Source organism: Neorhizobium sp. T25_27 (genome assembly GCF_002968565.1).
GTDB classification, from domain to species: domain Bacteria; phylum Pseudomonadota; class Alphaproteobacteria; order Rhizobiales; family Rhizobiaceae; genus Neorhizobium; species Neorhizobium tomejilense.
In genome coordinates this window covers 332,842-442,776 of record NZ_PVBJ01000001.1, presented here as the reverse complement: position 1 = coordinate 442,776, position 109,935 = coordinate 332,842, and the positions used below count along the sequence as shown (strand labels likewise).

Here is a 109,935-nt window from a genome sequence, read left to right as displayed (position 1 = left end):
CCCATCTTGCTCTCCTGTTTGCTGGCCGGCTTCGGCTCAAATAAGTTTCTCTGCAATGATCGAATCCCCTTCGAGCCAAAGCTGGACTGACTGTCCGCGAAGGCCAGGGGCCATGTCTTCCGCCATCTTGTAGATGCCGTCGATTGCCACCAGCTCGGCTTCGAGCTTGCGGCAGAAGATGCGCGCCGAGGCGTTTCCAAGCGATCCCGCCATGGCCCGGCCACGCAGGGTCCCGTAGATATGCACTGATCCGCCGGCGATGATTTCGGCACCTGAAGCGACCGAGCCGATGATCGTCACGTCGCCTTCCGGAAAGATGACCGACTGGCCGGAACGGACCGGCTCGCGGATGACAATCGACTGCAACGCGGACCGAACCTCCGGCGCGACCGGCTTCGGCTCGCCGTTGCGCAGCTCGATGATCGGCTCCTTGGCGACGGCCTCGTCGGAGACCGGCCGGCCACCTTTAAGAGCCGGAGGCATGCCGGGACCGAGGATCGAAGGACGGCCGCCCTCGATGCCCATGATATTGACGTTGCGTCCGGCCAGTTCGGTGATGAGATCCTTCAGTTGGGCGCGGTCGATCGGCAGATCGGTGACGTCGAGCACGACAGGCCGGCCCAGAAAGAAACCCGCAGAACGTGCCGCAAGGTCATCCAGCCGGATGAGCCAGTCGTCGAAGGGAAGATCAGGGGCAAGGACAACCGCCAGAAAAGAGCGGCCCTTGATGCGGATAGAGCGAGCGTCTGTTAGCATTTTGGTCATCTGCGTAAAGAAATCGTTGACTGATTTCTAGCGCCGACATGGTTAACAAATGGTAAACGTAAACCTCGCAAAGAGCCTGGTTTTAACCGATCGTTACGATCTTCCTCTCCATCGAGCTCGTCTCGTAGGACATTGGCTTGAAATGCCGGATGCGAGGGAAAAAGGCACGTCAAAACGACCGCGCGCAGCACGCGAACCATCTCTTCTGGCGGTTCGGTAACGGCTGTGATTCTGGGCCGCTAAAGCGTATCGCATCTATTCGGCCTCATAGCCTGCCGCTTTAAAGAAGTTTCGGCATTCTGCGACTGAGAAGAGACTGATGATATCGCCGAGGGCTTGTGTAATCGTATCGAAGCTGCGTGCGGCTCGCTTTCGCAGGAGCGCCTTGAGTTTTGAGAATGCCATTTCGATGGGGTTGAGGTCCGGCGAATAGGGCGGCAAAAACAGAAGCCAAGCACCTTTCGCCTTGACCAACTGCTCGGCTCGTTCGCTTTTGTGGAAGCCGACGTTATCGAGGATGACGACGTCTCCCGGTGATAATGTCGGAGCGAGTTGGGTGTCGATCCAGGTCTCGAAGATGCGACTGTTCATCGGCGCATCGACGATGAAGGGAGCCGTGAGACCATGACAGCGCAGTCCGGCAATGAAGGTCTGTGTCTTCCATTTCCCGAAGGGAGCATAGGCGACAAAGCGGTTGCCTTTGCGTGACCATCCCGTGCGTTTTGTCAGACGTGTGTTCGTCGAAGTCTCATCGATAAAGATGAGCCGCGACAATGCCTTGTTGAAGAACCGCTTTCGGCGGCTGATCCACAGATCACGCGCCTTGGCGATCTCCGGTCTGCGCTGCTCGCTTGCCTTGAGGCTTTTTTTTATTGCTCAGCCCAAGCCGGTGCAGAAACCGCCCGACCGTGGCTCGGTGGACTTTTACACCGCGCTCAGCCAATTCAATACACAACTCGTCCAAGGTCACTTCGGCATGAAGAGACACTCGCCCGCTGATCCATTCGCCATGGGCTGAAAGCTTGCTGCCAGGCGGATGGCCCTGTTTGGCGGCGGCAAGCGAACCGGATGAGCGATGAAGGATCATCATGTTGTTGACGAAGCGAGGCGAAACACGGAAATGCCGCGCCGCTTCTCGATGACTATTGCCGTCATTCACAAACGCAACAACACGCTCACGCAACTCGATCGGATGCGGCTTGCCCATGGTGCGTCTCCTTCCATGGGCAGAGTGAATCACAGATCACCCCAAACGGAAATCCTGAATCCTGTTAGCTGCGACACGCTTTACATGGGGATTCGGTCTCACCATGAGGGTCCGCAGGCGGCTTCCTGCGACTCGAAGGAGGCGCCCGACAGGCGCCGCCGGATACCGCACCGGGCGGACACGGCCAAAGACGCGCAACTTGATTTTCGGAAAACCCTCAGCCCCAAAACGAAAAAGCCTGCCGCGGGAGGAGGTGCGGCAGGCTTTCCGAAAAGAACCGAACAGCGGCTGGGAGGAGGAGTGCCGCTGTTCCTACAGACGTCCCTGGGAGGAGGAGTGGGCCGTCTGATAACACGAAGCTCTGCGGGAGGAGGTGCATCGCTTCGATAAGTATGACTATACACCCGTCCGGCTCGATTGATACCCATTATGTTGCAGTGCAGCTATACGAAAAACGCATACCGGAACACGGCGCTCGAAGGAGGTCCGGACCAGAGCAGGTGCTCGACGCAAAAACGCCCGCGGCAATGGCGGGCGTCATGCAAATTCCGGGAAGAAGTATCGCGGTCAGCGAGCGCTGGCTGCGCGGGCGACGTTACGGATGTCGGCGCGGTCGATGCCAAGGTCCTGCAGTTCGCGGCTGGTCATGCGGCCGAGTTCCGAGACGGTCTGGCGATACTTGCGCCAGTTGTTGAAAGAGCGTGCTACGTTCATGATCGGGTCCCTTTCCTGAGACTGTCTGACGTCAGCATCCGTTCTTGGCTCCGGCGTCGTTCGATGACGATGATATAGGCGCTCGGCACTGCCTGGAAAAGCAACAATACCTCAGGTCACCCATGCATAACGTGCATCGATCCTGAGACTAAACCTCGGCCGATGCCGCAGCGCACACCATGATCATCTCGACCTTGAGGGCGGGATTGGCAAGCCGCGCCTCGAAACAGGCCCGGGCGGGCGGGGCCATGCCCGAAACCCAGGCGTCCCAGACCTCGTTCATTTCGGCATAACCGTCCATGTCGGCAAGCATGATGACGCAGAAGATCAGACCCTGCTTGGCGCTGCCGATTTCGGCAAGCCGCGCTTCTGCCTTGGCCAACAATTGCCGGGTCTGTTCGGCAACGCTCAGATCCCCGTCATAGGGCGACTGGGGCGTCACCGCGAAATAGCCGGTGCCTTGGTGCACGACAGCCGAACTTCCACGGCTGCCGACACCGAAACGCTGGATGATGGAAGAGAAGTCCTGGATCATGACAAGCCTGTATTGGTTTTGAACGGTGAACGAAGAGGATCAGGATATGAAGCGTGTCCTCCCCCGATGTCTTCGAATGACGGGAATGAGCTTTCGGAGCGAGATAGACGCCACCCGGTTCGATCGTCAAGGTCTCGGCCGGATCAGGATCCAGCACTGGTCGGGTAGCCCCTGCTCGGCGATTGCTATTTCGCCATGCTTGCTGATAGTTCGAGGCGGGAGCCGCGTCTGCAGGCAGAAACAACTGCGGCGGACCCCTTCCCTTTCTACGGAGATGATCATGACACGTCCCCCGCGCCGGCCCGTCAATCCACTCGAGGCCGCAGAGGCCCTGTTTGCGCCGGCCAAGAAGACCACTCCGGCTCCCGCGGTCGAGCGGCGCGCGCCGCCGAACGTCAAGGAACTTGTGTCCCTGAAGCTCGACAGCGACGTGCTCGCCTATTTTCAGGAGGATGGCCCCGGCTGGCAGGATCGCATCAACGATGCGCTCCGTGAAGCGATGAACGACAAGGGGTGAACGACAGGGGGTGAACGACGGGAGCAGCTTTGGCATGCATGGCGTGCGTTGCCTGAAAAGGATATGATCCCTTCTAAGGAGCCAACCATGCCAGCTTTGCCCAACCTGAACATCGTGCCGTTCATCAGCGTCGAGAACATGATGGATCTCGTCCTGAACGTCGGCGTGGAAAATTTCCTCACGGAGCTTTCGGCCTATATCGAGGCGGATTTCCGCCGTTGGGAGGCGTTCGACAAGGTGCCGCGTATCGCCTCCCACTCGCAGGAAGGCGTGATCGAGCTGATGCCGACCAGCGACGGCACGCTCTATGGCTTCAAATATGTCAACGGTCACCCCAAGAACACCCGCACAGGCCGCCAGACCGTGACGGCCTTCGGGGTGCTCTCCGATGTCGACAGCGGCTATCCGCTCCTCATTTCCGAGATGACTATCCTGACGGCACTGCGCACCGCGGCGACCTCGGCCGTGGCGGCCAAATATCTGGTGCCGGAAGGCGCCGATTGCATGGCGATCATCGGCAATGGCGCGCAGAGCGAGTTCCAGGCGATCGCCTTCAAGGCACTGGTCGGAATCAAGAAATTGCGGCTCTACGACATAGACCCACAAGCCACCGAACGATGCGCCAAAAATCTTTCCGGGATGGGCTTCGAGATCATCCGATGCCGGTCCTCCCAGGAGGCCGTCGAGGGCGCCCATGTGATCACCACCGCGACGGCAGACAAGCAGAACGCCACCATCCTCACCGACAACATGGTCGGACCCGGTGTCCACATCAATGCCGTCGGAGGCGACTGCCCCGGCAAGACCGAGCTTCACAAGGATATCCTGCTGCGCTCCGACATCTTTGTCGAATATCCGCCGCAGACCCGTGTCGAAGGCGAAATCCAGCAAATGCCGGCGGATTATCCTGTCACCGAACTCTGGCAGGTGATTTCCGGTCTAACGACAGGCAGGACGAGCAGCGCGCAGGTGACGTTGTTCGACAGTGTCGGTTTTGCGACTGAGGATTTTTCGGCGCTTCGTTATATCCGCGACAAGCTCGCCGGCACCGGGCTTTATGAAAATCTCGACCTCCTTGCAGACCCCGACGAGCCGCGCGACCTCTTCGGCATGCTGCTCCGGCGCGAAGTCTCGCGGAAAGCCACGATGCGGAACTCGATCCCGAACGGGTAACCGTGCGACGTGGGCTTACCGAATTTCATGCCGTCCACGCCCAGCAGGCTTATTGGAGCATTCCCGCCTCGAGTGCGGCAGATAGAAACGTCTCACGTGCAGCCGCTGAGTCGATCTGCCTGCGCAGCGCGGCGGAACAGACCTCGGTCGCCGCTCTGTAGCGTTCGTTGCGCGCCGCCGGCCATTTGTTGGTGAGATAGATCAAGGCCTCTGCGGGCGTTCGAATAATCTCCGGAGACCGCCGCCCGACCGCTACGACCACCGGCTCCGGCCAGTTCGGATCGCTTTTCACCCGTTTTTTCATGCGTTTCCTCCGCCTGCAGGCCAAACCTTGCAGATCGGAGTGTGGCACGGCTTCCGCCGCCTATCTATTTGACCTGACTTACCTCATTGGGAGTAGAACGTCACTGCTTGTGATCACCGACAGGCGCCACAGCATCTTCCTTTTGCGCTATGATGCACTAGTTCCCTTATTCAAAATCCAACAGCCACGCAGTGAATGACCCGCCCTGAGGACAGCTCCAAGAACCCGGATGAACATGCCCCCAGCGAGCCTGCGCGCGTGACCGACAGAGAGGCCGTACCGGAAGGCGCGCCTGAAACGGGCGACGATCCCGCTCCGGCTTTCGGGCAAAGCGGACGAGCCATCCGTGAATTGCTGGCAGCGCTCCGCCATGATCTCGGAACGTCGTGGCAATCGGGCTCCCTCTGGATAAGCAACGCCGCTGCCGCTCTTCGGGAGAAATACGCACGGCCGAAAGAGCAGGAACCAAATCCGACATCCGGAACGGCCGAGCGCTTTTCAGCCTTCCGCAGCAAAGCCCTTTTCCAAATAAAAGCCTGGTGGCATCGGCGGCGCTTTTCACCGCAGGACCGGTCCTCCAGGCGGTGGTCGTGGATAACCGTGGCCGCACTCGCATTATTCGCCTGTGTCCTTGTCCTGGCGGGCGCTCTGACATGGGCATTGAAGGACGTGCCATGGCGGGAGATTGCCGCCGGCACGCTGAAGCCGGTCATCGTCCTGGAAACGGCGGATGGCGCCCCGCTTGTCCGGCAGGGTCCCTATCAGGGGCCGTATGCCGCTTACGACCAGTTTCCGCCGTCCCTCATCGAGGCTGTCCTGTCGATTGAGGACAGGCGGTTCATGAGCCACTACGGTATCGATCCGAAGGGTATCGGCCGTGCGCTGGTCCGGAATTTTCAGGCGGGCTCGGTCGCCCAGGGCGGAAGCACGATCACGCAGCAACTGATCAAGGTGCAATATCTGGAAAGCGACCGAACGCTGAAGCGGAAAATCCAGGAGGTGGTCATCGCATTCTGGCTGGAATGGAAGCTCGGCAAGCGGGAAATCCTGACCCGGTATCTGAACGCGGCTTACCTCGGCTCCGGTGCTACCGGAATGCCGGCCGCCGCACGGATCTACTTCAACAAGGACATCGGAGACCTCGACGTCTCCGAATCTGCCATGCTCGCCGGCCTCCTGAAGGCGCCGAGCCAGCTGAACCCCATCGCCAATTTCGAAGGCGCCCGCCAGCGAACGGCGACGGTGCTCGCCGCAATGGTCGCCAATGGCAAGCTGACGCCCGACGAAGCCGCGGCCGCCAAGGCGAAGTTCGGCAAACTTCGGCCGACGACACCGACGCCCCGCTCGGGAAGCTGGTTTGCCGATTGGATATCGCCGCAGGCAAGCGAGATCGCCGGCACCTCGCCGGGATCGACGACCGTCCGCACGACGCTCGTGCCCCGCCTGCAGCGCATTGCCGAAAAGGTTGTTGCACAGGCTCTGGACGAAGACGGAAAGACGCTCGGCGCAAGCCAGGCGGCGCTGGTGGCGATGACACCCGAAGGCGCGGTCGTCGCCATGGTCGGCGGTCATGACTACAAGACGAGCCAGTTCAACCGCGCCGTTACGGCGATGCGGCAACCGGGCTCCACCTTCAAGCTGTTCGTCTATTACGCGGCCTTGAAAAAGGGACTGACCCTTTCCGACCGCGTCCTCGACGCCCCGATCGAGATCGACGGCTGGTCGCCCGAAAATTCCGGCGGCGGTTACCGGGGTTGGGTGACATTGGCGGAAGCTTTCGCCCGTTCGTTGAATGCCGCAACCGCCGCCCTGGCGCAGGAAGTCGGGCTCGACAACGTCATCGCGGCTGCCAAGGAACTCGGCATCGACACACCGCTCGCGCAGACGCCATCCCTCGCGCTCGGCACTTCGGAGACCAATCTGCTCGATATCACCAGCGCCTATGCATCGGTTCGTCTCGGGAAAGCGCCGGTCGAACCTTGGGGGATTATCGATTTTCAGGCGGCGGGCCAATCGCAGGCCTTCAGGGTGGGCGAAAAGACAGCGCCTTCGATCGATCTGTCACCCTACCAGTCCGACCTCCTTGGCCTGCTGCAGCTCGTCGTCGAACGCGGCACGGGCCGAGACGCGGATCCCGGCACGTTCGCCGCCGGCAAGACAGGCACCAGCCAGAACAATCGCGATGCCTGGTTTGTCGGTTTCACCGAGCCGCTGGTCGTCGGCGTCTGGGTCGGGAATGACGACGACACGCCGATGAAAGGCGTGACCGGCGGCTCGCTTCCGGCTCGGATCTGGCGGGACTTCATCCGCGCGGCGATGGCCGAGCCCGCTCCCGATTTCGATCTGGACAAGGGGCTGGCGGCAGGCGAGCCGGGGACCGCGCCCTCCTGCAACATCACCGCCTGCTCCCGCAGCTACCGATCTTTCCGCGCCTCCGACTGCACCTATCAACCTTTTCGCGGCGAGCGCAGGCTTTGCGAAAGGTGAACGGGCACTCGGGGGCACGGAGCGGCGGCGCACGCCCCCGGAGTAAATTTCCGAAGCCGAATGAAAGTATGAGATTTAACAAAAAACGACCGCTCTGTGATTGCTCGGCGAATGAAGCTTTGCTAGAGCACTCGCATTCCCTGAGCGGCACCATCGCCGCCATCATGGTGGGGCGTCGCCAAGCGGTAAGGCAACGGTTTTTGGTACCGTCATCCCTGGTTCGAATCCAGGCGCCCCAGCCACAACAATTTTGGGTCCGTTCTGGACACATAGGTTACGGTTTATTCCCGAGACATGGGTAACACTTTTGAGCCGAAAGGGTTCGGCAGTGGCTCGAGCCTGCATGTCTGGTCATCGAAATATCCCAGATCGTAATCCATGAAGCTTGCGAGCCAGATATGGTCTTCGACCTGCTTGATGCCGACGGCCTGGCCTGCAACGACCAGGCTGAGATTGTTCTTCTTTCGCTTGTAGCAGATGCGGCCGCATGTCGTGACGGTCACGGTCTGGTTGTGGAACGGATAGTCGAGCTCCGGTAGGCCGTGATAGGGTCGTGTTGAAGCGTGGTGACGCTCTGCCGGGCAAGCCATATCGAGGGCTTGATGAGGCCGTTCGGCGTTGAATTCTTCAACGAAATCGTCAAAGCGGGCCTGCTGCTGCAGGAAATTGGCGCCGGCCGGCTTGGTCGTCTCCAGCTTCAATGTCAGATGCATGCGTTCGTGGCGGCCCTCGCCGAGCTTCGGAGTTTCCGAATCCGCTTTTATCCTGGAAAAACGCGCCGGCGCTACTCGCTTCCTTCCTCCGGACCGGTCTTTGCATCTGCGATCTCTCGGCTTTCCCTCTTGATGGGGCGCGCGACTGGGCAGACTTCTTGCACGAAGCCGTTCAGCGTGTTGGCGAGATTGTTGGGCACGATCGAATAGTGGATGAACTGGCCTTGTCGCTTCTTGGCGATCAGGCCGGCATTCTCCAGCACGCCGAGATGCTGGGAGATCGAAGGCTTAGACATGTCGAAGCGCGACGCGATCTCCCCGGCGGTCAGCGACGTATGTGCCAGATAGGCCAGGATGCGCCGGCGCGGCGCTGAGGCCAGTGCCTCGAAGACGCTCTGTAACGAACCATTCGAGCTCAACGTTTCTTCCATTGGCTCGTTCGACTTCTGCTCCACCACGACCAACCTCGAAAACATCACTACTTAGGTCATTGCCTAAATGCCTAAATTAAGGAATAAGTATTTAGCTTATTAACTAAATATCTCTCCGTCTGCGGCTTTGCAAGGCGTGGGCGACGCAAAGCCTGGAATTGGCAATGTCTACTGTAGCGAAGCAGACCCTTTCTACCGAACGCATGATTTCCGCACCTAGAAGCAGCGCTACCGATGGCGAAGTGGTTTGGGTGCCGGAGAAATCGATCTGGACCGGCATGCTGACATTGATCGCATTGGCTCTCGGCCCACTGACTTTTAGCTGGGACGCCTTAGCACTCTTCGTGATCTCCACGGCGATCACCATCTGCGCCGGTCATTCGGTTGGCATGCATCGCCTGCTCATTCATCGCTCGTTTCATACCAGCAAGGCGGTAGAATACATTCTTGTCTATCTGGGCACGCTGGTCGGCATGGCCGGGCCGTTCGGCATGATCTACGCACATGACATCCGCGACTGGGCACAGCGTCAGCGCGATTGCCACCCGCTACATGCCCATCGCCGCTCGTTCCTCGTCGATGCCTGGTGGCAGATGCATTGTGCGGTGAAACTGCTACATCCGCCCACCTTCGTCATCGAGAAGGCTGTGCGCGGGGACCGGTTCTACCAATTCCTCGAACGAACGTGGATGGCGCAACAGTTGCCATGGGCCGTACTCTTCTTCGCCATCGGCGGCTGCGGTTGGGTGGTATGGGGGATTGCGGTGCGCGTCTCTGTCTCGCTTACCGGCCATTGGCTGATCGGCCACTTCGCTCACCGCCGTGGCCACCAGGGTTGGAGCGTCAAGGACGTTGCGGTCCAGGGCTACAATTTGCCCGCCTACGGGCTAATCACATTTGGTGAAGCCTTCCATGGCAATCACCACGCTTTCCCACAATCTGCACGCCTCGGCCTAGAAGACGGCCAGATAGACCTCGGCTGGACCTTCATTCGGGCTCTCATGGTACTCGGACTCGCCGGCGAGGTGAAGCTGCCCGAGAACACGCAGGCTCGCGACGGGCTGCAACGCGTGCCTGAAGCGGGAGCCTAGATTTAGCCGCCCTGGCTGAGGATACAACCCGGCCAAGTCATGGACTGGCTGCGAGCCTCGTTGTTCTGATGAGAACAGCAATCCTCTGGGTAACCAGGAGAACGGGGCATAGCCTTCAGCCTACCGCTAATTGACTATCCCATCGCCCATCTGATGAGCCGCATCCGAATTGCGCTCAGAATATCGGTATGGCTTTATAACCAAACAGCCGGAAATTCAGGATCGTGAGGAATTTGTGCGCTTCGAGAGTACGATCATTGAAGATGTACTTCTTTTAGCGTCGAAGAAATTCGGCGATCCTCGAGGCTATTTCATGGAAACGTTTCGGAAGAGCTTCTTTGAATCAGAAGTCGGTTCTTTCACGTTTGTTCAGGATAACCGGTCTTATTCGTCAGAGGCGGGAACTGTTCGTGGCCTGCACTTTCAGATCCATCCTCATTCACAGGGTAAACTCGTGTCGTGCTCAAGCGGCGCGCTCCTGGATGTGGCGGTTGATATCCGTATCGGATCGCCGACCTACGGGAAATTCGTCGCGGTGGAACTGTCGGCCGAAAATGCCCTCCAGCTTTGGCTGCCGCCGGGTTTCGCCCATGGGTTTTGTACGCTGACGGCGGATACGGTCATCACCTACAAGGTGACCGACTATTACAGCGCCGAACACGAACGCGGCCTGCTTTGGAACGATCCGGAGCTTGGGATCGAATGGCCAGTCGCTGCAGACAAGGCAATCCTGTCGGAGAAAGATCGGGGGCAGCCTAAGCTCGCCGAGCTTCAATCCAACTTTATTTATGCCGTCAACGACGAATTCGGCAGACGCAGTCGGAGCCTGTGACGGGAATTTTGGGGGGTAGTCGAAAGCATGCGCGTGCTTGTAACGGGTGGGGCAGGTTTCATCGGATCGGCGGTCATCCGCCACCTCGTGCTCGAAAAGGGATACGAGGTCTTGAACATCGACAAATTGACCTATGCCGGCACGTTGAGCTCGCTGAGGTCGGTTGAAGGCAAGCCGTCCTACCGGTTTCTGAAGATCGACATATGCGATGCCGCGGCAATAGCGTCCGCGATGTCGACCTTCAGGCCGGACCGGGTGATGCATCTGGCTGCCGAAAGCCATGTCGACCGCTCCATCCTCGGCGCACGGCAATTCGTTGAAACCAACATACTCGGCTCTTTCACCATGCTCGAATGCGCGCGAGCATATTGGCAGGCACTTCTTCCCCTGGACCGGAGCCGCTTCCGCTTCCTGCATGTCTCGACCGACGAGGTCTACGGCTCCCTCGGAGCGGAGGGGGCGTTCTCGGAAACAACGCCCTACGATCCGAGCTCGCCCTATTCCGCATCGAAGGCGGCATCGGACCATCTCGCCAAGGCATGGGCCCGAACCTACGGCATGCCGGTCATCGTCTCCAACTGCTCGAACAATTACGGGCCTTACCATTTCCCGGAAAAACTCATTCCGCTGATTATCCTGAACGCGCTGGAGGGCAAGCCCCTGCCGGTTTATGGAAATGGCACCAACATTCGCGACTGGCTTTATGTGGAGGATCACGCTCGGGCGCTGGATCTCATCGCCGAGCGAGGCAGGGTTGGAGAAACCTACAATGTCGGAGGCTGGAACGAGCGCAGCAACATCGACGTCGTGAGGCGGATCTGCGCGATCCTCGACGATCTGCAGGCAATCGGCCGCCCCCACGAAAACCTGATCCAGTATGTAGCCGACCGGCCCGGGCATGATGTACGTTATGCGATCGACGCGACCAAGCTGGAAACGGAACTCGGCTGGAGGGCAAAGGAAAGCTTCGAGACAGGCATCGAAAAGACGGTGCGCTGGTATCTGGACAGCGAATGGTGGTGGGCGCCGCTCCGAAAAGGGTACGACGGCAGCCGCCTCGGGCTCCTCAAGGCCGGGGCCGGATGATGCGCGAACCCAGGCGATACGTGGTAACCGGGCTTAAGGGACAGGTCGTCCAATCCCTCATCGAAAACGCGATCGGGCAAAGCGAGGTCGAGATCATTCCGCTCGGCCGACCGGAACTCGATCTGGCCATGCCGGAGACCATCGCGGCGGCGGTCGAGGCCGCTCGTCCCGACCTAATCGTCTCCGCGGCTGCCTTCACAGGTGTCGATCAGGCCGAAATCGACAGGGCAACGGCTTTTGCCGTCAACGCTGCAGGCCCGACGGAACTGGCGCGGGTCGCGAAAACGCTGCAGGTCCCGATCGTTCATCTGTCCACCGACTATGTCTTCGACGGCAGCAAGCCCTCCCCTTATGTCGAATCCGATCCGGTCGCACCGCTGGGCGTCTATGGCCGCGACAAATTGGTGGGCGAGCGGAACGTCGCCGCTGCAACCGAAAATCATGCCATCCTTCGCACCGCCTGGATCTACAGCCCGTTCAGCCGAAACTTCCTGCGCACGATGCTGAAGGCCGCTGAGGCAAGGGAAGAGGTGCAAGTCGTCGACGATCAGATCGGCAACCCGACGTCGGCAATCGATATCGCCGAAGCCATCATGGTGGTCGGGCAGAACCTGCTGGCTTCGAACAACCCCGCCTTGCGCGGCGTCTTTCATATAGCGGGAACGGGCGCGGCCAGCTGGGCGGACTTCGCGGACGAGATCTTCAGAATTTCCGGCGCGAATGGCGGGCCCTCGGCAAGGGTCGTCCGCATCCCCACCAGCGCCTATCCGACGCCGGCTCGGCGACCGGCCAATTCACAACTGGACTGCTCGAAATTGTACAGGCGCCACGGCATCATCATGCCCGATTGGCGGGGCTCAGTGGCAAGCGTCGTCAGGCGCGTTCTGCAGCCGGTTGACCATGCAAACAGAAAATACGGGAGGTGAGTGGATGAAGGGGATTATTCTCGCCGGCGGCAGCGGCACGCGGTTACACCCGATGACGCAGGTGCTGTCGAAACAGCTCATGCCGATCTATGACAAGCCGATGATCTATTATCCGCTGTCGACGCTGATGCTCGCGGGGATCCGCGACATCCTGATCATATCGACGCCCAAGGACATGCCGAATTTCCAGCAGCTGCTGGGCGACGGTTCCAAATGGGGCCTCTCGTTATCCTATGCGGAACAGCCCTCGCCTGACGGTCTTGCGCAGGCCTATATTATCGGGGCCGATTTCATCGGCTCCAATTCGTCCTGCCTGGTCCTGGGCGACAACATCTTCTTCGGCCATGGCATCACCGACCTCTTCAAAAGCGCCATGGCGCGCGAAAGCGGCGCCACGGTCTTTGCCTACCACGTTAACGACCCGCAGCGTTACGGCGTGGTCGAGTTCGACAAGCAGATGAAGGCAGCTTCGATCGAAGAGAAACCGGAACACCCCCGCTCCAGCTGGGCCGTCACCGGCCTCTATTTCTATGACAAGGACGTCATCGATATTGCTGCCAACCTGAGGCCGTCTGCCAGAGGTGAATTGGAGATCACCGACGTCAACCGGGCTTATCTCGATCGCGGAATGCTCCATGTCGAGATGATGGGACGCGGTTATGCTTGGCTCGACACCGGCACGCCCGACAGCCTCCTTGAAGCATCAGAATTCGTATCGACGCTTGAACGCCGACAAGGCGTCAAGATTTCCTGCCCGGAGGAGATCGCCTATCGCCAGAACTTTATCGACGCCGACCAACTCGAATGCCTCGCCAGGCAATATGGAAAGAGCGCTTATGGGCGATATCTAACCGGCCTTCTGGATCCCATTCCGTCGCAGGTCCATAAGCCGCTCAGCTTGGTCGGATAGACTGAAGCGTCGTCGACGCCCGTCAGTTTTTCGCCGGGATCTCCAGGCGCACGACGTTTGTCGACTGTTCCGTCGATGTTTTCGCCGCCTCCAGCGAAGCGGCCAGGTCTTCGATCTTGAACGGCTTCGCCACAACCGGACAGCCGACCTCTGTGCCGGCCTCCAGCTTGTCGCTGTAGCCGGTCATCAGAACAACCGGCAGGTGCGAGTTCTTCCGGCGTATCTCCTCGGCAAGCTCGATGCCGGACATTCCCGGCATCATGATGTCGCTGATCACCGCCTCGATTTCGGGGTGACGCTCCAGAACCTCGATTGCCTCGATGCCGCTTGTCGCCACGAAGATCGTGGAGGCAAGTCCTTCCAGGGCCAGGCGCACCGATTCCAGAGACGATGGGGTATCGTCCACGATCAAAAGCCTTGCCGGAAGATTTACCGTCGGCTTTGCAGGCTCGCGCGCGACCCGCTGTTCGTCTGACCGGGGAAGAAGCAGCGTGAAGGCGCTGCCATGGCCGGCGACGCTCGCGACCTTCACGGCACCGCCGCTGCCCTTGGCGAAACTGTGAACCTGGGTTAGCCCGAGGCCCGGGCCGCCATTCTTCTTCGTGGAGAAAAACGGCTCGAACACCCGCCCCAGATGCTCGGATGCGACGCCTGTTCCGGTGTCTGCTATCGTCAAGGCAACAAACTGTCCTTGAAGTGTCGGATCTTCCGCAGCGCCGTCGAGGACATTTCTTGCCGAAATCGTCACTTGACCGCCGCTGCCCATTGCCTCGCGCGCATTGGTAAGAAAATTGATCAGTGCATTTTCCAGCCCCGCGGGGTCGACGTGAACGGGCCAGATGTCGTCCGGAACATTGATGGCCATGACGATCGTGTCATCGATGGCCTGCCGCAGCAGCGGTCTCAATTCGGTGAGCTTGATGTCCAGCTCGACATGTCCGGCTCCCTGATTGGAGCGCCTCGAGAAGGACAGCAGTCGTTGCGTGATCGCCTTTCCCCTCGTTACTCCCTCGCTCATGTGCGAAAGGAGCTGCGTCACCCGCTGCTCGTCGTTCCGCCTTCTCTTGATGCCCTCGACACCCGATTGAAACACCATGAGGAGGTTGTTGAAATCATGCGCAGCCTGGCCCGTCAGCTTTCCAAGCGCATCCATGCGCTGCCAATTAGCCACGCTTTCGCGTTCGCGGTTCCTTGCGCGAATTTCCCGGTGGAAGAGAAATGCAGCCGAACCTGAGAGCAGCAGCGTGAAACAGCTGGCTGCCGCGAGCAGCAATGTCGCCTTGCGTGCCAGCCTATCGTATTCCGCAACCGGCAGGCCCACCCTCACCCGCCACGGGGTTTCCCCAAGCGCAACTTGGGCAACTCGTACCTCCAGCCCATTCTTGAGCGTCGCCAGGCCAAATTCCGTTCCAGAAAAGCTTGCGAACTCGCTTGCCGCATTGCCGGCAAGCGAGGGGGCGCCGGTCGAAGCGACAAGGCGATCCTGGCCGTCGACGATCCAGGCCGCCCAGGTTTCCGGGAGCCCATTGGCGTAGAGAAGGTTTGTCACGATCGTCGGGCGGATGACGACCGACAGAATGGCTCGCAGCTTGTCATTCCTCTGGATCGGAACTCTCACGGCGAAGGCCGCCTGCCCGCGAGGTCCGATGGAAACATTGCCGATCACAGCGGCCCCCGTGCGAACCAGGGTCCGGTGGCTCTCCACGTCCACGACCTGTTTCTCAGCCGAGCCGTCGAGCGGCGGTGAGGACAGCACGACCTCGCCTTTCTCATCCGATATCCGGATCTGCTCCCATTCAGGCACCCTTTCGCGCAGGCGCCGAGCGGTCTCGGCGAAGGCGGAACGAGGAATCGGCGGATCGAGCCGGGGCGAATCCGCAACGACGGACAGAAGCTGGATCTGGCTTTTAAGCTCCCGCTGAAGCGTCGCGGCCATGATGGTCGCTTTGCTGCGAATGTCGGCGTCGAGCGCGTCCTGCTGTTCCTGAATGAAGAACCTGCCCATCACCGCGGCGAGAATGATGAGCGGGATCAGCGACGCAGTGACGAGGAGGAGCGCTGGCCTGGTTTGATTCAACTGATACTCCGATATCCGTTGTCCACGCTCCATCAAATAGGCCGGAGCCTGAAACTTGCAACGCCAACTTCGGCCGGAGGGCCAGGGTCGCGCCAAATAGCTGGGGAGATCGCACCGATCCGCGTCATTCCCATGGCGATGTCAACCGCTGGCTGTCCTCTCCCCCTGCACGCACGACGACGGCGGCTCGACAGAGCGGGAGGACGCCATCTCTACGCCCCGACTCACCGACCCGGCAGCGGCGCGTCAGCGTGCGGGCCAACAGCGCCACGCCACCGGCCAAATAGACTGCGGCGCCCACCAAAAGCATGACAACGCCACCGGCTTGCTGGTCCATCGCAGCCGATAAGGTCACGCCGAGGCAACTTACTTCATCATCGCCGTAAAGCGGACGCGGCGAAAGCGCCAACAGCGCGCCAAGCAGCGTCATGTGCATGGAGGTAAAGAGCAGACCGAATGTACCGGCAAGCCGCCGCTCCTCCCTGCCCGTCGTCGCTCCACCGAGGCAGGAGAGCCAGAGAGCGAGACCTGCGCCGAGAAAGATGAGTTGCTCCAGCACCGCAATGAGGGGCGAGGTTTCGGACAGGGCTCGGAGGGCGGGAATATGCCAGGTCCACACGGCGAATAGCTCGATCAGCGAAGCGGTGAGCGGCGTAAGCCAGGGCAGATTGGACAAAAGGTCGAAGCGCGTTCCGGAAAGGCCGACAGCAATCAACGGCGCGGCACCCGCCACGACGCCCATATGGGCGATCATGTGCACCGTGAAGGACGCCCGGTCGGCAAGCGGGAGGACGGTCCACAGGACGAACAGTAGAACAAAGCCGGTGATCAGCGCCGCCTTCCTCATGGCTGGCACCCCGCAATGAAGATCATCGGAATGGCCATGTAAAGGACAGCGGCAAAGCTGAGGCCTGACAGCAGCAGCGTCGCGAACCCTTGGAACAAGGTCCGGGCGTTGCGGGTAGCCTCGTCGTGCGGCGGGTCGTCGGAGCCGAAACCCCATTGCCGCCAGGCAAGCCAGGCCGACAGCACGATCATCGCCAGCGCCAGCACCGTTACCACGCCGAGCCCGATCCGCACCGTATCGAACGATATCTCGGATGCGAGGCCCTTGGCGCAGAAGACCGCCACCGTCCCGTAACAGACAAGGAAATGCAGCGCCCAGACGGTCGGGGCGGTGAACAGGGTCCAGAGGGTCTCAACCTCGCGCGGAATGAAGCTCTTCATGTGTTCACCAAAGGAAACAGGCCGAGGACCGCGAAGGTGACCACGGCGGTAAAGGCCATGAAGTGCCAGTAGAGCGCGACGTTGCGGATATCCTGGTCGTATTCCGCGGTCATCCGTCCGGCGATGCTGCGCGCGAGACAATAGCCCTGCATGATCGCGCCGACCATGCCATGCGTCACTGTCCAGATTGCGACGATCCAGACGATGGCCGGATAGACATGTGAGGTCGGATCCATGCCGTGCAGATAGGGACCGGCAAGGCCCGCAAGCGAGGCCGCGATCGAAACGGCGAAGCCCACGATGAGCGCCAAGCGCGCACCCGTTGGGCCCTTCTCGTTGAGTTCGCGCGCCAGCAGCGTCAGCGCCCAGGCGATGACGTAGAGCACCAGCGCCGCCATAGGCCAGAGGACGCCGGGTCCATTGGCGATCGTGGTGAAGTCGTCATGGATGGTCCAGTAGAAGAAATAGCCGAAGATCAGGCTCGCGAACGCCGTGCCGTCGCCGACCATAGTGATGAACATCGCCCACCAGCCGACTGAAGCCGGGCCGGAGACATAGATCGGCAGCGTCTCGCCCAGCCCGACATCGATCTCCGGTGCCTCCGGGATCGGCGCTGTTCCGTTCCAGAGCCAGTGGATGACGGCTATGAAGGTGATGATCGCGAAGACGATCGTGGTGATCCACAATTTGAAGGTCAGCGCGATGAACACTCCGCCGAGCGCGATCGCCGCGATGATCGTCACATAAGAGACGCCGCCGACCCGCAGGCACTGGATCGGCTTCGCGTCCAGAACGGAGGTCACCAGTGTCTCGCGCCTGCCGGATTTGGCATCCGGCAGATAGAAGCGCCCGGCCTCGATATCCGCTTGCAGGTTCGGCTGGTCCCAGAGCGGGTATCGGCTGGTGATGATCGGTACCGAGCGCATGCCCCAGGTTTCCGCCGGATCGTTGGTCCATTCGAGCGTCCCGGAATTCCAGGGATTGAGATCGCGCTCTGCCGGTTGTTGCTTCGGGCGAAAGATGTCGATGACGAAGGTCGCGATACCGGCGGCGAAGACGAAGGCACCGATGGTCGACATGAGGTTGAACCAGTCCCAGCCGATATCTTCCGGATAGGTGAAGACCCGCCTCGGCATCCCGCGCAGGCCGGAGAAGTGCATGGGGAAGAAGGCGGTGTTGAAACCGGCAAACATCAGCCAGAAAGCGGCCCTGCCCCAGGCATCGCTGAGCTTCTTGCCTGTCACGAACGGAAAGTAGTAATAGATGCCGGCGACGACCGGAAACAGCATGCCGCCGATCAGCACGTAATGAAGGTGGGCGACGACGAAATAGGTGTCATGGGCCTGCCAGTCGAACGGTACCAGCGCCACCATGACGCCCGTCAGTCCGCCGATCACGAAGATGATCAGCCCGCCTGCCCCGAACAGCATCGGTACCGAAAAGATCACCCGGCCGGCGAGCATGGTGGCGATGAACACGAAGATTTGCACCCCGGTCGGGATCGCCACCGCTTCAGACGCTGCCGAAAAGAAGGCGAGCGAGATCTGCGGCAGGCCGGTCGCGAACATGTGGTGTACCCAGAGCCCGAAGCTCAAGAAACCCGTGCCGACGGCGGCCAGCACGATCCAGGAATAACCGACGATCGGCCGCTGCGAAAAGGTCGGCACGATCATCGCCATCAGCGCGATCGCGGGCAGGAAGATGATGTAGACTTCCGGGTGGCCGAAGATCCAGAACAGGTGCTGCCAAAGCAGCGGATCGCCGCCCCGCCTCGCGTCGAAGAACGGCCAGTCGAACATCCGCTCCATCTCGAAAAGGATGTCGCCGGCAATCAGCGGCGGAAAGGCGAACAGGATCATGCCCGCGACGATCAGCAGGTACCAGGCGAACATCGGCATCAGGTTGACACGCATGCCGGGCGCCCGGCACTTCATGATGCCCACGATGATCTCGACTGCGGCGGCGATCGAGGCCACCTCGATGAAGGACAGGCCGAGCAGCCAGATATCCGCACCGATGCCGGCATATTCGTCGTCGGTCGCCAGCGGCGGATACATGAACCAGCCGGCGTTCGGCGCGGCGTTGAAGAAGATCGACCCGCAGACGAAGACGCCGCCGATCAGAAAACTCCAGAAGCCGAAGGCGGACAGCCGCGGGAAAGGTAGCTCCCGGGCGCCCAGCATCGACGGCAGCAGGAAGATCGCAACGGCTTCGAAGATCGGCACCGCGAACAGGAACATCATCACCGTGCCATGCAGCGTGAAGGCCTGGTTGAAGAGCTCGGCGGAGATGAAGTCGTTCTGCGGCACCGCCAGTTGCAGGCGCATCAAGAGCCCGAGCAGGCCCGCGAACAGCATGAAGGCAAAGGCGGTGACGCCGTACCACAGCCCGATCTCGCTGTTGTTGACAGACGTCCAGTAGCGGATCCCCTTCGGCGTCTCCCATACCTTGCGGAGCCGTTCCTCCTGCGCCGCCCGCTCTTCCGGCGAAAAATTGCCGAGCTCCTTGGTCATCTGAGCCCTTTCAGGTAGGCAGCTATCCGCTCGATCTCCGCCTCTTCCAGCATGGAGAAGTGCGGCATGTGCGCCTCCGGCTTGACCTGGCCGGGATCGCGTATGAAGCGGGCAACATGCTCCTGCCCATTGGAAAGCGTCCCCGCCCCCACGGAACTGCGCTCGCCGAAAGCGGTCAGATCGGGACCGATCGTCCCCCTCGCCTCCGTGCCGGAAATGGCATGGCAGGCGCCACAACCGTGGCGAAGGAAGAGCGCCAACCCGTCTTTATCCTGTCCGCCGGACGCTTGGCGACGCGCAGCGACCCAGGCCTCGTACGCCTCCGGTTCCATCGCATGGACGGTGAAAGCCATCAGCGCGTGACTGGCGCCGCAGAACTCGGCGCAGACGCCCCGATAGGTACCGGGCTTTTCCGCCTGCAGCGTCAGGCGGTTTTCACGACCGGGTATCATGTCCATCTTGCCGCCGAGCACGGGTATCCAGAAGGAATGGATGACATCGGGCGAATTCAGCAAAAAGACGACGCGCTTCCCGGTCGGTACCCGCACCTCATTGGCCGTTTCGAAAGCGACCGTACCGCCCTCGTCGAGATAGCGGACCCGCCACCAGAACTGCTCGCCTGTCACCTCCACACGGCCAACGCCCACACCCTCACCGAACCAGGGCCGGATGTTGGGCATCAGCCAGACGGCATAGGAAAGCAAGGCTGCGAGGGTTACCGTCGGGAAAACGGCCCCACCCCAGAGGATGATCTGTCCCGCCCCCTTTTCCGAATAGGGTCTACGCTTGCGCGCCGCATGGAACAGCAGGCCGACGACACCTGCCCAGATGACCACGCCGCCGATCAGCATGACGAAAAACAGGTTCGCGACATCGCTCGCCTCGCGGCCAGCCGGATCGAGCGCCGACTGGACGCCGGAACACGACGCCAGGAGCGGAAAGAGAAGAGGAATGAAGGTGGTTGCCCGGATTGCCGGCCGATAACTGCCCGAAATGCCGTGCCGGCCGATGTCTCGTCCTGATCGGATTGGCCGGCCAGCGCCGGTCAAGCGGTCATCATCCATTCGGCAAGCACCCATCACGCCATCGGCCGTCAGCCAGACATTGGGCCGGAACGCGCGACCCAAAGCTTTGTTCCGAGCAAAAGCGGTACGGGTCTAGCCGAAATTCCGGGCCCTGGGCGCAGGGCGAGCAATCATCGACTTGAAGCCTCCGGAATGGACACGCGTGCGCGCAGCCGGATTGTCATGACAATTCCAAGAAACGCTAAGGTCGCAATCGTCCCGATCGCCACTGTCCACCAGATAGATGGCACGACACCTATCCCCGCCAGCAAGATCGACATCGCGAGCGGAGCGACGGCGGACATCATCTGCTTGGCCGACGTCACCCAGCCCATGCGGCTGCCGTAACCGGCCTTGCCGAACAACTCCAGCGGCAGGGTACCACTCACGATGCTTGTCAATCCGGAACCAAGTCCGAAGCAGACGGCGAACAGGATGGCACCTGGGACGGATGGCGTCGTCAACATGAGGATCGCCAGGCCGGACGGGATCAGCGCCGTGGCAATCACCGCCAGCCATCTTTGCGGCAATTCGCGGCCGAAGACCAGGTTGATCAGGCGACTGGCCACCTGCGAAGGACCGAACAGAGAGGCGACGACAAGGCCCGCGGCTCCCATACCCAGCGCCTGGGTCAGCGGGACCATGTGAACGAGGATGGCGGACAACGCATATCCTTCGATGGCGAAGCCAAACAGCATCAGGAAGAACAGCAGATTCCTGTTTGCAACTGCGCGGACCGGCGCGGCCGTCGGAGGTATCGCTTTGGACGCGGACACGGCACTGGTTGTCAGACGCGCCAGGGCGAGATGGACGGGAAAGCAGACGGCCAGGTTCATAGCCGCGAAGGCCAAGTAGATTTCACGCCACGACAGGAAACCGTGCATCCAGGACGTCAGGGGCCAGAACATAGACGACGCGAACCCGGCCATCAGTGTCAGGTGAACGATCGAGGTCTGGGCCTTTTTTCCTCCCGCCTGCACGATGGCGGTGAACGCCGTCGCGTAGAGAACCGCAACGGAAACCACTTCCGTCAACGCCAGCGAAACGGCAAAGGTCAGCGGCCCCGACGACACGGCCATCATCACCAGGCAGGCGGCGGCCAGCAGCGATCCTGCGGCCATCAGGCGTCCCGCGCCAATCCGGTCGGCAAGGGTTCCCGAAAGCGGAGCGGCGAGGCTGCCGGCCAGCAGTGCGATCGAAAACGCTCCGAACACCCACTGTTCCGATCGCCCGATGTCGCGGGCAATCTCCGGAACCAGAATACTGAAGGCATAATAAAGGGTGCCGTAGCCGATGTTCTGCGAGGCTCCAAGGCCAATCAGGGCCCAGAGCGGCAACTTCTGTTCGTTGGGCATCATGCGTGCTCGGTTTCGACCTTTGTCTCGCCGCAACCGCAGCCAGTCCTGCCTTCGGATTTGACTTCGGCGTCAGCGACACAACATGCGTCTACCGTAGCAGGGGCCGGACCTCCGCAACATCCCGAAGACGTCGAGATCCGCGGAATAGCGGCGCAGACGCCTGTTTCGGGAAGCACGAGTTCGACACGTCGCGCGGCGGCATGATCACCAGCGAGTTCCGCGACGACAGACCGCACCTGCTCGTAACCCGTCCTCATCAGGAAGGTCGGTGCCCGGCCGTAAGACTTCGATCCCACGATGTAGAAATCCGTCTCCGGATGCGACAGTTCGTCGACCCCGTGCGGGGGGACGGTGCCACAGGAATGAAGGTTCGGGTCGATAAGAGGAGCCAGTGCCGGCGGCGCCTCAACGGCCGGATCGACGCTCAGCCGCAGCTCTCTCAGGAACGAGAAGTCAGGACGGAATCCGGTGGCTACAATGACCTGATCCAATTCCAGTTCAATCGCCTCCCCATCGGCGGTCGCGGTCACGACGACCTTGTCATTTCTCCTGGTGATGCCGCTTGCCGAAAAGGACGTGAGCATCTTGAGCTTTCCCGCATCCATGGCCTTCTTCGCCGCAAGACCAAGAGCGCCCCGTTCTGGCAGTTGGTCGTTCAGACCGCCGCCCAGCAGCTTGGCAACGCCGTGATTACGAAGCGCCCAATGGATTTCGGTAGACGGGTTGGTCTGCTGAAGCTCCAGCAGCGCAAGGGCGACATTGATCGCCGAATGGCCGCTTCCCACCACAAGCGTCCGCTTGCCCACGAAGTCCGAGCGCCTGGCCCCGATAACGTCCGGTATGCCGTAGGAAACCGGCCCGCCTGCACTCTCGCCAAGGACTGGAATGCCGTTTACGCCCATCGGGTTCGGTTGCGTCCATGTGCCGGAGGCATCGATCACTGCCCGCGCGACGACCTCGTGTTCCCCCTCACCGTCCCGGTATCGGATTGCGAACGGCGCCTCCGAGCGGCCCCCGGAAGAAACCTTGTCCAGGCCCCGGCGGGCGACGGCCGTGACGGTCGCGCCGAGCTTTATCGCCTGCTCGATCGCCGGAACGCGCGATAGAGGCAGCAGGTAGTCATCGACGATCTCGCGCCCGGTCGGCAAGTAGTCAGGCGAAGGAGCGGCCCAGCCATTGCTCTCCAGTAGTCGCCGGGCGGCGTCATCGATATTGTACTTCCATGGCGAGAACACCCGGACGTGGCCCCACTCAAGAAGCGCGGTCCCGACCGAATCTCCCCTTTCGAAAATGACCGGCGTCATGCCAGCTTCAAGCAACCTTGCCGCCGCCGCCAGACCGACCGGACCCGCGCCGACAATCGCGACGGGAAACGTGTCATTCGACTTCATTTTGATCTCCATCGATATTTCTGGAAGTTTCGAAATTATCATATAAAAAAATGCGGTCAGGCGACGACCCTGGTCCTTGGCCCATCGCATCCCTGGTCAGCGCAGCACTCGTCGACGAGGTAGCCGATCAGCGCATTCATGTGGTTGTAGTTGGCGGTACAGATCAGCGTCGTCGCCTGACGGTCCTGAACGACCAGCCCGGTGTCGACCAGACGCTTCAGATGGTGGGAGAGGGTTGACCCCGGAATCTCGAGTTTCTCCTGAAGACGACCGACCGGAAGACCTTCCTCGCCCGCGCGAACCAGGGCACGGTAGATCTGGAGGCGGGTGACGTTGCCGAGGGCTTCGAGCTGAGATGCGGCTTTTTCGATGTTCATGGAAATAGGGTAACGGTGAAACCCGGAGTGGTCAATACTATTTCCACAATCATCGAAATATGTCAGATCGATTTGAGCTTGACCCTGCTTTCAAGCTTCTCGGCGTCTTCTTTGCGTTCGCTGTAGCGATCGGTGAGGTAAGCCGACGCGTCCCTCGTCAACAGGGTGAACTTGACCAGTTCTTCACAGACGTCGACGACACGGTCGTAATAGGAGGACGGCTTCATCCGTCCGTCGGCGTCGAACTCCTGGTAGGCCTTCGCAACCGACGACTGGTTCGGAATGGTGATCATCCGCATCCACCGTCCTAGGATACGCATCTGGTTCACGGCGTTGAAGGACTGGCTCCCGCCGGAAACCTCCATGACCGCCAGGGTCTTTCCCTGTGTCGGTCGGATCGAACCGAGAGCCAGGGGAACCCAGTCGATCTGCGCCTTCATGATCCCGGTCATTGCGCCGTGGCGCTCAGGGCTGACCCAAACCTGGCCCTCCGACCATTGCGATAGCTCCCGCAGTTCCTGGACCTTGGGATGGCTGACGGGCGCCTCGTCCGGAAGCGGCAGGCCTCGCGGGTCGTATACCCGAACTTCGCACCCGAAATGCTCCAGGAGGCGCCGGGCCTCGTGCGCGAGAAATCGGCTGTACGACACCTCGCGCAGGGATCCATAGAGGATCAGGATGCGCGGCTTGTGCGTCGAGAACGCAGGGCGCAGCGCATCGGGATCGGGCATGCAGAAATATTCGGGCGATGCGGCAGGAAAAGTTTCAGGCAATACGCTTTCCTTCGTCGTCGAGGACGCGTTCGCCGTCTTCCTTTGTGAACGGCCCCTTGAACGCGTCCGCAGGCAGGACATCCAAGATCAGCTCGGACGGCCGCGACAGGCGCGTACCCATCGGCGTGACGACGAACGGTCGGTTGATCAGGATCGGGTCTTTCAGCATCGCGTCGAGAAGCTGGTCGTCGGTCAGCTCCGGATTGTCGAGGCCAAGTTCCATGTAGGGTGTACCCTTTTCCCGGATCGCCTGGCGGACGGTCAATCCAGCGTCAGCGATCATCCGGACGAGCTGCTCGCGGGTCGGCGGGTTTTTCAGATACTCGATTACCGTTGGCTCGATGCCGGCGTGCTGGATCAGCTCCAGAGTGTTTCGGGAGGTACCGCAGGCGGGGTTGTGATAGATGGTGACGTCCATGATCAGTCGGCTCCTTGAGCGATGATAGGGGGAACTTCGTTGCGGCGTTCGGCAAATAGCCATCCCGCAAGTGCGGCGGCGATGAGCGCTCCGAGGATCTGGGCAACGATGAAACCCGGCAGATCGGTGGGGCGAATGCCGGAGAAAGTATCGGTGATGCTCCGTGCAATGGCGACCGCCGGATTGGCGAAGGATGTGGATGCGGTGAACCAGTAGGCTGCCGTTATATAGAGACCCACCAGCAGAGGGATCGCGTCGACCCTGAAGCGCAAGCCGCCGAGAATGGTAAGCAGCAAACCGAAAGTCGCAACCGCTTCCGCGATCCATTGAGCCGATCCCGTACGGATCGTTCCTGACATTTGGAGGAGCGAAAGGTCGAACATCGCATGAGCGACCAACGTTCCGGACACGCCGCCGGCTATCTGTGCCAGGATGTAAGGGGTGACCAAAGCGACCTTGAATTCCCGGCGCACGGCGAAAACCATCGTCACGACGGGATTGAAGTGTGCTCCCGAGATCGGACCGAGAATGGTGATCAGCACGAACAGGATTGCTCCGGTCGGTATCGTATTGCCCAGCAGGGACATGGCCGTATCGTCGGTGAGGCGATCCGCCATGATGCCCGAACCGACGACGGTTGCGACGAGGATTGCGGTGCCGAGGGCCTCCGCGACCAGACGGCGTCCAAGATCGACGGCCACGCTCATTCGGCCTTCTGGGAGCTGCGGCCGATCTCGTCCAGCCGTTTCTGGAGTGCCAGCTTGTCGAGGCTTGTCATCGGCAGACTGGTGAAGATGGAGAGACGGTTGTTGAGCATCCGGTACGTGTCGTCGAAAGCGAAGTGCTTTTCGGCTCCGGTCCCCTCGGCGGCGGCGGGATCGGGAACGCCCCAATGGGCGGTCATCGGCTGTCCCGGCCAAACCGGGCACGCCTCGTTGGCGGCGTTGTCGCAGACGGTAAACACGAAGTCCATCTGCGGAGCGCCCGGAGCCGCGAACTCCTCCCAGTTCTTCGAGCGGGCGAAGCTGGTATCGTGGTTCAGGGTCTTCAGGAGCTGGAGCGTGTAAGGGTGGACCTCGCCTTTCGGCTGGGAGCCGGCCGAATAGGCCTTGAACCTGCCCTGGCCGACCCTGTTGAGGATGGCCTCCGCGATGATGGAGCGGGCGGAGTTCCCGGTGCAGAGGAAGAGGACGTTGTAGGTGCGATCAGACATGACGATTGTCCCTGGTGACGTTGTTCCGACTGGCTTGTTTCTGTTTTCCGCTTCAGATGCTCCGGACCGACCGCCAAGCACGATCGCACCGGCCGCTTCGAGCAGTCATGCCTTCACCGCAGCGGGAGCGCAGCAGGCGGCAACCTCCACGGCGGGAGCGCAAATTTCCGGATGGCCGGCGCAGCAGTCCTCCATCAGAAAGCGCACCAGATCGCCGAGGACCTCGATATTCGCCCTGTAGATGATCGAGCGCGATTCACGCTGCTGGAGGATCAGGCCCGAGTGTTCGAGCTCCTTGAGATGAAACGAAATATTGGACGCCGACACCCCTGCCCGCTCGGCAATCAAACCCGCGGCCATGCCCTCGGGCCCGGCGACAACCAGCATCCGGACAATGTGCAGTCGCGTTTCTTGCGAGAGGGCACCGAAGGCGCCTAGAGCCTGCTGTTGATTCAACATTCATACAATCCTTGAAATGTTGAATCAGGGATACTCCAGTGAGGCGGTGTTTGCAAGAGGACCACCGGTGGTGGGGTGCTGGCATAACCAAAATCCGCAAGTACCCTGTGATCTTAACTCTCACACTCGTTGGATCATCCGGTTGCTGTAATCGTCTAGATGGTGCACGAATACTGCATTTCGATCGGAGGCAACCTAATGACCGAAACTGCGCCAAACCGCATTGAGTGCCTGGATGGATTGCGAGGTATCGCGGCGCTATGGGTTTTGATAGGTCATGCGCACCTCTTGACCCGGTTCCGGGTGCCTTTAATCGGGGATCCGGACCTTGGCGTAGATCTCTTCATTGTCCTTTCTGGCTTCTTGATGGTGTTTCATTATCGGCTGCGGGAAGCGAAGGAACCATGGGAGCTACCATCCACGTGGCGAACATTTTGGCTGCGCCGCTTTTTTAGGATCGCGCCGCTCTATTACATCATGTTGATTTTTGCGATTGCCCTCGGCCCCGCGATCTACGAGGCGCGGGTAGTGATCGACGCTTACAACTCCGTTCCGGTGCAGCCGGCAGGGCGTTACCTCGATCAAAGCTTCTGGAATTGGGTGGCGCATCTGACATTCGCGTTCGGCACCATGCCGGGATATGCATATCGAACTGCGCTCCCTGATTGGAGTATCGGCCTTGAAATGCAGTTCTACCTCGTGCTTCCGTTTGTGATGCTCGTCATCAAACGTTTGAACCTCTTTGTGGGCATGGGTGCTGTTGTGTTCGCCGGCCTGGCTGCTGCGGTGATTTCCTATGCGCTTGGATATCGCTTCCCAATGCCTGCATTCTTGCCTTTGAAGATGCATGTCTTCGCGGTCGGCATTTTGATGGCAAGTGTTCTCGGCGCGGACGCGAAGCGTGTCTGGTTAGCCGCCGCTCTGTCGGCGGCGCTTATGTTGATCCCGATCGGCGGCGCAATGGGCGTAATCCATCACGGTGCGCGGCTGGCGATTGTCGGAGTGTTCTTCCTTCTCCTTCATCATCGTGTGGTGTGGCAACCACTCAGGCCGCTGCTGTCGAAGATCAGTAGCTTGCTTGGGAACAGGTTCTTCCATCTGCTCGGCGAGCTCTCGTTTGGCGCCTACCTCGCCCACCTTCTCGTGATGCAACCAGTTATCGCGTATCTTATCGCGAACCATCCGATGTCAAACCCGGCCCGATGGGCTACCGCGCTGGCGATTACCGTGCCGGTCACATATCTGATTGCTGCGATTGGATACAGATGGATTGAGATTCCCGGTCAGGCGCTGGGTAAAGCCCTAACGCGCAAGCGCGCGCTGGCAGCCGCCTAGCCCACCCTTGGAAATTCAATAAAATGGTGGGCCCGGAGGGAGGAAGCGGACACCCCGGCGTAAGCCAAGACTAGAAACAAAAACAAAGCCTTAAATGACTTTTGTGTACGTTTTCGAGCTTATTCTTGTGTACGCTACCAGCGAGAAATGTCAACATCATCGTACAGTTACACAACGTCAGCGATGCCAGCGAGATTGATCGAGTTAGAGAGATTTGAAGCTCCTGCGCAGCCTCTGAAAGTCCCTGCAAATAAGGCTTTCGCCACCGTCCGCTTGGTGTCGGGTGTACCAATGTCGTCAGCGGTTGGCGGTGATGTTGCGGAGGCTGTCTACGACAGTTGACCAAACCAGCCGATGCAGCAACTCTACTAAAGTGGTATCGCGCTCCAAAAATATTCTCTCAGGTTGCGCACGCAGAACTTGTATGCTATTAGTCTAATATGAGCACGAGGCGACTTAAATTCTCCCGTTACGTGTACGTCGCCGAAGACGAAGCCGGACATTTTTGTGTCCTGAACAGTTTCATGGGAGCTATACTAAAACTCCCGCGCTCCGAGATTTATGATGTTTCCATCCTGGAAAAACTAAAATCAAAATGGCGAAAGGAGGAAGTCTACGCCAACCCGGGTTGGGCTTCTGACGAAGTGACTTCGGCGTTACTGATTAACCGCTTGTTGTATTTCGAAGATTTTAATGAGCATGAAGCAGTTGAAGGTGTCCTTAACCAGGAAACGTCCAGTTCATTTCATTTGATTATTCTACCCCATGAAGATTGTAATTTCCGCTGCACCTATTGTTACGAGACTTTTGAGCGCGGGAAAATGTCACGGGGGGTCGTTGACGGCCTAAAAGCCTTTTCGGAGATCGATTTGCTAAGCGGACAGCGTGGCATAACAGTCTTCAACGTCAGCTGGTTTGGGGGGGAACCTTGCCTTGCACTCGATATTGTTGATGAGCTTTCCAGTCATTTTACGCAACTGTGCGAGAAGAGCGGTATTAATTACAGAAGCGGCATGACCACCAACGGGTTCTTTTTAAATAAGGCCACTATGGACCGGCTAACAAAAAATCGCGTTAGTCATTTCCAAGTAACGCTGGATGGGCCATCCAGAACACACGACTTGTCACGCCGTCGAAGAGGAGGTCAGGGCACCTTCGATGTAATATACAATAATCTAAAAGCGATAAATAAGTCGGATATTAAATCGACATTTACAATTAGAGTAAACGTGTCCCCTGACAATTACTTGGACGTTCCTGAATTAATCGGTATGTTCGCAAAAGATTTTCAAGGAGACGAGCGATTTTCTCTGGACTTCCATGGAGTCGGGCATTGGGGTGGACCACACGATGACGGATACCAAATTTTGGATGGAGGGACGGCATTCGACGTCTGTTTGAAATTGACTATGCAGGCTTGTGAAGCCGGATTGGCTCCGGAGCCGCAGAAACGGGTTTTGTGCTCACACGGCAGCGTTTGCTATGCGGGCAAAGAAAACTCGGTCGTGGTCGGTTCAGATGGAACACTTTATAAATGCACTGTGGCGTTTAGCGATGAACGGAACAAGGTAGGGCAACTCAAACAAAACGGGGAGCTTTTGATAGATAGCAGCAAGTGGCAACGATGGGTAGGAAGGACAGCCGGTCAGACAAAGTGCACTACATGCAGCTTTATGCCCTCATGCCAAGGTAAGAGCTGTCCGCTAGAAGCTTTGGATAAAGATGAACCGCCCTGCCCAATGACCGAGCTGCAACTCAGTGAGATGGTCCGCTTTGCGGTCGCATTTGGAGGCCGGAGTTAAAGACCAAAATGACCAATGGAAGGCGAGGGAAAAAGTCATCAGCAAAGGTGGGTAATCAGGAGGATACGATGGAACTGAAAGATAAAATGGTTTCAATTGTGGAGGCTCAACAACAAGTCTTCGCCGGGAAGCTCACAATCTGGAACGCTCGCTTGGAGGCGATGCTAGCCAGTGGCGATGTCCGAGGTGCGATTGAACATCTCGGAACCGCAGTTACCGACGCAAACAACTGCGGGTGCAACAACGGCTGTGGCGGGGTGGTCGGAGGACCAGGCGGAGGGGAACGCAGTTAGCTCAATCAGTCAATTAACGCCGCCAGCGGTGCGATCTTCACCGCTGCGCGGCCCGGACGCCGTCGCGATCAGCGCCTGCGCTTTTCTTCCGTCCCGCCAAGCATATTCACCTAAAGTGTTTAACCGAAATTACTGCCAACATCGCCTTGGCGTCACTTACCGCCTTATTGCAGCGATCATCCAAAATCTTCTGCCCAGCCAACAACGTTTACTCAACGGGTCGAATTGTCGCCGGGCATTACTTCAGAGCCATAAACTGCCTGCGTTTACCTGGACTCCTTTCCACACGGCAAAGCCAATCAGCCACGTCAGCTTCAAGAATGGCTCGGTGACCTGGATCACGCCACATCGAGCTTGGATATGGAAGCTTGGAGGGGGAAGAAGGCGCACACGATCCGAACTAGTGCCCCCAATCTCTGGCAAGTTCCGCAAAGCGTGCGGGGATGACTCCTTGGAACAACTTTGTCCGCTTCCCTCGAGATACCCATTCACGCCCTCTGTGCACAGCAAGTACCATTCTAGTCAGATCGCCTGGGACGGGCGCTGAAACCCACTTCAACCGCAAGGTTAAATTCTTGCTGTAAGCGGGAGTTCGGGTTCTAGCGTTGCTCCTAAAAGTTGATACTCTCTTCGGATCAACGCGAGATTCGATATGGCATTTTCAATTGGTTTGCGGGTTTATCAAGTCACTGTTTACCGGGAGAAGGACAAAGCTCCTTTAAAGCTCACCGAAGACGGCAGCGCCACGGACCTTTTCAGCTTCTTGTTGGATTTTGTCGGAAAGAGGGGTGTGGCCAGTGACCGAGAAGACTTGCAACGAAGCTGGTTTATGGAACAGCGCGGCACACCATCCAGTGAGTCCATACAGGGTTATGTAAATTACGGGACCTACGGGTTCGAGAGCAACCTTGTTGACCGAAAGACTAAGAAGAATAATTACCGCCGCAAACCCGGAGACCTAGAAGAAATACCACTATACTTCAAGTTTTGGATGCCTAAAGGAGAATCCTTTGGCCTGGCGGCATTCCAATCTTTTCAGGCACGTTCCTGCGTTCAGCTTGTCGTCGGCTCGGCATCTGAGATGTTCTCCACAAAATACAAGGGGTATAGGCTTTGGTTCCGTAAGCTAATGCCCGAGGATGTCAAATCGAGCGCGCTGTACTCGGCCCCCGTTAAGCAATTTACATTTGTCAAAAAGACTCTGCCCCAGACAAAGGAGGATCGATATTTGTTCGACGTTGATCCCGACGAGGTCGAATTTGAAGTCTCGATTAAGGCCAAGCGAAAGAGAAGCTTAGGCACATTCCTTTCTTTCAAAGAGAAGGCTGGTCAAAGCAGTTCTCTACTTAAATATGACGGCATCCAATTCGACGAAGCTAAAGCTGAGATAACGGTTGGAAAGAAAAGACGCACAGTTGGGGTGCTTGGCTACAACAGCGATGCAGGAGTGATCGAATTATCAGACAGTGTTCAATTAGGATCGGACGGACATCCCAACTATGAATCAATCCGTCTGGAAACGGACGCAATATTCAAGGATTTCCATTCAACTCTGGCGAAGGGAAAATGAAGGCAAACGTCTTTCATATCCTGCTGGCTCACTTAGCCACGATGAAGGTCGATGGTGAAAACCGTTACCATCGGCCAGATATTTTGTTGTTCTTCGCCGTTCCGCTTCTAGTCTGCATCTTTGTTTGGATCGTGGGCGGAAGGCTCGACAAGGACGCATTCAATGTTTCCATTTCGGTATTTGCCATATTCTCTGCCCTGTTACTTAACGTCCAAATAGCGCTTTTCAGCATCTATCAGCGCGAGTGGAAGGCCAAAGGCGACAGTATTTCGGCAGAAATACAACATGAAAAGGCCCGTTTGCGAAGAGAGCTTTTAGGAGAACTCAATACTAACATTTCCTACCTGATCGTTCTTTCGGTTTTTTCCGTCACTGTTTTCCTAATATTTTTTGTCTCAACCGATATGGACCTAATAGAAACACCCATTTCGGTATACTTATACGGGCATTTTCTTCTAACTTTATTGATGGTGATCAAGCGGGCACACGCTCTTTTCCAGAAGGAATATCAAGTTGAGTGACTGCCGGAGAAACCCTGAGCAGAATTTTGCTCTTGTGGAAAGCCGTCAAAGGAATCGCCAAGTGTACTGGACCTGCTTTACCAGGCACGCATATCGGGATGTATTTGCATTTTTTCCGAATACTTACAGAATAGCCTGCATCAGCGATTCGGGCACCAAGTTCCGACAAAGGCAGTGAATGGAGATCGCATTTTGTAGCCTTGAGCTGCGTGCGCTATTCGAGTCAGCCAAAGCCCTTAGATCAAAGTTTGGAACAGATGCGGCAGAGGCACTCATGACGCTTTTTTCTGAACTTCGAGCAGCAGACAGCGTTGACGAACTTATAGACATCGATATCAGTGACGCGCCCACAGGCACACATTCTATTATCTTATCCGCGAGTGATGACATGCGGTTAAGGATCGAGGCGAACCACGCCAAAATACCTATGGTCGACGGTAAGGTCGCGTGGGACAGAGTTTTCATGATAAAAATTATGGGCGTTCAACATGGCAGCTAATCAGACCAGCTTTGCTCCGGACTGGACAGCGGCACCAGGGCGGACAATCAGAAGGATAATGACTCGGCGTGGTTTGTCCGTTTACGAACTCGCGACAGAGATCAACGTTTCCGAAGCTAAAGCTGAAGCTTTGATCGAAGGGAACGTTCTGATCGACGAAGAATTGGCTGAACGTCTGAGTGCCGCTTTAGGTTCGTCTTCTTCTTTCTGGATTCGGAGGGAAAGTGATTATCGCAATGACCTGCGCCGTCTTCAGTCCACAGAAAGTAGGTCCGAGGCGCTTGATCAGTCTTGGGCGAAATCGTTCCCCATCAGAGACATGCAGAAATTTGGATGGCTTCCGGCAGCAGTTACAAAAAGTAATTGCGACCAGATACTGCGGGATTTCTTCGCTGTAGGTTCCATTCAAGCATGGCAGCAGCGTTTCGCCCCTACCACCGCCCTGGCCGCGTTCAGAACCTCGCCCACGTTTGAGTCCAATCCGGCGGCGGTTACTGCCTGGTTGCGGTGGGCGGAAATCCAAAGCGACACAATCCAGACGCGAGACTGGAATCCCGGCAGGCTAGCGACAAACCTGTCCCAAATGCGTGCGCTAACGCGACGAAATCACCCGTGTAAGTTTATCCCGGAACTCAAGCGGCTGTGTGCGGATTCCGGCATAGCCCTAGTTATCGCGCCAGCGCCAACGGGATGCCGGGCAAGCGGAGCCACCCGATTTCTGTCAACTAAAAAGGCTCTTGTCGTCTTAAGCTTGCGTTACAAATCAGACGATCATTTCTGGTTCACCTTCTTCCACGAGATTGGACACTTGGCCCTACACGCTAAAGACGCGCTGTTTCTCGAGGACGGCAGCGAGATTTCATCGAAAGAAGAGGATGAGGCTAATAAGTTCGCCGAGGAGGTATTGATACCGGCGGACCATCGTCAGAGATTGCAAGACCTCAGGCTGAGATCAGAGGATATTACTCGATTGTCGGTACGGCTGGGCATCTCCAGCGGAATCGTTGTTGGACAACTTCAGCACCTTGGGCGGCTCGGCCGCAACCAGATGAACCACCTCAAAAGGCGATACTCATGGAAAGAGTTTACAACCTCAGTCAGCCTCTAAAATATTCGTAATGCGTGGGGTTTTTCTGCCAATTGCAGAGAGAGTCTTCGAGCGCCTGCATCCCCACCTTAAGCGCTCCATCAATTAGAACCAATTTTTCGTCGAGAGCTTTAGGGCCGATTTTGGCGTCCGAACTTCCGCCCAAGAGCAGTCTCGCGCCCTTCTTGGGGCCAGTTGCATTATGCCAAAGGTAGGCGGAACCTGGTTCAATTGGTGCAATTCCTAGTTTCCCCAACATTGTAAGAAAATCGAAGCGACCCAATCTTCCAAATCTCCGCACGTCGTCCATCGACCGGTACAAGAAATCAAACACACTGTGTGGATTCTGCCCGACCTTTTGGTGAATTTCCCTGATCATGTTCTGATGGTTGCCAAAAGGTCGAACCCACCGGACATAGCTTTCGAAGACGGCAGCAGTTCCCTCCGCTGACGCCGCCTGAAGGCTCTCATACTTTCGGTGATTGCTAAAACGATGCCCTTTCAAATTCTGCTCATTAGCTTCCAACCAGGGTCTAAATCCTGTGGGGTCCTTAACAATAGTATCCCAGTCCCATCGACCGGGGCCGCCGAGCTTCCCGTAAATATTTCTGGCCAGGTCCCAACCGTTTTTGGAGTGCTTGCCAAAGTGAATTGCAATGAAAACGAGCCAATAAGCCTCGTCTATTTTCCCTGCTCGGGAGTTGAGCACCGCTGCCTTAAGTGGGTCAAAAAGGTCCGAGATAGGCTCCATACGAGCAGCAACATGCTTAGCATCCCGAATGTGGAACACATAGTCTATGCGCCTACGACTATCGAATAGTTGGCGAGAGAGGCAGTCGAAGTGGGAATCACTGGACAACCCAGGAAGCTTTATTATATTAAAGTCTACTTCATGGAGTTTTTTCTTAAAAATCTCTACTATTTCATCTTTACTATTGCTCATGATATTGCTTCCGTTTTTTGGACAACGCCTGGCAAGGTCAACTGCCCCGCTTGTTGTTCGCGTATGTCTGCTTCACGCCCACGGATGAATGCGTCGTATACTTTTGAATTCATCAGTTTCTTTTGGTCAACCACACCCCTTAAATTTTTGTGGTCGAACTGCCTTTTGATGAGCAGCAGCCTTGCGAGATCAATCCAATACGGCTCGATGCCTTGAATTTCAGGTAAAATGATACTCCCAGCCCTGATCGTTTCTTCGGCGTTTAGCAGCCACCCCATTGATGAAGAGGGAGAACCCTCCGGCATTGCGGGCATAGCAAGCTTTTCTTGCCACCCCGAAGCTAAGAACTGCTTCGCTGCTGTCTCGTCCCTATCGTAGAGATGTAGGCTGCCTACTGCGTGGCTATAAGTGCCCACATCGTGGCCAGTACTGCGTGCGACATACTCCTGGAGCATCGTGAACGCGAAGACGTCGTGTGGCAGGCCTCGGTAGGCATCATTGGAGCGCATAGATACAAGTGCGTGCAGTTTCCTGCCTCGTGCAAAGAACTGGATCGTGCAGGTACAGGGTACATCATTTTTTCCCATGTCTTCTCTGTCGAACAGTTGAATAACTGCTTGCCTCGTATCGTGCCGATCAGGAGTGTTGATCAGCTCAATAATGGTTTGCACCTGACTGGGAGATGGACCGAACAACCGAGGGCCGTATGCTCCCTCAGCCCGACTGGCTTCCTCCGGCAACTTGCAAAATTTTCGATAACTTGGGATGTAATATTCAACGAAATCAAGTTTATCCGAACCAGAAAAATACCAGAGCGTTTCGCCTAAGCAGCTGTGCAGAGTCGATCTTTGCTCTGTTCTACTAAATCGTGCCCGTGGATTTCTTAGTTTCAAAAGGACGGCAACGGCCTCCCTGTTCGAGCCTTTTGTCGGGCTAACTCGATTATTGCTTTTGAGCAACGCTCGGTAAACTGCACCGAGCAAATCGTCTAACGTGTCCTGCACCAAATACATGTCGGGAACCTGCTCGACCGAATCAAATATACGATACCCACTCAATCTAACCGAGAAATGCTGAACGAGACACTGCTTCGTTGAAGAGCTAACTGGCCCTTCCTGTTTCCGTGTTACCGTTGAGGGCCAATTAACTGAATAACCGTATCACAGGCGGAGCGGTGAATATGAAGGCGGCGTCATGGCTAGTGAATCAAAATTCGGATGCCCGGACGGAGTAAAGGTCGGAGACATATTCGCTAGTTACAAGGAAATGAACCAGAAGAGGGTTCACCGCTCCACGATGGGGGGAATCTCAGGAACGGAGAACGATGGCGCGGACTCGATAGTTATTTCGGGGGGCTACGCAGATGATATCGATTTCGGCGACGAGATAATCTACACGGGCCATGGCGGCCGAGATGGTTCCGGAAAGCAAATCAAAGATCAGGACCTGCGCAAAGGTAATCTCGCGCTTGTGCGAAACGAGATTGAAGGCATACCCGTACGTGTAATCCGTGGTGCAAATTTGGGCAGCGATTTTGCGCCATCCGCCGGATACAGATATGACGGCCTTTACAGGGTCGAGAGCCATTGGGCAGAACGCGGTTTAGCGGGCTTCCAAGTTTGGCGCTTTAGGTTGGTTCTCATGGGCGACCAGCACAGCTTCTCAGTACGCGTCGGCCCTGATGCAGATGGCGTGGCCGGGGGAAACCCGACGCCCGGTCGCAGAACGATCTTAACCCAACGTATAATCAGAGACACCAGGCAAGCCAAAGAACTCAAAAGGAGGTACCGCTATCGCTGCCAAGTTTGCGGAGACTTTATCGAAACTTCCGCTGGCCGGTACGCTGAAGCTGCCCACATCCGACCCCTAGGCCTACCACACAACGGCCCTGACGTATCAGCGAACATCCTTTGTCTTTGCCCGAACCATCACGTCATGTTCGATTTCGGCGTATTCACCATCAATGACGATCACACCCTGAACGGCATCGAAGGCCGCCTGACCGTGAGAAAATGGCATAACGTCTCACGTGATCATCTGCGGTACCATCGGGAGCACTTTTCCGTTGCCAAGTGATGAGATTTCGCTTGGTCACACTCTTGGACCGCCTCTGTTTCGATATCCACTTCAATCCGTAAGCTGTGGATGGAAACTGAAGCTGCAGCCCGCAGGGGCATACCCTCGCGGACGCTTGCCATTGATTGCCAGATGGCGTCCGCAAGGGTTGTTCCTTGCATCCGGACACCCCAGTCTCCGAACATTGCCCAATCGGACAGTTCGGGGTCCCATGCCAGTCATTTTCTACGCTCGCGTTTCCACTGCAGATCAAAACCTAGATCACCAGCTTGCCCAAGCTCAAGCAGCCGGTTTCGTTATTGATGAAATCATTGCCGACCATGGGGTATCAGGCGTCAGCACGAGTCTTTCCGAGCGTCCGCAAGGAAGGCGGCTCTTCGACAGGCTTCGGGCAGGCGATACCCTCGTCGTCCGGTGGGTTGACCGCCTCGGCCGCAATTACCGGGACGTAACCGATGCGATCCGCCACTTCATCCGCCAGGGCGTCATCATCCGAACAGTGATAAATGGCATGACATTCGACGGCGCGACTTCGGACCCCATGCAACAGGCGGTGCGCGATTCGCTCATTTCGTTCATGGCTGCGATGGCCCAGGCTCAAGCAGAGGTGACGAAGGAAGCGCAGAAGGCCGGTATCGCGGCGGCGAAATCCGATAGCCGCAAGTACCCCGGCAAAAAACCGAGTTACACCCGTGTCAAATTTGAAATGGTCCAGGAGATGCTGTCGACTGGTTCTGGGGCGTCCTTCATCGCCCGCGAGACAGGATTGTCGAGGCAGACAATTCTGCGGATCAAAACTGACCCTGTCGCGGCGGAGGCGGCCTTGACGCGATGGAGGCTGTGACCGGTCAGGCATCAGATGAATTTGCTCTCCAGGGAAATTTCCGCCCTCAACTCCCATTGTGTGCGCTGTCTTTTCTTAGTTGGTCTTATGCAACGCCGGGGGCGACCTTCCTCTCAAGGGAGATCGCCATGCAACAACACCAGCTCACGCCCGCCCAAAAGGTCAAAAGAAAAGCGCAAGAAGAACGTCGCCGCCGCGAACGACGGCAGCGCGAAGACGATTATCGACGGCGGATCGAGCGCCTGCGCCGCCAGATTGAAGAGGCTCGAAGACGCCGCCAGCGCCTCATGCTGGTGCTTCTGCTGGCGATCCTGGCCATGCAGGAATCGATTCTGGCCACATTTCGGCGCTCGTATATCGATTGGCCCGACCCTAACCCAGAGCGTGATTGGACGCCCGATCCAAGGAACGACTATACGCCCGCGCCAGATAACGATGACTACTGCGACGGCTACAGTTTCGAGCAGTGGACGCGTATGCTGAATGAGCGCGGTATCAAGCTCAGTCGCAAGGTAGAGCTTCAGGAGGCGTGGGAAGCCGATCCAGAGCGCAGGTTTTTTCCAGAACGCTATCAACTTTGGGGCCACAAGCCATACATCGGCCAGCTCATGTACGACCTCGCATTGCCATATTGGCGGGCCGATGCCTTCGCAGCGATTAAGCTACTTACACCCGTCGAGACGCACAAATATCTCGATGAGGCATACGCAACCGACCCCAGCGATCTTCGCCAGTGCCTCGCAGATCGTGACAGCGACATTGTCCAAGCGTTTCAGACTCGCGCCATTTTGTGGGAGGAACGCAAGCGCCGCGAAGCCGAAGAAGTAAAACGTGACAAGGAATTATCGCGAAAAAGCGACGGTGACCTAGGAATTCCTGAGCCAAATTGACGGGATTTTTCCGAGAATTCCTTGGTCGGAGACCTGCCGACTATTCGTGGCAAGGAGTTCTCTCGAAAATTCGACTGCGTCAAAGGAATTTGGAAGAAAATCATTGATTTTGAATTTTTAGTAGAATTCCTTTGCGAAAAATGGCTATTGACGGAATGATTTTCCCATCCTACCTATTCGTCGTCCACAACGAAAAGGAGCTTGGGCATGGTAATTACAATCTACATCTCTGCGGAGGTGATCCAGAATTCGATGCTCGACACTGGTGACGCGATTGCGGCTTTCACCAGTTGGAAACCGAAGCGACGAGAGAACGTTTTCCGTTACGAAAAGGCGGACATCCGTATCACGGCTGCAAACGGCTCAATCTACCTCATGTCTGAGGCGGAGACGACACAGCCGAAAATTCCATTCACGCCGATCCCCGCTTCCGAGATCGGGGCACTGGTGCGGTCAATGGCTGGCGCTGCGCAACCTGCCGAAATCACCCAAGTGCTGCGACTGCTGAAAGGCGCGATCTGATGGCAGCGCTGCGACCTGACTTCGATCTTGCCAGGAGCAAGATCGTCACTCGGTTCTCGATTTACCGGAGCCGGTACAAGCGATGCAGTCTTTGTATCATCCCGAGCATCGTCAGAAGGCAGGTTTTAGAAAACTGGCAGCAAGCCGTGACTGACCGCGAGCCATTCACAGTGATGGATGCGAAGAGCGTCGGGTCGGCGAGGTGCGGCGATTGCAGTTTGAAGGGATGGCCGAAAGTCTCGGTGGAGAGCGGCACCCTGTTTTTACACCTGGCCAGCAACAACAGAAGGAAGATGAAATGAATCAGCACTTTATGGCATTGAGCCGTGGAGGACAGTATCCCTATCCGGTTGCAACCCGAGAGGGAGCGTCAACCCAATTTCTTATGGACGGTCATGATTTCCTGCAAGTCTGCATGCCGAACATCACCAGGACCGAAGAAACGCAGATCAGGAAAGGCAGGCTGAAAGCCGGGCTGATCCAAGATGGTCCTTTGATCTTGTGGCTGTTTCAGTTCGGCGACAAACTCATTTTCGAATGCCCATTCGACGCCCGCCTGATCGCTCCAGGGCGGCGTAACCTGCCCAACGTGACCAATGACAGGCAGCGATTTTGCTTCGACATCCATCTTGTCGATACGGCTACGAACACAATTCGTGGCTTGCGGGCAATAACGCTGCCGACTGGTTTGACGGTGAAGTTCTTCGCAGCCGTCCAGGACCAGTTGGTTGACCGGCGCGGGCAGGATGCGTTCGCCCGCAAATACCAACAGATGCCTTTGCCATCGCTTGCACAGTTGGCAAAGCTTGAAATTTGCGGCCTTTAGGCTCGCTTAACCCATCCCAACAATTCGAGAAACTTAGCTGACGCTACACGGAGGTACCGTGGCGTCATAACGACGGAGTATGTCTATATGTCTGGTATCAGATCGAAGGAAATCGGCGCGAACGTCTGGAAGACGCCGGAGATCGAGGAGCTGCCCGGCCTCATATCACGGGTCACGCGGTTGTGGGCGGAGATTTCGGAGGCCGACCGCGACCTTGCCTTGCAGGTTGCGTCCATGTTGCCGACGATGAAAATCCGTCGCGTCCGTCATGTGAAAGTGGATGTAGCGAGCTTGAAAACTGAGCAAATCGTAGCATCGACACGCTCTGATTGAGCCTTGTGCCTCACATTCATTACCGCTGTCCTTGGCATGACGCTTTTACGAGGCTCGGCGTAACCAAAATCGATCAATTCCAGAAACAGGATCGTCATGAAGCTTTTCCATTTTACATCACTTGCCCATTTGAATGGCATCCATCGCCATGGCCTGACTGTCGGTGACGTCCCGACTTGTCTCGAACGCCAGACGGGGAAAATCGGCGTGTGGTTGACCTCGAACCCAGCGCCCGATGGACACGGACTGGAAGGAAGCGTCGTCGATAAAAAGGCGGTTCGCTTGACCGTTGAAGTCCCAGATGGTCCGCCCCTCTGGCAGTGGGATGAGTGGGCTGAAGGCCGAGTGACCGCTTTCACACGACATCGGCTTGAACAGGCGGGAGGCGATGCGGCGAGAACATGGTACATATTCTTTGGATGGATAAAGCCCGAAGCGATTACCGAGGCGGTTTTGACGCGAACCGGCGAACCAATAGCAGCTTGGGGAACGTACGATCCGGCCGAAGATAGCTTGCCGGGTGTGCCTTTCTGGCGAAGAGAAGCGTGGCAGAAGCAAATGCTAAAGAAAGTGCGCCAGGCTATAAATGCCCGTTAGTTCTTGGAAGATGCAGGGGACGGCTCCCTTCGTCCCCTGCACCATTGCGCTCTGAGCCACAGAGCGTTTCAGGAAATGGTTATCCACAACATCAAGTCAGAAGAAGAACCGTCCTTTGCCGCCCGTATAATGATGTCATAGACACCTGCGACCGCTGCAAGACCTACAATTTTACCGGTTCCGGTATCGAGTGCCAGACCGGGAGGCAGTGGATTTCGCGCCGCGAATGTGTATCCGCTGATATCGCCAATCGGCATGACGCTGATAGACGTACCAGCGCCAACCTGGATGGGCTCGTAACGAATTTCGAAAGCAGGTTGCTCCGGTTCCAGCGGGGGCACAGGATCAGAAACGGCGGTCAGCGTGCCGCTCGTTGGAGACCGCCAAATGATTTCGCCAGCAGTGGCATCGGTTACCAACAGGACGGAGGCAACTGAGATGGCTTTCAGTATCATGACTTTTCCTTTTTCTTGAAATCAGGTTTCAGCACGAGTTTCGGGCCGGGCGATAGCTCCGGTGTGTCAGGATCGTTCACAGACGTCAGGATGGACCGCAAACGATCACGCTCGATGCCCGCCTTAAAGGCCGCATCCTGCGCTTCACGGGCTTTCCTCTCGGCCTCGTACCGTTGGCGTTCAGCTTCGAGTTGTCTGCGCTCGGCGTCCGTTGCCTTGTCGTGCCAACGGTCGATTTCGCCGCTTAACTCGGAGCGGATTCGTTCAGCCAGTTTTGACTTTCGGAGGCCATCCCACATCGCCCGGATGCGACCGGCCCAACCGCTATATTTTTCGGCATCGACCATTGAGGCCCGCACGTGCTCTTGCTCCTGCCGTGCGCGATCCTGCGCGGCCAGAGCTACGGCAGCGGCCTTGCGTGCCGCCTCCTGTCGGCTGGCAGCGTCGGCGGCGATCTTGGCGGCGTCCGCTTTCGTGCGACCGATAAAAGCCTCACCGTCCGATTTTACCTTCCGGGCGCGCTGGACGACCTGTTGCAGGGCTTTGGCTTGGACTTGCTCACGCTGCCATTCGTCCCTTGATAGGCGGCGGCGCTGAGGGCCGAGACGGGTAAGGCCAGATGGAATGGCGACTGCTTCGTGATAAGAGTCCTGCCACTGCCTCATGGCAGTTTTGTATTGGGCGTCAGCCCGCTTCCCGAGCGCCTTTTGGTCCTCCCCAGCAATGGGACCGGCATCCATAACGGCACGTTTGGCAGTCATCCCCGGATGATATCTAGCTGCTTTAAGAGCAGGATCGGATAGCGGCAGGATATAGGCATGAATGTGCCAGTGGCTTTCGTCTTCGTGCCTAATCACGCTTTTCAGGTCGTCGCCATATTGATCCCTCAACCACGCAACCGTCCGACGCTCCCACTCTTCAGCTTCTCGGCGCTTTGCGGGATCGGCTCTGATCTCGTCCATAGTGTAGGGATGCGAGGCGACCACCGTATGCACCGTTTTTTGATCCTGTCGTATTTTTCGCGATTTACCTCCCTTCACCTCGACCGTGGCGGATGTGACAGCCAAGTCGTGCATTTCCTGGACCGCCTCGACGCCGACACCGTGCACCAAGACAGGTGGCGACGGATTCGAGACATGGACTGAGGCGTCAGGTTTGCGGGACGCCTCGGCAAAAATAAAATCTGTGCCCCGCCCCTGGGCGTCGGCCTTTCGGGAAAATGATTCCAAATGAACGAACTGATAGCCCATGATCGGCCTCAGCCCACGCGTCGGCGATCCAGCTCGGCGTTAAGCAGGCCCTCGACCTTCGCCCAGTCTCCGCCCAGTTGGAGAGCGACGTGTTGTTTCAAGGCGCAAGCTTCATCGCCCCATCCCCGCAACCACGTAGCGACATATCCGTATCGCGGATGGCTCCTAAGCACCTTAAAAGCTCGGGAGAGCATCGTGATTCGTCGTAGCTTATGCTCGGCTGTCCACTCGCTCCGTTCGTCGGCATCAAGTTCCATCCACGTCCTGGCCAGCGTCGGATCGTCATCGCACATCGTCATATAGAGTTCCGAGGCAACGGCGATATGGTGCATGTCGAGGTCGACAATACAACGGATTTGGTGATCGACTGCCTGCAGCCCATCTAAGGAATGCTTATCATCATCAGATGTCGAGGGTTCCGGCGCATACTCGAAATTGACGCCGCCCTTCGAAGCCGCAACGAGTTGCACGCGGGCGAGGAACTGTTTGTCGGACATGTCAGCAATGCCGCCGTTTACTTCGGTCGCGTCTTGCGAGAACGAAGCGTAATCCAAGTCGTCGGACCAGACCACGCCATACCATGATCGAGGCAAGCGAATGACCTTGAGCCGTGCAGGAATTCGAATAGCGCCTCCGACAACGGTCACATCACGTTCGTATTCTTTCATCGATTTGCTCCAGAGATAGGAAAATACTCCTTCAAGTCTGAGAGCAAAAACCATGGGCGGGAAGCAAATTTTGGTACCGGAATCAAAGATGTAGTGACCGACTAACGCATTCTTCGAAGGCGTCGGCCATTCCATGGAGGGGCCTTCAGCCGGACCTTGCCAGGGACCTCTTTCCAGAGAGGACGACTTCATCCAGAACCTGCCGGTAGCCCCCTTCATCGCCGGGGTTGCGATCTATTTTCTTCATGCTGGCCCGGCATGATTGCCAGATTGGAGCTATGCAGCCATCGGGCGCATCGCTGCCAACTCGGCATCCGACAACCAACGCCCTTCACAAATCTGTTCAATGGCCCGCATGACATCCGTTGCCGAATTGGCAGCTTGTAGCGCCTCGGCTTCCGTCAGCGTGACGCCGTAGACCGCTGCCAGGTCGTCGATCACTGGCTTGATCGTCTGCTTCTGCCCAAACGCACCCGCATGACGACGTATCCGTTCACCCGCAATCAATGATACGTTCGCCTTGTTTGCTTTCATCGCCCATTTATGAGCGTCGCCAACTGGTCCGACTTCCAAAAGGTTTCGCTGAATTTGGTTCGCTGCCTGATATTGTATTCTGGTTTCGTTTAATGGATTGGCCGCGATCACCGGGTATTCAGCGGGGGCCGTGGTGCCCGAAACCTTTTTATCTATACACTTATTTTCACACCTCTCGAGGTTGCATGCTTCTGCAGTCACAATCTCAGCCCATCGACTAATGACTGTACGGCGAGATATGCCGCTCGCCTTCGCCAAAGCGGTTTGTGTGATCAGCGTACCGCTGACCTGAAGCCGTCGGTAAGCGGCCAAAAGCTTTTCGAATGTCGAAACACCTTTCGCCTTGCCTGAGTACCGTCCACCCGCCGCCTGTCGCTCTGTGACGGTCTGAAGGCCGTCCACGACGTCGAGGAGCTTGCCACGGTTCACGGTCTTGCCTTTCAGCTTCGCAGGGTCAAAATGCGAGGCCAGGTAATCCGCCACCTTTGCCATGACATAGCTTACGCCCTCTTCTGAGGAGCCGCTGTCCTTCGCGAACGCGGCAAGTGCCTCATGGAGATGATCGGCGAGGACCGCCCTGCTGCCCTTCATTCGGCTATCTGCACGAAAATGCCATTCAGCCAACAGCCTCCGGCCTTCTGTCCGCAGAACGTCGAAAATCTGATTTGATGCGGTAAGGCCGAGACCTGACTGAATTACAGATGCCTTGCGCGCCAAAGCGGCACGGCTGATCCCTGTGTCCACATAATCAGCATATTCCGTCAACGTCGGCCAGACTTCGGCGTTTGGGGTCAATGTAAGCCAAAACGGCGATGTGGGACATTTCATGCGCCCCGTCATGGTTGGCGCAGCAGGGTCGGCACCGATGTCTATCAGAGCGGCAGCAAGCCCACGAGTAACGGCGTCGAAGAGCCGGATGGGTTGCTGGCGGCATCTATTGTCCTCACTTCGCCACACAGCCGCGCCCTGGGGTAACATCCAGATTAAATGTGGCCTTGAGAGTTGCCCGTTGTCGAGCAGGTCGCCGACAACGATGTGGGGCAGGCATGGAATGCGCCCATCGCGAACCGCCTCAGTGAGAAGGAAAAGGCATGCCTCTGCCGTCTGGAAAACGCCGTCGCAGTCGACTCTCAGCGCCGCCAGGAATTCGCGGTTCAGTTCGATGTACGGGTAATCCAACGTCAGCAGCTTCGATTTGCATTGAACGGCCAGATTCGCCTTATCGTCGGAAGCCCGAGCTTTTCCGCCTCTCGGCACCAGCGTGACGAAATACTTTAGCACAGCGTCATCCTCAGATCGCAGCCCCATCTCCCGGAAAGGCCGACGCACACGACCGCCAACCTCCCGTTCAAACCGATGCTCAAAGCCTTCTTCAAGGCGCTTCCTGACGAGATGTTTCTGCTCACTTGCTGCCAAAGCAAATTCATTGAATTCACCGTTATCGAGGGTGCGCTTTTCCCGTGCCTCGCGTTTACGGCGCTGGGCCTCCTCATAACGACTTTCAAATCCTGACATCCCGTTTGAACGGTCTACAGACCGCGCGCCTATACTCGGCCTGCCAAGCGGTCCCGAATTAATGTCAACATTTGTTTTTAGAAAATAGGAGGACTGAAGGTTCTGGGCTGGGCTATTTGCCAGCCCGCCGGTCACGCAGCCGTCAACGGCGGCTTTACAACAACTTCAAGATCGTTCATCATTATCGAACATTCCCTAAGAAAAACCGCCGGAGGGGGCCAACCCGTTGATGGCGGTTTTTTAATGGTCAGACGCGGGCGCGATCAGGTCAAGCCCTCTGTCAAATCCTCTGCCGCAGCCCCGACACTTTGCCTGCCGAATATGCATCCATCAAAGCCATAAAAACCTGCTCTGCGGCGCTCGCATCGAGCGTTTCGTAATCTTCGATTTTCCTCATAAGCGAGGCTATCACCTCAAATCCCGAAAACGTCGGGATACGCGGCATTTCATGAATGATTCGGTCCAGATGACTTTCAAAACATTGAGGCTGAGACATAATGATTTCCAAGTTTTCGATGCAAAAGCGTCACCTGAACCTGAGCCCTTGTCAACGATTTCCTTAGACCAGAGAATTTCCATCATTTTGTAAATGTTGACATTTTCGTAAGTGGCCGTGAGACACTGGAAATCCGGCAGGGGTATCTCGCTCCTTTCCACGTCGATTTTCTCTGACCCTTCGGATCGAGCCGCGTGCCTCGATCCGATCCGCGTAGCGGAACGGAGAGTAATTAGACATGGAACCTTTTCGCTCAGTGACGGCCATCCCGGCGGCTCTTATGCCCTTCGGGCACCGCCATGCCCATTCTGGCCAAGGCGGGAAAGAGCCTATGCCGCCGCGCTGGCCGTCAACCCCTGCCTGCCGTTGAAACCAGGGCAACGATCCCTTCCAAAATTCAATAAAATCCGAACACTCCAGTTAACGAACAGTATCCCATCAACGACATCAAATCTCAGCGAAGGATTCTCAAGAATCCTGTTTTCTGATATATTTTCCTCAATAAATTCAATTGGAAAGCGGAGTTTTCGATGCGCCAGACGATAACCAGAATTAAGGGCCCCACGGTTAATATCGAGGTGCTGGAAGTCCATCAGCAGGACGCGAATGGCGGCACGATCTGGTACTATGCTGCGATTTACATCCAGCGCCACGGATGCGCTGAAAAACGCCTTGTGCGTCGGTCCCGATTGCCCGGAGCGGCGGCGGACCTGAAAAAGGAAATCCAGCGAGACGGTATCCGAGCCTTCGACAGGACGCTGCCTTGACGTGCTCTGCGCGGCTCTTAAATATATTTTGTCGGCCCAGGGAGCCACGGACCGACGCTTTCTCTGCAAACGCAGTGATGCGGCTCATACCAGCGCAATTGGTTGTCGATTGCGTGCCGTTATCTCAACTCAACGCGAAAGCAGAGGAAAAACTATGATTTATCTAATTTGCCAGAACAGCGGAAACGTTTGGGTTTCTGCCGAAAGCATTCAAGTCGCTGTTGGAAAAGTCGGTGAGATCGGCGGAACCGACTACGAATATTTCGACGTGGCGGAATGCGATTGGCGCAACAGCGTTGAGGCTGGTCGCCGTTGGTACTTCAGCGTCTACAAGTCAGACGACGAATTCGCCCCAGATAATGCCAAGGAGCTTGCCGAGGACGGCGAATTCCTTGGCTACATTGCTCTGGTTGAGCGCGAGCGGGCGGAGTAGCGACTATTCCGTCTGACGTCGCCATTCGATGAATGGTGAGAAATCGACACCGCGAGGGGTTGGGATTGCCATTATCCTCTGAACCTCTTCCGGTTGCAGCGGTTTAAAGCCATACTTTGCCCCCACGGACGCGGCTGCGTGACCGCATTGCCGGTCGGCGATGCGGTCACCAACGTTAATCTGGAACCAGCTTTTCGCGTTGTGGCGCAGTGAATGGAACACTTGCCGCTGCGTCTCGTGAATACCGAGCGCCACCATCCAATTCCCCATCTGTTTCTGGGCAGCGTCAGCAGGGTCTTTAGCCCCATGATAGTGAGGGAAAACAAACCCACCCCGGCCCCGCTGTTTCTTTGCAAAATCAATGAAACCGCAATCACGAAGTAATGGATGGATTGCAACAATGCGGACAGACGTTTTCGTCTTGAGGGGCCTGTCAACCTCCTTTCCATTGATGATCAATGGAAGCCGTAAGTCAAAAACCTCGTTCCCCTCAATGGTTACAATGTCAGATGATTGCAAATAGACGATTTCAGAAAGCCGCATCCCTGTCAGAAAACCAACAAGAGGCAACCAAGCTTTATGCGGCTTTCGCATCATCTTAGGAGTGACGCTATCTGCGAGCCATATGTTTAGGGACGTCGGAGGCAGACCTTCCCGATCAATGGCAGGCGCTGCAGCGGCAGGCATTGTCACCTTGAATGACCGGATGTCACGAATTCCGGAGACACCAGCCGTCGCTTTTTCCCAAATAAGTTTGATTTGGGCCACGTGTTCTTTGACCGTCGTTTGAGACAGGCTTTTTATCCGCTTTTCGTCAGGCAATTTGTCATTCTTTGCGCCGATCTGCTTGAGATTCAGCCCGGCGAAAATCGGGTACTTCGTCCGATTTGTGGGAACCTTTGCCATAGCCGTCGCAAAGTCTTGCAAATGTATAGGCAAATAGTAGCTGAGGGGATGATCGCCGACCACATTCAGGAATGCCGCGAACGTGTTTTCAAGCCGCTCCTCATAGTGCACCTTGTCCTTGTTTCCCTTGTCCAGCGCATCTTTTCGAGCATCGAGGATGACACGACCTGCTACGCTCAGTTTGGTGGAAGCGGTTACAGTTCTTTCATCCCGATGTTCGAAAGGTTGAGGCTGGCGCTGCTGGATAGGTTGAATTTGGGGCGATTGAACCTGTGCACCCAAAGAACCGAGAGTGCGAACGACAGACTGAAAGGTGTCGCGCTCCGCCTCCCATGCCACGGAATCCTTTGAAAGCGCATCAGCAATCGTCTGAAGTCTTTGCTTGAAATCTTTAATTGACGCTTTTTCGTCAGCCAGTTCTTTTGCTTTCCGCCGGTAAACGCGGGCCGCTTCAATTTCACCTTCAGATTCTAGCTCGTCAGCTTCCTGAATCGCGGTGGTGATCCTCAAGCCAAGTGGGAAATGGCGTCGATGCAATTCCTGAAGCTCGGCGTTTAGAGCTTTGAGGCTGTGAACAAGGGTTTCTCTATTCATCGTCGGATCGTCCATCAACTGCATGGCCGCACCCGAAAGAATAATCGCCCGTTTCCGTGCCGCAGCGGCAGGAAGAGGCCCCAAATTCACACGGATCGGCGATTTCCCCAATTGCGACTCGACGCTAACCGGAATCCTTTGTTGAAAAGTGAATCCGTTTTCTCGTTTCCATAGATACATTCCGCGCCTCTCAAACCGGCTCGAAATGTGTACGTGGCGGTGTATTTCGCCGTGTACGGCGGAAAAATGCCTTGAAAATTTTCGTTTAAAATCAATAACTTACGGCGATTGGTGGGCCCGGAGGGACTCGAACCCCCAACCAAGCGGTTATGAGCCGCCGGCTCTAACCATTGAGCTACAGGCCCGCCGATCCGGCAGAGGTGGGGCGCAATGGTCCGCCGTCACCTCGAGGTCCGCTCTAACGCAATTCACGAGATGCTACAAGCCGTTGCCGCAATAGCTTCACAATCAACCGGCAGGTAGGCTCGTCTGGCGCGAACAGGCCGAGCCGATTCCCGTTTCGGCGGGTTCGCGCGGCAGACGGAACATGACGGGCGGGTCCGGGAACAGCATTCCCCTTCGCCCCGACAGATCGGAGAGAACATCCATGCGCGTTGCGCTTTCGTCGTCACGTCTCGTCCTTGCAGCCGCATTTGCCGGTGCGGTCGCCGTCTCTTCCGCGGGCCAGGTCCTGGCCCAGGATATCCGCCCCCGCGAACCGGTCATCAATGTGCTCGGCGAGGGCCAGGCCTCGGTGGCGCCCGACATGGCCGTCCTGACGCTCTCGGTGGTTCGCAACGGCAAGACCGCGGAAGCCGCACTTTCGGCCAGCAGCGCCGCCATGAAGGATGTGCTTTCGGCCCTGAAGAGCGACGGCATCGCCGATCGCGATATTCAGACCAGCAATTTCTCGATTTATCCGCAATATCGCCATCCCGACCCGAAGGGTGGCGTCATCGAGCCGCCGCAGGTGATCGGCTATGAGGTGTCGAACACGCTCACCCTCAAGGTCCGCGATCTTCAGAAACTCGGCGGTCTCATCGACCGTTCGGTGAAGCTTGGCGTCAACCAGGGCGGTCAGATCACCTTCACCAACGACAAGCCCGACGACGTGATGACCGAGGCGCGCAAGAAAGCGGTCGCCGAGGCGCTCGCCAAGGCAAGGACGCTGACGGACGCGGCCGGCGTCAAGCTCGGCCGTATCCTGGAAATCAGCGAGAACTCCATGCGCCCCGTACCGCAGCAGATGATGCGCATGGCGATGGCCAAGGACATGGCCGCCGAAGCGGTTCCGGTCGCCGGCGGCGAAAACACCTATACGGTGACCGTCAACGTCACCTTTGCTCTCGAGCAGTAATTACGGGTTGTCGAACAGAGCCGGACGCCCTCCCCAATGGCGCCCGGCCCTCCCTCGCCCGCAGATAAGGCAAAAAATAAAACGCCCCCACCAGATCGTCAGACCTGGTGGGGGCGCTTGTCCTCCGTCAACGGGCGATGGAGACGGAAGGGTTCTTTGGGATGAAGCCTAGCGACGAATGACCGGGCAGCCGCGCTCGTTGGCGAACACGATGCGGTCGGGACCGCGGCGGCCGAAACCGGCAACGATCACAACACGGCGGCCGGCATCCACGACGCGGGCGCGGCGGAGACCCATCCGGCTTGCCTTTTCTTCTGCCAGCCAGGGAGAGCAGCCGCGGGGGCCGCGATCCGGACGCCAGTCACGATCACCGCCGCGATCCGGACGCCAATCGCGATCACGGTCGCGATACTGCACCTGGATGGCGAAGTCCGAGCCGGCGGCAGCAGCCGTCGGGGCCGTTGCGGAAAGGCCGGTGAGCGCGATGAGGGCGGCGACGCCGGCCTTGATGATCATGCTGGTCATAGAATGTTCTCCGAAATCCGGGCCAGGTTCTGCGGCCCCAAAGGTTGTTGCTCTCGCCTTTCCGAGCGATTGGCGCGACCCTAGCCCAAGGGGTCTGAACAACATCCTAACCGGTCATTCAGCCGGTATTCATCTGTCGCTCCTAGCCAAAAGGTCACGGCGAAAGATGCAGCACGACCTGGCGGACATGCGGGTGGTCGCGATGTTCGAACAGGTAGATGCCCTGCCAGGTGCCAAGCGCCAACCGTCCGTCCCTGACGGGAATGCCGAGCGAAACGGCGGTCAGCGCCGCCTTGATATGCGCCGGCATGTCGTCGGGACCCTCTGTAGTGTGGGTGACCCAGCGCATGTCAGGATCGGTGGTCGGCGGCACCAGACGGGAGAAGAAGGTCTTCAGGTCGCGGCGAACATCCGGATCGGCATTTTCCTGGATGATCAGGGAGCAGGACGTATGGCGCACGAACACGGTGAGCAGCCCCTCACCCACCTGCGCGCGGCGCAAAAAGTCCTGCGCCGCGTCGGTGAATTCATAGAGCCCCTGGCCGCTGGTGGAGATCGAAATCACGGTCTGGGGCATGGAGGTCCTTTATCGGCGAAGGCGCCGGCAGCAGAAATAGAAGCGCCGGCAGGGAGACAGCACTCCTATCACCGGCGGGCTACAATGTCAGGAAGGGCTCGAAGCCGCCGAAGATCATCCGTTTGCCGTCAAAGACCTGCGTCCACTCGTTTCCGGAGAACCGCTCGTCCTTCATCACCCTCGCATTGATCTCGTCCCGGCGGGCCCGGCTTTCATAGGTGATCCAGGAGAAGATGACGATCTCGTCCTCCTTGGCCTGCACCGCCCGCGGGAAGGAGGTGAGCTCTCCGTAGGGCACGTCGTCGCCCAAGCATTCCACATAGGACAACGCGCCGTTTTCCATCCACACGGTGCCGGCAAGGCGCGCCATGTCCTTGTAGCGTTCAAGATTGGCTTTGGGCACGGCAAGAATAAACCCGTCGACATAGGGCATGATTTTCCTCCTTGGTTGGGTCAACACCCCAAGGACGTGGGAGGGAAAGCAAAGCCGACAAGGGCACCGGCTTTTTCTTAGCCCTCCAGGGTTTTCACCCGCAAAGCTCAGAAGGGCGGCGAGCACACGCTCGGCCGCCCGTCCGCCTGTCAGAACTGACCCGCTTCAGGGGTGCCAAGCTCCTCGATGGAATCGACCCGGTCGGGATAGAAGGCGACGTGTTCCTTGATCCCGGAGACGGCTTCGTAAGGGTTTTCGTAGGACCAGACGGCATTCCTAGAACGTTCGCCGCCAGCCGGAACGCTGAAATAGGAAGCCTCTCCCTTATACGGGCAGTAGCTCTGGTGGTCGGTCCGCTCAAGGAGCGACATATCCACATCCTTGCGCGGGATATAATGGACCGGCGGATAGGAGGACTCGCGCAAGGTGAGCGAATTGATGCTGTCGGCGATCACCTTGCCGCCGAGCTTCACCACCACCCGCGCCGGATTGTGCGCAACGGTAATCGGGTGATCCGGCCCTGGAATTTTCTGTGCCCTGGCATTCATGGTTCGTCCTTTCGGGTTCGACGCATATCCCCGATATAGGGCGTCCCGAAACGCTACCAAGCGGCCGAAGCGGAATGCTCCGGCCATCGACGGCGAACAATCGCCGCGTCGCCCGTCAGAACGTGGTGATCACGCTGATGCCGGGCGTTTCGGATCTGTCGAGCGTCATCAACCCCGGCACCGCTTCTTCGAGGCTGATCCGCTTGGCGATCAGTTGCTGCGGCTTCATCTTGCCGACCTTCAGCATGGCGACCATCGCGTCGTAGCGCCAGGCCTGCATGCCGTGGCTGCCATAGATCTCAAGCTCATGGCCGATCACCTGCGCCATCGGGATCGAGGGCGTGGCGTGCTCGCCGAGCATCAGCCCGACCTGCACGTGCCGGCCGCGGCGGCGGAGGTTCTTGATCGAATTGAAGCAGGTGACCGGATGGCCGAGCGCGTCGATCGACACATGCGCGCCGCCCCCGGTGATCTCGCGAACCGCCTCGACGACATCGGCGACCGTGCTCGCATTGATGGTTGCGACCGCACCGCATTGGCGGGCGAATGCCAGCTTGTCTTCGGAAAGATCGATGCCGATCGCGTTCGCTCCAAGCGCGGTAGCGATCATGATCGCCGACAGGCCGACGCCGCCGCAGCCATGCACCGCGACCCAGTCTCCAGGCCCGGTACGGGCCTGGTCAGCAACCGCGCGGAAGGAGGTGGCGAACCGGCAGCCGAGGCTCGCCGCCGTCGCATCGTCGATCTCCTCGGGCAGGTGCACGAGGTTGGTGTCGGCATAGTCGATCGCCACATATTCGGCGAAAGAGCCCCAATGGGTAAAGCCCGGCTGGAACTGGTTGGGGCAGACCTGCTGGTTGCCGGAATGGCATTCCGAACAATGGCCGCAGCCAGACACGAACGGCACCGTCACCCGGTCGCCGATCTTGAAGCGCATGACGCCCTTGCCGGTCGCCACCACCTTGCCGGCCAGCTCATGGCCCGGCACATGCGGCAGCTTTATATCCGGATCATGCCCCATCCAGCCATGCCAGTCGCTGCGGCAGAGCCCGCTCGCGCCGACCTTGACCATGACACCGTCAAATGTCGGCTCCGGATCGGGAACAAGGCGGATTTCCGGCGCCTTTTCAAAGGCATCGTAGAACATGGCTTTCATGGCGGGCCTCATCGTGAATGTGGCCGCAGCATAGTCGACGCGGCTCGCGGGTCAATCAACCCACGCGGCGCATATCGGCCGACCACTGCCCGACGCAAGCCTGATCACTATTCCGGAAAGCGGCGCTTGCGCCACTCGCTCCGCGGCACCGGCGCACCGACATTGAATGCGAATGACACGACCTTCGTCGCGTCCTCGTTGATCACACATTGGAAACTCAGATCATACCATTGACCGGCAGCGCGAAAACCGGCGCCGCTAACATTGAGCACCGTTCCCTGCGGCAAGCGGGGCTCCGGAACGTAGTCCGGCCGGTAGGATGCATGGCGCAGTTGCGCGCTTAGTTCCGTCGAGCAAAGCTGGCCGGCACGCACCCCTCGCGGCACATTGCTCATCGCAATCGTAGCAATGGAATCCCCCGTCGCACTCTGTGAAAATAGCGTCTTTGCCTCCGTCAGCTCGGTCGGCTTGCCAGGGGTCGGCGTCTTGGTAGGGTCGTTCTTGGGCGAAGCGATTGGCGGCGCCGTCACGATCTCGGTCTTGGTCGCATCCGGCGAGGTGCCGGCAATGGGACCGTTCTGCAATCCGTTGGCCGCCGCAATGCCGACCTCAGGCAGTTGGATATCATCCGGCACCGGATTGGCCGGTGGTGCCTCCACGACGGCAGGCGCCTCCTTCGCCTGTTTTACCGGTTCGACGGCCTCCGCATCCACCTTGCTCTCGGCAGGTGGGTTGGTCGTTTCCTTCGATGCATTGCCGGTCAGAGATTTCTTCGGCCCGGCATCCTTCTCGCCGAATTCGAAGACGGGGCGCAGAACCGGCAAAGGCTGCTTCTTGGCCTCCTTGGCGGGCGGCGGCTCGGCGGGCTTTTCCTCAGGCGCCGGCGGAGGCGGCGGCTCCGCCTTTTTCGCTTCCTCCTGCTTCGGTGGCTCGGGCGGCGGCGGGGGTGGCTCCGCCTTCTTGGCCTCTTCCTGTTTTGCAGGTTCCGGAGGTTTCTTCTCCTCTGGTTTCGCCTCTTCCGGCTTCTTTTCCTCGGCCTTCTTTTCCTCAGGCTTCGGTTCTTCCGGCGGAGGCACGATCTCGACCTGGACGGTCTCCTCCTTCTGCGGCTCGGACTGATCGACCGGCAGGTGGAAGAAAAGGGCCGCCGCGAAAACGACATGCACCAGGATGGAGGCGGGAATACCCCATCTTATGTCGCCGCGCGGCTTTCCAGATAAATCCGTCATGGCAGCGGATGTAAGATGGAAAGTCGGCCGGATCGAGTCCCCGAGTGATCAAAACAATGCAAGTTCCGGCTTTCCTGGAGAAAGTTGCGCGGACGGCCCTCTCTTGCGCGATTCAATCGCAGTTTACGTCATTGCAAACAAACCGACCATATGGTATGTTTACTCCATGTCAAACGCTCACAGACGCGAAAAACAGCCAGACCACGTGCGGCGATCCCTTCTGGATCATGCGGCGCGATGCGCCGTTTCCGAAGGTCTTGCCAGCCTCACCCTGCAGGCGGTCGCCGATGCGGCCTCCGTCACCAAGGGCGGTTTGCTGCATCATTTCCCGAGCAAGCAGGCTTTGATCGAAGCCGTCTTCGAAGGCCTCCTCGGCAAGCTCGATATGGAGATCGATCGGCTGATGAGCGAGGACGAAACCGATCGGGGCCGGTTCACGCGCGCCTATGTCGACGCTTTTTTCCAGGTGACCCGCGATGGACCCGACAGCCCCTGGGCGGCGCTGTCGATCTCCTGCATGACCGATCCGCGCCTCAGGCAACTCTGGTCGGAATGGATGCGCGATCGGCTCCAGCGTCATTTGCAGACCGACAGTCATCCGGCCTTCAAGCTCGCGCGCTACGCCGCGGACGGCATCTGGCTCGCCAATCTCATGGAAGCGGACGGATTACCGGCGAAAGAACTCGCCGAACTTCGCAACCAACTCCATAACCTCACGAAACAAGAGTAACGGAAATGAACCCCGCAATCCTCACCTACGGCTCGCTTGCCGCTGCCATCGTGCTGGAAGTCGTTGGCACGACCTTCCTGCAGCAGAGCCAGCAGTTCACCCGCGCCCTGCCGACCATCCTCATGGGGCTGTGCTATGGTATCGCCTTCTATCTCCTGTCGATCGCCTTGCGCACCCTGCCGGTCGGCATCGCCTACGCGATCTGGAGCGGCCTCGGCATAGTGCTGATCTCGGCCGTCGGCCTGATCCTGTTCCGCCAGACCCTCGACACCGCGGCCATGATCGGCCTCGGCCTGATCATCTCCGGCGTCGTGGTGGTCAACGTGTTTTCAAGCTCGATCGGGCATTGATTGCGGAAACGGTGCTTCGGACGTATATTTACGGAGATTGATCAGGAGATCACGATGACTGCGATCACTCTGGCGGAAGCAAAAGAAAAACTCGGCGAATTGATTGACCGCGTCGCCCAAGGTGAGACGGTTGAGATTCTACGCGATGGTCAGCCTGTCGCGCAGCTGGCGCCGCCGCGGTCGAAAAAGCAGCCGATCGACTTCGAGATGCTCAAGGCGATCCGGGAGAAAATGCCTCCGCAAAGTGAAGACGCCGGAACATTCATGCGACGTTTCAGGGACGACGAACGCTACTGATGTTCTACATCGATACATCAGCCCTGATTGCTTTGCTGGTGGGAGAGACATCCGTCGAAAGAGTGCTCGACTGGTTTGCGAAGAACGGAGACCGGCGAACTCTCGTCAGCGAGTGGACAATCACCGAGTTTTCTTCCGCACTCTCGGTGAAAGCGAGACACGAACGAATGCCCCAGGAACTGCGGCAACTGGCACTGGCGGGGTTCAATCGCATGGCCTCTCAATCCCTCGAAATGCTCCCGATATTCTCTCGCCATTTCGTCGCGGCCGCGCGGCTCGCCGACGATATCGACGTTGGCCTCCGCTCGGGCGACGCACTGCATCTCGCCGTCGCAATGGAAGCCGGCGCGGAAATCGTTACGCTGGACAAGCGGCTCGCTTCTGCGGCAAACACCCTCGGCGGGCGCAGCATCCTCCTGTAACGGAAAAACCCGGCCTGCTCTCGCAAACCGGGTCTCTGATTTTCCAACCGCTGAAACCGTTAGCTGTCCAGGAAGCTCCGCAGCTTGCGGCTGCGGCTCGGGTGCTTCAGCTTGCGCAGCGCCTTCGCTTCGATCTGGCGGATACGTTCGCGGGTAACCGAGAACTGCTGGCCGACTTCTTCGAGCGTGTGGTCGGTGTTCATGCCGATGCCGAAGCGCATGCGCAGCACGCGTTCTTCACGCGGGGTCAGCGAGGCGAGAACGCGGGTCGTGGTCTCGCGCAGGTTCGCCTGGATGGCCGCGTCGATCGGCAGAAGCGCGTTCTTGTCCTCGATGAAATCGCCGAGGTGGCTATCCTCTTCGTCGCCCACGGGGGTTTCGAGCGAGATCGGCTCCTTGGCGATCTTCAGGACCTTGCGGACCTTTTCGAGCGGCATGGCGAGCTTTTCAGCCAGTTCTTCCGGGGTCGGCTCGCGGCCGATCTCGTGCAGCATCTGGCGCGACGTGCGGACGATCTTGTTGATCGTCTCGATCATGTGCACCGGAATGCGGATCGTGCGGGCCTGGTCGGCGATCGAACGAGTGATCGCCTGCCGGATCCACCATGTGGCATAGGTCGAGAACTTGTAACCGCGGCGGTATTCGAACTTGTCGACCGCCTTCATCAGGCCGATATTGCCTTCCTGAATGAGGTCGAGGAACTGCAGTCCACGGTTCGTGTACTTCTTGGCGATCGAGATGACGAGGCGAAGGTTCGCTTCGACCATTTCCTTCTTGGCGATGCGCGCTTCGCGCTCGCCCTTTTGCACCATCGACACGATACGGCGGAATTCGGCGATCGAGATGCCGGTCTCCGTCGCGAGGTTCTGGATTTCCTGGCGGATGTCGCGGATCGTCGTGTTCTCGGCACGCGCGAACTCCTTCCAGCCGCGGGCGGCCAGATTGGCGATCGATTTCATCCAGTTCGGATCGAGCTCGGCACCCTGGTACTGTTCGAGGAACGAGTCACGCTTGACGCCGTAGGATTCGGCGAGACGCAACAGGCGGCCCTCGTTCTGCATCAGGCGCTTGGAGATATCGTAGAGCTGCTCGACCAGAGAATCGACACGGTTCTGGTTGAGCGACAGCGACTTCACCGCGGTGATCAGCTCGTCCTTGAGTTCCTTGTAGCGACGCTCCTGGGCGGACGACAGCGTACCGGTTGCCGCCAGACGCTGCTCGACCTGCTGGTCCTGCAGCTTGCGCAGCTTCTTATAGGTGTCGGCGATCGTGTCGAGCGTTTCCATGACCTGCGGACGCAGCTCGGCTTCCATCGCGGCGAGAGAAAGGCTCGACTCGTCGTCGTCCTCTTCCTCTTCCTCGAGGTTCATGCCATCGCCGCCGACAGCGGTGATGTCGTCGTCATTGGCAGCGGAGAAACGAGCCTTGCGGGTCTTTTCCTTCTCCTCGGCGGCCTTGCGGTCGGCTTCGATCTTTTCCGGGCTCTGGAACTGCGGCGCAGCCTTGGCTTCGGGACCGGAATAGGTCGTTTCGAGATCGATGATCTCGCGAAGCAGGGTGGTGCCTTCGTTCAGTTCGTCACGCCAGATGATCAGCGCCTGGAAGGTCAGCGGGCTCTCACAGAGCCCGGCGATCATCGTTTCGCGGCCGGCTTCGATGCGCTTGGCGATCGCAATTTCGCCTTCGCGCGAAAGAAGCTCGACGGAGCCCATTTCGCGCAGATACATGCGCACCGGATCATCGGTACGGTCGGTCGGCTCTTTCTTCTTCGCGGTCGCGAGCGCAGTGCTGGAGGTGGTGGCGATTTCGCCGCCTTCGCTCTCATTGTCGTCGCTGTCGCCGTCAGCGTCATCGTCGCTGGCGGTGGTTTCTTCCGCCTCTTCGTCTTCGACGACGTTGATGCCCATGTCCGACAGCATCGCCATCGTGTCTTCGATCTGCTCGGAGGTGACTTCCTCCGACGGCAGCACCGAATTCAACTCGTCCATGGTGACATAGCCGCGCTTCTTTGCGGCTTTGATCATCTTCTTGACGGCGTCGTCAGAAAGGTCGAGAAGCGGACCGTCGTGCGAGCCTTCGCGTTCGTTCTCTGCTTCTTCGTTTTCTTTGACTTTTGTTGCCATGTATTTCGTCGCTTTCCCTGAACGCTACTTTCGCCGCGCTTCGTGGCCACCGGCTGAAGACGGGGTTGACCGCCTTAGTCGCGAATCACTGTCCAACACGTAACGGAATGACCTTTAATTCCCGATTACCATTCGGCGGCCGTTTTTGACTCAGGACCGTCCTACCAGAGGATCACCGGTCATGTTCGGTGCTATTGACCCACTCCGCCTATTTTGCCTTGAAATGGTGATTCCCACAAATTAACGCCCCGTCAAGCATTTCCGTAGGTCATACCCAGGAAATGTCAAAAATACGCCCTTTGAGGGGGTCTAATAGGGGTACGCTCACCAGATTTAACCGATATGTAGGCGGTAGGCCCTGAAAGACAAGGGTTTGCGTAGACATAAAGGCTTATGCTTTTCGTCCGGCATATTCCCTAGCGGGAAGCACCGTCATACTGGGTTACCGTCAGCGTGGCAATGTCGATTTCCGGCACGCATCTCAGATTGATCGCCGCCATCTCCGTACCATTCGGCATCGTCGCCTCGCTGAACGGCGCGACACCGCAACTGGCGCAGAAGTAGTGTGTGATCACATGCTTGTTGAACTGGTAGGAGGAAAGGTTCTCCCGCGGTGTCGCGAGCTGGAACTGGCTGCGTGGGACGAAAGCCAGCAGCACGCCCTTACGCCGGCAGAGGGAACAGTTGCATTCCATCGCGGCGCCGAACTCGCCCTCCGCCTCGAAGGCTATCTTGCCGCAATGACAACTTCCCGAAATCTGCATCAAGCTCCCCACTCAGCCGACTCAACGCCGATACAATAGGGCCACGCCATCGTTCGGCAAGGGGTGAGACTTCCGCGCCGCATGCCCCTCAGCCGTGGCTGACGGCGGCTCCCTTCACCCGACCGGAAAGTACCCCGAACCCATCGATGATCGCTTCCTGGTTTTCCATCCGGAGAATTTCGAGCTGGACTTCGGACAGCGCCCGCAGCAGCGGCTCGATCTCACCCGCATCGCCCGCTTCGGTCGTTTCGGCGATTTCCCGCTCCAGTTCGATTTTCTGGAGCCTGAGCGCCTTGGTGCGCTTATGCAGCGACAGCGCCTGCCGATAGCCTTCACGCGCATCTTCCAGCGCCGCGATCTCGGTCGCAGTCCAGAGCCGTGCGTTGCGCACCTGCTGGTCCAGGGACTTCAGCATCACGTCGAACCCCTCGCCGGCAAGCCTCTGCATCAGGTATTCGCGCGAGAGGCTGGCGCCCGCTGTCGCGGCTGCCGGCAGCATCGCCGACCAGAAACGCTGCAGGTCGCGGTTCTCGAAATCGATCGCGGCGATCTCGTCATATTCCTCCAGCAGAAGCTGGGGATGGTTGACGATGGTGAGCGCCAGCACGCTTTCCCGCAGTGCTGGCAGGTCGCGGTAACCGCGCACAAGGCCGGAGCGCGCGAGCCGGTCCGAAACGCCGGCAGCCCTTCCTGCGGCACGCGGTCCCTGCGGCGGGCCGCCCTGGCCTGGCCTGCCACTGCCCGAACCGCGCTGAAAATTCTGGCGCCGGTCGCCCCCGCCGCGCGGCGCCGGCGCGAAGAAGCTGTTCAGCCGGTCGCGGATGGCCTGCTGATAGTGGCGGCGCACGTTTTCGTCGGCGATGACGGAAACGATCTGCTTCAGCCGCGCCTCCAGTTCGGCGCGTTTTTCCGGCGTATCGAAACTTGCCGACGACGCCTCGCGCTGCCAGATCATCTCCACCAGCGGCTTTGCTTCGTTGAGCACCTTGTCGAACGGCGCGCGGCCCTCATGGCGGACGAGATCGTCCGGATCCTTGCCATCGGGAAGCAGCGCGAACCGCACCGACCTTCCGGGCTTCAGGAACGGAAGCGCCAGATCGGCGGCACGACTTGCAGCCCTGAGGCCCGCGCCGTCGCCGTCGAAGCAGAGCACAGGCTGCGGGGTCATCCGCCAGAGAAGCTCGAGCTGGTTTTCGGTGAGCGCAGTGCCGAGCGGCGCCACGGCATTCTCGACGCCCGCCTGATGCAGCGCGATGACATCCATGTAACCTTCGACGGCGATGATCGTGCCCTCGCCCTGCCCCGGCTTGCCGACACCCTGAGTCCGCCTGGCACGCGAAAAATTGTAGAGCACCTGCCCCTTGTGGAAGAGCTCGGTCTCGTTGGAGTTCAGATATTTCGCCGGTGCGTCCGGCGCCATTGCACGGCCGCCGAACGCGATCACCTTTTCCCGCGACGACAGGATCGGAAACATGATGCGGTCGCGAAAGCGGTCGTAGGAGACCGCGATCCCCTCCCCGTGCACCACCAGCCCGCAGGCCTCGATCTGGTCCTTGGGCACGCCTTTGCCCGCGAGATGTTCCTTCAGCGCATTGCGGCTTTCCGGCGCATAGCCGAGACGGAAGGTCTCGATCGTGCGGCCCGTCAGCCCGCGGTCGCGCAGGTAAGCGCGCGCCTTGGCCCCGACGGCGCTCTGGAGCTGGTCCTGGAAAAACTGGGTCGCCAGTTCCATGACGTCGAGCAGCGTCGTGCGTTCCTTCTCGCGCTTCTCGGCCTGGGGGTCCGGCTGCGGCATGGCGATGCCGGCCATGTCCGCGACCGTCTGCACGGCTTCCGGAAAACTCTGCCCTTCGAGCTCGGTCAGGAAGCGGAAATGGTCGCCCGTGACGCCACAGCCAAAGCAGTGGTATCGGCCCTTCCGGTCCTCGCAATGAAAGCTCGGGCTCTTCTCGCCATGGAAGGGGCAGCAGGCCCAATAGTCGCCGCGCGACACATTGGTCTTCTTGCGATCCCACGTCACCCGACGGCCGACGACGGCCGATATCGGCACGCGGTCGCGGATCTCGTCGAGAAAACTGTTGGAAAAGCGCATTTCTACCTCTTACGGCCAGCTTCCATATAAGCGCAGACCTTCAGGAACGCCACCGCCAAGGGAAATGCTTCCCGCTATTCACAGGGAGCGAACGTGGCAACCGGCTCGCCGGCGCCACTCGGTCAAATTTTTGACGGATCGTGAGCCGGCAAGACTATATTTTTGTAATTTCGCCAGACAGGCGCCTGTGGATTTGGCTCTTTCTGAAGTGGGAAGTGCCGGCAATGGAGGAATTTCCATTGATCTCCGGCACAGGGCGTGTCGCGACGCCTCATACCGTCTCGCCGGCGGCAAGTCCGCAACACAGCAAAGCGAGATCCGGAAGAGCAAAAAGGCGGGAAGCCGATGATCGGATTCCCGCCTTTCGTTTGCCGGTCTTGAAAGTACGGCTTACTTCAGAAGATCCTTCACCAGGCCGGAAGCCTTGGCGAAGTCCATCTGGCCCGGGTGCTTTTCCTTCAGCACGCCCATGACCTTGCCCATGTCGCGCAGGCCCTGCGCGCTGGTCTCGCTGATCGCGGCCTGACAGAATTCGCGGACTTTCTCTTCGGAAAGCTGCTCCGGCATGAACCCCTTGATGACGTCGATTTCCTCGCGCTCCTGCGTCGCAAGTTCGGCGCGTCCGGCGTCCTGGTAGATCTTTGCCGATTCCTCGCGCTGCTTCACCATCTTCTGCAGGATCTGCAGGATATCGTCGTCGCTGACCGGATCCTTGCCGAGACCGCGGTTGGCGATGTCGCGATCCTTGATCGCGGTCTGGATCAGCCGCACGGTCGAAAGCCGGCGAGTGTCCTTGGCCTTCATGGATTCCTTGAGCGCATCGGAAAGCTTGTCGCGCATCATCGTTTTTTCTCCTTGGGAAAAAGCCGGCCGCAGGCATGGTGAATTGTGGCTTTTCCTTGGCATTCACACCGTTGTCATAGACGACAGGTCCGGGCCGATCAAATCAAATCACCCAAACCGTTGAATCCCATAGGCTATAATCCTCGTGGAATTCTTGAGCGGCGAGATTGACCACCTCGTCCGCTTTGTCTATTTTCCGGCACCTGCACGAGATTTAGAGGTTTGGGCTTGCGCCGGGATTTCCGCGCGCCCGTCTCTCACGACCATAGATGGCCCTCGCAGCCTGTCTCTTCAAGGGACGGGACCGGTGAGGCAGAAGGATGGATATGACCGCGACCGCCCCCTGGACAATCAAGAAACCTACCGCATTGCTCGTTCTGGCCGACGGCACCGTGATCGAAGGAACCGGCATCGGCGCGACCGGCAAGGTGCCGGCCGAAGTGGTGTTCAACACCGCGCTGACCGGCTACCAGGAAATCCTGACCGACCCCTCCTATCTCGGCCAGATCGTCACCTTCACCTTCCCGCATATCGGCAACATCGGCACCAACGAGGAAGACGTCGAGGACCTGACGCCGGCAGCAAGGCGCGGCGCGGTCGGCACGATCTTCAAGGCCGACATCACCGAGCCCTCCAACTATCGCGCCGGCAAGGATCTCGACGGTTGGCTGAAGGCCCGCGGCATCATCGGCCTCTCCGGCATCGACACCCGCGCGCTGACCGCCTGGATCCGCCAGAACGGCGCCCCGAATGCCGTCATCGCCCACGACCCGAACGGCGTCTTCGACATCGAGGCCCTGAAGGCCGAAGCTCGGGCCTGGAGCGGCCTCGAAGGCCTCGACCTCGCTAAGGAGGCGACATCCGGCCAATCCTCGCCGTGGAGCCAGAAACCCTGGGTCTGGAACGAAGGCTACGGCGAACTGCAGCCCGAAGACGCGAAATACCATATCGTCTGCGTCGATTACGGCGTGAAGCGCAACATCCTGCGCCTTTTTGCCGGCCTCGACTGCAAGGTGACGGTAGTCCCCGCCCAGACCTCGGCGGAAGACATCATGGCGCTGAAGCCGGATGGCATCTTCCTGTCGAACGGCCCGGGCGACCCGGCCGCGACCGGCGAATATGCCGTGCCGGTCATCAGGGACGTCATCAAGACGGATATTCCGACCTTCGGCATCTGCCTCGGTCACCAAATGCTCGGCCTGGCGCTCGGCGCCAAGACCGAGAAGATGCACCAGGGCCATCACGGCGCCAACCATCCGGTCAAGGATCACACCACCGGCAAGGTGGAGATCGTTTCGATGAACCACGGCTTCGCGGTCGATTCGAAGTCTCTGCCGCAAGGCGTTGAGGAGACTCATATTTCGCTCTTCGACGGCAGCAATTGCGGCCTGCGCGTCACCGGCAAGCAGGTCTTTTCGGTCCAGCATCACCCGGAAGCCTCGCCCGGCCCGCAGGACAGCCACTACCTCTTCCGTCGCTTCATCAACATGGTGCGCGAGAAGAAGGGCGAACCTGCCCTCTCGGAACGCTGATTTCGGCGCTTTGAAAAAATTCAGCGACCCTATTGACCTCAACTTTGGTTGAGGTCCCATAAACGCCCCTGTTCAAGATCGAGCAGGGGTTTTTCATATGAGCGAAATACAGAATGGACGCATTTTTCGCGTCAACAGGTTTGCGGTCCCGGTCGAAGGGCGCGAAGAATTTATGGCGTTGGTTCACAGGACGCATGAGATTATCCGCGCCCAGCCGGGATTCGTCGACGACCTGATCCTGGAACAGGCTTCCATTGCCGGACTGTTCAACGTCATCACCATCCTCCAGTTCGAAGGCGAGCACGCTCTTCAGCCGGTCATTGCCGCAGTCGCAAAATCGGATGAGGAGGCAGGCATCGATCGGCAGGCGCTGAGCCGACGCCTCGGCGTAGAGACCAATGTCGGCTTCTACCACAGGGAGGTTTTACAAGAGCTCCAACCGGCCTGACCAACACCGACGACCCGCTGGCTCTTCAGCGGGTCGTTCTGGCCTGGCGTCTCACCAGCAGCCAGAAGCGGCCGCAAAGCAGAACCGCGGCGGCAGCAAGCCCGGTGACGAAGCCGAACCAGACGCCCTCGCCACGAAAACCGAGCGGGAATGCGAATACCCAGGCGCAGGAGAAACCGATCGGCCAGTAGGCGATCAGCGCCAGCACCATCGGCACCCGCGTATCCTTGAGCCCGCGCAACAGGCCGGCTCCGACCGCCTGCAGCCCGTCGACCACCTGGAACGCCCCGCCGATGACCACGAGCGGTGCGGCAAGGCCGAGCAGCATCTGCGCATCGGGCTTGCGGATATCCACGAAGAGCGAACCGAGTTCATGCGGGAAGAGCGCAAAGAGCACGCTGCCCGTCAATGTGAAGCAGATACTGATCAGCAGGATCGACATGGCCGCCCGTCGGACCCCGAGATGGTCCCCTCGCCCATAGGCGAGCCCGACGCGCACGGTGGCGACCTGAGAAAGGCCGAGGGGGATCATGAAGGCGATCGCGGCAAGCTGCAACGCTATGCCGTGCGCAGCGAGCTCCACTTTGCCGATCATTCCCATCAGCAGCGAGGCCGCGGCAAACAGGCTGGTTTCGGCAAGGATCGTAAAGCTGATCGGCAGTCCGAGGCCGATGACCTCCCGGAACGCAACCCAGTCCGCTCGCCAGAAGCGGACGAAAAGCTCGTAGGCGCGCGTCTCGGCCCTGGCCTCGACATAGACGATCGACAGCAGGCAGCCGACGGTCGCGGAAAACATCGATGCGAACGCGGCCCCTTCGAGCCCCCAGGCAGGGGCGCCGAAATTGCCGAAGATGAAGGCGTAGTTCATCACCGCATTGGTGACGAACATGCCAAGGGTCACGTAGAGGATGATGCCGCCACGCTCAAGACCGCTCAGGAACGCCCGCATCGCCATGAGGATCAGATTGGGAAAAATGCCCCATTGGATGACGCGCAGGTAACTCTGCGCCATCCCGGCGATCTCCGGATCCTGGCCAAGTCCGATCAGGATCGGTTGCGAGAACCATAAAAGCGGAGCGGTCAGGACACCGTAAGCGATCACCACCCACATCCCCATACGCACGGAGCGGCGCACCGAGGCTTGGTCGCCGCGGCCGAGCGCCTGGGCGACCATCGGCACGACAGCGCCGGCAAATCCCGAACCGAAGATGAAGACGATGAAGAACATCTGGCTTCCGAGAACCACGGCCGCAAGCTCGGTCGTGCCGAGCCAGCCGACCATGATGACGTCGGTCGTGTTGATCGCCATCTGGGCAAGCTGTGCACCGACGAAGGGAACGCCGAGCGCAAATGTCGCACGCATATGCGCGGACCAGGAATTGTCCGTCGTCGTCACAGCCATGGTGGTGGAAAGGCTCGACATGACACTCCTCCGCAGACGAAAAAAGCCGCTTCCAGAAACTGGCGAGCGGCGGATGATGCAGCCTATAGAGGAGCATCATCCGTGCGGCAACACTTACAGGCGATTAAGCAGAATTTTTGGACGTCTCTTCAAGAAATCTGATGCGTAAGCTCGGCTTCGAGCGGACCCGCGGCCGTCTTTCGTGAAATCCGGGTCAAAAACACCAAAATGGCACAAGCCATGAAAATCGCCGCCATCATGTACGGCGCCCCTGCGAACTCCATTGCTGCATTCTCTCCGGTAAACGCGCTGAACAGCAGCGTGAAGATCGCCGGGCCAACAATCGTCGTCAGGCTGGTGAGGCTGGTCATCGCGCCCTGCAGCTCCCCTTGCGCTGACGGCGGCACCTTGGCCGAGGCAATGCTGCGGAGCGCCGGATCGGCGACGTTCTCGATCGTCGTGACGAGGATGACGGCGTAAACGACCCACCCCTGCCACGCGAAAGCATAACCGGTGAGGCCGAGGCAGGAGAAACAAAGCCCGAGCACCGCGGTCCTCCATTCGCCGAGCACCGGCACCAGTTTCGGCAAAATGAACCCCATGACAAAGGCGGCGCAGATGCCGAACAGCCCGAGCGACAGGCCGATCTGCCCCTCGCTCCAGCCGTAGCGATAGGCCGACACGAAGGACCAGACCGACGGATAGACCGCATGCGCCAGCCAATAGAGGAACATCACCAGCATGACCCAGCCGATGCCCGGGTAGTGGCGCATCTGGCGCAGGGCGCCCAGCGGATTGGCGCGCTTCAACTCGAACTTGCGGCGGTTCGCCTTGTCGAGCGTCTCCGGCAGCAGGAACCATGAGGCCACGAAGTTGGCGAGCGACAGCAGCCCGGCGCCGAGGAACGGCACGCGCGGTCCGAGCTCGCCGAGCAGCCCGCCGATCACCGGCCCGACGGTGAAACCGACGCCGAAGGCGATGCCGATCAGGCCAAAATTCTTAGCGCGGTTCTCATCGTTGCTGATGTCGGCAATGTAAGCCGAGCAGGTGGCGAAACTACCGCCGGAAATGCCGGCGAGGACACGGCCGACGAACAGCATCCAGAAACTGGTGGCTGCCGCGCAGATCAGGTTGTCGAGCGCGAAGGTGAGGACCGAAGCGAGCAGGATCGGCCGCCGGCCGAAACGGTCGCTGAGGTTGCCAAGCAACGGCGCAAACAGGAACTGCATGGCGGAATAGATGAGCAGCAGCCAGCCACCGTCGACCGCCGCCGCACTGAGGTCGTCGCCGGTCAGCTCGCGAAGGAAGGCCGGCAGCACAGGCATGATGATCGCGATTCCGATGACATCGAGGAAAAGGATCATGAAGACGAGGAAAAGGCCGCGGCGCACAAATTTGGGGTCGAGCATTAAAAATGTCTCTCAAGCAATGGTGTTTTCTGGAAAGACGATCAACTCGCCGGGTGCTTACATAACGGCAAAAGAAAATCGAAACAATACGTGAACATTTCAAAGTTTTTGATGAAAGGCACAACCACCGCGCATCGTTCAGCCGGCTAGGCGATCTCGGTGTCGGGCCGCACCCGCCGACAGGATGTTTCCCGTCCGGAAGGCCGGAAGGTCTCGACAGCCCAAACCGGAGCCCATAGAGATTGAAGGTGACCTTCCTCTCTCCGGCAGACCTCTCTCATGATCGAACTTCTCTGGCGCGGCATCCTCATCGGCCTTGGCGCAACCATGCTGATGGATCTCTGGGCGATCGTCCTCAACAAGGTTCTCGGCCAGCCCAAGGCCAACTGGGCGCCGGCCGGTCGCTGGTTCTGGCACCTGGGGCGGGCAAAAGTCTTTCACGACAGCATCGCGGCAGCCGAACCCTACGAACATGAGCTGACGCTCGGCTGGGCCGGCCATTATGCCGTTGGTCTTCTCTACGGGGTGATCCTCGCCCTGATCGTGGGTCCGACCTCGTTCGCCGCCCCGACCTTCATTCCCGCCTGGATCTTCGGCATCGTCACCATCGGCGCCGGATGGTTCCTGATGCAGCCGGGCCTCGGCCTCGGCTGGGCCGCTTCGAAAACACCGAGGCCGAACAAAGTGCGTCTCCTCAATTTCGCCGCCCATACCGTTTTCGCACTCGGGCTTTACGGCACCGCGCTGCTGATCCGCTAGTCTTCCAGATCCCGTTTCATCCGGTCGAGCATGTCGACCGCACGCGCCGCATAGGCGCCGATCCAGCGGTCGTGGATCGCCTTGATCGGCAGCGGATTGAGGTGGTTCCAGCGCTCCCTGCCCTCGCGCTTCACCAGCACGAGCTCGGCCGCTTCCAGAACCTTCAGATGCTGCATCACCGTGCAGCGATCGAGCCTTGGAAACCGGGCGCAGAGATCGCCCGTCGTTTGCGGCCGATCCTTCAGCTCGTCGAGAATCTCCCTGCGAACCGGAGCCGCCAAGGCCTTGAAAATAAGGTCGTTTTTCTCACCACTTGACATGTTATGTTTTTATAACATGATAGAGGAAGAAACAAGGGAGAAAGATCATGGAACTGAAATTCAAGGTATCCGGCCGGATTTCAAAACCGGTCGAGGAAGTGTTCGAGGCCGTCGCCGATCCGAAGCATCTGTCGGGTTATTTTACGACAGGCGGTGCCAAGGGCCGGCTTGAGACCGGCACCATCGTCACGTGGGATTTCGCCGATTTTCCCGGCGCCTTCCCGGTGGAGGTCGTCGAGGTGGAGAAGAACAAGAAGATCGTCTTGCGCTGGGATGCCAATGACGACGCCCCCACAACCCATCCGGTTCCTCCAGAGGCTAAAAACACCTACAAAACGACCATCACCATGACCTTCGAATCGCTGGAAGATGGCCGCACGCTGGTGACCATCGCCGAGGAAGGTTGGCGCGAAACGCCCGGCGGACTTTCTGCGTCCTACGGCAACTGCCAGGGCTGGTCGCAGATGCTGTGTGCCCTGAAGGCCTATGTGGAATACGGGATCAACCTGCGCGAGGGGATGTATAAGTGATTGTGAGCCGAGCTCCCCCCTCACCAACAAAATCTAGCGCTTAGCTGAAGCCAAGATGCTGATTTTGTAACCTCTCCCGCCAAGGGAGAGGTTAGCCCGCGGCGGCGCGGCACCTTTATTTCTCCCCTTGCGGGAGAGAAAGCGATTTCAACATCTTAGCTGAAAGCTAAGTGTTAGAAATCGCAAGTGAGGGGATTGTCACGGGTCCCCGCAGCATCTGACTGACCTCAGACATTCCCCGAGAACGTATCGCAGGCCTTCATGTCGCCCGTATCGAACCCGCGCTTGAACCAGCGCGCGCGCTGCGCCGAAGTGCCGTGGTTGAAGCTTTCCGGCACGACATAACCCTGGCTGCGCTTCTGCAGCGTATCGTCGCCGATCTGCTGGGCGGCGTTGAGGGCCTCTTCGAGATCGCCGGTGTCGAGGATACCCTTCTGCTGGGTGAACTTGCCCCAGACGCCGGCGAAGCAGTCAGCCTGCAGTTCGACGCGCACCGACATGCGGTTAGCGTCCGTTTCGCTCATCCGCTGGCGGGCCTGGTTGAACTTCGGCAGGATGCCGAGCAGGTTCTGCACGTGGTGGCCCACCTCGTGGGCGATCACATAGGCCTCGGCAAAATCGCCTGCCGCGTCGAAGCGCTGTTCGAGTTCCTTGAAGAAGTTGGTGTCCAGGTAAAGCTTGTGGTCGCCGGGGCAATAGAACGGCCCGGTCGCGGAAGACGCAAATCCGCAGGCGGAGTTCACCTGGCCGGAAAACAGGACCAGCACCGGCTCCTTATATTGCTGGCCGTTGGCTTGGAAAATGCCGTTCCAGGTATCTTCCGTCTCGGCAAGCACCGTGCGCACGAACGCCGTCGTCTCGTCGGTGGCCGGCGTGCGGTCGCCGGTCGTTTGCTGCTGCTCGAATCCCGACCCGTCCATGCCCAGTTCGCCGGACAGCAGCGAAAGCGGATTGATGCCGGTGATCCAGCAGATGATCAGGATGACGATGATCCCGCCGATGCCGAGCCCGCCCCCGCGGCGGCCACCGCCACCGATCGGGATGCGCAAGCCGCCGCGACCGAGCGGACTGCCGCCCATGGAAGCGCCACGCTGGTCCTCGACGTTGTCCGATTGCCGACGGCCTTTCCATTCCATTTTCGCTCACTCCTCTTCGGCGACATCACGCCTGCCGGGCGATATAACGCTGGCGGCCGCAAAAGCGATCCGTCCAGCATCTCATAGCCGAAGATTCGTTCTCAGGCGACCCGCAGAGCCTTCTTGCCCGGCAGGAAAACCGTCAGCAATCCGAGCACCGGCAGGAAGGCGCAGACATTGTAGACGAAGCCGATACCGTACCGGTCGGCAAAGACGCCGAGTACCGCCGCGGCAATGCCCCCGATGCCGAAAGCGATCCCGAAGAAGATGCCGGCGATCATGCCGACCCGGCCCGGCACCAGCTCCTGCGCCATGACGACGATCGCCGGGAAGGACGATGCCATGATGAAGCCGATAATGCCCGAAAGCGCGATCGTTACCGGCAGGTTGGCGAACGGCATGGCAAGCGTGAACGGCAGCACGCCGAGGATCGAGAACCAGATCACCACCTTCGACCCGAACCGGTCGCCGATCGGTCCGCCGATGACGGTGCCGAGCGCAACGGCGCCGAGGAAGATGAACAGCATGATCTGCGACTGCTGCACCGTCACCTGGAAACGCTCGATGACGAAGAACGTATAATAGCTACCGATCGACGCCATGTAGGCATTCTTGGAAAAGGTCAGGAGCGCCAGCACGACGAGGGCGACGGTGACCGTGCGCCTGGAGAGGTTGTGGGCGTTCAGCACGCGCTTGCGGCCCTTGTTGGCAAGCATATGCGCCTTGTACCAGCGCGCCACCCACGACAGGATGACGATGCCGAGCAGCGCGATGCCCGAGAACCATGCGACGCTCCCCTGCCCGTTCGGCACGATGATGAAGGCGGCGAGCAGCGGCCCGATCGACTGGCCGAAATTGCCGCCCACCTGGAAGACCGACTGCGCAAAGCCGTAGCGGCCACCGGACGCCAGCCGCGCGACCCGCGACGATTCCGGATGAAAGACCGCCGATCCGATGCCGATCAGCGATGCCGCGACGACCAGCATGACATAGGACTGGGCGGCCGCCAGCATGAAGAGGCCGATGAAGGTCGAGCCCATGCCGACCGGCAGCGAATAGGGAAAAGGCTTCTTGTCGGTGATGATGCCGATCACTGGCTGCAACAGCGAGGCCGTGCACTGGAATGCAAGCGTCAGGATGCCGATCTGCCAGAAATCGAGGGCATAATCCGTCTTCAGCATCGGATAGATCGCCGCGATCATCGACTGCATGATGTCGTTCAGCATATGGCAGAAGCTGACCGCCAGGATGATCGGCAGCACCGTCACTTCGGCGGCAGTTGCGGAAACGGGTTTGGATGTTGCATCGGCCATGGGATTTCCTCCGCGCAAGCGGTCGTCATCGCGGATGGCCGTTGCTGCAAGTGTCTTGGACGCACATCTAGTCCCGCAAGCCGGGCCTGTCCATGACAGCAAAGCGCCGAACGGTACGCTTCGAGGAAATTCTTGATACCGGCTCTTAAGTTCGCCGTGACGCGAGCCTCTTCTGAAGGACAAGTGCTCCAGCGATACCGGCGAGCGTCAGAAGCAATATCCAGCTCGGGCCGCCGGAGAAAACCACCGCGTTCATGATCCGCCCCGGGATCAGCGTGAACAGGCCGGCGATCCCGATGCCACCGAAATACATGCCGATGACCGCCGCCTTGTGTGCCCGGATATTTTTGGCACGCGCAGCGCTGATTGCCCGCCACACCGCCACGAGCACGAAGACCGACAGGAGATGGATCGGGCTGAAGCCGTAGACGAGGTTGATCTCGTGGATGAAGAAGCTGGAGAGCGAGGTGATAACCATCAGCGCCATCCAGATCTTGCCGAGCAGGCGGTGTATCGGCATGCCCTTAGCGTTCATCAGGATATAGGCACCGAGCACGGTGGCCGGCAGGACGGCTGCGACATGGACCTGAACGGCAAGTGGGGCGTCGAGGAGCGGCTGAAGGTTCATCGGAAATACCTGTCGAAATCATCGTGAAGCTGGGAGGCGATTGAATTGGTCGCCTGTTTCCGCCATGACTCGTCGATCCTCCACCGGAATGGCGCAGACGACGGATAAATTTCGTGAATCACCCGTTCTTGAGTTCCACGCTTCGTGAATTGCAGCTCTTCACCCGTTCCCGGCGTTTCTGGACGACCTTTGCGCTCGTCATCCTGATCTTCGTCGTCAGCGGACCCTACGGCACTTTCGAGCGGATGACGCTCGGTATCCGGCTGGGTTACTGGCTGATCGTGCACGCCGTCACCTGGTCGATCGCCATCTGTCTTTCGGTCATGGCCGAAATCCTGTTGCGGCAACATCTCCAGCATACACTTGCCCGCATGATGATCGGCTCGCTCACCGCCGCCCTGCCGATCGGCTTTGCCCTCGGCGCGATCGACTTCGCGTTTTTCGGCCACGGGATCGAGATCGGCGACGGCTTCAGGCGGGCGCTGGTCGCGCTGCCGCTCTGTGCCCTCTTCTGTCTGCTCACCTACATGGCCATGCACCGACAGATTGCCGTGGTGTCAGCCCCGGCCCCGCCCGCATCACCTTCTTCTGCCTCGGAGCCTCCGGCTTCGCCCTCATCCGGACCCGAAATCCTCGCCCGCCTGAAACCCCATAACCGCGGCGCACTCCTGCGGCTTTCGGTCCAGGACCATTATACCGAGGTAACCACCAGCCGTGGCCGCGAACTGATCCTGCTGCGTTTCGCCGACGCCCTGAAGGAACTCGGGCTCACGCCAGGCCTGCAGGTGCATCGTTCCCACTGGGTGGCCGATGCCCATGTCGAAACGCTGAAACGCGACGACGGCAAGCTTTTACTGATCATGAAGGACGGCTCGGAGATTCCCGTGAGCCGCACCTATGCCGAGGCGGTGCGGACGCGGTTCGGTTAGATTTGCACCGTCGTCGGTTATGCGGCGGTAGCATCCGACCGCCGCGCAAGCGGGAAAGGTATTGGCCGCAATGCTGACGCCGAGAAATAGGCCAGCGTCACGACGATGAATGAGACATATCCATCGATGGCATAGTGCCAGCCGAGATAAACGGAGCTGAGTTGGATGAAGCCTACGTAAACGAAACCCACAATGGCGAGGCGGCGAGAACGTTCAGCCAAGAAAAAGGCGTTGAGCGTGATCAGGCCGACGTGAACGCTTGGGAAAGCTGAGATACCCCCTCCGAAGCCCGGCTTTCCCTCTTCGTACAGGCTCCAGAGATAGGACTGGTAATTCGCCGCAGAACTCGCCCACTGGCTCGGAGCAAGAAAAGCCGTCAACGCCGCAAACCGGGCGTGGTCGCCAGTCACCGCACCGTAGAAGGCCGGACCCGCCGACAAAAATGTACCCGCAAGCACGTTGCCGCACATAATCCAGACGAACAGGAAAAACAGCATATAACGCTGGCGAATGCCATCGGCCGATGGTGATGTCAAGACAAAGAACAGAGTGCCGAAGCAGATGATGAACCACACTACATTGTAGTTGAATTCGACAATGGTACGGACCACGTCATAACCGGCCACGGCATGCAACAGCCGCCAGGGGTCTATTCCGAAAGACAGCCAAGCATCGATATCCGCCTGAATCTTGTCATATTGGAAACCGCCTTCGAGTGCCGGCAAGGCGTTCTTGATCGAGGTGAACGTTCCCTGGAAAACCATCAGGGCCATCATCAGCAGCACGCCGGAGAGCAACGAGGCAATACGCCGAGCGGAAAATGTTCGGCGATAGGCAAGCCGCCGCCGCCTGTCGAAACGCAGTATCAGGATGGAAAGGTCGATGACGATCGCCATCACCGGCATGACGACCGCAAAGACCTGCGGCCACTGCTGGAAATAGAGATGATGCGAAATCATCGCCGTCATGTCGGTTAGGCCGAGAAATATCAGGCCCCCCAGCGAGTACAGGCCGATAAGTACATAGAGCAGTGCATCCTTGCGCAGCCGACACGCGCACCCCCGCGCCAAATCTACCACAAATTGCGCCAACTGCTTTTTGTGCACCATCCATCGCTGCATTTGCTGACGTCTCGATAGAAGCCCCGATTTCCGGACAATGCTGAAATCTGATTAAGACTTCGCTATTGCAACGACCAAAACCGAGCCTCGATTTCTGTCGATTTGGCGATTTATGGGGTTCCGTTCGGGAGAACATTTGCCTATAAGCCGCGTCTAGCCTGAAAAGACATGCGCGCGTGACCCGACCGGTGGTATTCCACACCGCGCCGGTTTTCCGCGCAGGAAAAAAGCGGAAAGATACCCCATGCCCAAGCGCCAAGATTTGAAATCGATCCTCATCATCGGCGCGGGTCCGATCGTCATCGGCCAGGCATGCGAGTTCGATTATTCCGGCACCCAGGCCTGCAAGGCGCTGAAGGAAGAAGGTTACCGGGTCATCCTGGTCAACTCCAACCCGGCGACGATCATGACCGATCCGGGCCTTGCCGACGCGACCTATGTCGAGCCGATCACGCCCGAAGTCGTCGCCAAGATCATCGCCAAGGAACGGCCGGACGCGCTGCTGCCGACCATGGGCGGCCAGACCGCACTGAATACCGCGCTCTCCCTGAAGCGGATGGGCGTGCTCGACCGCTACAATGTCGAGATGATCGGCGCCAAGCCGGCTGCCATCGACATGGCCGAGGACCGCGCCCTCTTCCGCGAGGCGATGTCCCGCATCGGACTTGAAACGCCGAAGTCGATGCTGGCTAACGCCACCGACATCAAGGATACCGACCGTAAAGTCCACGAGGCCGAACGCGCCAAGCTGCGCGAAAGCCTTTCCGGCGCCGATCTCGACAAGGCGCTCGACGCGCTCGAAAACCAGTGGAACCTCGGCGAGACCGACCGCAAGCAGCGCTACATCAGCCACGCCATGGCGATCGCCGCCCAGGCGATCGACGTGGTCGGCCTGCCTGCCATCATCCGTCCCTCCTTCACCATGGGCGGCACCGGCGGCGGCATCGCCTATAACCGCTCGGAATTCTTCGAGATCGTCGGCGGCGGGCTCGACGCTTCGCCGACCACCGAAGTGCTGATCGAAGAGTCGGTGCTCGGCTGGAAGGAATACGAGATGGAGGTGATCCGCGACAAGGCGGACAACTGCATCATCATCTGCTCGATCGAGAACATCGACCCGATGGGCGTCCACACGGGCGATTCGATCACCGTCGCGCCGGCGCTGACGCTGACCGACAAGGAATACCAGATGATGCGCAACGCCTCGATCGCGGTCCTGCGCGAGATCGGCGTCGAGACCGGCGGCTCGAACGTGCAGTTCGCCGTCAACCCGAAGGACGGCCGCCTCGTCGTCATCGAGATGAACCCGCGTGTCTCGCGCTCGTCGGCGCTCGCATCGAAGGCCACCGGCTTTCCGATCGCCAAGGTCGCCGCCAAGCTCGCGATCGGCTACACGCTCGACGAACTCGACAACGACATCACCGGCGGCGCCACACCTGCTTCGTTCGAACCGTCGATCGACTACGTGGTCACCAAGATCCCGCGTTTTGCCTTTGAAAAATTCCCGGGCGCTTCGCCGGTCCTGACCACTGCGATGAAGTCGGTCGGCGAAGTCATGGCGATCGGCCGCACATTCGCGGAATCGCTGCAGAAGGCGTTGCGCGGCCTCGAAATCGGCCTGACCGGCCTCGACGAGATCGAAATCCCCGGCTTCGAGGAAGGCGAGAATTCCAAGAACGCCATCCGCGCCGCGATCGGCACGCCGACCCCGGACCGGCTGCGCATGGTCGCCCAGGCGCTGCGCCTTGGCCTCACCGAGGGCGAAGTCCACGAGGCCTGCAAGATCGACCCGTGGTTCATCGCCCAGCTGAAGGCGATCACCGACATGGAGGCCCGCATCCGCGAGCACGGCCTGCCGGACGACGCCGAAAACCTGCGCATGCTGAAGGCCATGGGCTTCTCGGATGCCCGCCTCGCAAGCCTCACCAAAAAACGCCCGAAGGAAGTCGCCGAGCTCCGCAACAGCTTGAACGTCCGCCCCGTCTTCAAGCGCATCGACACCTGCGCCGCCGAATTCGCCTCGCCGACCGCCTACATGTACTCGACCTACGAAACGCCCTTCGTCGGCAGTCTGCGTTCGGAAGCGGAAGTCTCGGCCGCCAAGAAGGTCGTCATCCTCGGCGGCGGTCCGAACCGCATCGGCCAGGGCATCGAGTTCGACTATTGCTGCTGCCACGCCGCCTTCGCGCTGAAGGATGCCGGCTATGAAGCGATCATGATCAACTGCAACCCCGAAACCGTGTCGACCGACTACGACACGTCGGACCGCCTCTATTTCGAGCCGCTGACCGCTGAAGACGTCATCGAAATCCTGCGCGCCGAGCAGGAAAAGGGCGAAGTGGTCGGCGTCATCGTCCAGTTCGGCGGCCAGACGCCGCTGAAGCTTGCCGAGGCGCTCGAAAAGAACGGCATCCCGATCCTCGGCACCGCGCCCGACATGATCGACCTTGCCGAAGACCGCGACCGTTTCCAGAAGCTTCTGATGAAGCTCGATTTGAATCAGCCGAACAACGGCATCGCCTATTCCGTCGAGCAGGCCCGCCTCGTCGCCGCCGAAATCGGTTTCCCGCTGGTCGTGCGCCCGTCCTACGTTCTCGGCGGCCGCGCCATGCAGATCATCCACTCGGAATCGATGCTGCAGACCTACCTGCTCGACACCGTGCCGGGCCTGGTGCCGGAAGACATCAAGCAGCGTTACCCGAACGACAAGACCGGCCAGATCAACACCCTGCTCGGCAAGAACCCGCTTCTGTTCGACAGCTACCTGAGCAATGCGATCGAAGTCGACGTCGATTGCGTCTGCGACGGCACCGACGTTTATGTCGCCGGCATCATGGAACATATCGAGGAGGCCGGCATCCATTCGGGCGACAGCGCCTGCTCGCTGCCGCCGCGCACCCTTTCGCCGGAAATGATCGACGAGCTGGAGCGCCAGGCCAAGGCCATGGCCAAGGCCCTGCATGTCGTCGGCCTGATGAACGTGCAGTTCGCCATCAAGGACGGCACGGTCTACGTGCTGGAAGTCAACCCGCGCGCCTCGCGCACCGTGCCATTCGTCGCAAAGACCATCGGCGCGCCGATCGCCAAGATCGCCGCCCGCGTCATGGCCGGCGAAAAGCTCGACGCGACGTTTGCCGCCTACGGTACCAAGCCGGATCCGCGTGCGCTGAAGCACATCGCGGTCAAGGAAGCGGTCTTCCCGTTCGCCCGCTTCCCAGGTGTCGACATCCTGCTCGGCCCGGAAATGCGCTCGACCGGCGAAGTCATCGGCCTCGACACGGATTTCGCGCTGGCCTTCGCAAAGTCGCAGCTCGGCGCCAGTGTCGAACTGCCGCGCGACGGCACGGTGTTCGTCTCCGTGCGCGACGAGGACAAGGCCCGCGTGCTCCCGGCGATCCGCATCCTGACCGATATCGGCTTCAAGGTGCTTGCAACCGGCGGCACCGCCCGCTTCCTTGCCGAACAGGGCATTGCCTCCACCCGCATCAACAAGGTGCTCGAAGGTCGCCCGCATATCGAGGACGCGATCCGCAACCGCCAGGTCCAGCTCGTCATCAACACCACGGACGGCAACAAGGCGATCTCGGATAGCAAGTCGTTGCGCCGCGCGACGCTGATGCAGAAGGTGCCCTACTACACCACCATGGCCGGCGCCGAAGCCGCCGCCATGGCAATCAAGGCGCTGAAAGCCGGCAATCTCGAAGTCCGCCCGCTGCAGAGCTATTTCTGAGCCATATCAGGCGATGCGAGCGGACGCCGTCTTCGCATCGTCCTTGATATGCCAGTCGCCCTGGAACTTTGGCCGTGTTCCCTCTTGAAGGGTCAAGCGGCCATTTTTCATTTTCCGGGTTGGGATGGCGTGGCGGTCAATTGCGCCTTCGAGTGTCATGGAGAGATCTCGGGCAAACAGCCGATTGCCAATGTGCCAGGAATGCGTCCAGGAGCCGAGACTCGGCTGCGACTTCGGATCGACACCCTCGAAATAATCGCCACAATCGACATCCACCGCTTTCGAATTGACGAGGATCGGCAAGCCAACACGCCCCGCGCGCGGAGCAACGCCGAGTCTTTTCGCATTGGAGACAGCGAGCACTGAATCGAACGGATTGGAATAATTGGTAAAGCGCATGATCCGCCTAAACATGGGCTGGCTCCAATCGCTTGACAGAGCAAGACTATCGCTGGAGACGTCACCCGCGATAAATGCTACCTGCCCCATGCGCCAATCGCTCTTGAAGAGCTCCCCCTTCTTCTCGGCCTGGGCAAAAGCCTCAAGGGTGACATAGCACCCTGCAGAATGGGCTATCAGGTGCACGTTGGTCTCACAACCGGCCTTCTGCGCCTGGCTGAGCAAAAGGATGCCCTTGGTCACAAGCTCGGCAGCGACGGCCGCACCATCCCATCGGTCCTCCAGATAGTTCAGAGTCTGATTGTCGCTAGGCCAGTCGAACGCAACGATTTCCCCGCGCCAACCCTCAGCCTTCATATCTTCCTTTAGCTGCCTGACTCGCTCGATCACATTGGAAATGGCGTTGTTATAGCCATGAATGAATATGAGCACGTCGCCACTCGGGCCAATCGAATTCGGATTCTCGTCTCCATCCGCAAGCCCCTGTACTTCGGAGACCCAATCCTTGCTGCTGGAAATGACATGACTAGCATCGTAGTGATTGACGCCGCTCGGAACCTTGAGGAACCTTATCGGCCCTGGCTCTTCGGTGAAGTTGGTGCCCTCACGCTTTCTTGCAGAAATTATATATGTGCTGGTCATTGTCGCCCCCGGAACCACCCCTCACATCGCAGTTAAGTTAGAACAACATCCACAAAAAAGCACAACCTTTAATTTAATGCTTCCAGAACACCCGCATCAATCCCAGCCTCGATTGCGCCGCAGAATCCCCACCTGATTCAGTCTCTCAGTTCACGCCGCCAAGCGCTTGATCCGGTTCATGTCCTGCCTGAATCGGGCAAGCTCCTCCGCCTTCCTGCCCTCGTCGTGAATGCGCAGCAGATAGGACGGATGCACCGTCACGAAGAGCGTCCGCCCGTCCGGCGCGTAGGCGTGGCAGATCCCGGAACCCTCCGTCGAACCGAGCCCGCCTGTCGCGGACGAGTCCCGCTTCACAGTTCCGCTGGAGGCACAGGAAGCATCGTATTTGGCGGCATCCGAAAGGATCGCCAGGCGTTCTTTCAGCGACTTCTTCACTAGAACGTTCACTAAATGTTCTTTTGCGGCCCGCCAAGTCATTGACAAATGGTACCGCTTAGATCCACATGCTGCGGGAGGCCACACGGACAAGGTTTCGAAATTCCTAGCACTCGCTGTCGAAATTCTGTTATAGTGACCCACATTCTGATTTTACGATGGTTCCGAAGTTTCGCTCCGGAACCTGTTTCTTTTTGTGTCCGCGGCATCCGCGGGCATGCGCCTGAAGGACAAGGAAATGGTTGAAAAGGTACCGATGACGCAGAGCGGTTTTTCCAAACTGCAGGAAGAGCTGCGCTGGCGCCAGCAGGAGGAGCGTCCCCGTATCATCGAGGCAATTGCAGAAGCGCGCGCCCATGGCGACCTTTCGGAAAACGCCGAGTACCACGCTGCCAAGGAGGCCCAGAGCCATAACGAAGGCCGCATCACGGAACTCGAAGATCTGACAGCGCGCGCCGAAGTCATCGATTTGTCCAAGATGTCCGGCTCGAAGATCAAGTTCGGCGCGACCGTCAAACTTATCGACGAGGACACGGAAGAGGAAAAGGTCTACCAGATCGTCGGCGACCAGGAAGCCGATGTGAAGGCCGGCCGCATCTCCATCTCTTCGCCGATCGCGCGTGCGATGATCGGCAAGGAAAAGGGTGATTCCATCGAAGTCGTCGCCCCCGGCGGCTCCAAGGCCTACGAAATCCTCGCCATTTCCTGGGGCTGACCGCCCGTGGGTAAAAGCGGCGATCCCGCCATCATCGATATCCGTGACGTCGAAGTGATTGCGCCGAATTTCAAGCGGCGCCTCTCCGGCGTCACGTCGACGATCATCCAGCTCGTGCCAGTCCAGAGATCGCTCGGCCAGAAGGTCGCAGCGCTTGGCCCTGGTCTGCCTGCCGATCTGCCGCATATCCGTTACCGCGACCTCTTCCGCCTCTGGTCGCCGCCGCGCGGCAAGCGGTGCCGGATCTGGCACGCGCGCCGGAATATAGAGATGCTGCCGGCAATTTTCATGCGCGACGTGCTGCGCATGCCGCTGAAGATCCTCTTCACCTCCGCCTCGCAACGGCACCATACCGGCTGGACGAAATGGCTGGTTTCGAAGATGGACGGCGTGATCGCCACCAGCGGCAAGACGGCCGATTACCTGACGGTCAAGAACACCGTGGTGCTGCACGGCATCGATACCGTCCGCTTCTCGCCGCCCTCGGACAAGAGTGAGGCCAAGCGTGCCCGCGGCCTCGATCCGGCACAGAAGATCGTCGGCTGCTTCGGCCGCGTGCGGCGCCAGAAGGGCACCGATCTCTTCGTGGATTCGATGATCCGGGTGCTTTCCGAGCGCAAGGACTGGTCGGCGATTGTCGCTGGCCGCGCCACCGGCCCGCATGTGGATTTCGAGGACGGATTGAAGAACAAGGTCGCCGCCGCCGGCCTTGCCGACCGCATCCTGTTCGTTGGCGAGCATACCGATATCAACGAATGGTATCGCGCCCTCGACCTCTTCATCGCGCCGCAGCGCTGGGAAGGTTTCGGGCTGACGCCGCTGGAAGCCATGGCGACCGCGGTCCCGGTAATCGCCACCGATGTTGGCGCCTTCCCTGAGCTTCTGGTGACGGGCGACGAAGAGACCGGCGTGATCATCGCCCGCGACAGCGTCGATGCCATGGCCGGGGCCGCAGAGGCCTTCATGGACAACGAAGCCCGTCGCAAGGCCGCCTCGGCCCGCTCCCGCGCCCACGCGGTCGAAAATTTCAGCATCGAGGGCGAGGCCAAACTGCTCGGTAATATCTACCGGATCACGGCTTCCGCTTGAAAAGCTCGATATAGGCGTTCGCCACCGCCTCTTCCGAAAACTGTCCGACCAGCGTCGCCCTGCCCTTTTCGCCAAGGCTCGCAGCCAGCTGAGGATCTGCGATCAACTGGTTGATGGCGTGCGAATAGCCCGGGACGTCGTCGATATCGACGAGCAGACCGTTTTCGCCGTGCTGTACGAACCAGGAGGGCCCTTCCGAGCGCGAGGAGATCACCGGCTTGCCCTGCGCCCATGCCTCGAAAATGACGTTGCCGAGCGGCTCGTGGCTGGATGGCATGATGAAGATGTCGGCGGCGGCAAGATACGGCCGCGTATCCTTGTGCCAGCCGAGGAACCGCACCCGGTTCTCCATCTTGTGCTCTCGCATGACAGCTTCCAGAGCTTCCCGCTCCTCGCCGTCGCCGGCGATCCACAGATAGGCGTCCGGCACCGCCGTCATCGCCTCGATCAGCAGGTGGAAACGCTTGCGTTTGACGAAACGGCCCATCGTCATGATCAGCGGCACACCGTCCGGCGTATCGGCAACCGACCTTGAGATCGGCGCCACGACCGACGTGTCCGTGAAGTTCGAAATCACCTCGACGCCGCGGGTCCAGCCGAGATTGTTGCGCACATGATCGGCAATGCCCGGCGTGTTGCAGACGAGAATGTCGGAATTCTTGAAATAGCCGAGATGGGTGGGATAGTCGCCGAGACGGGAGAGCTTGATACCGCCCTTATAATCCGGCATCAGGCGAGCACCGCGGGTGGACCAGGAAATAATCGCGTCGGCCTTGTCCCGCTTTGCCATGGAAAGCACCTTCATCGGCAGAAGGATACGGTCGATGGAGAGGTTGCGGAAATTGCTTTCGATGACGCGCGCATGGGCCTCGACATCCGGCTTCCAGCGGCGGTTCCAGCGCATTACGGCCGTCTGCTCTACGCCACGCCGCGCAAGCGCGCCGACCAGATGCACGAAGAACTTCTCCGCTCCGCCGTCCTTGCCGAAAATATACTGGTGAACCCGCATCGATGTCGCCTCGCCTGTCCGTTTTCCGCCGCTTTGTACCGGAAACCAGCATCTATAGGCAGCGCCGCCTATATGTTACGGTTGAAAAACCTGCGCAAGGGGTATGGGAATGGTTGTCGCTGAAATCTTGGGGGCTGGGCAGGATGGGGCTGCAGTGACCCTTCCGCACCGGTTCGGCCGATGTTATCGGGAAGAAAGCCCCGCTTGTTCCCAAAAAGGCCGGGCCACGATATAGCAAAGCTCAAACAGCTTCGACCAAGTCGACGCACCCATCACAAGTCTACCGGCGACGGAAGCGGCCGTGGCGGACGAAAAGCCGCTGCGCCTCCTCGCCGAAAAAGGGTAAAATGCAATCGCTTGAGACCTATGTCATCAATCTGGATGGCAGCAATGACCGCCTGCAGACCATCAGCGACCGTCTTTCAGCCTTCGGCATCGCCTTCGAGCGGATCTCCGCCGTCGACGGCCGCAAGTTCGATCTCGCGACGATCCCGGACTACGACGCCGAGCGCGCCCAGAGCTATATGGGCCGCACCCTCGTCGGCGGCGAAATCGGCTGCTACCGCAGCCACCTGAAAGTTGCCGAACATTTCCTGAAATCCGACGCCCGTTATGCACTGGTGCTGGAAGACGATGCGCTGCCGCTCTGCAACCCGGTCGAACTGCTCGAAGCGGCCCTGCCAGATCTCGAAAAGGTCGATCCCGACTGGCGGCTGATCAATATCGGCAACAACAAGCTGAAGATCGCCACACCGCTCGCCCGTTACGGCATCGGCGGACACGACTGCGAACTGGTGGCCGCCCATTACTTCCCGATGACGACGAGCGCAATCGTCTGGTCGCGGGAAGGCGCGCGGCTCTTCATCGAGGAACACGGCAAGATGTTCGCGCCGGTCGACAATTATTTCCGCCACTGGCTGACCCGTACCGGCCACGGTTATTCCTTCTGGCCCTCGCCCGTCACCACCACGGATGCCGCAAGCGAAATCCTGGCGAGCTCCGGCCGGGCCAGAAAAACCAACAAGCGGAAATGGTTCTACGCGTTCGCCAAGCAGCGGCGCCTGATGGAAGACAAGCTGATCGCATTCATTCACAAGAAGCGGTTTCGCGTTTCTACGAAGGGCTGAACGGAGGCCATCATGACAACCGAGTCCATGCTGCACGACATTCCCGGAGGCAAGGCGGTCGTCGAGTGGTTCGGGCGCGCGCCGCGCTTCCATGATGCCAACCTGCTTGAGCTCACCTTCTCCGGCAAGGGAGCGGGGCTGCTGCGCATCCACGCCTGGAATATGACGGACAAGGTGGATTCCGAAGGATACTTCGTCCTCGAAAAGCACGCGACAATTACTCTCGCTCTTGAGGGCGTGAGTTCAATCGAGTGTGCCAATTTTGACATGGTGCCCGGTATCATTCTCGCACTGGAGATCACCAAGCCGGGCGAGCATTTCCGCATCGAATGGAGTGCCAGCTACGGAGCGAACGGACTGGTCACGGCTAGGCAGGTGCAGATCGGCCTGACACCGGGGAAACCCGACTAGGACTCGTTTCGAGGCAGGCTCTCAGATTTCCACCAGCCCCAGATGCTTCACCTGACGGATGGTCAGCATGGTGCGGACGGTATCGACATGCTGGTCGGCGGTCAGTACCTCGATGACGAAATCCTGGAAGACGGTGAGGTTCTGGGCCGCGCAGCGCAGCAGGAAATCGCTGTCGCCGTTGACCATCCAGGCCTCCCGCACCATCGGCCATTGCTGGACCTTCGCCCCGAAGGCCTTGAGGTCCGCGTCCGACTGGCGCTTCAGCCCGACCATGCAGAAGGCGACGAGATCCACGCCCAGTTTCGGTGCGTTGAGAAGCGCGTGATAGCCCTCGATGATACCGGCTTCCTCGAGCTTGCGCACGCGGCGCAGGCAGGGCGGGGCGGAAATGCCGACGCGTTCTGCGAGCTCGACATTGGTCATGCGCCCGTCACGTTGCAATTCCCGCAGGATTTTTAGGTCGATGGCATCAAGATCGGCGCGAAGCACATAGGTCCCCTTCAATTCTGCAGTGCTTTTATCGCAAGAGGAATTTTACGCAAGAATATGTCTTGGGACGCTTGGGCTTCGGTTTCCATGCCAACTGATCTGTTGTTAGTGCAAGGCTGCCCTTGCATTGCTGCATGGATCGATCTTACATGGCGCTTCTAAAGCGGCAGACCGGACATCGACCACCTATATGAGGGGCAACGAAACGTCGACCGGTCTTTGAAAGGAAATTACTCCATGTCCTCCCGTCATACCGAGGTCCTGATCATCGGCTCCGGCCCGGCCGGTTATACGGCCGCCATCTATGCGGCGCGCGCCATGCTGAAACCGGTTTTGATCGCCGGCATGGAACAGGGCGGCCAGCTGATGATCACCACGGATGTCGAAAACTATCCGGGCTTCGGCGATCCGATCCAGGGTCCCTGGCTGATGGAGCAGATGCTGAAACAGGCGACCCATGTAGGCGCCGAGATCGTCAACGACCTCGTCACTGAGGTCGAACTCCACCATCGCCCCTTCACCGTGCGCACCGATTCTGGCGCCGTCTGGACCGCCGAGACGATCATCATCTCGACCGGCGCCAAGGCAAAATGGCTCGGCATCGAAACCGAACAGCAGTTCCAGGGCTTTGGCGTCTCCGCCTGCGCCACCTGCGACGGCTTCTTCTATCGCGACAAGGACGTGATCGTTGTCGGCGGTGGCAATTCCGCGGTCGAGGAAGCGCTCTACCTGTCGAATATCGCCAAGACGGTGACCGTGGTGCATCGCCGCGATAGTTTCCGTTCCGAAAAGATCCTGCAGGAACGCCTTTTCCAACGCCCGAACGTCAACGTGCTGTGGAACACCGAAATCGCCGAGATCACCGGCAAGCCGGCCAAGGCGCCGATGCCGCCGTCCGTCGAGGGCGTCAAGCTGCGCAATACCCAGACGGGTACCGTCACCGACTTCCCGATCCACGGCGTCTTCGTGGCGATCGGCCATGCGCCGGCGACCGAACTGTTCCAGGGCAAATTGAAGATGAAGCCGAACGGCTATCTCTGGACGGCGCCGGATTCGACCGCCACCGACGTGCCCGGCGTGTTTGCCGCCGGCGACGTGACGGACGACACTTTCCGCCAGGCGATCACCGCCGCCGGCATGGGCTGCATGGCAGCGCTCGAGGCCGAACGTTACCTCTCCGGCATCCAGCCGGTTGCCATAGCCGCGGAGTGACGTTGAACGATGGGTGTGCCGCTCGACTGGGATAAACTGCGCATTTTCCACGCGGCGGCGGAGGCGGGATCCTTCACCCATGCGGCCGACAAGCTGCATCTTTCCCAGTCGGCGATCAGCCGTCAGGTCAGCGCGCTGGAACAGGATGTCGGGGTAAAACTCTTCCATCGCCACGCACGCGGCCTGATCCTTACCGAACAGGGTGAGCTTCTCTACCGCACCGCCCACGACGTGCTCCTGAAGCTCGAAACCGTGAAGATGCAGCTCACCGAGACGACGGAAAAGCCGTCCGGCAAGCTGCGCGTGACGACGACCGTCGGCCTCGGCCAGGGCTGGCTCACCGACAAGGTGCAGGAATTCCTGCAGCTCTATCCGGAAATGTCGATCCAGCTGATCCTCGACAACGAGGAAGTGGACGTCAACATGCGCCATGCGGATTGCGCCATCCGGCTTCGTCAGCCGGTGCAGTCCGACCTCATCCAGCGCAAGCTCTTCACCGTGCACATGCACGTCTATGCCGCCCCCTCCTACATCAACCGTTACGGCGAGCCGCAATCCGTCGAGGATCTCGACCAACATCGCATCATCACCTTCGGGGAACCGGCGCCGAACTACCTGCTCGACGTCAACTGGCTGGAATACGCGGGCCGGTCGTCGGACAATACCCGCACGCCGCATCTGCAGATCAACAGCCAGACCTCGATCAAGCGCGCCTGCCTGCTGGGAATCGGCATCGCCTGCCTGCCGGATTATATCGTCGGCCGCGATCCGGGGCTGATTCAGTTGGCCATCAATGCCGACATCCCGTCCTTCGACACCTATTTCTGCTATCCGGATGAAATGAAGAACGCCGCGAAGCTGAAAGTCTTCCGCGATTTCGTGGTGGGCAAGGCCCGCAACTGGAGCTTCTGACCGGCGCCGGTCCGGACCGGATATGCCCCCGAAAACCCTAGAACGCTGGGGATTTCGCGGCTTCTGCGGCCGCCTGATATGTAACCACTGAGCGCATTAAATTAAAGCGTTGCACCTCACGCATGGCTGTCCTGCACAAAAGAGTATTGTTCACTGCACAAAAAACCACCATATCGCTCACAGCTGATGCACATGGCGGCTTTTCCTCCCAGTTCCGCCGCAGCAGCTGTTCCCCTCTGGAGGTTTTTTTGACCTTCACACTTATAGGGCCCTGGAGCGATCCAGTGGCCCTCTTTTTTTGCCCTGAATTCTGCCGTGGCTCATTCACCGGTTTCCGCCGCCGCAGTCCGCGTGAAAACTTCTGTTCAATATCCCATCCATACCCTTGTCGAGCGAAACCTGGCTCCCCATATTGAGTTCAGCTGGCGCGCTTCGGCGACGTCCCTGTCGTCTGTGCCGGCTGTTCCCCTCTGGAGGTTTTGACCTTCACAATTATTGGGCCTCGGAGCGATCCGGCGGCCCATTTTTTTTACAATCCCCCGCTTCTCCGCAAACCGCTCCCTTTAAATCGTCATCCGACGATCTATATATCGGGAAACTCCGATATTGGATCCTGATCATGGACAAGACGGAAATTCTGAAAGCGCTGGCACATCCGGTCCGGGTCGAATTCCTGGAATGGATGAAGGAGCCGGAACGTCATTTTTGCGATCAGGCGCATCCGCTCGAAATGGGCATCTGCGCCAGCCAGTTCGAAAAACGCTGCGGCCTCTCCCAATCCACGGTCTCGGCGCATCTTTCGACGCTCGAGAAAGCCCGCCTGGTGAAAATCGACCGGGTCGGCCAATGGGCATTCTACCACCGCGACGAAAAAACCATCGCGGCCTTCCTCGACGATCTCAGATCGACCCTCTGATCCCCCCGCCTCTCCTCCCAACAGCATAAGGAATTTTCCAATGGCCAGCATTTTTGATCCGACCACGTTCGGCGATATCGAACTCGCCAATCGCGTCGTCATGGCACCCCTGACGCGCAACCGTTCGCCGAAAGCGATCCCCAACAACCTCAATGTCACCTATTACGAACAGCGCGCCAGCGCGGGTCTGATCGTCACCGAAGGCACTCCGGTCAGCCAGCAGGGCCAGGGTTATGCGGACGTGCCGGGCCTTTATCTGCCGCAGGCGATCGAAGGCTGGAAGAAGGTGACGGATGCCGTCCACCGCAGGGGCGGCAAGATCGTCACCCAGATCTGGCATGTCGGCCGTGTCTCGCACACCTCCCTGCAGCCGAACGGCGGCGCTCCCGTTGCACCCTCGGCCATTCCCGCCGGCGGCAAGACCTACATCATCAATCCGGATGGCAACGGCGCCTTTGTCGATACCTCCGCCCCCCGCGCGCTGGAACATGCGGAAATCGCCGGCATCGTCGCTGATTTCGCCAAGGGCGCCCGCGCCGCTATCGACGCCGGTTTCGACGGCATCGAAATCCACGGCGCCAACGGCTACCTGATCGACCAGTTCCTGAAGTCGGGCGCCAACCAGCGCACGGACGAATACGGCGGCTCGATCGAGAACCGGACGCGGTTCCTGGTGGAAGTCGTCGATGCGGTGACCAAGGAAATTGGCGCCGGCCGCGTCGGCATCCGCCTGTCGCCGGTGACACCGGCCAATGGCGTCAGCGATCCCGATCCGCAGGCCGTCTTCAACCATGTGGTCGAGCAGCTCGGTCCTCGCGGCCTCTCCTTCATCCACCTGATCGAAGGTGCCACCGGCGGCGACCGCGCGTTCTTCCAGGGCGACAAGCCCTTCGATTACCAGGAACTCAAGGATATTTACCGCAAGGCCGGCGGCAAGGGCGGCTGGCTCGTCAACAACGGTTATGACGGCGAAAGCGCCTCCAAGGCCGTCGAAAGCGGTTATGCCGACGCGGTCGCCTTCGGCAAGCTCTTCCTCGCCAACCCGGATCTCGTCCAGCGCCTCAAGGACAATGCGCCGCTCAACGAGGCCGACAAGTCCACCTTCTACGGCGGCGGCGCCAAGGGCTATACTGACTACCCGGCGCTCGAAGCGGTCGCCTGATGGATTTCGGAAGGGGCCGCCTAAAAGCGGCCCTTTCCTTTTGAGAATACCGCTCAGGCCAAAAGTGCCACCGGCTTTACAGCCTTAGGCTCGATACAGCCGAGATCGGCAAGCGTCGCCCGAATTGCTTCGTCTATCGGCGTCGAAGGCTCTTCGCCCAGGAAGGCCCGCAGGTTGTCATTGCTCATTCGCACCGGCACCTTCCAGAGATAGCGCATCTCGCCGAGCTCCCGGAATATCGGCACGAAGGGCGAGCCGAGCTTCAGCAGCCACCATGGAAACGCCTTGACCTTCGGCTTTTGCCCGACGACCCGGCCGATCGCCGCGATCATTTCGCTGCCGTCCCGGTCCCAGAAACCTCGCATCTGGAAGCGGGCGAAACGCGGCAGTTCACCCTCGCGGTCGATCAGCCGCAACATGGTCTCGGCCACGTCCGGCAGATATGCCCACTGATGGCCGACGCCCTCGGCGCTTGGCCGGCTGACCGACCGAACCGGCTTGCCGGGTTTCACCAGGCCTTGGGCAAACCAGCTGTTCGCCGCGCCGGGACCAAAATAATCGCCGGCCCGCACGATCAGCACCGGCACGCCCTCGTTCGAAGCGGCTTCCAGCCGTCGTTCCAGCTCGACCCGGATCGCCCCTTTGCGCGTCACCGGGTTCTGCGGGCTTTCCTCGGTGATCTCGGGAAAGGCATCCGGCCCGTAATTATAGACCGTGCCCGGCAGCAGGATGCGGGCGCCGACGGCGCGTCCCGCCGCGATCGTGTTGTCGAGCATCGGCAGGACCAGCTTTTCCCAATCCTTGTAGCCGGGCGGGTTAACCGCATGGACGATCAGCCTGGCATCCTGGGCGGCGCGGCGGACATCGGCTGCATTCATCGCGTCGCCCTGGAGCCAGTGAAAGCGAGGTTCCCGCCTTGCCGCCTCCCCGGCCTTGCGGTTGAGGGCGCGGACGGTCCAGCCACGTGCGGCAAGGCCCCGCGCCACATGGCCGCCGATCCCGCCGGTGGCGCCGAGAACGAGGGCGATGGGCTTTAGACCGGGGTTGGAGTTCGATAGTCCCGACATGGCGATAATCCTTCCAGCTGCATGCGTTTCGTTGGCTGGACTATCGCGCCATTCGCTTCTATACGGAATTGGCAGAATACCTTTGGCATCCATACAAAAATGAATACCATCAGCTGGGATTTCTATCGAACCTTCCTCGCCGTCCTGCGGCTCGGCTCGTTGTCGGCTGCGGCGCGCGATCTCGGCCTGACGCAGCCGACCGTCGGTCGCCATATCGACGCTCTCGAGCAGGCCTTGGGCTACCAGCTCTTCACCCGCTCGCAACAAGGCTTGCTGCCGACCGAGCCGGCGCTCGCGATGAAACCCTATGCGGAGAACCTCGCCATCACGACCGCCGCCATGCAGCGGCTGGCCTCAGGCGAGATCGGCGCGGTCAAGGGAACAGTGAGGATCAGCGCCAGCGAGGTGATCGGCGTCGAAATCCTGCCGCCGATCCTCGCCAGCCTCCAGGACCAGCATCCGGGGCTGGAACTGGAACTGTCACTCTCGGATTCGTTGGAGGATCTTTTAAGGCGCGAGTCGGATATTGCTGTGCGCATGACCACTCCGGTCCAGGATGCGCTCGTCACCCGCCATATCGGCGACATCCCGCTCGGGCTTTTTGCCCATCGACGTTATCTGGACCGGCATGGGGTTCCGCAAAGCCCGGACGATCTCGCCGCCCATAGGCTGATCGGCTTCGACCGTCGCACCGCCTTCGTTCGCGCCGCTGCGGACCGTATCCGGGCCACCTCCCCGGCCTTTCTCGATATCGAAAATATTCGCTGGAGCTACAAGGCGGACAACAATCTCGCCCAACTGGCGGCGATCCGCGGAGCTGTCGGCATCGGCATATGCCAGGTTGGCATTGCCCGTCGCGATCCGGATCTGGTCCGGGTGCTGCCCGATGTTTTCGAGCTGCCGCTCGACACCTGGGTTGCCATGCATGAAAATCTGAAATCGTCCCCGCGCTGGCGCGTCACCTTCGACGCGCTCGTCAAAGGCCTATTGGACTATGTCCGCGGCTGACCTCTTCAGTGGGTGGTCGGCGCCTCGTCGCCATCCATGACCTCGGCCTCGGGCCGGTCGCCACCCTCGCTGTATTCGGTGTGCCAGATGCCCTTTTCATCCTGCCAGCTGATTTCTTCCGGGTCTCCGCCGACCTGCTGTTCGGCCGCGACGATGCGCGCCGCCTGCAAGGCGTCTGAATGGCTGGGAAAAGTTTCCGAATAGACGTCGCCCTGGCGATAGGCCCAGCCGCCGTCATGCGGCACGACTTTATAGGTAACCTTGGTCATACTCCCTCCTGTCTTTTACGGCTGCCTCGATCCATTCGGATCCTTGTCCTGTCGCGGCACCGGGGTGAGAAATTGAAAAGGTACCGCGAAGTTCCAAGCCACATCGCAAATCACGTCATAAATTATGACATCAAAGGCCGCCGACCGCAAATCCTCGACACGAAAGCGGAACTTTGCTTGATGCCGCAGGTTGCCGCCTTAGATTGTCATCGGCCAAGGTCAGGAGCGGAACGTGGGTCTGTTGTCCCTGCTGAAGCAGGAAAGATTTCTCATCGTCGCGCTGGCCGCAGGCTTCGTCGCCTATTCCGTCGAACATTCCCTGCTCGATGCCGGCAGAACGGCTTCGCTGATCGCCGCCGTCGTCCTGATCGGCATCATCATTCTCGCCTCGACCCGTGTCGCCCACCATGCCGAAGTGCTCGCCCACAAGGTCGGCGATCCCTACGGCACGATGATCCTGACGCTGTCGGCAGTGGCGGTCGAAGTGCTGATCCTCGCCATCATGATGGGCAATACCAGCTCGCCCACCCTGGTGCGCGACACGATCTATGCGGCGGTGATGCTGGACATCAACGGCATCCTTGGGCTTGCCGCCCTGCTCGGCGGCCTTCGCCATGGCGAGCAGCCCTATAACGACGATTCCAGCCGCACCTACAGCGTCATGATCCTGACGGCCATGGGCATTTCCATGATCGTCCCGGAGTTCATTCCCGGCGACCGTTGGCACTATTATTCCGCCTTCACGATCTGCGCGATGGTTGCGCTCTATGCGGTCTTCCTGAAGATGCAGGTCGGTCCGCACAGCTATTTCTTCAGCTACACCTATCCGCGCGCCAAGGCGGCGACCGGCGGCCAGACGCCGAAAGAGGAAGCCGAACACGAACCCTCGGCGATCTCGATCGGCGCCATCCTTGTCGGCGTCCTGATCATCGGCTTCCTCGCCGAATTCATGTCCAGCTTCATGAATGCCGGGCTGGAGGGCAGCGGCGCACCGCTGACACTGATGGCTGTCGTGGTTGCCGCGATTTCCGCAGCGCCCGAAATCCTGACCGCCCTGCGCGCGGCACTGCGCAACCGCATGCAGTCCGTCGTCAACATAGCCATGGGCGCCTCACTCTCGACCGTCATCCTCACCGTGCCGGTGATGGAGAGCATCGCGCTCTACAGCGGCCAGCCCTTCGTCATGGCGATGACGCCGGTTCAGACCGTCATGGTCGCCGTCACCCTGATCGCCGCCGCGATCAACCTCAACGACGGGCAGACCAACGCCATCGAAGGCATGACCCATTTCGTTCTTTTCGCTACCTTCGTGATGCTGACGGCGCTGGGCCTCTAGGCAAAAGAGATTCCGCATCAAAGGCTTGCGCGCGACAACGGAATCGGATCGGGAAGAGGTTGAATCAATGTCTGAAATATGGTCGTGTCCGCCGCGGCGAAGGCCGGTTTCCCAGCCGGCCGTCCAGCAATGGGCGCGATCACCGTGTTGCGCATGAAGGAGATTTCAAATGTCTACACCTCCCTACAGAGCCGACCATGTCGGTTCGCTGCTGCGTCCCGCTTCCGTCAAGGAAGCCCGCAAGAAGTTCTATGAAGACAAGAGCATTTCCGCAGACGAGCTGAAGGCCGTCGAAGACGAAGGCATCCGGGAACTCGTCAAGCTGCAGGAAAGCGTCGGCCTGAAGGTCGTGACCGACGGCGAAGCCCGTCGCCACTTCTGGCACTACGACTTCCTCGGCCTGCTCGACGGCATGGAATTCGTCACCCGCGAAGCCCACAAGGGCGTTACCTTCCACGGCGTCAAACTGCCGCCGACCTTCCCGACCATCAACGGCAAGCTCGACTTCCCGGATGATCATCCGCATCTGGAACACTTCAAGTTCCTCGCCGCCAACACCAAGGTGACGCCAAAGATCTCCATCCCCGGCCCGAGCGTCGCCCATTACCGCACCGCCCGCGCCGACGTGACCTATCCGGAATACCAGGACCAGGAAGCGCTCTTCGCAGCCCTTGCCCGCACCTATGCCAAGGCCGTACAGAAATTCTACGAAGCCGGCTGCCGTTATCTGCAGATGGACGACATCTACTTCGCCTATCTCGGCGACGAGAAGCAGCGCGCCATGAAGCGCGAGGAAGGCTACGATCCGGACTGGCTGATCGAGAAATACGCATTGACCATGCATGAAGCGATCAAGGACCGCCCGAAGGACATGCTGATCGGCATGCATATGTGCCGCGGCAACTTCCGCTCCACCTGGGCTGCCGAAGGCGGTTACGATGCAGCGGCCGACGCGATCTTCAACAAGACCGGCGTCGACATGTTCTTCATGGAATACGACACCGAGCGTGCCGGCGGCCTGCAGCCGCTGAGCCTTCTCCAGAAGGGTTCCAAGCAGCGCGTCTATCCGGGCTTCATCACCACCAAGACCGGTGAACTGGAAACGCTCGATTCGCTGCGCCGTCACTTCGACGAAGCCTCCAAGTTCGTCGATATCGACCAGCTCGGCATTGCCCCGCAATGCGGTTTCGCCTCGACCGAAGAAGGCAATTCGATCACCGAGGACGACCAGAAGCGGAAGCTGGAACTCGTCGTCAAGACCGCCGAAGCCATCTGGGGCACGGCCTGATCTGATATTCGTGCGCCGCGGGTCGAATAACCCGCGGCTGCCACTTGAGAAATCATTGTTCTAGCTTAGGTTCCTATTCGGATTTAACCCGAGGGAGATTGCAACAATGGGTATATTCGACAAGATCAAGAATGCGATTTGGGGCGCGGATGAAGCAGCACCGGCCGCCGAACCTCTGAAACCGGCCGCTCCGGTTTCCGCGTCCGCCGCCCCGGCGTCCAATCCGACGCCCATCCCTTCGGCAACGCCGTCGTCGGGTCCCGTCGACATCACGCCCATACTCGACGCAGCGGTCAAGAAGAGCGGCCAGAAGCTCGATTGGCGCAAGTCGATCGTCGACCTGATGAAGGCGCTCGATCTCGATTCCAGCCTTACGGCCCGCAAGGAACTGGCCGCCGAGCTGCACTATACCGGCGATACCAACGACTCCGCGACCATGAACGTCTGGCTCCACAAGGCGCTGATGAAGAAGCTCGCCGAAAACGGCGGCAAGGTTCCGGCTGACCTCGCCGACTGATCCGCAATCTCGTCCGAACGCACGAAGCCCGCTCTCACCGGCGGGCTTTTGCTCGCGACCCGGCAATAAAATTATCTTGAACGAACTGTGTACGGCGCTTGCCGATGAACGCCCTAGATGAAGGCCATTGCCAGATACTCCTTCGCCGCGTGCCGGAGTGTCGTTGCAGGCCTTGGCGGTCGATGCCGCCCTATTGAAAGGGAGTCCATGATGAAACGCCTCAGTCTTCTCGTGACCGGTTCGACCCTCTCGCTTGCCCTGTTGGCCGGCCCGGTTCCCGCTCAAAACGTCGGCCAATCCGCGGAAACCAAAGCGCCGAACGCCCGCGACCAGAAACCCGCCTTCGCCAACCAGACGCGCGCTCCGCAGCCGGCCCGGATGCCGAAGATCGCGCAGGAAGTGGTCGCCGACGGCCTGCCGCATCTCTGGGCCATGGAATTTCTGCCCGACCGCCGGATGCTGGTGACGGCCAAGCAAGGTGCCATGCACATCATCTCTGAAGAAGGCGAGGCTGGTCCGAAAATCGAGGGCGTTCCGAAAGTCCTCGCCAGAGGCCAGGGCGGCCTGCTCGACGTCGCCTTGGCCCCGGATTTTGCCAGATCCGGCATGATCTTCTTTTCCTTCTCCGAACAGCGCGAGGACGGAAACGGCACATCGGTCGCCTCCGCAAAACTCGTCCGGGACAACCGCGGCGGTGGCAAGCTCGAGAACGTCAAGGTGATCTTCCGCCAGATGCCGAGCTATGACGGCAACAATCATTTCGGCTCGCGCCTGGTCTTCGGCCCCAACGGCGAACTCTACGTGACGGTCGGAGAACGTTCCGATCCGCAGCCGCGTGTGCAGGCGCAGGATATCGCGAGCGGCCTCGGCAAAGTCTTTCGGATCGACGTGAACGGCAAGGCTCTGCCCGACAATCCGTTCGTCAATCGGCAAGGCGCCCGGCCGGAAATCTGGTCGCTCGGCCACCGCAACCTGCAGTCCGCCACCCTCGACGGACAGGGCCGTCTCTGGACCGTCGAGCATGGACCGCGCGGCGGCGACGAACTGAACCGTCCGGAAGCCGGCAAGAATTACGGCTGGCCAGAAGTCACCTACGGCATCGAATACAGCGGCAAGCCGGTCGGCAAGGGCATCACTGCCATGAAGGAGACGGAACAGCCGGTCTATTTCTGGGACCCGGTCATCGCCCCGTCCGGCATGGCCTATTACGATGGCGACGCCATCCCGGAATGGAAAAATTCCTTCCTGATCGGCGGCCTCGTCGCCCAGGGCATCGTGGTCGTCCACATGGACGGCGACAAGGTCGCCTATGAGGAGCGCGTGCCGCTCCAGGCCCGCATCCGCGACGTCAAGGTCGGTCCCGACGGTGCCGTCTACGCCGTCACCGAACAACGCGGCGGCGGGGAATCGACGATCGTGAAGCTGACCAAGGGCTGATGGGCCAATTTGGGTGCGGCGGCGCTTTACGGCGCCTCTTGCTCAAAATTTCAATGCCAGGCGATGTCCGACGAGCGCGCGGTCGATCGTCGCCAGTTGCAGCCCTTCGACCTGCAGAACGGCAATGACCATATGCGTGTCGAGAAGACAGCGCTTAGTCAAGGCAACGGCCTTAGCAGGAAATCTTCCGGCAAAGGATCGTCGAAATCCTCAGCGATATACGGCACCGGGTTGAAAATGCCCTTCGACCGCAGATAGGCCTGACCTGCTTCCCAGTCGATGCCGCCCTTCTTCTCAGCCGGCTTCGATACTTCCGTATGCGGCACGATATCGAACACCGGCTTACCGTCCCGCGTCACGGTCTCGCCCTGCTCCACATCCTGGGCAAGTTCGTCGAGACGGTCCTGAGCTTCGCGAAGAGAAACGGTTTTCATAACCGAAATGTATGTCCGGCCGCTGTCATGGTCAACGGATGCCGGAAAACAGAAAAGCCCGCCGTCACCGGTGGGCTTCGGTTGATTGAGTGAGGCCAGCTTACTTGCAGTTTGCGCAGAAGCGCTGGATGCGCTTGCAGGCTTCTTCGAGCTGTTCTTCCGAAGCCGCATAGGAAATGCGGAAATTGGGGCCGAGACCGAAGGCCGAACCGTGGACGACGGCCACGCCTTCGGTTTCCAGAAGTTCGGTGACGAAATCCTCGTCGGTCTCCATGACCTTGCCCGACGGCGCGGTCTTGCCGATCAGGCCGGCGCAGGACGGATAGACGTAGAAGGCACCTTCCGGAGACGGGCAGACGATGCCCTTCGCCTGGTTCAGCATCGACACCACCAGGTCGCGGCGGCCTTCGAAGATCCTCTTGTTCTGCGGAATGAAATCCTGCGGACCGTTGAGCGCCTCGACGGAAGCCCACTGAGCGATCGTGCAGGCACCTGACGTCTGCTGGCCCTGGATCATGTCCATCGCCTTGATCAGTTCGAGCGGGCCGGCCGCATAGCCGATACGCCAGCCGGTCATCGCATAGGCCTTGGAAACGCCGTTCATCGTCAGCGTCCGGTTGTAGAGCTTCGGCTCCACTTCCGCCGGCGAGACGAACTTGAAGTCGCCATAGGTCAGGTGCTCGTACATGTCGTCGGTCAGCACCCAGACATGCTCGTGCTTGACGAGCACGTCGGTCAGCGCCTTCAACTCGTCATGGCTATAGGCAGCGCCCGACGGGTTGGACGGCGAGTTGAACAGGAACCACTTGGTCTTCGGCGTGATCGCCTTTTCGAGATCGGCGGCGGTCACCTTGAAGTTGTTTTCCTGGCTCGCCTTGATGATCACCGAGGTGCCGCCGCAGATGGCGACCATCTCCGGATAGGAAACCCAGTAGGGCGCGGTGATGATCACTTCATCGCCGGGATTCAAGGTCGCCATGAAGGCGTTGAAAAGAATCTGCTTTCCGCCGGTGCCGACGATCGTCTGCGCCGGCGTGTAATCGAGATTGTTCTCGCGCTTGAACTTCTTGGCGATTGCGTCGCGAAGCTGCGGAATGCCGGATACCGGCGGATATTTGGTCTCGCCGCGATTGATCGCGTCGATGGCGGCTTTCTTGATGTTGTCCGGCGTATCGAAGTCCGGCTCGCCTGCGCCGAGCCCGATCACGTCGCGGCCCTTTGCTTTGAGGTCGCGGGCTTTCTGGGAAACGGCGATGGTGGCAGAGGGCTTTACGCGGGAAAGTGCGTCGGCAAGAAAGGCCATAATCTTCGTCCTGAAGAGCTGTTGAACACGGCGGCATCGCGCGCCGAAAACCGCCCGTACGCTCTATGTCTAAACTATGACGCCGTTTCAAGCACAAAGCTTGAATGTGAGCCATGAAAGAAGCTGATTAAAACCTTCGAAACCTTGTTTACAACCGCGTAACCCTTGGCTGCTACAACCGGGAGGGATGGATAACGGACATCGACGGGCACGGGCATGACGCCGAGAAGCATCTTCGCCAATCTGGTTCGCAGCGACAATGGGTCGTTCTCCACCGTCTACGGTCCTTTCCTGCTGCAATCCGCGCTACAGCCGATCTTTCGCTCCGGCCCGGAAACCGGCCTTGAAATCGAAGCTTTCGAAGGTCTGCTGCGCGCCTCCCGCGATGGCGAACCGGTGTCGCCGGCCGAGTTCTTTCCGCTCGTGTCCCCGGTCGATATGGCCGATGTCGACAGCATCCTGCGCACCATTCACATCTTGAACACCGGCCGGCTGAACCGGTCCCGCGCCGGGATCTTCGTCAAGTTCCATCCCGGCCTCTTCCGCACGTCCCAGGAAATGCGCCAGGAAGTCGATCGCATCAAGGTCGCCAGCCACGAGGCTGGTCTGGCGCCTGATCGGATCATCTGCGAAATCTCCGAAAGATCCGGCGCGGCCGACGACATTGTCGTTGCCTTCACCGAACACATGCAGGCGGTCGGCTTCCGCATCGCGATCGACGACTATGGCGCCCGCGATTCCGATCTTGACCGCCTGAAGCGCATCAAGCCGGACTACGTGAAGTTCGAGGCCGCGTGGGTGCGCGACTTCCTCGACAATTCCGCCGGTTACGCGCTGTTGCGCGTCATCGTCCGGCAGATGCTCGACGATGGTATCGAACCGATCTTCGAAGGGCTTGAGGAGCTTTGGCAGGTGGATCTCTGCGAAGAGCTCGGCGTGCCGCTGATGCAGGGTTATGCCTTGGCGCGGCCCGAACTCGCCCCGACGACATTCAACGAGAGCTTTCCGGAAAGCCTGGCCGACTTCGCGCCGCTCCAGACGACCGGCAACGAAATCACGCTTGGCACCAGCCGGGCCGCCGCGACCCTACCTCCTCCGGCCCTGGCCAAACCGGTATTCGCAAGGCCTGCCCGCGCTTTTGGCCGCCGGCAATCCAGCGGCGAGTAGTATCAGGAACCGCAGTTTTCCCGCTCGGGATGCGTGACCGCTATCAGCCGCAATATCGGCCCGGAACCCGCTCCGACCCTCGTTCAGAGACATGAGCGGCAAAAATTTTTCTTTTCGCGTCATTTGCCCCAAAACGGCACAGATGAAGGTTAGCAAAGCATTGCCGGCGATGGAATCGTCTTGCCGCACCATCAGCGGAGGCTCAAAGCCCGCATTTTCCGGGGGTTCCCGCGATTTGCAATTTGCCATTGTGGCGATAATTCAAAAAACTTTTTCTTGCCAATTTTCAATAAACACAGCACTCTGTGCAAGTTCGGGCAATTTACGAGCATGGGAAGACCTATAATGACGCGCTCCGAAGGCGCTAAGACTTCGGGCGGTAGGCCGGGGGCGGAGATTTCAAAGCAATTCCTTCCGGTCATCGCGGTAAAGACAGGGACCCTTTCTTAAAGCTGCCTGCCGCCGCCCTTCGGGGCTACACTGTGATGCTGTCCGCCGCTGAACACGGACAGAGAGAAAAGGACCTGCTGCATGGCCGAGACTGGCACTGTAAAATTCTTCAATACCGACAAAGGCTTCGGCTTTATCAAGCCTGACAATGGTGGCGCCGATATCTTTGTCCATATCTCTGCCGTACAGGCTTCCGGCCTGTCCGGATTGTCTGAAAACCAGAAAGTAAGCTTCGACACGGAACCGGATCGTCGCGGCAAAGGCCCCAAGGCCGTCAATCTGCAGATCTCCGGCTAAGCCTCCAGAGGCTTGCCATTTCGAGTTGAAGCCCGGCAGAGATGCCGGGTTTTTTTTAAACCGAGGTATGTTGCGGCTCCGATCCGCCGAGACCGCGCAGGAATGGATTTGTGCGCCGTTCGTCGCCGATCCGGCTGCCCGGCCCGTGGCCGCAGATGAACCCGACCTCGTCCCCGAGCGGCAGAACCTTGTCGCGGATCGAAGCGAGCAGCGTATCGTGATCTCCGCCCGGCAGATCCGTGCGCCCAATCGAGCCGTTGAACAGCACGTCGCCGAGATGCGCGAAACCCTGGGCACGGTTGTAGTAGATCACATGTCCGGGCGCATGTCCGGGGCAATGGAAGATCTCGAAGACATGCTCGCCGAACGAAACCTTGTCTCCTTCGTTGAGCCAGCGGTCCGGCAAGACGTTGCGCACCTCCATCTTGACCCCGAATTTTTCCGCCTGCATCTCCAGGCGCTGCAGCAGCGGCAGGTCCGCCTCGTGGGGACCGATCACCGGGATGCCCAGCGCCTCGCGCAATTCGGCGGCGCCGCCCGCATGATCGATGTGCCCGTGCGTCAGCCAGATCTCCGTGGCCGTGATGCCGTTTTCCCTGATGACCTGAAGGATCGTCGGCACGTCGCCGCCCGGATCGACCACGACGCCCTGCTTGGTCTCCTCGTCGAAGAGGATGGTGCAGTTCTGCTGGAATGGCGTAACCGGAATGATACCGGCCTGTAACTTGCCCATGATGCCTCGGCCTGAACGATGATGCTTGCCGGGATATACCGATAAACGCAGGGCATTTCAGCCGAAAAGATCAGTTCGAGGCAAGGGTCGTGTAATGGGCGTTGGCGGAAACCGGCGGTGCAAGCGATACGGTGGCGATCAGAAAGGCGGCAATCGCGATCTTCAGCACGAAAACGGTCACCAGCACGCTTCTGAGCGGATTGGCCGCGCCGGGTGTTTCCATCCTGATCGGCGGTAGTGCGCTGAAGGTCTGGGCGCTGAAGGTCTGGGCGGTGGCGGTCGGGTTTGTCATGGGTCTCTCCGGTGCTTATGGCGGGATCAATGGGTTGGCGGCACAAAGGTTCCGTCCCCCATTCTACCTGTGGCACCCTCGCCACAGCTTGCAGAATCCGCCCGCATTCGGCGGAACCACCAGGGCATGCGGGTGTTACCCTGCCAGTCAACATGAGGAGAAAAATCCATGACGACTTGGTTGAAATGCTCGGAATTGAAGTGGCTTGGCCTCGGCGCCGTCCTTTCTGCGCTTGCCCTGCCCGCCCAGGCGCAGATGACAACCACCACCGCCTCGGACATCATCGTCCGCTCCGGTCCCGGCCAGGATTATCCCGAGATCGGGATGGCCACCCGCGGCAGCCCGGCCATGATGGACGGTTGCCTCCAGGGGAGCAAATGGTGCCGCATCGACGTCAACGGCATGCGCGGCTGGGTCTATGCGGAATACCTCACCATCCGCCACAACGGCTCGGCGGTGGCGGTGGAAGAATACCGCACTCGGTATGAAGTGCCGTCCGTGACCTATGAGACGACCGCAAGCGTCACCCCGCCGGCTGCTGTGCCGGGTCCGGGGGATGTCCTGCTCGGCCCGGTCGGTGCGGTCGAAGCCGTCGAGCCGCCGGAAACCGTCATCAGCTACATCGAAGAGCACCCGGTCCGGCCGGTCTACGTCCGCAACGAAGTGGCGATCGGCGCGACGCTGCCGCCTGAGGTCGTGGTCCAGCAGGTGCCGGACTACGACTACGATTACGTCGTCGTCAACGACCGCCCGGTTCTTGTCGATCCCGGCACCCGCCGTATCGTTCACATCTACGATTGAACTCCACCATAACAGGGCGCTGTTCGGCAGCGCCCTTCCCGGTAGCTCGCAGCGTCCCCGCCCTCCCCAACAAATGCTGTTGATTGTTCAGCCTGATCGCGCTTTATGACGAGCGGCAGGTTACAATGCGAGATGGCAATAAGAGCTTCGGCCCCAAGATCTTCGGACCCTGGGGCAAGCAGCCGCAAAGGGAAAGGAAACGCGAGTGTCGCGCGCATCGACGGGAAAAGCCGTCAAGAAGGTCATGCCGACAATGCCGGCAGTCGACGAAGCCCAGATCGACTTCGAGACCATCGAACTGCTTTTCTTCGCCTACCGCGATTTCGTGTCCGATCCGGATGCGATCCTCGCCAAGATCGGCATGGGCCGCGCCCACCACCGCGTCGTCTATTTCGTCTGCCGCCAGCCGGGCATGATGGTCACCGACCTTCTCGACACGCTGCAGATCACCAAACAAAGCCTTGCGCGCGTTCTCAAGCAGCTGATCGAATCCGGCTATATACGCCAGATGGCCGGCGCCAAGGATCGCCGCGAGCGCAGGCTCTATCCGACCCTTGCAGGCCGTGAGCTGGCTCTCGCCCTTTCCGAGCCGCAATCGCGCCGTATCGCTCGCGCCATGGACGAGCTGCCCCCCGACACGCGGGCCTCGGTCAAGGAATTCCTGCGCCGTATGCGCGGCCGCGACGAAAGCCTAGAGCCTATCGACAGCGACTTGGACTAAGTGGGACCTTTGAGATGACGACACTGCCCCCTTCCGATGATGCACCTCATCTTCTCGTCGTCGATGACGACACGCGCATCCGCGATCTTCTGAACCGCTACCTGATGGAGCAGGGTTTTCGCATCACCGTCGCGGGCGACGCCGCCGAGGCCCGCCGCAAGCTCGAAGGCCTGCATTTCGATCTCATCATTCTCGACGTGATGATGCCCGGCGAATCCGGCATTTCGCTTACCCAGTCGCTCTACCAGAAGAAGACGGTTCCGGTGATCCTGCTGACGGCCCGCGCCGAATCGGAATCCCGTATCGCCGGTCTCGAAGCGGGCGCCGACGACTATCTGTCGAAGCCGTTCGATCCGCGCGAACTGGTGCTGCGCATCAACAATATCCTGCGCCGCAGCACCTCGCCCGATACGCCCAAGATCGAGCAGATCATGTTCGGCCCCTTCACCTTCTCCATCCCGCGCAAGGAATTGCGCAGGGCCGCCGAAACCATCCGGCTGACCGATCGCGAACAGGAGATCATGCTGCTTTTCGCGCTGCGGGCCGGCGACACCATCCCCCGCCACGAGCTGATCGGCGATGATGCCGAGGTCGGCGAGCGCACGATCGACGTGCAGATCAATCGTTTGCGGCGTAAGATCGAGGAGGATCCGGCCAACCCCGTCTATCTCCAGACGGTGCGTGGCATCGGATACAGGCTGAGTATCGATTAGCCGGAAGAGACCGGCACAGGCTGAAGGCAGGATGGCACTTTTCGACCCACTGAAGCGCGACATGGACCGGCTCATCTTGCCGGGCTGGCGCCCGATGACCCGCTGGCTGCGCCGCCGCCTGCCGACCGGCCTCTACACCCGTTCGCTTCTGATCGTCATCCTGCCGATGCTGCTGCTGCAGGGTGTCGTCGCCTCCGTCTTCATGGAGCGGCACTGGCGCATGGTGACCGAACGCCTGTCGGAAAGCACGGTGCGAGATATCGCCGGCATTATCGAGGTGATCCAGGCCTATCCGCAGGACAGCAACTATGACGCCATCAGCCGCATCGCAAGCGACGCGCTGAACCTCACCATCGCGGTCGAAGAAAACGGCCAGCTGCCGCCGCCCCGCTCCCGCCCCTTCTTTGAGATCCTCGACGACATCCTTGCCGAACAGATCACCCGCCAGATCCAAATGCCCTTCTGGATCGACACGATCGGAGACAGCCGGCTTGTCGAAATCCGTATCAAGTTCGATACCAGGGTGCTGCGCGTCTTCGTCCGCCGCGGCTCCACCTATGCCTCCAACACCCATATCTTCCTCGTCTGGATGATCGGGGCGGCCGTCGTCCTGGTGATAATCTCCATCCTTTTCCTGCGCGGCCAGATCCGGCCGATCCTGACGCTCGCGCGTGCTGCCGAAAGCTTCGGCAAGGGACAGAAGACCGATGGTTTCGCTCCCCGCGGCGCTGATGAAATCCGCCGCGCCGGCCTTGCCTTCATCCAGATGCGCGAGCGCATCGAACGGCAGATGGAACAGCGCACCGCCATGCTCGCCGGCATCAGCCACGACTTGAGGACCATCCTCACCCGGTTCAAGCTGCAGCTGGCGCTTGCCGGCGACAAGCCGGAACTGGCCGGCATGAGCCAGGATGCCGACGACATGCAATCGATGCTGGAAGGTTATCTCGCCTTCGCCAAGGGCGAAGCGGAAGAAGATTTTGGCGAACTGCGGTTGAGCGAACTGCTTGAAAAGCTCCGTTCGGAATTCGCGCTGCACGGCAAGACCATGACCTACGAGATCGACGGCGAGGACGAGATCGCGGTGCGGCCGAATGCCTTCGCCCGGCTTGTCGGCAACTTGGTGTCCAACAGCGAGCGTTATGCCAAGACGCTCCATGTGGACGCACGGCATAGTGCCAAGTGGCTGACCCTGACGCTCGACGACGACGGTCCGGGCATTCCGCCGCAGTCTCGCGAGGACGTCTTCAAGCCGTTCTACCGCCTGGACGAGGCTCGCAACCTCAACGCGTCCGGCACCGGCCTCGGCCTTGCGATCGCCCGCGACATCGCCCGCGCCCATGGCGGCAACGTCACGCTCGCCGACAGTCCCCGCGGCGGCTTGCGCGCCGTCGTGCGCGTCCCAGCCTGATCATTCTTTCGAGGAACCGATGCCGATCGACCTTTCCCACATGACCTGGCTGAACCCGCCGCCGGAAAGCCGTGAGGAGAACGGCAGTCTGGTTGCCCGCTCCGGCTCCGAGACCGACTTCTGGCAGGGGACCTATTACGGCTTTCACCGCGACAGCGGCCACTTCCTCCATAGGAACCGAAGCGGCGACTTCACCGCCGAAACCTCCTTCGTCGGTCGCTACGAGGCGCTCTACGACCAGGCGGGCCTGATGATCCGCCATGACGAAAAACACTGGATGAAATGCGGCGTCGAATTCACCGACGGCGCCCGCCATTTCAGCGTTGTGGTGACCAACGGCCATTCCGACTGGTCCGCCTTCCGCCTCACCGACGATTTCGAGGAAATCTCCGTCCGCGTCACCCGCATGGGCGACGCCCTCTTCGTCCAGTACCGAACCGACACCCAGCCGGACTGGCGAATGGCGCGGCTCGCTTTCTTCCCACCCGAACTCACCGACCTCTCCGTCGGCATGACCTTCTGCTCGCCGCAACGTGAAGGCTTCGAGGTCGAGTTCCGGTCGTTCAGCCTGACCGAGGTCGACAGCCGCGATATCCACTGACGATCCGCACTGCGGATCAGCGCTCGGGCTACATCAGCTTCCGGCCGTTCGGCACCGGCTGTTCGACGGCGGCAAGCACGATTGCACCGTTTTCGTCCTCGAAGCCGAGGGTCAGCACTTCCGAGCGGAATGGTCCGATCTGCCTCGGCGGGAAATTGACGACGCCCAGCACCTGCCGCCCGACAAGCGTTTCCGGGGTATAATGCACGGTGATCTGCGCCGAGGATTTCTTGATGCCGATCTCCGGGCCGAAATCGATCTTCAGCTTGAAGGCGGGCTTCCGGGCTTCCGGAAACGCCTCGACCTCGATGATCGTGCCGACGCGGATGTCCACCTTTTCGAAGTCACTGAAAGTGATCTTCTCGAAGTCGGAATAGGTGATGTTCTCAGCCATTCGAGCTCACTCAGGCGCCGAGTTCTTCGGCTCTGTCGCGGGCAGCCGCAATCGCCTTGTCGAACAGCGGCTGCATGCCGTCGTCGGCCATCAGCACGGCAAGTGCCGCAGCCGTCGTGCCGTTCGGCGAGGTGACGTTCTGGCGAAGCCTGGAAGCGTCGTCCGGGGACTGGTAGAGGAGCTCACCAGCCCCCGAGACAGTTTCCCGCGCAAGCCGCATGGCGAGGTCCGCCGGCAGGCCTGCTTTCCGGCCCGCTTCCGCCATGCACTCCACGAGATAGAACACGTAAGCCGGACCGCTGCCAGAAACGGCGGTCACGGCGTCGATATCCGCTTCGCTTGAAACCCATTCCACCGGCCCGCTGACCTTGAGCAGGGATTGCACCGTTTCGCGCTGGGCGTCGGTAACCTGAGGATTGGCATAGGCGCCGGTAACGCCGCGACCGATCATTGCCGGCGTATTCGGCATGGCTCGCACCATCGCCGCCTCGCCGAGATGTTTTTCCAGATAGGCGAGCGTCTTGCCGGCGGCGACCGACACTACCGCCGTACCGGGCCCGACGACAGATTTCAGAGGCGGCAGGACCGCATCCATGAGCTGCGGCTTGACGGCAAGAAACAGGATGTCGGCGGAAGCACCATCGGGCACCGACGCAAAATGAGACGCGCCGGCTTCCGAGATCATCGTCTTCATGGCGTCCGAAGGCGACGGATCGATGACCGTCATGGACGCGCCGGGCACGCCCTTCTTCAGCCAGCCGGACAGCATGGCGCCGCCCATATTGCCGGCGCCGATCAGAATGATGGATCCCAAATGACCCGAGGTCATCAGCATTCGCCCACGGTTTCGAACAGAACGGCTTCCATGGCGGCTTTCGCCTCCATGCCCGACCATACGACAAACTGGAACGCCTGGTAATAGGATTCGCAGGCGTCGAGGGCGCTCGAAAGCAGCACTTCGACCTGTTGGTTGTTGGGTTCGGCACCGCCGGCCAGCAGCAGCGACTGCCGGAAGATGACCACGTCTTCCTGGCGCCATACGTCGAAATGGCCCATCAGTACCTGGCCGTTGACGTGGCTCAGCAGGCGGATGACCTCGTTGACGCGGGCGTCGGGAATTTTGAGGTCGAAAGCGCAGGCGAGATGCAGCGCTTCGAACTCCTCCATCCAGGAGAAGGAAACATGGTAGTCCGTCCAGCGGCCTTCCACGGTCATGGCGATCTCGTCTTCACCCGACCGTTCGAACGTCCAATCGTTCGAGGCAGCAACGAATTCGATCATATCGACCGGATTCGACTGGCGTTCGATTTCCATTTCCATAAGCGTCATGCGGCACCTTCTTGACCGGAATGAATGCGAATTCGTGCGGTAAAACGCCAAAAACACGCGAACACTAACCGGGAACAACACTGTCGATGATCGTCCGACGCTTCCAGAATAACGCAGTCACCCTGTCTGGAGCTTACCAAGCCGTTTCGAATCATCCTTTAAAATCAGTGTACCTAGACGGAGTCCGGCTGCCAGCCCCTTCCTCGGTTTTTACATGGGCAAAACTCCAAACATGGTTCGCAGCGGAGATCAGAACGGAGTCATAAGCGACTCTGGACACTGGCTTTTTTGAATGTGTCCACAGGGCGTCATTTTTTTCGTTTCAACACCTGCGCCCGCGCCGAAAATCTGTTCGGCACGGTACGAACGGAGAGCCCACACGAATGCGGAACCTCGATTGATTTTTTGAATGGTGGCTCCGCATTCGCGTGGCCTTCGGCGTCTTGTCGAGGCTTCCGGCCTCTACAGGTGATCATCTCGCCTCGCTGCGTGGCTTTATTCGCGCCCATCCTTTCGGGACAGGCCTGCCACTTGCACGGCTCAACCGAACCGGACATGGCTGTCCGGGGGAGGCTTGATAGGAATGGTCGTTTTGCGACGAGCACTCCATGGCTTTCACCTCCCTCACCTTCCCCGCACGTTACGGATCGAATGAGGGCGCCGGCTCCCGCCTGCCCGCGAACGTCTCGCGAAACACTCCGGCGACGGAAGCACGGGGATTTTAGGCATGGGTCGAAGGGACGGGGAAGGTATTAGGTGCGCGGCTTTCCTCTCCCCTTGGGGAGAGGAAGAAAAAACAGCACCTTAGCTGACAAGCTGAATGCCAGATTTTACGGGAGAGTGGCTGATCATCCCCGGGAAACGCAGGTCACTGCCCCGAAAGCTTCGCTTCCAGCGCTTCGATCCGCGCCTTCAGCGCCTCGTTCTCGTCGCGGGCGCGGGCGGCCATTTCGCGGACGGCCTCGAATTCCTCGCGCTTGACCACATCCATATTGTTGAGAAACCGCTCGGCCTGGGCATGGAATGCCGTTTCGACCTCCTTGCGCACGCCCTGAGCAGCGCCGGCCGCATCGGTCATCAGCCGCGCGAAATCGTCGAGAATGCGGTTCGTGCCGGTTGCCATGGTTTTGAACTCCCATATCGTCTGGCCGGCAATCCGGGCCGGCGAATGTCCATAGGGATCAAGTAGGGCCTGTGCGGGCCGCTTGCAAGCATCATCCGAGGTACCGGCCGCCCCGTCTCGGACAAATCGTCCGCTTGCCGCACGGTCGAGCCCTTCCTTGACATGCAATAATTTTATTGCATATTTGACACCATGAACGATGACGATCTCGATCACATTTTCAAAGCGCTTGGCGACCCCACTCGTCGCAAGATCATCGATCGCCTGCGCGAACGCCCTGGCCAGTCATTGTTCGAAATCTGCGCTCTGTTTTTCGCGGAGAACGGCATGGCACTTTCGCGTCAGGCGATCACCCAGCACATCGACATGCTGCAAAAAGCCGGGCTGGTTCGTGTCGAATGGTCGGGCCGGACCAGGATCCATTCTCTCGATCCCGGTCCGTTGCGAGAGGCTGTTGACCTGTGGCTCCGCCACCATCTCTAGAAAGGATGTTTCCATGAGAATCTACGTCACGAGCGTCCTTGTGGACGACCAATCGAAAGCCCTGGACTTCTACACACGCGTGCTGGGGTTCAAGGTGAAGCACGATATCCCCATGGGGGAGCATCGCTGGCTGACCGTCGTCTCGCCCGAAAATCCCGAAGGGACCGAGCTGCTTCTCGAACCGAGCGAACACCCCGCCGCCAAGCCCTTCAAGGCGGCGCTCGTCGAGGACGGCATCCCCGCAACCTCGTTCCAGGTCGACAACATCGATTCCGAATATGAGAGGCTTGTCTCGCTGGGCGTCTCCTTCACCCAGAAACCGATGGATGCCGGCCCTGTCCGTATGGTGGTGCTCGACGATACCTGCGGAAACCTTATTCAGTTGATACAGATGAAGGATAACTGAGGTTCCCGGCAATCGCCGAACTTCACTGGGGTTAAAGGGGCAATCCCCGAGATTCGCCTTGACCGGCGATGAGCGCACCGCCATGTTCCGCGACAATTCGGTTTGTATGAGAACCTTGTAATTTGTACGAAGCGCTTCATCTTTTCGCTCTGATGCCGTTCCCGAATATCGATCCGGTGGCCTTCTCCATCGGACCGCTGGCGGTCCATTGGTATGGGCTCGCCTATGTCGCCGGCATCCTGCTCGGCTGGTTTTATGCCCGTCGGCTGGCGGCGAACGGCTCGCTGTGGAAAGACGGCCAGTCGCCGATCACGGCCGTCCAGCTCGACGACTTCCTCGTCTGGGTCGCGGCCGGCATCGTGCTTGGCGGCCGCATCGGCTATATCCTGTTCTACGACATGGGGGCCGTGGCCGCGAACCCCATCCGCGCGATCGAGATCTGGAACGGCGGCATGTCCTTCCACGGCGGCTTCATCGGCGCGACGATCGCGATGATCATCTTCGCCCGCCGCAATGCCATTCCCGTCTGGAGCATGTTCGACACGGTCGCCGCCGTCGTGCCTTTCGGCCTGCTCTTCGGCCGCATCGCCAATTTCATCAACGGCGAACTCTGGGGGCGCCTCAGCAGCGCGCCCTGGGCCGTCGTATTCCCGACCGGCGGCCCGTTCTCGCGCCATCCGAGCCAGCTTTACGAGGCAGGCCTCGAAGGTATCGTACTCGTCCTCGTCCTCGCCCTGCTGATCTTCCGGTTCAAGGCTCTGAAAGTCCCGGGCACCATCGCCGGAACCTTCGTTATCGGTTACGCGCTCTGCCGCATCTTCGTGGAATTTTTTCGCGAACCGGATGCGCAGCTCGGTTATCTGCTTGGCACCAGCTGGCTGACCATGGGCATGGTTTTGTCGCTGCCTATGATCGCTGCGGGTGTCTGGGCCATTCTCCGTGCCCGCGCGGCGGTAACGTCCGCGGCGAAGGCCTGAGGGGAGGCAAGGCCGTTGAGCACCCCCCTCACCGAAAAGATCAAGACCCTGATCCGCACCAACGGCCCGATCAGCGTGACCGACTATTTCGCGCTGTGCCTCGCCGATCCGGAATACGGTTATTATCGCACCCGCGAGCCTTTCGGCCGCCATGGTGATTTCATTACCGCGCCGGAGATCAGCCAGCTGTTCGGCGAGATGGTCGGCGTCTTCATGGTGCATGCCTGGCAGCAGCACGGCACGCCGACGGGCGTCCGGCTGGTGGAGATTGGCCCCGGCCGCGGCACGATGATGGCCGACATGCTGCGGGTGATCAAACGCATCGCGCCGCGGTTTTTCGAAGACCTGCACGTGCATCTGGTCGAGACCAGCGAGCGCCTGCGCGGCGTGCAGCGCATCACGCTCGAGGCTTTCTCCACCAAGATTTCCTGGCATGACAGTTTCGAGGACATTCCCGAAGGTTTTACGCTGATCGCCGCCAACGAGCTGTTCGACGCGATCCCGATCCGCCAGTTCGTCAAGACGCCGACCGGCTTTCGCGAACGTCTCGTCGGCTTGACCGCCGAGGACGAGCTCGGTTTTGCTGTCGGCATAGCCACGCTCGACCCGCAGCTGCTGCCCTCGCCCGTCGCCGGTATTCCCGACGGCACGATCTTCGAACTTTCCCCGGCCCGACAGGCGGTGATGCTGACGCTGTGCGAACGCTTGCGGACCTTCGGCGGCACGGCTCTGATCATCGACTACGGCCATCTGGTCACCGGTTTCGGCGATACCCTGCAGGCCATCCGCCACCACGACTACGATCCGCCACTCGAAAATCCCGGCGAAGCGGATCTGACCAGCCATGTCGATTTCGAGGACCTCGCGCGTATTGCCGTCTCCACGGGCGTTCACCTGAACGGCGGCCTGCACCAGGGCGATTTTCTTTTCGGCCTCGGCCTTGCCGAGCGGGCGAACGCGCTTGCCAAGGACAAGGAGCCCACCGAGCAGCGCCTGATCGCCGCCGCCGTCGACCGGCTGGCCGGTGAAGGTGCCGGCAAGATGGGCGAACTCTTCAAAGTCATTGCGGTATCGAGCCCGGCATTGAAGCTGATGCCGTTTCGCGCGGTGGAGTAAACAGCGGCCGTCAATTCATCAACCGATTGACATCCGCCCTTTTCTTGCGCCACTCTCGCCCTAGATCGAAGCAGCGGGCAGGCCTTGAGAGAGCGCCCAAAACCTCTTCAAATCAACGGGATAGATAATGCCGATGCAGGACATACCCTTGCCGGAGCCGATCGAGAGCCCCCTGTTGAACGACAGGGCCGGCACCCGTATCCGCCACGGTTTCTTCACCCGCAAGGGCGGCGTTTCGCAAGGCCTCTATGCCGGCCTCAACGTCGGTATCGGCTCGGACGACGACCGCGCGAAGGTCACCGAGAATCGGGCCCGCGTTGCTGCCTGGTTCGGCCTGCCGCTCGAAAAGCTGGCGACCGTGCACCAAGTCCATTCGCCCGACGTCTTCGTCGTCGACGAGACCTATGCCGGCGAACGGCCGAAGGTCGACGCGATGGTGACCAGCGTGCCGGGCGTGGCGCTCGGGGTGCTCGCGGCCGATTGCGGCCCGATCCTGTTTGCCGACGGCGAGAACGGCGTGATCGGGGCGGCCCATGCCGGCTGGAAGGGTGCGTTGACGGGCGTGCTCGAAAACACCGTCGAGGCAATGGTCTCGCTGGGTGCGGCGCGCGAAAACATCACCGCCGTCCTCGGCCCCTCGATCGGTCCGGCAAGTTACGAGGTCGGACCGGAATTCGTCCAACGGTTCCTGAGCCACGATCCCTCCTACGAGGCTTTCTTCACG

At 59.5% G+C, this 109,935-nt stretch carries 119 protein-coding genes, 2 tRNA genes and 2 pseudogenes (2 of these 123 cut by a window edge); 60 read left to right on the top strand and 63 right to left on the bottom strand.

Features of this window, described 5'->3' with window-relative positions; all coding sequences use genetic code 11:
* The 6 genes from minD to C5J24_RS02330 form a co-directional block, all read right to left on the bottom strand.
* On the bottom strand, nt 1-5 hold the 5' portion of the coding sequence (minD, locus tag C5J24_RS02350) for a septum site-determining protein MinD (RefSeq protein ID WP_038543948.1). Its footprint begins 811 nt before the window's first position; 5 of the gene's 816 nt are visible here — the first part of the coding sequence; the start codon lies at nt 3-5; its stop codon lies off the left edge, out of view.
* Between the two features lie 31 nt (nt 6-36).
* Entirely contained in the window at nt 37-765 is a 729-nt protein-coding gene (minC, locus tag C5J24_RS02345; protein ID WP_105415285.1) for a septum site-determining protein MinC, read from the bottom strand.
* 255 nt (nt 766-1,020) lie between these two features.
* Nucleotides 1,021-1,539 (bottom strand): IS630 family transposase, encoded by a 519-nt coding sequence (locus C5J24_RS32235; protein WP_245446492.1) that lies wholly within the window; start codon nt 1,537-1,539, stop codon nt 1,021-1,023.
* A gap of 40 nt (nt 1,540-1,579) precedes the next feature.
* Nucleotides 1,580-1,972, bottom strand: coding sequence for a transposase (locus C5J24_RS32230; protein WP_245446491.1), 393 nt, complete (start codon nt 1,970-1,972; stop codon nt 1,580-1,582).
* A gap of 567 nt (nt 1,973-2,539) precedes the next feature.
* Nucleotides 2,540-2,686, bottom strand: coding sequence for a DUF1127 domain-containing protein (locus C5J24_RS02335; protein WP_080951260.1), 147 nt, complete (start codon nt 2,684-2,686; stop codon nt 2,540-2,542).
* A 148-nt stretch (nt 2,687-2,834) separates the two neighbouring features.
* The gene (locus tag C5J24_RS02330) at nt 2,835-3,221 is read right to left on the bottom strand and encodes a RidA family protein (RefSeq protein WP_105415283.1); all 387 of its coding nucleotides are present in this window, start codon (nt 3,219-3,221) and stop codon (nt 2,835-2,837) included.
* 280 nt (nt 3,222-3,501) lie between these two features.
* Here C5J24_RS02330 and C5J24_RS02325 point away from each other — a divergent pair, with 280 nt between their 5' ends.
* Entirely contained in the window at nt 3,502-3,738 is a 237-nt protein-coding gene (locus C5J24_RS02325; protein ID WP_105400587.1) for a BrnA antitoxin family protein, read from the top strand.
* An 87-nt stretch (nt 3,739-3,825) separates the two neighbouring features.
* Nucleotides 3,826-4,911: an ornithine cyclodeaminase gene (locus C5J24_RS02320; protein WP_105415281.1), complete on the top strand. Its 1,086-nt coding sequence runs from the start codon at nt 3,826-3,828 to the stop codon at nt 4,909-4,911.
* A 49-nt stretch (nt 4,912-4,960) separates the two neighbouring features.
* Here the strand turns inward: C5J24_RS02320 and C5J24_RS02315 are convergent, their stop codons facing one another.
* On the bottom strand, nt 4,961-5,215 hold the full coding sequence (locus C5J24_RS02315; protein WP_105415279.1) for a DUF982 domain-containing protein: 255 nt from the start codon (nt 5,213-5,215) through the stop codon (nt 4,961-4,963).
* Between the two features lie 195 nt (nt 5,216-5,410).
* On the opposite strand from C5J24_RS02315, the gene C5J24_RS02310 reads away from it, so the two are divergent.
* Both C5J24_RS02310 and C5J24_RS02305 read left to right on the top strand, forming a co-directional pair.
* Nucleotides 5,411-7,702, top strand: coding sequence for a PBP1A family penicillin-binding protein (locus C5J24_RS02310; protein WP_371673563.1), 2,292 nt, complete (start codon nt 5,411-5,413; stop codon nt 7,700-7,702).
* A 168-nt stretch (nt 7,703-7,870) separates the two neighbouring features.
* Nucleotides 7,871-7,944: transfer RNA gene (locus tag C5J24_RS02305), tRNA-Gln, on the top strand.
* A 39-nt stretch (nt 7,945-7,983) separates the two neighbouring features.
* Here C5J24_RS02305 and C5J24_RS02300 read toward each other — a convergent pair.
* A pseudogene (locus C5J24_RS02300) lies at nt 7,984-8,430 on the bottom strand (integrase core domain-containing protein); the annotation flags it as partial.
* A 56-nt stretch (nt 8,431-8,486) separates the two neighbouring features.
* Nucleotides 8,487-8,846, bottom strand: a complete 360-nt coding sequence (locus C5J24_RS02295) for a metalloregulator ArsR/SmtB family transcription factor (RefSeq protein ID WP_105415275.1) — start codon at nt 8,844-8,846, stop codon at nt 8,487-8,489.
* Between the two features lie 164 nt (nt 8,847-9,010).
* Between C5J24_RS02295 and C5J24_RS02290 the strand changes: the two genes are divergently transcribed.
* The 5 genes from C5J24_RS02290 (at nt 9,011) to rfbA (ending at nt 13,691) form a co-directional block, all read left to right on the top strand.
* Nucleotides 9,011-9,937, top strand: a complete 927-nt coding sequence (locus C5J24_RS02290) for an acyl-CoA desaturase (protein ID WP_371673561.1) — start codon at nt 9,011-9,013, stop codon at nt 9,935-9,937.
* Nucleotides 9,938-10,172: 235 nt separating this feature from the next.
* A complete protein-coding gene (gene rfbC, locus C5J24_RS02285) occupies nt 10,173-10,769 on the top strand; it encodes a dTDP-4-dehydrorhamnose 3,5-epimerase (RefSeq protein ID WP_105415274.1) in 597 nt (198 codons plus the stop codon).
* Between the two features lie 27 nt (nt 10,770-10,796).
* Nucleotides 10,797-11,855 (top strand): dTDP-glucose 4,6-dehydratase, encoded by a 1,059-nt coding sequence (gene rfbB / locus C5J24_RS02280; RefSeq protein WP_105415272.1) that lies wholly within the window; start codon nt 10,797-10,799, stop codon nt 11,853-11,855.
* Entirely contained in the window at nt 11,852-12,781 is a 930-nt protein-coding gene (gene rfbD / locus C5J24_RS02275) for a dTDP-4-dehydrorhamnose reductase (RefSeq protein ID WP_105415270.1), read from the top strand. Before rfbB ends, rfbD begins: the two co-directional genes overlap by 4 nt.
* 4 nt (nt 12,782-12,785) lie before the next feature.
* Nucleotides 12,786-13,691: a glucose-1-phosphate thymidylyltransferase RfbA gene (rfbA, locus tag C5J24_RS02270; RefSeq protein ID WP_105415268.1), complete on the top strand. Its 906-nt coding sequence runs from the start codon at nt 12,786-12,788 to the stop codon at nt 13,689-13,691.
* Between the two features lie 22 nt (nt 13,692-13,713).
* Here rfbA and C5J24_RS02265 read toward each other — a convergent pair whose 3' ends face one another.
* The 13 genes from C5J24_RS02265 to C5J24_RS02205 form a co-directional block, all read right to left on the bottom strand.
* Nucleotides 13,714-15,768, bottom strand: coding sequence for a response regulator (locus C5J24_RS02265; protein ID WP_105415266.1), 2,055 nt, complete (start codon nt 15,766-15,768; stop codon nt 13,714-13,716).
* Between the two features lie 124 nt (nt 15,769-15,892).
* On the bottom strand, nt 15,893-16,615 hold the full coding sequence (locus C5J24_RS02260; RefSeq protein ID WP_105415264.1) for a cytochrome c oxidase assembly protein: 723 nt from the start codon (nt 16,613-16,615) through the stop codon (nt 15,893-15,895).
* On the bottom strand, nt 16,612-16,995 hold the full coding sequence (locus C5J24_RS02255; RefSeq protein ID WP_105415262.1) for a hypothetical protein: 384 nt from the start codon (nt 16,993-16,995) through the stop codon (nt 16,612-16,614). Before C5J24_RS02255 ends, C5J24_RS02260 begins: the two co-directional genes overlap by 4 nt.
* A complete protein-coding gene (gene ctaD / locus C5J24_RS02250; RefSeq protein ID WP_105415260.1) occupies nt 16,992-19,508 on the bottom strand; it encodes a cytochrome c oxidase subunit I in 2,517 nt (838 codons plus the stop codon). The genes C5J24_RS02255 and ctaD overlap by 4 nt, the downstream gene beginning before the upstream one ends.
* Complete coding sequence (coxB, locus tag C5J24_RS02245) at nt 19,505-20,572, bottom strand: cytochrome c oxidase subunit II (RefSeq protein WP_105416574.1); 1,068 nt, start codon at nt 20,570-20,572, stop codon at nt 19,505-19,507. The genes ctaD and coxB overlap by 4 nt, the downstream gene beginning before the upstream one ends.
* A gap of 131 nt (nt 20,573-20,703) precedes the next feature.
* Nucleotides 20,704-21,930 carry an arsenite efflux MFS transporter ArsK gene (gene arsK / locus C5J24_RS02240; RefSeq protein WP_105415258.1) on the bottom strand — a complete coding sequence of 409 codons (1,227 nt, stop codon included), beginning with the start codon at nt 21,928-21,930 and terminating at the stop codon, nt 20,704-20,706.
* Complete coding sequence (locus tag C5J24_RS02235; RefSeq protein WP_105416572.1) at nt 21,927-23,321, bottom strand: NAD(P)-binding domain-containing protein; 1,395 nt, start codon at nt 23,319-23,321, stop codon at nt 21,927-21,929. Before C5J24_RS02235 ends, arsK begins: the two co-directional genes overlap by 4 nt.
* A gap of 56 nt (nt 23,322-23,377) precedes the next feature.
* Nucleotides 23,378-23,698, bottom strand: a complete 321-nt coding sequence (locus C5J24_RS02230; RefSeq protein WP_105415256.1) for a helix-turn-helix transcriptional regulator — start codon at nt 23,696-23,698, stop codon at nt 23,378-23,380.
* A 62-nt stretch (nt 23,699-23,760) separates the two neighbouring features.
* Nucleotides 23,761-24,471: an arsenical resistance protein ArsH gene (gene arsH, locus C5J24_RS02225; protein ID WP_256427112.1), complete on the bottom strand. Its 711-nt coding sequence runs from the start codon at nt 24,469-24,471 to the stop codon at nt 23,761-23,763.
* Nucleotides 24,464-24,889 (bottom strand): arsenate reductase (glutaredoxin), encoded by a 426-nt coding sequence (gene arsC / locus C5J24_RS02220; protein WP_205836911.1) that lies wholly within the window; start codon nt 24,887-24,889, stop codon nt 24,464-24,466. Before arsC ends, arsH begins: the two co-directional genes overlap by 8 nt.
* Before the next feature lie 2 nt (nt 24,890-24,891).
* Nucleotides 24,892-25,596 (bottom strand): MIP/aquaporin family protein, encoded by a 705-nt coding sequence (locus C5J24_RS02215; RefSeq protein ID WP_105415252.1) that lies wholly within the window; start codon nt 25,594-25,596, stop codon nt 24,892-24,894.
* Nucleotides 25,593-26,102, bottom strand: a complete 510-nt coding sequence (locus tag C5J24_RS02210; RefSeq protein WP_105415250.1) for an arsenate reductase ArsC — start codon at nt 26,100-26,102, stop codon at nt 25,593-25,595. The genes C5J24_RS02215 and C5J24_RS02210 overlap by 4 nt, the downstream gene beginning before the upstream one ends.
* A gap of 105 nt (nt 26,103-26,207) precedes the next feature.
* On the bottom strand, nt 26,208-26,558 hold the full coding sequence (locus tag C5J24_RS02205; protein WP_046633800.1) for a helix-turn-helix transcriptional regulator: 351 nt from the start codon (nt 26,556-26,558) through the stop codon (nt 26,208-26,210).
* A 201-nt stretch (nt 26,559-26,759) separates the two neighbouring features.
* Here C5J24_RS02205 and C5J24_RS02200 point away from each other — a divergent pair, with 201 nt between their 5' ends.
* The 7 genes from C5J24_RS02200 to C5J24_RS02170 all read left to right on the top strand — a co-directional run bounded on the left by C5J24_RS02200 (nt 26,760) and on the right by C5J24_RS02170 (nt 33,689).
* Nucleotides 26,760-27,896, top strand: coding sequence for an acyltransferase (locus tag C5J24_RS02200; RefSeq protein ID WP_105415248.1), 1,137 nt, complete (start codon nt 26,760-26,762; stop codon nt 27,894-27,896).
* Nucleotides 27,897-28,420: 524 nt separating this feature from the next.
* Entirely contained in the window at nt 28,421-29,698 is a 1,278-nt protein-coding gene (locus C5J24_RS02195; protein ID WP_172723821.1) for a radical SAM/SPASM domain-containing protein, read from the top strand.
* A gap of 68 nt (nt 29,699-29,766) precedes the next feature.
* Entirely contained in the window at nt 29,767-29,991 is a 225-nt protein-coding gene (locus tag C5J24_RS02190) for a hypothetical protein (RefSeq protein WP_105415246.1), read from the top strand.
* 652 nt (nt 29,992-30,643) lie between these two features.
* Nucleotides 30,644-31,561: a hypothetical protein gene (locus C5J24_RS02185; protein WP_105415245.1), complete on the top strand. Its 918-nt coding sequence runs from the start codon at nt 30,644-30,646 to the stop codon at nt 31,559-31,561.
* Complete coding sequence (locus tag C5J24_RS02180) at nt 31,558-32,082, top strand: hypothetical protein (protein ID WP_205836910.1); 525 nt, start codon at nt 31,558-31,560, stop codon at nt 32,080-32,082. The genes C5J24_RS02185 and C5J24_RS02180 overlap by 4 nt, the downstream gene beginning before the upstream one ends.
* A 178-nt stretch (nt 32,083-32,260) precedes the next feature.
* Nucleotides 32,261-32,581: a hypothetical protein gene (locus C5J24_RS02175; protein WP_105415244.1), complete on the top strand. Its 321-nt coding sequence runs from the start codon at nt 32,261-32,263 to the stop codon at nt 32,579-32,581.
* Nucleotides 32,571-33,689: an ImmA/IrrE family metallo-endopeptidase gene (locus tag C5J24_RS02170; RefSeq protein WP_105415242.1), complete on the top strand. Its 1,119-nt coding sequence runs from the start codon at nt 32,571-32,573 to the stop codon at nt 33,687-33,689. The genes C5J24_RS02175 and C5J24_RS02170 overlap by 11 nt, the downstream gene beginning before the upstream one ends.
* Here C5J24_RS02170 and C5J24_RS02165 read toward each other — a convergent pair.
* Both C5J24_RS02165 and C5J24_RS02160 read right to left on the bottom strand, forming a co-directional pair.
* The gene (locus C5J24_RS02165; protein ID WP_105415240.1) at nt 33,679-34,611 is read right to left on the bottom strand and encodes a hypothetical protein; all 933 of its coding nucleotides are present in this window, start codon (nt 34,609-34,611) and stop codon (nt 33,679-33,681) included. The genes C5J24_RS02170 and C5J24_RS02165 overlap by 11 nt on opposite strands.
* Complete coding sequence (locus C5J24_RS02160) at nt 34,608-35,624, bottom strand: thymidylate synthase (protein WP_105415238.1); 1,017 nt, start codon at nt 35,622-35,624, stop codon at nt 34,608-34,610. The genes C5J24_RS02165 and C5J24_RS02160 overlap by 4 nt, the downstream gene beginning before the upstream one ends.
* 181 nt (nt 35,625-35,805) lie before the next feature.
* Here C5J24_RS02160 and C5J24_RS02155 point away from each other — a divergent pair, with 181 nt between their 5' ends.
* The 7 genes from C5J24_RS02155 to C5J24_RS31710 all read left to right on the top strand — a co-directional run bounded on the left by C5J24_RS02155 (nt 35,806) and on the right by C5J24_RS31710 (nt 40,699).
* A complete protein-coding gene (locus tag C5J24_RS02155) occupies nt 35,806-36,687 on the top strand; it encodes a YDG/SRA domain-containing protein (RefSeq protein ID WP_105415236.1) in 882 nt (293 codons plus the stop codon).
* A gap of 211 nt (nt 36,688-36,898) precedes the next feature.
* Nucleotides 36,899-37,531: a recombinase family protein gene (locus tag C5J24_RS02150; protein WP_105415234.1), complete on the top strand. Its 633-nt coding sequence runs from the start codon at nt 36,899-36,901 to the stop codon at nt 37,529-37,531.
* Nucleotides 37,519-38,421, top strand: coding sequence for a hypothetical protein (locus C5J24_RS02145; protein ID WP_105415232.1), 903 nt, complete (start codon nt 37,519-37,521; stop codon nt 38,419-38,421). The genes C5J24_RS02150 and C5J24_RS02145 overlap by 13 nt, the downstream gene beginning before the upstream one ends.
* 201 nt (nt 38,422-38,622) lie before the next feature.
* On the top strand, nt 38,623-38,943 hold the full coding sequence (locus C5J24_RS02140; RefSeq protein ID WP_172723820.1) for a hypothetical protein: 321 nt from the start codon (nt 38,623-38,625) through the stop codon (nt 38,941-38,943).
* Between the two features lie 211 nt (nt 38,944-39,154).
* Nucleotides 39,155-39,769 (top strand): hypothetical protein, encoded by a 615-nt coding sequence (locus tag C5J24_RS02130; protein WP_172723819.1) that lies wholly within the window; start codon nt 39,155-39,157, stop codon nt 39,767-39,769.
* A gap of 87 nt (nt 39,770-39,856) precedes the next feature.
* Nucleotides 39,857-40,102, top strand: a complete 246-nt coding sequence (locus C5J24_RS02125; protein ID WP_105415224.1) for a hypothetical protein — start codon at nt 39,857-39,859, stop codon at nt 40,100-40,102.
* 96 nt (nt 40,103-40,198) lie between these two features.
* Complete coding sequence (locus tag C5J24_RS31710) at nt 40,199-40,699, top strand: hypothetical protein (protein ID WP_172723818.1); 501 nt, start codon at nt 40,199-40,201, stop codon at nt 40,697-40,699.
* Between the two features lie 68 nt (nt 40,700-40,767).
* Here the strand turns inward: C5J24_RS31710 and C5J24_RS02115 are convergent, their stop codons facing one another.
* The 6 genes from C5J24_RS02115 to C5J24_RS31705 all read right to left on the bottom strand — a co-directional run bounded on the left by C5J24_RS02115 (nt 40,768) and on the right by C5J24_RS31705 (nt 46,432).
* A complete protein-coding gene (locus tag C5J24_RS02115) occupies nt 40,768-41,154 on the bottom strand; it encodes a putative Ig domain-containing protein (RefSeq protein ID WP_105415220.1) in 387 nt (128 codons plus the stop codon).
* Complete coding sequence (locus C5J24_RS02110) at nt 41,151-42,404, bottom strand: hypothetical protein (RefSeq protein WP_105415218.1); 1,254 nt, start codon at nt 42,402-42,404, stop codon at nt 41,151-41,153. Before C5J24_RS02110 ends, C5J24_RS02115 begins: the two co-directional genes overlap by 4 nt.
* Before the next feature lie 8 nt (nt 42,405-42,412).
* A complete protein-coding gene (locus C5J24_RS02105) occupies nt 42,413-43,207 on the bottom strand; it encodes a hypothetical protein (RefSeq protein ID WP_172723817.1) in 795 nt (264 codons plus the stop codon).
* Between the two features lie 141 nt (nt 43,208-43,348).
* Nucleotides 43,349-45,121 carry a hypothetical protein gene (locus C5J24_RS02100; protein ID WP_172723816.1) on the bottom strand — a complete coding sequence of 591 codons (1,773 nt, stop codon included), beginning with the start codon at nt 45,119-45,121 and terminating at the stop codon, nt 43,349-43,351.
* A gap of 280 nt (nt 45,122-45,401) precedes the next feature.
* Nucleotides 45,402-45,617, bottom strand: a complete 216-nt coding sequence (locus C5J24_RS02095; RefSeq protein WP_105415212.1) for a hypothetical protein — start codon at nt 45,615-45,617, stop codon at nt 45,402-45,404.
* Between the two features lie 329 nt (nt 45,618-45,946).
* The gene (locus C5J24_RS31705) at nt 45,947-46,432 is read right to left on the bottom strand and encodes a hypothetical protein (RefSeq protein WP_172723815.1); all 486 of its coding nucleotides are present in this window, start codon (nt 46,430-46,432) and stop codon (nt 45,947-45,949) included.
* Between the two features lie 106 nt (nt 46,433-46,538).
* Between C5J24_RS31705 and C5J24_RS02085 the strand changes: the two genes are divergently transcribed.
* A complete protein-coding gene (locus tag C5J24_RS02085) occupies nt 46,539-46,817 on the top strand; it encodes a hypothetical protein (protein WP_105415208.1) in 279 nt (92 codons plus the stop codon).
* 3 nt (nt 46,818-46,820) lie between these two features.
* Here the strand turns inward: C5J24_RS02085 and C5J24_RS02080 are convergent, their stop codons facing one another.
* Nucleotides 46,821-48,497, bottom strand: a complete 1,677-nt coding sequence (locus C5J24_RS02080) for a hypothetical protein (protein ID WP_105415206.1) — start codon at nt 48,495-48,497, stop codon at nt 46,821-46,823.
* Between the two features lie 109 nt (nt 48,498-48,606).
* Nucleotides 48,607-48,682, bottom strand: a tRNA-Ile gene (locus C5J24_RS02075).
* A gap of 242 nt (nt 48,683-48,924) precedes the next feature.
* On the opposite strand from C5J24_RS02075, the gene C5J24_RS02070 reads away from it, so the two are divergent.
* Nucleotides 48,925-49,674 carry an SIMPL domain-containing protein gene (locus tag C5J24_RS02070; protein WP_105415204.1) on the top strand — a complete coding sequence of 250 codons (750 nt, stop codon included), beginning with the start codon at nt 48,925-48,927 and terminating at the stop codon, nt 49,672-49,674.
* 168 nt (nt 49,675-49,842) lie between these two features.
* Here C5J24_RS02070 and C5J24_RS02065 read toward each other — a convergent pair whose 3' ends face one another.
* The 6 genes from C5J24_RS02065 to C5J24_RS02040 form a co-directional block, all read right to left on the bottom strand.
* Nucleotides 49,843-50,199, bottom strand: coding sequence for a hypothetical protein (locus C5J24_RS02065; RefSeq protein WP_105415202.1), 357 nt, complete (start codon nt 50,197-50,199; stop codon nt 49,843-49,845).
* Nucleotides 50,200-50,353: 154 nt separating this feature from the next.
* Nucleotides 50,354-50,776, bottom strand: a complete 423-nt coding sequence (locus C5J24_RS02060; RefSeq protein WP_105415200.1) for a secondary thiamine-phosphate synthase enzyme YjbQ — start codon at nt 50,774-50,776, stop codon at nt 50,354-50,356.
* A gap of 79 nt (nt 50,777-50,855) precedes the next feature.
* Entirely contained in the window at nt 50,856-51,209 is a 354-nt protein-coding gene (locus C5J24_RS02055) for a DUF1428 domain-containing protein (protein ID WP_046625741.1), read from the bottom strand.
* A 149-nt stretch (nt 51,210-51,358) separates the two neighbouring features.
* Nucleotides 51,359-51,757: a DUF427 domain-containing protein gene (locus C5J24_RS02050; protein ID WP_105415198.1), complete on the bottom strand. Its 399-nt coding sequence runs from the start codon at nt 51,755-51,757 to the stop codon at nt 51,359-51,361.
* A gap of 115 nt (nt 51,758-51,872) precedes the next feature.
* Complete coding sequence (locus C5J24_RS02045; protein ID WP_105415196.1) at nt 51,873-52,913, bottom strand: zinc-dependent alcohol dehydrogenase family protein; 1,041 nt, start codon at nt 52,911-52,913, stop codon at nt 51,873-51,875.
* A 107-nt stretch (nt 52,914-53,020) separates the two neighbouring features.
* Nucleotides 53,021-54,142, bottom strand: coding sequence for a DUF930 domain-containing protein (locus tag C5J24_RS02040; RefSeq protein WP_105400561.1), 1,122 nt, complete (start codon nt 54,140-54,142; stop codon nt 53,021-53,023).
* On the opposite strand from C5J24_RS02040, the gene C5J24_RS02035 reads away from it, so the two are divergent.
* The 4 genes from C5J24_RS02035 to C5J24_RS02020 are packed head-to-tail and all read left to right on the top strand — an operon-like array spanning nt 54,108 to nt 55,941.
* On the top strand, nt 54,108-54,872 hold the full coding sequence (locus C5J24_RS02035) for a TetR/AcrR family transcriptional regulator (protein WP_305778750.1): 765 nt from the start codon (nt 54,108-54,110) through the stop codon (nt 54,870-54,872). The genes C5J24_RS02040 and C5J24_RS02035 overlap by 35 nt on opposite strands.
* Before the next feature lie 17 nt (nt 54,873-54,889).
* Nucleotides 54,890-55,222, top strand: a complete 333-nt coding sequence (locus C5J24_RS02030) for a multidrug efflux SMR transporter (RefSeq protein ID WP_371673823.1) — start codon at nt 54,890-54,892, stop codon at nt 55,220-55,222.
* 54 nt (nt 55,223-55,276) lie between these two features.
* On the top strand, nt 55,277-55,519 hold the full coding sequence (locus C5J24_RS02025; RefSeq protein ID WP_046633083.1) for a type II toxin-antitoxin system Phd/YefM family antitoxin: 243 nt from the start codon (nt 55,277-55,279) through the stop codon (nt 55,517-55,519).
* On the top strand, nt 55,519-55,941 hold the full coding sequence (locus C5J24_RS02020) for a type II toxin-antitoxin system VapC family toxin (protein WP_105415194.1): 423 nt from the start codon (nt 55,519-55,521) through the stop codon (nt 55,939-55,941). Before C5J24_RS02025 ends, C5J24_RS02020 begins: the two co-directional genes overlap by 1 nt.
* Before the next feature lie 59 nt (nt 55,942-56,000).
* Here the strand turns inward: C5J24_RS02020 and rpoD are convergent, their stop codons facing one another.
* The 4 genes from rpoD to C5J24_RS02000 form a co-directional block, all read right to left on the bottom strand.
* Nucleotides 56,001-58,064, bottom strand: coding sequence for an RNA polymerase sigma factor RpoD (rpoD, locus tag C5J24_RS02015; RefSeq protein WP_046668753.1), 2,064 nt, complete (start codon nt 58,062-58,064; stop codon nt 56,001-56,003).
* A gap of 416 nt (nt 58,065-58,480) precedes the next feature.
* Complete coding sequence (locus tag C5J24_RS02010; protein WP_046668751.1) at nt 58,481-58,828, bottom strand: GFA family protein; 348 nt, start codon at nt 58,826-58,828, stop codon at nt 58,481-58,483.
* A gap of 88 nt (nt 58,829-58,916) precedes the next feature.
* Complete coding sequence (gene dnaG / locus C5J24_RS02005; protein WP_105415192.1) at nt 58,917-60,920, bottom strand: DNA primase; 2,004 nt, start codon at nt 60,918-60,920, stop codon at nt 58,917-58,919.
* Nucleotides 60,921-61,310: 390 nt separating this feature from the next.
* Nucleotides 61,311-61,763: a GatB/YqeY domain-containing protein gene (locus C5J24_RS02000; protein WP_105400554.1), complete on the bottom strand. Its 453-nt coding sequence runs from the start codon at nt 61,761-61,763 to the stop codon at nt 61,311-61,313.
* A gap of 326 nt (nt 61,764-62,089) precedes the next feature.
* Here C5J24_RS02000 and carA point away from each other — a divergent pair, with 326 nt between their 5' ends.
* Nucleotides 62,090-63,295, top strand: a complete 1,206-nt coding sequence (carA, locus tag C5J24_RS01995; RefSeq protein WP_105416564.1) for a glutamine-hydrolyzing carbamoyl-phosphate synthase small subunit — start codon at nt 62,090-62,092, stop codon at nt 63,293-63,295.
* Nucleotides 63,296-63,392: 97 nt separating this feature from the next.
* On the top strand, nt 63,393-63,743 hold the full coding sequence (locus C5J24_RS01990; RefSeq protein WP_105415190.1) for an antibiotic biosynthesis monooxygenase: 351 nt from the start codon (nt 63,393-63,395) through the stop codon (nt 63,741-63,743).
* Between the two features lie 25 nt (nt 63,744-63,768).
* Here the strand turns inward: C5J24_RS01990 and C5J24_RS01985 are convergent, their stop codons facing one another.
* Nucleotides 63,769-65,166: an MATE family efflux transporter gene (locus C5J24_RS01985; protein WP_105415188.1), complete on the bottom strand. Its 1,398-nt coding sequence runs from the start codon at nt 65,164-65,166 to the stop codon at nt 63,769-63,771.
* Between the two features lie 128 nt (nt 65,167-65,294).
* Entirely contained in the window at nt 65,295-66,554 is a 1,260-nt protein-coding gene (locus tag C5J24_RS01980; protein WP_105415186.1) for a TCR/Tet family MFS transporter, read from the bottom strand.
* Between the two features lie 279 nt (nt 66,555-66,833).
* Between C5J24_RS01980 and C5J24_RS01975 the strand changes: the two genes are divergently transcribed.
* Nucleotides 66,834-67,313: a DUF2938 domain-containing protein gene (locus C5J24_RS01975; RefSeq protein ID WP_105415184.1), complete on the top strand. Its 480-nt coding sequence runs from the start codon at nt 66,834-66,836 to the stop codon at nt 67,311-67,313.
* On the opposite strand, the gene C5J24_RS01970 is transcribed toward C5J24_RS01975, so the two are convergent.
* On the bottom strand, nt 67,310-67,633 hold the full coding sequence (locus tag C5J24_RS01970) for a helix-turn-helix transcriptional regulator (protein ID WP_046668741.1): 324 nt from the start codon (nt 67,631-67,633) through the stop codon (nt 67,310-67,312). The two genes, C5J24_RS01975 and C5J24_RS01970, sit on opposite strands and share 4 nt — an antisense overlap.
* Before the next feature lie 47 nt (nt 67,634-67,680).
* On the opposite strand from C5J24_RS01970, the gene C5J24_RS01965 reads away from it, so the two are divergent.
* Nucleotides 67,681-68,163, top strand: coding sequence for an SRPBCC family protein (locus C5J24_RS01965; RefSeq protein WP_105400549.1), 483 nt, complete (start codon nt 67,681-67,683; stop codon nt 68,161-68,163).
* A 227-nt stretch (nt 68,164-68,390) separates the two neighbouring features.
* On the opposite strand, the gene C5J24_RS01960 is transcribed toward C5J24_RS01965, so the two are convergent.
* From C5J24_RS01960 to C5J24_RS01950, 3 genes are all read right to left on the bottom strand, one after another.
* Nucleotides 68,391-69,299 carry a neutral zinc metallopeptidase gene (locus tag C5J24_RS01960; protein WP_105400548.1) on the bottom strand — a complete coding sequence of 303 codons (909 nt, stop codon included), beginning with the start codon at nt 69,297-69,299 and terminating at the stop codon, nt 68,391-68,393.
* A 101-nt stretch (nt 69,300-69,400) separates the two neighbouring features.
* Complete coding sequence (locus C5J24_RS01955) at nt 69,401-70,612, bottom strand: MFS transporter (RefSeq protein WP_105415182.1); 1,212 nt, start codon at nt 70,610-70,612, stop codon at nt 69,401-69,403.
* 145 nt (nt 70,613-70,757) lie between these two features.
* A complete protein-coding gene (locus tag C5J24_RS01950) occupies nt 70,758-71,240 on the bottom strand; it encodes a DUF2306 domain-containing protein (RefSeq protein ID WP_105415180.1) in 483 nt (160 codons plus the stop codon).
* A 113-nt stretch (nt 71,241-71,353) separates the two neighbouring features.
* On the opposite strand from C5J24_RS01950, the gene C5J24_RS01945 reads away from it, so the two are divergent.
* Nucleotides 71,354-72,169: a LytTR family DNA-binding domain-containing protein gene (locus C5J24_RS01945; RefSeq protein WP_105415178.1), complete on the top strand. Its 816-nt coding sequence runs from the start codon at nt 71,354-71,356 to the stop codon at nt 72,167-72,169.
* A gap of 17 nt (nt 72,170-72,186) precedes the next feature.
* Here the strand turns inward: C5J24_RS01945 and C5J24_RS01940 are convergent, their stop codons facing one another.
* Complete coding sequence (locus C5J24_RS01940; RefSeq protein ID WP_172723814.1) at nt 72,187-73,278, bottom strand: phosphatase PAP2 family protein; 1,092 nt, start codon at nt 73,276-73,278, stop codon at nt 72,187-72,189.
* Nucleotides 73,279-73,534: 256 nt separating this feature from the next.
* Here C5J24_RS01940 and carB point away from each other — a divergent pair, with 256 nt between their 5' ends.
* Complete coding sequence (gene carB / locus C5J24_RS01935) at nt 73,535-77,020, top strand: carbamoyl-phosphate synthase large subunit (RefSeq protein WP_105415176.1); 3,486 nt, start codon at nt 73,535-73,537, stop codon at nt 77,018-77,020.
* A 6-nt stretch (nt 77,021-77,026) separates the two neighbouring features.
* Here the strand turns inward: carB and C5J24_RS01930 are convergent, their stop codons facing one another.
* Both C5J24_RS01930 and C5J24_RS32180 read right to left on the bottom strand, forming a co-directional pair.
* A complete protein-coding gene (locus C5J24_RS01930) occupies nt 77,027-78,061 on the bottom strand; it encodes an alpha/beta hydrolase (RefSeq protein ID WP_105415174.1) in 1,035 nt (344 codons plus the stop codon).
* A gap of 264 nt (nt 78,062-78,325) precedes the next feature.
* Nucleotides 78,326-78,496: pseudogene (locus tag C5J24_RS32180) on the bottom strand (radical SAM protein); the annotation flags it as partial.
* A gap of 238 nt (nt 78,497-78,734) precedes the next feature.
* Here C5J24_RS32180 and greA point away from each other — a divergent pair.
* Both greA and C5J24_RS01915 read left to right on the top strand, forming a co-directional pair.
* On the top strand, nt 78,735-79,211 hold the full coding sequence (greA, locus tag C5J24_RS01920) for a transcription elongation factor GreA (RefSeq protein WP_105400937.1): 477 nt from the start codon (nt 78,735-78,737) through the stop codon (nt 79,209-79,211).
* Nucleotides 79,212-79,241: 30 nt separating this feature from the next.
* Nucleotides 79,242-80,300: a glycosyltransferase family 4 protein gene (locus C5J24_RS01915; RefSeq protein ID WP_105400936.1), complete on the top strand. Its 1,059-nt coding sequence runs from the start codon at nt 79,242-79,244 to the stop codon at nt 80,298-80,300.
* Here the strand turns inward: C5J24_RS01915 and C5J24_RS01910 are convergent.
* Nucleotides 80,284-81,309 carry a glycosyltransferase gene (locus C5J24_RS01910; protein WP_105415172.1) on the bottom strand — a complete coding sequence of 342 codons (1,026 nt, stop codon included), beginning with the start codon at nt 81,307-81,309 and terminating at the stop codon, nt 80,284-80,286. The genes C5J24_RS01915 and C5J24_RS01910 overlap by 17 nt on opposite strands.
* Before the next feature lie 347 nt (nt 81,310-81,656).
* On the opposite strand from C5J24_RS01910, the gene C5J24_RS01905 reads away from it, so the two are divergent.
* Together C5J24_RS01905 and C5J24_RS01900 are read left to right on the top strand one after the other, a co-directional pair.
* Nucleotides 81,657-82,436: a glycosyltransferase family 25 protein gene (locus C5J24_RS01905; protein WP_105415170.1), complete on the top strand. Its 780-nt coding sequence runs from the start codon at nt 81,657-81,659 to the stop codon at nt 82,434-82,436.
* Between the two features lie 12 nt (nt 82,437-82,448).
* Nucleotides 82,449-82,847: a hypothetical protein gene (locus C5J24_RS01900; protein ID WP_105415168.1), complete on the top strand. Its 399-nt coding sequence runs from the start codon at nt 82,449-82,451 to the stop codon at nt 82,845-82,847.
* A 21-nt stretch (nt 82,848-82,868) separates the two neighbouring features.
* Here C5J24_RS01900 and C5J24_RS01895 read toward each other — a convergent pair whose 3' ends face one another.
* A complete protein-coding gene (locus tag C5J24_RS01895) occupies nt 82,869-83,336 on the bottom strand; it encodes an Lrp/AsnC family transcriptional regulator (protein ID WP_046633781.1) in 468 nt (155 codons plus the stop codon).
* A 237-nt stretch (nt 83,337-83,573) separates the two neighbouring features.
* On the opposite strand from C5J24_RS01895, the gene trxB reads away from it, so the two are divergent.
* The 4 genes from trxB (at nt 83,574) to C5J24_RS01875 (ending at nt 87,538) form a co-directional block, all read left to right on the top strand.
* Nucleotides 83,574-84,548, top strand: a complete 975-nt coding sequence (gene trxB / locus C5J24_RS01890) for a thioredoxin-disulfide reductase (RefSeq protein ID WP_105415166.1) — start codon at nt 83,574-83,576, stop codon at nt 84,546-84,548.
* A gap of 15 nt (nt 84,549-84,563) precedes the next feature.
* Nucleotides 84,564-85,460 carry a LysR family transcriptional regulator VtlR gene (locus C5J24_RS01885; RefSeq protein WP_046633779.1) on the top strand — a complete coding sequence of 299 codons (897 nt, stop codon included), beginning with the start codon at nt 84,564-84,566 and terminating at the stop codon, nt 85,458-85,460.
* Nucleotides 85,461-86,079: 619 nt separating this feature from the next.
* Nucleotides 86,080-86,376, top strand: a complete 297-nt coding sequence (locus tag C5J24_RS01880) for a helix-turn-helix transcriptional regulator (RefSeq protein WP_046603889.1) — start codon at nt 86,080-86,082, stop codon at nt 86,374-86,376.
* Nucleotides 86,377-86,416: 40 nt separating this feature from the next.
* Nucleotides 86,417-87,538: an alkene reductase gene (locus C5J24_RS01875; protein WP_105415164.1), complete on the top strand. Its 1,122-nt coding sequence runs from the start codon at nt 86,417-86,419 to the stop codon at nt 87,536-87,538.
* Nucleotides 87,539-87,591: 53 nt separating this feature from the next.
* Here the strand turns inward: C5J24_RS01875 and C5J24_RS01870 are convergent, their stop codons facing one another.
* A complete protein-coding gene (locus tag C5J24_RS01870; protein ID WP_105415163.1) occupies nt 87,592-88,605 on the bottom strand; it encodes an NAD-dependent epimerase/dehydratase family protein in 1,014 nt (337 codons plus the stop codon).
* Nucleotides 88,606-88,704: 99 nt separating this feature from the next.
* Here C5J24_RS01870 and C5J24_RS01865 point away from each other — a divergent pair, with 99 nt between their 5' ends.
* Nucleotides 88,705-89,613, top strand: a complete 909-nt coding sequence (locus C5J24_RS01865) for a LysR family transcriptional regulator (protein ID WP_105415161.1) — start codon at nt 88,705-88,707, stop codon at nt 89,611-89,613.
* Between the two features lie 5 nt (nt 89,614-89,618).
* Here the strand turns inward: C5J24_RS01865 and C5J24_RS01860 are convergent, their stop codons facing one another.
* The gene (locus C5J24_RS01860; protein ID WP_105400533.1) at nt 89,619-89,882 is read right to left on the bottom strand and encodes a DUF2188 domain-containing protein; all 264 of its coding nucleotides are present in this window, start codon (nt 89,880-89,882) and stop codon (nt 89,619-89,621) included.
* Nucleotides 89,883-90,114: 232 nt separating this feature from the next.
* Between C5J24_RS01860 and C5J24_RS01855 the strand changes: the two genes are divergently transcribed.
* The 4 genes from C5J24_RS01855 to C5J24_RS01840 all read left to right on the top strand — a co-directional run bounded on the left by C5J24_RS01855 (nt 90,115) and on the right by C5J24_RS01840 (nt 94,460).
* Entirely contained in the window at nt 90,115-91,218 is a 1,104-nt protein-coding gene (locus C5J24_RS01855; protein ID WP_105415159.1) for a calcium:proton antiporter, read from the top strand.
* 169 nt (nt 91,219-91,387) lie between these two features.
* A complete protein-coding gene (locus C5J24_RS01850) occupies nt 91,388-92,506 on the top strand; it encodes a 5-methyltetrahydropteroyltriglutamate--homocysteine S-methyltransferase (protein ID WP_105415157.1) in 1,119 nt (372 codons plus the stop codon).
* Between the two features lie 106 nt (nt 92,507-92,612).
* On the top strand, nt 92,613-93,023 hold the full coding sequence (locus C5J24_RS01845) for a DUF3597 domain-containing protein (RefSeq protein WP_105415155.1): 411 nt from the start codon (nt 92,613-92,615) through the stop codon (nt 93,021-93,023).
* Between the two features lie 210 nt (nt 93,024-93,233).
* The gene (locus C5J24_RS01840; RefSeq protein ID WP_105416562.1) at nt 93,234-94,460 is read left to right on the top strand and encodes a PQQ-dependent sugar dehydrogenase; all 1,227 of its coding nucleotides are present in this window, start codon (nt 93,234-93,236) and stop codon (nt 94,458-94,460) included.
* 158 nt (nt 94,461-94,618) lie between these two features.
* Here C5J24_RS01840 and C5J24_RS01830 read toward each other — a convergent pair whose 3' ends face one another.
* Nucleotides 94,619-94,894, bottom strand: a complete 276-nt coding sequence (locus C5J24_RS01830; RefSeq protein WP_105415153.1) for a type II toxin-antitoxin system Phd/YefM family antitoxin — start codon at nt 94,892-94,894, stop codon at nt 94,619-94,621.
* Nucleotides 94,895-94,994: 100 nt separating this feature from the next.
* A complete protein-coding gene (locus C5J24_RS01825) occupies nt 94,995-96,197 on the bottom strand; it encodes a pyridoxal phosphate-dependent aminotransferase (RefSeq protein WP_105415151.1) in 1,203 nt (400 codons plus the stop codon).
* 216 nt (nt 96,198-96,413) lie between these two features.
* Between C5J24_RS01825 and C5J24_RS01820 the strand changes: the two genes are divergently transcribed.
* Nucleotides 96,414-97,364, top strand: a complete 951-nt coding sequence (locus tag C5J24_RS01820) for an EAL domain-containing protein (protein ID WP_105415149.1) — start codon at nt 96,414-96,416, stop codon at nt 97,362-97,364.
* A 531-nt stretch (nt 97,365-97,895) separates the two neighbouring features.
* Nucleotides 97,896-98,111: a cold-shock protein gene (locus C5J24_RS01815; protein ID WP_046633016.1), complete on the top strand. Its 216-nt coding sequence runs from the start codon at nt 97,896-97,898 to the stop codon at nt 98,109-98,111.
* Nucleotides 98,112-98,166: 55 nt separating this feature from the next.
* On the opposite strand, the gene C5J24_RS01810 is transcribed toward C5J24_RS01815, so the two are convergent.
* Both C5J24_RS01810 and C5J24_RS01805 read right to left on the bottom strand, forming a co-directional pair.
* The gene (locus C5J24_RS01810) at nt 98,167-98,844 is read right to left on the bottom strand and encodes an MBL fold metallo-hydrolase (protein ID WP_105415147.1); all 678 of its coding nucleotides are present in this window, start codon (nt 98,842-98,844) and stop codon (nt 98,167-98,169) included.
* Nucleotides 98,845-98,914: 70 nt separating this feature from the next.
* Nucleotides 98,915-99,136, bottom strand: coding sequence for a hypothetical protein (locus tag C5J24_RS01805; protein ID WP_105415145.1), 222 nt, complete (start codon nt 99,134-99,136; stop codon nt 98,915-98,917).
* A gap of 168 nt (nt 99,137-99,304) precedes the next feature.
* Between C5J24_RS01805 and C5J24_RS01800 the strand changes: the two genes are divergently transcribed.
* The 5 genes from C5J24_RS01800 (at nt 99,305) to C5J24_RS01780 (ending at nt 103,383) form a co-directional block, all read left to right on the top strand.
* Nucleotides 99,305-99,937: a DUF1236 domain-containing protein gene (locus tag C5J24_RS01800; protein ID WP_105415143.1), complete on the top strand. Its 633-nt coding sequence runs from the start codon at nt 99,305-99,307 to the stop codon at nt 99,935-99,937.
* Between the two features lie 244 nt (nt 99,938-100,181).
* The gene (locus C5J24_RS01795; RefSeq protein WP_105400934.1) at nt 100,182-100,658 is read left to right on the top strand and encodes a MarR family winged helix-turn-helix transcriptional regulator; all 477 of its coding nucleotides are present in this window, start codon (nt 100,182-100,184) and stop codon (nt 100,656-100,658) included.
* A 14-nt stretch (nt 100,659-100,672) separates the two neighbouring features.
* Nucleotides 100,673-101,371 carry a response regulator gene (locus C5J24_RS01790; RefSeq protein ID WP_046633005.1) on the top strand — a complete coding sequence of 233 codons (699 nt, stop codon included), beginning with the start codon at nt 100,673-100,675 and terminating at the stop codon, nt 101,369-101,371.
* A gap of 31 nt (nt 101,372-101,402) precedes the next feature.
* On the top strand, nt 101,403-102,782 hold the full coding sequence (locus tag C5J24_RS01785) for an ATP-binding protein (RefSeq protein WP_105400523.1): 1,380 nt from the start codon (nt 101,403-101,405) through the stop codon (nt 102,780-102,782).
* A 19-nt stretch (nt 102,783-102,801) separates the two neighbouring features.
* A complete protein-coding gene (locus tag C5J24_RS01780; RefSeq protein ID WP_105415141.1) occupies nt 102,802-103,383 on the top strand; it encodes a DUF1349 domain-containing protein in 582 nt (193 codons plus the stop codon).
* A 28-nt stretch (nt 103,384-103,411) separates the two neighbouring features.
* Here the strand turns inward: C5J24_RS01780 and C5J24_RS01775 are convergent, their stop codons facing one another.
* From C5J24_RS01775 to C5J24_RS01760, 4 genes are all read right to left on the bottom strand, one after another.
* A complete protein-coding gene (locus tag C5J24_RS01775; RefSeq protein ID WP_105415139.1) occupies nt 103,412-103,777 on the bottom strand; it encodes a tRNA-binding protein in 366 nt (121 codons plus the stop codon).
* 10 nt (nt 103,778-103,787) lie between these two features.
* On the bottom strand, nt 103,788-104,606 hold the full coding sequence (gene proC, locus C5J24_RS01770) for a pyrroline-5-carboxylate reductase (RefSeq protein ID WP_105416560.1): 819 nt from the start codon (nt 104,604-104,606) through the stop codon (nt 103,788-103,790).
* Nucleotides 104,606-105,106: a YbjN domain-containing protein gene (locus tag C5J24_RS01765; RefSeq protein WP_046632999.1), complete on the bottom strand. Its 501-nt coding sequence runs from the start codon at nt 105,104-105,106 to the stop codon at nt 104,606-104,608. Before C5J24_RS01765 ends, proC begins: the two co-directional genes overlap by 1 nt.
* 868 nt (nt 105,107-105,974) lie before the next feature.
* Nucleotides 105,975-106,229 (bottom strand): accessory factor UbiK family protein, encoded by a 255-nt coding sequence (locus C5J24_RS01760; protein WP_037076291.1) that lies wholly within the window; start codon nt 106,227-106,229, stop codon nt 105,975-105,977.
* Nucleotides 106,230-106,421: 192 nt separating this feature from the next.
* Here C5J24_RS01760 and C5J24_RS01755 point away from each other — a divergent pair, with 192 nt between their 5' ends.
* The 5 genes from C5J24_RS01755 to pgeF all read left to right on the top strand — a co-directional run.
* On the top strand, nt 106,422-106,712 hold the full coding sequence (locus C5J24_RS01755) for a helix-turn-helix transcriptional regulator (RefSeq protein ID WP_046632997.1): 291 nt from the start codon (nt 106,422-106,424) through the stop codon (nt 106,710-106,712).
* Nucleotides 106,713-106,725: 13 nt separating this feature from the next.
* A complete protein-coding gene (locus C5J24_RS01750) occupies nt 106,726-107,118 on the top strand; it encodes a VOC family protein (RefSeq protein WP_105400519.1) in 393 nt (130 codons plus the stop codon).
* 152 nt (nt 107,119-107,270) lie between these two features.
* Nucleotides 107,271-108,095, top strand: coding sequence for a prolipoprotein diacylglyceryl transferase (gene lgt / locus C5J24_RS01745; protein ID WP_105416558.1), 825 nt, complete (start codon nt 107,271-107,273; stop codon nt 108,093-108,095).
* 15 nt (nt 108,096-108,110) lie between these two features.
* Nucleotides 108,111-109,211, top strand: coding sequence for a class I SAM-dependent methyltransferase (locus C5J24_RS01740; RefSeq protein ID WP_105415137.1), 1,101 nt, complete (start codon nt 108,111-108,113; stop codon nt 109,209-109,211).
* Between the two features lie 133 nt (nt 109,212-109,344).
* A protein-coding gene (gene pgeF, locus C5J24_RS01735; RefSeq protein ID WP_105416556.1) for a peptidoglycan editing factor PgeF crosses the window boundary here: on the top strand, nt 109,345-109,935 show its 5' portion. The gene runs 204 nt beyond the window's last position; only the first 591 of its 795 coding nucleotides appear in the window; it begins with the start codon at nt 109,345-109,347; its stop codon lies off the right edge, out of view.

Excerpts from the sequence above, each read along its gene's own strand:
- minC (WP_105415285.1), bottom strand. The coding sequence starts at position 765 with ATGACCAAAATGCTAACAGACGCTCGCTCTATCCGCATCAAGGGCCGC.
- C5J24_RS32230 (WP_245446491.1), bottom strand. The coding sequence starts at position 1,972 with ATGGGCAAGCCGCATCCGATCGAGTTGCGTGAGCGTGTTGTTGCGTTT.
- C5J24_RS02335 (WP_080951260.1), bottom strand. The coding sequence starts at position 2,686 with ATGAACGTAGCACGCTCTTTCAACAACTGGCGCAAGTATCGCCAGACC.
- C5J24_RS02330 (WP_105415283.1), bottom strand. The coding sequence starts at position 3,221 with ATGATCCAGGACTTCTCTTCCATCATCCAGCGTTTCGGTGTCGGCAGC.
- C5J24_RS02325 (WP_105400587.1), top strand. The coding sequence starts at position 3,502 with ATGACACGTCCCCCGCGCCGGCCCGTCAATCCACTCGAGGCCGCAGAG.
- C5J24_RS02320 (WP_105415281.1), top strand. The coding sequence starts at position 3,826 with ATGCCAGCTTTGCCCAACCTGAACATCGTGCCGTTCATCAGCGTCGAG.
- C5J24_RS02315 (WP_105415279.1), bottom strand. The coding sequence starts at position 5,215 with ATGAAAAAACGGGTGAAAAGCGATCCGAACTGGCCGGAGCCGGTGGTC.
- C5J24_RS02310 (WP_371673563.1), top strand. The coding sequence starts at position 5,411 with ATGACCCGCCCTGAGGACAGCTCCAAGAACCCGGATGAACATGCCCCC.
- C5J24_RS02295 (WP_105415275.1), bottom strand. The coding sequence starts at position 8,846 with ATGGAAGAAACGTTGAGCTCGAATGGTTCGTTACAGAGCGTCTTCGAG.
- C5J24_RS02290 (WP_371673561.1), top strand. The coding sequence starts at position 9,011 with ATGTCTACTGTAGCGAAGCAGACCCTTTCTACCGAACGCATGATTTCC.
- rfbB (WP_105415272.1), top strand. The coding sequence starts at position 10,797 with ATGCGCGTGCTTGTAACGGGTGGGGCAGGTTTCATCGGATCGGCGGTC.
- rfbD (WP_105415270.1), top strand. The coding sequence starts at position 11,852 with ATGATGCGCGAACCCAGGCGATACGTGGTAACCGGGCTTAAGGGACAG.
- rfbA (WP_105415268.1), top strand. The coding sequence starts at position 12,786 with ATGAAGGGGATTATTCTCGCCGGCGGCAGCGGCACGCGGTTACACCCG.
- C5J24_RS02260 (WP_105415264.1), bottom strand. The coding sequence starts at position 16,615 with ATGAGGAAGGCGGCGCTGATCACCGGCTTTGTTCTACTGTTCGTCCTG.
- C5J24_RS02255 (WP_105415262.1), bottom strand. The coding sequence starts at position 16,995 with ATGAAGAGCTTCATTCCGCGCGAGGTTGAGACCCTCTGGACCCTGTTC.
- ctaD (WP_105415260.1), bottom strand. The coding sequence starts at position 19,508 with ATGACCAAGGAGCTCGGCAATTTTTCGCCGGAAGAGCGGGCGGCGCAG.
- coxB (WP_105416574.1), bottom strand. The coding sequence starts at position 20,572 with ATGGATGATGACCGCTTGACCGGCGCTGGCCGGCCAATCCGATCAGGA.
- arsK (WP_105415258.1), bottom strand. The coding sequence starts at position 21,930 with ATGATGCCCAACGAACAGAAGTTGCCGCTCTGGGCCCTGATTGGCCTT.
- C5J24_RS02235 (WP_105416572.1), bottom strand. The coding sequence starts at position 23,321 with ATGAAGTCGAATGACACGTTTCCCGTCGCGATTGTCGGCGCGGGTCCG.
- C5J24_RS02230 (WP_105415256.1), bottom strand. The coding sequence starts at position 23,698 with ATGAACATCGAAAAAGCCGCATCTCAGCTCGAAGCCCTCGGCAACGTC.
- arsC (WP_205836911.1), bottom strand. The coding sequence starts at position 24,889 with ATGGACGTCACCATCTATCACAACCCCGCCTGCGGTACCTCCCGAAAC.
- C5J24_RS02215 (WP_105415252.1), bottom strand. The coding sequence starts at position 25,596 with ATGAGCGTGGCCGTCGATCTTGGACGCCGTCTGGTCGCGGAGGCCCTC.
- C5J24_RS02210 (WP_105415250.1), bottom strand. The coding sequence starts at position 26,102 with ATGTCTGATCGCACCTACAACGTCCTCTTCCTCTGCACCGGGAACTCC.
- C5J24_RS02200 (WP_105415248.1), top strand. The coding sequence starts at position 26,760 with ATGACCGAAACTGCGCCAAACCGCATTGAGTGCCTGGATGGATTGCGA.
- C5J24_RS02195 (WP_172723821.1), top strand. The coding sequence starts at position 28,421 with ATGGGAGCTATACTAAAACTCCCGCGCTCCGAGATTTATGATGTTTCC.
- C5J24_RS02190 (WP_105415246.1), top strand. The coding sequence starts at position 29,767 with ATGGAACTGAAAGATAAAATGGTTTCAATTGTGGAGGCTCAACAACAA.
- C5J24_RS02185 (WP_105415245.1), top strand. The coding sequence starts at position 30,644 with ATGGCATTTTCAATTGGTTTGCGGGTTTATCAAGTCACTGTTTACCGG.
- C5J24_RS02180 (WP_205836910.1), top strand. The coding sequence starts at position 31,558 with ATGAAGGCAAACGTCTTTCATATCCTGCTGGCTCACTTAGCCACGATG.
- C5J24_RS02175 (WP_105415244.1), top strand. The coding sequence starts at position 32,261 with ATGGAGATCGCATTTTGTAGCCTTGAGCTGCGTGCGCTATTCGAGTCA.
- C5J24_RS02170 (WP_105415242.1), top strand. The coding sequence starts at position 32,571 with ATGGCAGCTAATCAGACCAGCTTTGCTCCGGACTGGACAGCGGCACCA.
- C5J24_RS02165 (WP_105415240.1), bottom strand. The coding sequence starts at position 34,611 with ATGAGCAATAGTAAAGATGAAATAGTAGAGATTTTTAAGAAAAAACTC.
- C5J24_RS02160 (WP_105415238.1), bottom strand. The coding sequence starts at position 35,624 with ATGTATTTGGTGCAGGACACGTTAGACGATTTGCTCGGTGCAGTTTAC.
- C5J24_RS02155 (WP_105415236.1), top strand. The coding sequence starts at position 35,806 with ATGGCTAGTGAATCAAAATTCGGATGCCCGGACGGAGTAAAGGTCGGA.
- C5J24_RS02150 (WP_105415234.1), top strand. The coding sequence starts at position 36,899 with ATGCCAGTCATTTTCTACGCTCGCGTTTCCACTGCAGATCAAAACCTA.
- C5J24_RS02145 (WP_105415232.1), top strand. The coding sequence starts at position 37,519 with ATGGAGGCTGTGACCGGTCAGGCATCAGATGAATTTGCTCTCCAGGGA.
- C5J24_RS02125 (WP_105415224.1), top strand. The coding sequence starts at position 39,857 with ATGTCTGGTATCAGATCGAAGGAAATCGGCGCGAACGTCTGGAAGACG.
- C5J24_RS31710 (WP_172723818.1), top strand. The coding sequence starts at position 40,199 with ATGAAGCTTTTCCATTTTACATCACTTGCCCATTTGAATGGCATCCAT.
- C5J24_RS02115 (WP_105415220.1), bottom strand. The coding sequence starts at position 41,154 with ATGATACTGAAAGCCATCTCAGTTGCCTCCGTCCTGTTGGTAACCGAT.
- C5J24_RS02110 (WP_105415218.1), bottom strand. The coding sequence starts at position 42,404 with ATGGGCTATCAGTTCGTTCATTTGGAATCATTTTCCCGAAAGGCCGAC.
- C5J24_RS02105 (WP_172723817.1), bottom strand. The coding sequence starts at position 43,207 with ATGGAATGGCCGACGCCTTCGAAGAATGCGTTAGTCGGTCACTACATC.
- C5J24_RS02100 (WP_172723816.1), bottom strand. The coding sequence starts at position 45,121 with ATGTCAGGATTTGAAAGTCGTTATGAGGAGGCCCAGCGCCGTAAACGC.
- C5J24_RS02095 (WP_105415212.1), bottom strand. The coding sequence starts at position 45,617 with ATGTCTCAGCCTCAATGTTTTGAAAGTCATCTGGACCGAATCATTCAT.
- C5J24_RS02085 (WP_105415208.1), top strand. The coding sequence starts at position 46,539 with ATGATTTATCTAATTTGCCAGAACAGCGGAAACGTTTGGGTTTCTGCC.
- C5J24_RS02080 (WP_105415206.1), bottom strand. The coding sequence starts at position 48,497 with ATGTATCTATGGAAACGAGAAAACGGATTCACTTTTCAACAAAGGATT.
- C5J24_RS02070 (WP_105415204.1), top strand. The coding sequence starts at position 48,925 with ATGCGCGTTGCGCTTTCGTCGTCACGTCTCGTCCTTGCAGCCGCATTT.
- C5J24_RS02065 (WP_105415202.1), bottom strand. The coding sequence starts at position 50,199 with ATGACCAGCATGATCATCAAGGCCGGCGTCGCCGCCCTCATCGCGCTC.
- C5J24_RS02060 (WP_105415200.1), bottom strand. The coding sequence starts at position 50,776 with ATGCCCCAGACCGTGATTTCGATCTCCACCAGCGGCCAGGGGCTCTAT.
- C5J24_RS02055 (WP_046625741.1), bottom strand. The coding sequence starts at position 51,209 with ATGCCCTATGTCGACGGGTTTATTCTTGCCGTGCCCAAAGCCAATCTT.
- C5J24_RS02050 (WP_105415198.1), bottom strand. The coding sequence starts at position 51,757 with ATGAATGCCAGGGCACAGAAAATTCCAGGGCCGGATCACCCGATTACC.
- C5J24_RS02045 (WP_105415196.1), bottom strand. The coding sequence starts at position 52,913 with ATGAAAGCCATGTTCTACGATGCCTTTGAAAAGGCGCCGGAAATCCGC.
- C5J24_RS02035 (WP_305778750.1), top strand. The coding sequence starts at position 54,108 with ATGTCGCCGCGCGGCTTTCCAGATAAATCCGTCATGGCAGCGGATGTA.
- C5J24_RS02040 (WP_105400561.1), bottom strand. The coding sequence starts at position 54,142 with ATGACGGATTTATCTGGAAAGCCGCGCGGCGACATAAGATGGGGTATT.
- C5J24_RS02025 (WP_046633083.1), top strand. The coding sequence starts at position 55,277 with ATGACTGCGATCACTCTGGCGGAAGCAAAAGAAAAACTCGGCGAATTG.
- C5J24_RS02020 (WP_105415194.1), top strand. The coding sequence starts at position 55,519 with ATGTTCTACATCGATACATCAGCCCTGATTGCTTTGCTGGTGGGAGAG.
- rpoD (WP_046668753.1), bottom strand. The coding sequence starts at position 58,064 with ATGGCAACAAAAGTCAAAGAAAACGAAGAAGCAGAGAACGAACGCGAA.
- C5J24_RS02010 (WP_046668751.1), bottom strand. The coding sequence starts at position 58,828 with ATGCAGATTTCGGGAAGTTGTCATTGCGGCAAGATAGCCTTCGAGGCG.
- dnaG (WP_105415192.1), bottom strand. The coding sequence starts at position 60,920 with ATGCGCTTTTCCAACAGTTTTCTCGACGAGATCCGCGACCGCGTGCCG.
- C5J24_RS02000 (WP_105400554.1), bottom strand. The coding sequence starts at position 61,763 with ATGATGCGCGACAAGCTTTCCGATGCGCTCAAGGAATCCATGAAGGCC.
- carA (WP_105416564.1), top strand. The coding sequence starts at position 62,090 with ATGACCGCGACCGCCCCCTGGACAATCAAGAAACCTACCGCATTGCTC.
- C5J24_RS01990 (WP_105415190.1), top strand. The coding sequence starts at position 63,393 with ATGAGCGAAATACAGAATGGACGCATTTTTCGCGTCAACAGGTTTGCG.
- C5J24_RS01985 (WP_105415188.1), bottom strand. The coding sequence starts at position 65,166 with ATGTCGAGCCTTTCCACCACCATGGCTGTGACGACGACGGACAATTCC.
- C5J24_RS01980 (WP_105415186.1), bottom strand. The coding sequence starts at position 66,554 with ATGCTCGACCCCAAATTTGTGCGCCGCGGCCTTTTCCTCGTCTTCATG.
- C5J24_RS01975 (WP_105415184.1), top strand. The coding sequence starts at position 66,834 with ATGATCGAACTTCTCTGGCGCGGCATCCTCATCGGCCTTGGCGCAACC.
- C5J24_RS01970 (WP_046668741.1), bottom strand. The coding sequence starts at position 67,633 with ATGTCAAGTGGTGAGAAAAACGACCTTATTTTCAAGGCCTTGGCGGCT.
- C5J24_RS01965 (WP_105400549.1), top strand. The coding sequence starts at position 67,681 with ATGGAACTGAAATTCAAGGTATCCGGCCGGATTTCAAAACCGGTCGAG.
- C5J24_RS01960 (WP_105400548.1), bottom strand. The coding sequence starts at position 69,299 with ATGGAATGGAAAGGCCGTCGGCAATCGGACAACGTCGAGGACCAGCGT.
- C5J24_RS01955 (WP_105415182.1), bottom strand. The coding sequence starts at position 70,612 with ATGGCCGATGCAACATCCAAACCCGTTTCCGCAACTGCCGCCGAAGTG.
- C5J24_RS01950 (WP_105415180.1), bottom strand. The coding sequence starts at position 71,240 with ATGAACCTTCAGCCGCTCCTCGACGCCCCACTTGCCGTTCAGGTCCAT.
- C5J24_RS01940 (WP_172723814.1), bottom strand. The coding sequence starts at position 73,278 with ATGGTGCACAAAAAGCAGTTGGCGCAATTTGTGGTAGATTTGGCGCGG.
- carB (WP_105415176.1), top strand. The coding sequence starts at position 73,535 with ATGCCCAAGCGCCAAGATTTGAAATCGATCCTCATCATCGGCGCGGGT.
- C5J24_RS01930 (WP_105415174.1), bottom strand. The coding sequence starts at position 78,061 with ATGACCAGCACATATATAATTTCTGCAAGAAAGCGTGAGGGCACCAAC.
- greA (WP_105400937.1), top strand. The coding sequence starts at position 78,735 with ATGGTTGAAAAGGTACCGATGACGCAGAGCGGTTTTTCCAAACTGCAG.
- C5J24_RS01910 (WP_105415172.1), bottom strand. The coding sequence starts at position 81,309 with ATGCGGGTTCACCAGTATATTTTCGGCAAGGACGGCGGAGCGGAGAAG.
- C5J24_RS01905 (WP_105415170.1), top strand. The coding sequence starts at position 81,657 with ATGCAATCGCTTGAGACCTATGTCATCAATCTGGATGGCAGCAATGAC.
- C5J24_RS01900 (WP_105415168.1), top strand. The coding sequence starts at position 82,449 with ATGACAACCGAGTCCATGCTGCACGACATTCCCGGAGGCAAGGCGGTC.
- trxB (WP_105415166.1), top strand. The coding sequence starts at position 83,574 with ATGTCCTCCCGTCATACCGAGGTCCTGATCATCGGCTCCGGCCCGGCC.
- C5J24_RS01880 (WP_046603889.1), top strand. The coding sequence starts at position 86,080 with ATGGACAAGACGGAAATTCTGAAAGCGCTGGCACATCCGGTCCGGGTC.
- C5J24_RS01875 (WP_105415164.1), top strand. The coding sequence starts at position 86,417 with ATGGCCAGCATTTTTGATCCGACCACGTTCGGCGATATCGAACTCGCC.
- C5J24_RS01870 (WP_105415163.1), bottom strand. The coding sequence starts at position 88,605 with ATGTCGGGACTATCGAACTCCAACCCCGGTCTAAAGCCCATCGCCCTC.
- C5J24_RS01865 (WP_105415161.1), top strand. The coding sequence starts at position 88,705 with ATGAATACCATCAGCTGGGATTTCTATCGAACCTTCCTCGCCGTCCTG.
- C5J24_RS01860 (WP_105400533.1), bottom strand. The coding sequence starts at position 89,882 with ATGACCAAGGTTACCTATAAAGTCGTGCCGCATGACGGCGGCTGGGCC.
- C5J24_RS01850 (WP_105415157.1), top strand. The coding sequence starts at position 91,388 with ATGTCTACACCTCCCTACAGAGCCGACCATGTCGGTTCGCTGCTGCGT.
- C5J24_RS01845 (WP_105415155.1), top strand. The coding sequence starts at position 92,613 with ATGGGTATATTCGACAAGATCAAGAATGCGATTTGGGGCGCGGATGAA.
- C5J24_RS01840 (WP_105416562.1), top strand. The coding sequence starts at position 93,234 with ATGAAACGCCTCAGTCTTCTCGTGACCGGTTCGACCCTCTCGCTTGCC.
- C5J24_RS01830 (WP_105415153.1), bottom strand. The coding sequence starts at position 94,894 with ATGAAAACCGTTTCTCTTCGCGAAGCTCAGGACCGTCTCGACGAACTT.
- C5J24_RS01825 (WP_105415151.1), bottom strand. The coding sequence starts at position 96,197 with ATGGCCTTTCTTGCCGACGCACTTTCCCGCGTAAAGCCCTCTGCCACC.
- C5J24_RS01820 (WP_105415149.1), top strand. The coding sequence starts at position 96,414 with ATGACGCCGAGAAGCATCTTCGCCAATCTGGTTCGCAGCGACAATGGG.
- C5J24_RS01815 (WP_046633016.1), top strand. The coding sequence starts at position 97,896 with ATGGCCGAGACTGGCACTGTAAAATTCTTCAATACCGACAAAGGCTTC.
- C5J24_RS01810 (WP_105415147.1), bottom strand. The coding sequence starts at position 98,844 with ATGGGCAAGTTACAGGCCGGTATCATTCCGGTTACGCCATTCCAGCAG.
- C5J24_RS01805 (WP_105415145.1), bottom strand. The coding sequence starts at position 99,136 with ATGACAAACCCGACCGCCACCGCCCAGACCTTCAGCGCCCAGACCTTC.
- C5J24_RS01800 (WP_105415143.1), top strand. The coding sequence starts at position 99,305 with ATGACGACTTGGTTGAAATGCTCGGAATTGAAGTGGCTTGGCCTCGGC.
- C5J24_RS01795 (WP_105400934.1), top strand. The coding sequence starts at position 100,182 with ATGCCGACAATGCCGGCAGTCGACGAAGCCCAGATCGACTTCGAGACC.
- C5J24_RS01790 (WP_046633005.1), top strand. The coding sequence starts at position 100,673 with ATGACGACACTGCCCCCTTCCGATGATGCACCTCATCTTCTCGTCGTC.
- C5J24_RS01785 (WP_105400523.1), top strand. The coding sequence starts at position 101,403 with ATGGCACTTTTCGACCCACTGAAGCGCGACATGGACCGGCTCATCTTG.
- C5J24_RS01780 (WP_105415141.1), top strand. The coding sequence starts at position 102,802 with ATGCCGATCGACCTTTCCCACATGACCTGGCTGAACCCGCCGCCGGAA.
- C5J24_RS01775 (WP_105415139.1), bottom strand. The coding sequence starts at position 103,777 with ATGGCTGAGAACATCACCTATTCCGACTTCGAGAAGATCACTTTCAGT.
- proC (WP_105416560.1), bottom strand. The coding sequence starts at position 104,606 with ATGACCTCGGGTCATTTGGGATCCATCATTCTGATCGGCGCCGGCAAT.
- C5J24_RS01765 (WP_046632999.1), bottom strand. The coding sequence starts at position 105,106 with ATGACGCTTATGGAAATGGAAATCGAACGCCAGTCGAATCCGGTCGAT.
- C5J24_RS01760 (WP_037076291.1), bottom strand. The coding sequence starts at position 106,229 with ATGGCAACCGGCACGAACCGCATTCTCGACGATTTCGCGCGGCTGATG.
- C5J24_RS01755 (WP_046632997.1), top strand. The coding sequence starts at position 106,422 with ATGAACGATGACGATCTCGATCACATTTTCAAAGCGCTTGGCGACCCC.
- C5J24_RS01750 (WP_105400519.1), top strand. The coding sequence starts at position 106,726 with ATGAGAATCTACGTCACGAGCGTCCTTGTGGACGACCAATCGAAAGCC.
- lgt (WP_105416558.1), top strand. The coding sequence starts at position 107,271 with ATGCCGTTCCCGAATATCGATCCGGTGGCCTTCTCCATCGGACCGCTG.